The sequence below is a fragment of the Kitasatospora sp. NPDC048407 genome (assembly GCF_043200475.1).
In the GTDB taxonomy this organism is placed as follows: domain Bacteria; phylum Actinomycetota; class Actinomycetes; order Streptomycetales; family Streptomycetaceae; genus Kitasatospora.
The window spans coordinates 9,041-102,724 of the sequence record NZ_JBICXW010000023.1 but is presented as its reverse complement, the minus strand read 5'-3'; the positions used below and the strand labels follow the sequence as shown (position 1 = coordinate 102,724).

At 71.5% G+C, this 93,684-nt stretch carries 85 protein-coding genes and 2 pseudogenes; 21 read left to right on the top strand and 66 right to left on the bottom strand.

Annotated elements, in window-relative coordinates; translation table 11 throughout:
* Positions 1 to 343 precede the first annotated feature (343 nt).
* From ACGFWJ_RS30940 to ACGFWJ_RS30930, 3 genes are read left to right on the top strand one after another with little or no spacing between them, the layout of a single operon-like run.
* Positions 344 to 1,342, top strand: a complete 999-nt coding sequence (locus ACGFWJ_RS30940; protein WP_392955374.1) for a hypothetical protein — start codon at positions 344 to 346, stop codon at positions 1,340 to 1,342.
* Entirely contained in the window at positions 1,339 to 2,076 is a 738-nt protein-coding gene (locus ACGFWJ_RS30935) for a DUF4166 domain-containing protein (protein ID WP_392955372.1), read from the top strand. The genes ACGFWJ_RS30940 and ACGFWJ_RS30935 overlap by 4 nt, the downstream gene beginning before the upstream one ends.
* Before the next feature lie 32 nt (positions 2,077 to 2,108).
* Entirely contained in the window at positions 2,109 to 2,750 is a 642-nt protein-coding gene (locus ACGFWJ_RS30930) for a TetR/AcrR family transcriptional regulator (protein WP_392955370.1), read from the top strand.
* A gap of 59 nt (positions 2,751 to 2,809) precedes the next feature.
* Here the strand turns inward: ACGFWJ_RS30930 and ACGFWJ_RS30925 are convergent, their stop codons facing one another.
* From ACGFWJ_RS30925 to ACGFWJ_RS30915, 3 genes are all read right to left on the bottom strand, one after another.
* Positions 2,810 to 4,333, bottom strand: a complete 1,524-nt coding sequence (locus ACGFWJ_RS30925) for a CoA-acylating methylmalonate-semialdehyde dehydrogenase (RefSeq protein WP_392955368.1) — start codon at positions 4,331 to 4,333, stop codon at positions 2,810 to 2,812.
* Positions 4,334 to 4,439: 106 nt separating this feature from the next.
* Positions 4,440 to 5,204, bottom strand: coding sequence for a hypothetical protein (locus ACGFWJ_RS30920; protein WP_392955366.1), 765 nt, complete (start codon positions 5,202 to 5,204; stop codon positions 4,440 to 4,442).
* A 73-nt stretch (positions 5,205 to 5,277) separates the two neighbouring features.
* Complete coding sequence (locus ACGFWJ_RS30915) at positions 5,278 to 6,792, bottom strand: gamma-aminobutyraldehyde dehydrogenase (RefSeq protein ID WP_392955364.1); 1,515 nt, start codon at positions 6,790 to 6,792, stop codon at positions 5,278 to 5,280.
* Between the two features lie 184 nt (positions 6,793 to 6,976).
* Between ACGFWJ_RS30915 and ACGFWJ_RS30910 the strand changes: the two genes are divergently transcribed.
* Entirely contained in the window at positions 6,977 to 8,623 is a 1,647-nt protein-coding gene (locus ACGFWJ_RS30910; RefSeq protein ID WP_392955362.1) for a PucR family transcriptional regulator, read from the top strand.
* A 13-nt stretch (positions 8,624 to 8,636) separates the two neighbouring features.
* Here ACGFWJ_RS30910 and ACGFWJ_RS30905 read toward each other — a convergent pair whose 3' ends face one another.
* The 3 genes from ACGFWJ_RS30905 to ACGFWJ_RS30895 form a co-directional block, all read right to left on the bottom strand.
* Positions 8,637 to 9,254, bottom strand: coding sequence for a hypothetical protein (locus ACGFWJ_RS30905; protein ID WP_392955360.1), 618 nt, complete (start codon positions 9,252 to 9,254; stop codon positions 8,637 to 8,639).
* Between the two features lie 123 nt (positions 9,255 to 9,377).
* Positions 9,378 to 10,736: an aspartate aminotransferase family protein gene (locus tag ACGFWJ_RS30900; RefSeq protein WP_392955358.1), complete on the bottom strand. Its 1,359-nt coding sequence runs from the start codon at positions 10,734 to 10,736 to the stop codon at positions 9,378 to 9,380.
* A 173-nt stretch (positions 10,737 to 10,909) separates the two neighbouring features.
* Positions 10,910 to 12,355, bottom strand: coding sequence for a gamma-aminobutyraldehyde dehydrogenase (locus tag ACGFWJ_RS30895; protein WP_392955356.1), 1,446 nt, complete (start codon positions 12,353 to 12,355; stop codon positions 10,910 to 10,912).
* Between the two features lie 266 nt (positions 12,356 to 12,621).
* Between ACGFWJ_RS30895 and ACGFWJ_RS30890 the strand changes: the two genes are divergently transcribed.
* The 4 genes from ACGFWJ_RS30890 (at position 12,622) to ACGFWJ_RS30875 (ending at position 16,557) form a co-directional block, all read left to right on the top strand.
* Entirely contained in the window at positions 12,622 to 13,095 is a 474-nt protein-coding gene (locus tag ACGFWJ_RS30890; protein ID WP_014138339.1) for an Lrp/AsnC family transcriptional regulator, read from the top strand.
* Positions 13,092 to 14,486: an aspartate aminotransferase family protein gene (locus ACGFWJ_RS30885; RefSeq protein WP_387649345.1), complete on the top strand. Its 1,395-nt coding sequence runs from the start codon at positions 13,092 to 13,094 to the stop codon at positions 14,484 to 14,486. The genes ACGFWJ_RS30890 and ACGFWJ_RS30885 overlap by 4 nt, the downstream gene beginning before the upstream one ends.
* A 214-nt stretch (positions 14,487 to 14,700) precedes the next feature.
* On the top strand, positions 14,701 to 15,408 hold the full coding sequence (locus ACGFWJ_RS30880) for an ABC transporter ATP-binding protein (protein ID WP_392955353.1): 708 nt from the start codon (positions 14,701 to 14,703) through the stop codon (positions 15,406 to 15,408).
* A gap of 9 nt (positions 15,409 to 15,417) precedes the next feature.
* Positions 15,418 to 16,557 (top strand): hypothetical protein, encoded by a 1,140-nt coding sequence (locus ACGFWJ_RS30875; RefSeq protein WP_392955351.1) that lies wholly within the window; start codon positions 15,418 to 15,420, stop codon positions 16,555 to 16,557.
* A gap of 59 nt (positions 16,558 to 16,616) precedes the next feature.
* Here ACGFWJ_RS30875 and rlmN read toward each other — a convergent pair whose 3' ends face one another.
* From rlmN to rpsB, 7 genes are all read right to left on the bottom strand, one after another.
* Entirely contained in the window at positions 16,617 to 17,717 is a 1,101-nt protein-coding gene (rlmN, locus tag ACGFWJ_RS30870) for a 23S rRNA (adenine(2503)-C(2))-methyltransferase RlmN (RefSeq protein ID WP_387649339.1), read from the bottom strand.
* A gap of 40 nt (positions 17,718 to 17,757) precedes the next feature.
* A complete protein-coding gene (locus ACGFWJ_RS30865) occupies positions 17,758 to 17,946 on the bottom strand; it encodes a hypothetical protein (protein WP_392955349.1) in 189 nt (62 codons plus the stop codon).
* Between the two features lie 100 nt (positions 17,947 to 18,046).
* Entirely contained in the window at positions 18,047 to 18,913 is an 867-nt protein-coding gene (locus ACGFWJ_RS30860) for a phosphatidate cytidylyltransferase (protein WP_392955347.1), read from the bottom strand.
* A gap of 142 nt (positions 18,914 to 19,055) precedes the next feature.
* A complete protein-coding gene (gene frr, locus ACGFWJ_RS30855) occupies positions 19,056 to 19,613 on the bottom strand; it encodes a ribosome recycling factor (RefSeq protein WP_014138333.1) in 558 nt (185 codons plus the stop codon).
* An 81-nt stretch (positions 19,614 to 19,694) separates the two neighbouring features.
* The gene (pyrH, locus tag ACGFWJ_RS30850) at positions 19,695 to 20,450 is read right to left on the bottom strand and encodes a UMP kinase (protein WP_387649334.1); all 756 of its coding nucleotides are present in this window, start codon (positions 20,448 to 20,450) and stop codon (positions 19,695 to 19,697) included.
* 287 nt (positions 20,451 to 20,737) lie between these two features.
* Positions 20,738 to 21,577, bottom strand: coding sequence for a translation elongation factor Ts (tsf, locus tag ACGFWJ_RS30845; RefSeq protein WP_387649333.1), 840 nt, complete (start codon positions 21,575 to 21,577; stop codon positions 20,738 to 20,740).
* A gap of 131 nt (positions 21,578 to 21,708) precedes the next feature.
* On the bottom strand, positions 21,709 to 22,569 hold the full coding sequence (gene rpsB / locus ACGFWJ_RS30840; protein WP_387649330.1) for a 30S ribosomal protein S2: 861 nt from the start codon (positions 22,567 to 22,569) through the stop codon (positions 21,709 to 21,711).
* A gap of 592 nt (positions 22,570 to 23,161) precedes the next feature.
* On the opposite strand from rpsB, the pseudogene ACGFWJ_RS30835 reads away from it, so the two are divergent.
* Positions 23,162 to 23,599, top strand: a pseudogene (locus ACGFWJ_RS30835) (peptidoglycan DD-metalloendopeptidase family protein); the annotation flags it as partial.
* A gap of 120 nt (positions 23,600 to 23,719) precedes the next feature.
* On the opposite strand, the gene ACGFWJ_RS30830 reads toward ACGFWJ_RS30835, so the two are convergent.
* The 18 genes from ACGFWJ_RS30830 to proS form a co-directional block, all read right to left on the bottom strand.
* Positions 23,720 to 24,355, bottom strand: coding sequence for a TetR/AcrR family transcriptional regulator (locus ACGFWJ_RS30830; RefSeq protein ID WP_392955344.1), 636 nt, complete (start codon positions 24,353 to 24,355; stop codon positions 23,720 to 23,722).
* Between the two features lie 98 nt (positions 24,356 to 24,453).
* The gene (whiG, locus tag ACGFWJ_RS30825; protein ID WP_392955381.1) at positions 24,454 to 25,323 is read right to left on the bottom strand and encodes an RNA polymerase sigma factor WhiG; all 870 of its coding nucleotides are present in this window, start codon (positions 25,321 to 25,323) and stop codon (positions 24,454 to 24,456) included.
* Positions 25,324 to 26,650: 1,327 nt separating this feature from the next.
* Positions 26,651 to 27,805, bottom strand: coding sequence for a DNA-processing protein DprA (gene dprA / locus ACGFWJ_RS30820; RefSeq protein ID WP_392955342.1), 1,155 nt, complete (start codon positions 27,803 to 27,805; stop codon positions 26,651 to 26,653).
* Positions 27,806 to 28,412: 607 nt separating this feature from the next.
* On the bottom strand, positions 28,413 to 30,065 hold the full coding sequence (locus tag ACGFWJ_RS30815; protein WP_392955340.1) for a YifB family Mg chelatase-like AAA ATPase: 1,653 nt from the start codon (positions 30,063 to 30,065) through the stop codon (positions 28,413 to 28,415).
* 1 nt (position 30,066) lies between these two features.
* On the bottom strand, positions 30,067 to 30,537 hold the full coding sequence (locus ACGFWJ_RS30810) for a YraN family protein (protein ID WP_387649382.1): 471 nt from the start codon (positions 30,535 to 30,537) through the stop codon (positions 30,067 to 30,069).
* Between the two features lie 289 nt (positions 30,538 to 30,826).
* Positions 30,827 to 31,153 (bottom strand): DUF2469 domain-containing protein, encoded by a 327-nt coding sequence (locus ACGFWJ_RS30805; RefSeq protein ID WP_030458804.1) that lies wholly within the window; start codon positions 31,151 to 31,153, stop codon positions 30,827 to 30,829.
* Positions 31,154 to 31,209: 56 nt separating this feature from the next.
* Entirely contained in the window at positions 31,210 to 31,683 is a 474-nt protein-coding gene (locus ACGFWJ_RS30800; RefSeq protein ID WP_392955338.1) for an NUDIX hydrolase, read from the bottom strand.
* 70 nt (positions 31,684 to 31,753) lie between these two features.
* Entirely contained in the window at positions 31,754 to 32,503 is a 750-nt protein-coding gene (lepB, locus tag ACGFWJ_RS30795; protein ID WP_392955336.1) for a signal peptidase I, read from the bottom strand.
* Between the two features lie 167 nt (positions 32,504 to 32,670).
* Positions 32,671 to 33,585 carry a signal peptidase I gene (gene lepB / locus ACGFWJ_RS30790; RefSeq protein ID WP_392955379.1) on the bottom strand — a complete coding sequence of 305 codons (915 nt, stop codon included), beginning with the start codon at positions 33,583 to 33,585 and terminating at the stop codon, positions 32,671 to 32,673.
* A 214-nt stretch (positions 33,586 to 33,799) separates the two neighbouring features.
* On the bottom strand, positions 33,800 to 34,579 hold the full coding sequence (gene lepB, locus ACGFWJ_RS30785) for a signal peptidase I (protein WP_392955334.1): 780 nt from the start codon (positions 34,577 to 34,579) through the stop codon (positions 33,800 to 33,802).
* Between the two features lie 253 nt (positions 34,580 to 34,832).
* Positions 34,833 to 35,744, bottom strand: coding sequence for a signal peptidase I (lepB, locus tag ACGFWJ_RS30780; protein ID WP_392955332.1), 912 nt, complete (start codon positions 35,742 to 35,744; stop codon positions 34,833 to 34,835).
* A 65-nt stretch (positions 35,745 to 35,809) separates the two neighbouring features.
* Entirely contained in the window at positions 35,810 to 36,160 is a 351-nt protein-coding gene (gene rplS / locus ACGFWJ_RS30775) for a 50S ribosomal protein L19 (RefSeq protein ID WP_030458810.1), read from the bottom strand.
* A gap of 155 nt (positions 36,161 to 36,315) precedes the next feature.
* On the bottom strand, positions 36,316 to 37,134 hold the full coding sequence (trmD, locus tag ACGFWJ_RS30770) for a tRNA (guanosine(37)-N1)-methyltransferase TrmD (protein ID WP_380488282.1): 819 nt from the start codon (positions 37,132 to 37,134) through the stop codon (positions 36,316 to 36,318).
* A 5-nt stretch (positions 37,135 to 37,139) separates the two neighbouring features.
* Positions 37,140 to 37,778 carry a ribosome maturation factor RimM gene (gene rimM / locus ACGFWJ_RS30765; protein ID WP_392955330.1) on the bottom strand — a complete coding sequence of 213 codons (639 nt, stop codon included), beginning with the start codon at positions 37,776 to 37,778 and terminating at the stop codon, positions 37,140 to 37,142.
* A 238-nt stretch (positions 37,779 to 38,016) separates the two neighbouring features.
* A complete protein-coding gene (locus ACGFWJ_RS30760) occupies positions 38,017 to 38,256 on the bottom strand; it encodes an RNA-binding protein (RefSeq protein WP_043916171.1) in 240 nt (79 codons plus the stop codon).
* A 2-nt stretch (positions 38,257 to 38,258) separates the two neighbouring features.
* Positions 38,259 to 38,687 (bottom strand): 30S ribosomal protein S16, encoded by a 429-nt coding sequence (rpsP, locus tag ACGFWJ_RS30755; RefSeq protein ID WP_043916170.1) that lies wholly within the window; start codon positions 38,685 to 38,687, stop codon positions 38,259 to 38,261.
* Positions 38,688 to 39,101: 414 nt separating this feature from the next.
* Entirely contained in the window at positions 39,102 to 39,680 is a 579-nt protein-coding gene (locus ACGFWJ_RS30750; protein ID WP_043916169.1) for a hypothetical protein, read from the bottom strand.
* Between the two features lie 422 nt (positions 39,681 to 40,102).
* Positions 40,103 to 41,515 carry a proline--tRNA ligase gene (gene proS / locus ACGFWJ_RS30745; RefSeq protein WP_392955327.1) on the bottom strand — a complete coding sequence of 471 codons (1,413 nt, stop codon included), beginning with the start codon at positions 41,513 to 41,515 and terminating at the stop codon, positions 40,103 to 40,105.
* 244 nt (positions 41,516 to 41,759) lie between these two features.
* On the opposite strand from proS, the gene ACGFWJ_RS30740 reads away from it, so the two are divergent.
* Complete coding sequence (locus tag ACGFWJ_RS30740) at positions 41,760 to 42,569, top strand: class I SAM-dependent methyltransferase (protein ID WP_387649301.1); 810 nt, start codon at positions 41,760 to 41,762, stop codon at positions 42,567 to 42,569.
* Here the strand turns inward: ACGFWJ_RS30740 and ftsH are convergent.
* From ftsH to ACGFWJ_RS30705, 7 genes are all read right to left on the bottom strand, one after another.
* The gene (gene ftsH, locus ACGFWJ_RS30735; RefSeq protein ID WP_392955324.1) at positions 42,556 to 44,460 is read right to left on the bottom strand and encodes an ATP-dependent zinc metalloprotease FtsH; all 1,905 of its coding nucleotides are present in this window, start codon (positions 44,458 to 44,460) and stop codon (positions 42,556 to 42,558) included. The genes ACGFWJ_RS30740 and ftsH overlap by 14 nt on opposite strands.
* Positions 44,461 to 44,517: 57 nt before the next feature.
* Positions 44,518 to 45,054, bottom strand: coding sequence for a GNAT family N-acetyltransferase (locus tag ACGFWJ_RS30730; RefSeq protein WP_392955322.1), 537 nt, complete (start codon positions 45,052 to 45,054; stop codon positions 44,518 to 44,520).
* Between the two features lie 160 nt (positions 45,055 to 45,214).
* On the bottom strand, positions 45,215 to 46,768 hold the full coding sequence (ffh, locus tag ACGFWJ_RS30725) for a signal recognition particle protein (protein ID WP_387649293.1): 1,554 nt from the start codon (positions 46,766 to 46,768) through the stop codon (positions 45,215 to 45,217).
* 103 nt (positions 46,769 to 46,871) lie between these two features.
* On the bottom strand, positions 46,872 to 49,244 hold the full coding sequence (locus ACGFWJ_RS30720; RefSeq protein WP_392955377.1) for a [protein-PII] uridylyltransferase: 2,373 nt from the start codon (positions 49,242 to 49,244) through the stop codon (positions 46,872 to 46,874).
* The gene (locus ACGFWJ_RS30715; RefSeq protein ID WP_387649291.1) at positions 49,241 to 49,579 is read right to left on the bottom strand and encodes a P-II family nitrogen regulator; all 339 of its coding nucleotides are present in this window, start codon (positions 49,577 to 49,579) and stop codon (positions 49,241 to 49,243) included. Before ACGFWJ_RS30715 ends, ACGFWJ_RS30720 begins: the two co-directional genes overlap by 4 nt.
* Positions 49,576 to 50,892 (bottom strand): ammonium transporter, encoded by a 1,317-nt coding sequence (locus ACGFWJ_RS30710; RefSeq protein ID WP_387649288.1) that lies wholly within the window; start codon positions 50,890 to 50,892, stop codon positions 49,576 to 49,578. Before ACGFWJ_RS30710 ends, ACGFWJ_RS30715 begins: the two co-directional genes overlap by 4 nt.
* 175 nt (positions 50,893 to 51,067) lie before the next feature.
* The gene (locus ACGFWJ_RS30705) at positions 51,068 to 52,522 is read right to left on the bottom strand and encodes a hypothetical protein (RefSeq protein WP_392955319.1); all 1,455 of its coding nucleotides are present in this window, start codon (positions 52,520 to 52,522) and stop codon (positions 51,068 to 51,070) included.
* A gap of 432 nt (positions 52,523 to 52,954) precedes the next feature.
* Here ACGFWJ_RS30705 and ACGFWJ_RS30700 point away from each other — a divergent pair, with 432 nt between their 5' ends.
* Complete coding sequence (locus ACGFWJ_RS30700; protein ID WP_392955317.1) at positions 52,955 to 53,620, top strand: bifunctional DNA primase/polymerase; 666 nt, start codon at positions 52,955 to 52,957, stop codon at positions 53,618 to 53,620.
* Positions 53,621 to 53,707: 87 nt separating this feature from the next.
* Here the strand turns inward: ACGFWJ_RS30700 and ftsY are convergent, their stop codons facing one another.
* From ftsY to ACGFWJ_RS30675, 5 genes are all read right to left on the bottom strand, one after another.
* Entirely contained in the window at positions 53,708 to 55,027 is a 1,320-nt protein-coding gene (gene ftsY, locus ACGFWJ_RS30695; protein WP_392955315.1) for a signal recognition particle-docking protein FtsY, read from the bottom strand.
* A gap of 24 nt (positions 55,028 to 55,051) precedes the next feature.
* Positions 55,052 to 58,633, bottom strand: a complete 3,582-nt coding sequence (gene smc / locus ACGFWJ_RS30690) for a chromosome segregation protein SMC (RefSeq protein ID WP_392955313.1) — start codon at positions 58,631 to 58,633, stop codon at positions 55,052 to 55,054.
* Positions 58,634 to 58,909: 276 nt separating this feature from the next.
* Positions 58,910 to 59,113: a hypothetical protein gene (locus ACGFWJ_RS30685; RefSeq protein ID WP_387649274.1), complete on the bottom strand. Its 204-nt coding sequence runs from the start codon at positions 59,111 to 59,113 to the stop codon at positions 58,910 to 58,912.
* A gap of 383 nt (positions 59,114 to 59,496) precedes the next feature.
* Positions 59,497 to 59,790, bottom strand: coding sequence for an acylphosphatase (locus tag ACGFWJ_RS30680; protein ID WP_392955311.1), 294 nt, complete (start codon positions 59,788 to 59,790; stop codon positions 59,497 to 59,499).
* A gap of 147 nt (positions 59,791 to 59,937) precedes the next feature.
* The gene (locus tag ACGFWJ_RS30675) at positions 59,938 to 60,738 is read right to left on the bottom strand and encodes a hypothetical protein (protein WP_392955309.1); all 801 of its coding nucleotides are present in this window, start codon (positions 60,736 to 60,738) and stop codon (positions 59,938 to 59,940) included.
* 169 nt (positions 60,739 to 60,907) lie between these two features.
* Between ACGFWJ_RS30675 and ACGFWJ_RS30670 the strand changes: the two genes are divergently transcribed.
* Positions 60,908 to 62,170, top strand: coding sequence for an MFS transporter (locus tag ACGFWJ_RS30670; RefSeq protein ID WP_392955307.1), 1,263 nt, complete (start codon positions 60,908 to 60,910; stop codon positions 62,168 to 62,170).
* Between the two features lie 55 nt (positions 62,171 to 62,225).
* On the opposite strand, the gene ACGFWJ_RS30665 is transcribed toward ACGFWJ_RS30670, so the two are convergent.
* Positions 62,226 to 63,638, bottom strand: a complete 1,413-nt coding sequence (locus ACGFWJ_RS30665) for a hypothetical protein (RefSeq protein WP_392955305.1) — start codon at positions 63,636 to 63,638, stop codon at positions 62,226 to 62,228.
* A gap of 201 nt (positions 63,639 to 63,839) precedes the next feature.
* Here ACGFWJ_RS30665 and ACGFWJ_RS30660 point away from each other — a divergent pair, with 201 nt between their 5' ends.
* On the top strand, positions 63,840 to 64,754 hold the full coding sequence (locus tag ACGFWJ_RS30660) for a hypothetical protein (RefSeq protein ID WP_387649260.1): 915 nt from the start codon (positions 63,840 to 63,842) through the stop codon (positions 64,752 to 64,754).
* A gap of 20 nt (positions 64,755 to 64,774) precedes the next feature.
* Positions 64,775 to 65,437: a hypothetical protein gene (locus tag ACGFWJ_RS30655; RefSeq protein ID WP_392955302.1), complete on the top strand. Its 663-nt coding sequence runs from the start codon at positions 64,775 to 64,777 to the stop codon at positions 65,435 to 65,437.
* On the opposite strand, the gene mutM is transcribed toward ACGFWJ_RS30655, so the two are convergent.
* The 10 genes from mutM to ACGFWJ_RS30605 form a co-directional block, all read right to left on the bottom strand.
* Positions 65,438 to 66,292 carry a bifunctional DNA-formamidopyrimidine glycosylase/DNA-(apurinic or apyrimidinic site) lyase gene (gene mutM / locus ACGFWJ_RS30650; protein ID WP_392955300.1) on the bottom strand — a complete coding sequence of 285 codons (855 nt, stop codon included), beginning with the start codon at positions 66,290 to 66,292 and terminating at the stop codon, positions 65,438 to 65,440. It abuts the gene before it with no gap.
* A 3-nt stretch (positions 66,293 to 66,295) separates the two neighbouring features.
* A complete protein-coding gene (gene rnc, locus ACGFWJ_RS30645; RefSeq protein WP_387649252.1) occupies positions 66,296 to 67,090 on the bottom strand; it encodes a ribonuclease III in 795 nt (264 codons plus the stop codon).
* A gap of 20 nt (positions 67,091 to 67,110) precedes the next feature.
* Entirely contained in the window at positions 67,111 to 67,284 is a 174-nt protein-coding gene (gene rpmF / locus ACGFWJ_RS30640; protein WP_035866499.1) for a 50S ribosomal protein L32, read from the bottom strand.
* A 49-nt stretch (positions 67,285 to 67,333) separates the two neighbouring features.
* Entirely contained in the window at positions 67,334 to 67,960 is a 627-nt protein-coding gene (locus ACGFWJ_RS30635) for a YceD family protein (protein WP_387649250.1), read from the bottom strand.
* A 128-nt stretch (positions 67,961 to 68,088) separates the two neighbouring features.
* On the bottom strand, positions 68,089 to 69,249 hold the full coding sequence (locus ACGFWJ_RS30630; RefSeq protein ID WP_392955298.1) for an ATP synthase F0 subunit B: 1,161 nt from the start codon (positions 69,247 to 69,249) through the stop codon (positions 68,089 to 68,091).
* Between the two features lie 181 nt (positions 69,250 to 69,430).
* Entirely contained in the window at positions 69,431 to 69,916 is a 486-nt protein-coding gene (gene coaD / locus ACGFWJ_RS30625) for a pantetheine-phosphate adenylyltransferase (RefSeq protein WP_387649245.1), read from the bottom strand.
* A 32-nt stretch (positions 69,917 to 69,948) separates the two neighbouring features.
* A complete protein-coding gene (rsmD, locus tag ACGFWJ_RS30620; protein WP_387867612.1) occupies positions 69,949 to 70,533 on the bottom strand; it encodes a 16S rRNA (guanine(966)-N(2))-methyltransferase RsmD in 585 nt (194 codons plus the stop codon).
* 86 nt (positions 70,534 to 70,619) lie between these two features.
* A complete protein-coding gene (locus ACGFWJ_RS30615) occupies positions 70,620 to 71,129 on the bottom strand; it encodes a hypothetical protein (protein ID WP_380488276.1) in 510 nt (169 codons plus the stop codon).
* Positions 71,130 to 71,233: 104 nt separating this feature from the next.
* Positions 71,234 to 74,458 (bottom strand): helicase-related protein, encoded by a 3,225-nt coding sequence (locus tag ACGFWJ_RS30610; protein WP_392955295.1) that lies wholly within the window; start codon positions 74,456 to 74,458, stop codon positions 71,234 to 71,236.
* Between the two features lie 37 nt (positions 74,459 to 74,495).
* Positions 74,496 to 76,109: a DAK2 domain-containing protein gene (locus ACGFWJ_RS30605; RefSeq protein ID WP_387649236.1), complete on the bottom strand. Its 1,614-nt coding sequence runs from the start codon at positions 76,107 to 76,109 to the stop codon at positions 74,496 to 74,498.
* A gap of 241 nt (positions 76,110 to 76,350) precedes the next feature.
* On the opposite strand from ACGFWJ_RS30605, the gene rpmB reads away from it, so the two are divergent.
* Positions 76,351 to 76,536 carry a 50S ribosomal protein L28 gene (gene rpmB, locus ACGFWJ_RS30600; RefSeq protein ID WP_073813963.1) on the top strand — a complete coding sequence of 62 codons (186 nt, stop codon included), beginning with the start codon at positions 76,351 to 76,353 and terminating at the stop codon, positions 76,534 to 76,536.
* 179 nt (positions 76,537 to 76,715) lie between these two features.
* Complete coding sequence (locus ACGFWJ_RS30595; protein WP_392955293.1) at positions 76,716 to 77,828, top strand: MrcB family domain-containing protein; 1,113 nt, start codon at positions 76,716 to 76,718, stop codon at positions 77,826 to 77,828.
* Positions 77,829 to 77,985: 157 nt separating this feature from the next.
* Here the strand turns inward: ACGFWJ_RS30595 and thiD are convergent, their stop codons facing one another.
* From thiD to ACGFWJ_RS30580, 3 genes are all read right to left on the bottom strand, one after another.
* Positions 77,986 to 78,807, bottom strand: a complete 822-nt coding sequence (gene thiD / locus ACGFWJ_RS30590) for a bifunctional hydroxymethylpyrimidine kinase/phosphomethylpyrimidine kinase (protein WP_392955291.1) — start codon at positions 78,805 to 78,807, stop codon at positions 77,986 to 77,988.
* 31 nt (positions 78,808 to 78,838) lie between these two features.
* Positions 78,839 to 79,864 carry an ATP-dependent 6-phosphofructokinase gene (locus ACGFWJ_RS30585; protein WP_387649230.1) on the bottom strand — a complete coding sequence of 342 codons (1,026 nt, stop codon included), beginning with the start codon at positions 79,862 to 79,864 and terminating at the stop codon, positions 78,839 to 78,841.
* Positions 79,865 to 79,998: 134 nt separating this feature from the next.
* Positions 79,999 to 80,967, bottom strand: a complete 969-nt coding sequence (locus ACGFWJ_RS30580) for a thiamine-phosphate kinase (RefSeq protein ID WP_387649227.1) — start codon at positions 80,965 to 80,967, stop codon at positions 79,999 to 80,001.
* A gap of 170 nt (positions 80,968 to 81,137) precedes the next feature.
* Between ACGFWJ_RS30580 and ACGFWJ_RS30575 the strand changes: the two genes are divergently transcribed.
* A complete protein-coding gene (locus ACGFWJ_RS30575; RefSeq protein WP_387867605.1) occupies positions 81,138 to 81,371 on the top strand; it encodes an Lrp/AsnC family transcriptional regulator in 234 nt (77 codons plus the stop codon).
* A 19-nt stretch (positions 81,372 to 81,390) separates the two neighbouring features.
* Positions 81,391 to 81,927 (top strand): DUF3515 domain-containing protein, encoded by a 537-nt coding sequence (locus tag ACGFWJ_RS30570; RefSeq protein ID WP_392955288.1) that lies wholly within the window; start codon positions 81,391 to 81,393, stop codon positions 81,925 to 81,927.
* Between the two features lie 3 nt (positions 81,928 to 81,930).
* Here the strand turns inward: ACGFWJ_RS30570 and ACGFWJ_RS30565 are convergent, their stop codons facing one another.
* Genes ACGFWJ_RS30565 through ACGFWJ_RS30555 form a run of 3 tightly spaced genes read right to left on the bottom strand, consistent with a single transcriptional unit; the run spans position 81,931 to position 84,905 of the window.
* The gene (locus ACGFWJ_RS30565) at positions 81,931 to 83,073 is read right to left on the bottom strand and encodes a D-alanine--D-alanine ligase family protein (protein WP_392955286.1); all 1,143 of its coding nucleotides are present in this window, start codon (positions 83,071 to 83,073) and stop codon (positions 81,931 to 81,933) included.
* Positions 83,074 to 83,103: 30 nt separating this feature from the next.
* Positions 83,104 to 84,105 carry an NAD(P)H-dependent glycerol-3-phosphate dehydrogenase gene (locus ACGFWJ_RS30560; protein ID WP_387649215.1) on the bottom strand — a complete coding sequence of 334 codons (1,002 nt, stop codon included), beginning with the start codon at positions 84,103 to 84,105 and terminating at the stop codon, positions 83,104 to 83,106.
* Positions 84,102 to 84,905: a lysophospholipid acyltransferase family protein gene (locus ACGFWJ_RS30555; protein ID WP_392955284.1), complete on the bottom strand. Its 804-nt coding sequence runs from the start codon at positions 84,903 to 84,905 to the stop codon at positions 84,102 to 84,104. Before ACGFWJ_RS30555 ends, ACGFWJ_RS30560 begins: the two co-directional genes overlap by 4 nt.
* Positions 84,906 to 85,129: 224 nt before the next feature.
* Between ACGFWJ_RS30555 and cofC the strand changes: the two are divergent.
* Positions 85,130 to 85,840, top strand: a pseudogene (cofC, locus tag ACGFWJ_RS30550) (2-phospho-L-lactate guanylyltransferase); the annotation flags it as partial.
* Positions 85,841 to 86,094: 254 nt separating this feature from the next.
* Here cofC and ACGFWJ_RS30545 read toward each other — a convergent pair.
* Together ACGFWJ_RS30545 and ACGFWJ_RS30540 are read right to left on the bottom strand one after the other, a co-directional pair.
* On the bottom strand, positions 86,095 to 86,487 hold the full coding sequence (locus ACGFWJ_RS30545) for a hypothetical protein (RefSeq protein ID WP_392955282.1): 393 nt from the start codon (positions 86,485 to 86,487) through the stop codon (positions 86,095 to 86,097).
* Positions 86,484 to 86,729 carry a hypothetical protein gene (locus ACGFWJ_RS30540; protein ID WP_380488859.1) on the bottom strand — a complete coding sequence of 82 codons (246 nt, stop codon included), beginning with the start codon at positions 86,727 to 86,729 and terminating at the stop codon, positions 86,484 to 86,486. The genes ACGFWJ_RS30545 and ACGFWJ_RS30540 overlap by 4 nt, the downstream gene beginning before the upstream one ends.
* A gap of 141 nt (positions 86,730 to 86,870) precedes the next feature.
* Here ACGFWJ_RS30540 and ACGFWJ_RS30535 point away from each other — a divergent pair, with 141 nt between their 5' ends.
* Positions 86,871 to 87,611: a GntR family transcriptional regulator gene (locus ACGFWJ_RS30535; RefSeq protein WP_392955280.1), complete on the top strand. Its 741-nt coding sequence runs from the start codon at positions 86,871 to 86,873 to the stop codon at positions 87,609 to 87,611.
* 262 nt (positions 87,612 to 87,873) lie between these two features.
* On the opposite strand, the gene ACGFWJ_RS30530 is transcribed toward ACGFWJ_RS30535, so the two are convergent.
* The 4 genes from ACGFWJ_RS30530 to leuC form a co-directional block, all read right to left on the bottom strand.
* Entirely contained in the window at positions 87,874 to 88,530 is a 657-nt protein-coding gene (locus tag ACGFWJ_RS30530; RefSeq protein WP_387649204.1) for an HU family DNA-binding protein, read from the bottom strand.
* A 133-nt stretch (positions 88,531 to 88,663) separates the two neighbouring features.
* Entirely contained in the window at positions 88,664 to 88,954 is a 291-nt protein-coding gene (locus ACGFWJ_RS30525) for a hypothetical protein (protein ID WP_380488856.1), read from the bottom strand.
* Between the two features lie 134 nt (positions 88,955 to 89,088).
* Positions 89,089 to 89,685: a 3-isopropylmalate dehydratase small subunit gene (leuD, locus tag ACGFWJ_RS30520; RefSeq protein WP_392955277.1), complete on the bottom strand. Its 597-nt coding sequence runs from the start codon at positions 89,683 to 89,685 to the stop codon at positions 89,089 to 89,091.
* A 3-nt stretch (positions 89,686 to 89,688) separates the two neighbouring features.
* Complete coding sequence (gene leuC, locus ACGFWJ_RS30515; RefSeq protein ID WP_392955275.1) at positions 89,689 to 91,110, bottom strand: 3-isopropylmalate dehydratase large subunit; 1,422 nt, start codon at positions 91,108 to 91,110, stop codon at positions 89,689 to 89,691.
* Positions 91,111 to 91,343: 233 nt separating this feature from the next.
* Between leuC and ACGFWJ_RS30510 the strand changes: the two genes are divergently transcribed.
* Positions 91,344 to 92,057 carry an IclR family transcriptional regulator gene (locus tag ACGFWJ_RS30510; RefSeq protein WP_035866446.1) on the top strand — a complete coding sequence of 238 codons (714 nt, stop codon included), beginning with the start codon at positions 91,344 to 91,346 and terminating at the stop codon, positions 92,055 to 92,057.
* Positions 92,058 to 93,684 lie beyond the last annotated feature (1,627 nt).

The window sequence follows — 93,684 nt, the reverse complement described above, 5'->3', positions numbered from 1 at the left end:
CTCTAGCCGATCCCCGCTCCGAAAAGCGAATCCGCCGCAATCTCCGAAAACGCGCACAGCAAATACGAACGGAGACGCGAAAAGGACGCGACCCGCTACGGATCAACTGGGTGGTTCTCAGGGATTGGCCGCCCCGGGACCGTCCACACAGATTGCGTGTCCGGTGCTCCCTGCCGAGCGACCAGTGAACACTACGCCGGATCCGCCCCAGGCGCAAACACCTCCCGCGGGCGCCCCGCCATCACCCCCGCAGCGCCAACTCTTGAGCAGTCGCTCAAACCTCTGCCATGATGGCCGCGCCAAGCGTTGAGCGATCGCTCAAACTCGCAACAAGGGGACATTCATGCCTGGTCAGGGGCGACGCCCGACCAAACCGATCTATGTGGAGCTGTCGATCCGCACGGATCTGGACACGCTCTGGGAGCTAACCCAGCGGCCGTGGCACCACCAGCGATGGGACGCCCGATTCAGCCGCATCGACTACCTGAACTCCCCGAGCGAGCAGAGCGCGCAGAGCGAGCAGAGCACCCGGAGCGAGCACCCGCCCGAGTCCGGTGCGGAGGCGGGGACGGAGAAGGGGACGGCCGAGGGAGCGGAGCCGGTCCGGTTCCGGTACCTGCTGGGGCTGGCAAGCGGGCCGGCGCTGACGGGAAGCGGGGTCACCACGGCCGAGCGGCGGCGACCGGACGGGCAGCGGGTGAGTGCGTTGCGCTTCGCGTCCGACTCGGGCTGGTCCCCGCTGCGGGAGGGTGCGGGGTACTGGCGCTACCTGCCCAGCGGTTCCAAGGACCCGGCGGCTGATGGGACCTCGGCGGACGGAGAGCCCCACGTCGCCTTCGTCACCGGCTACGACTACCGCAGCTGGCGTTGGCCCGGCGGTGCGCAGCTGGACCGCTGGCTGGTGCGGCCGTTCGTGGGGTGGCTGACGGCCTGGTCGTTCGACCGGCTGCGGCTGTGGGCGGAGCGCGGGATCTCGCCGGAGCGGGCGTTGTGGCACGGGCTGGCCGAGGTGGCGGTCCGGGCGGGAGCTGTGGCGCTGGCGGGGGTGGTGGATGCGGCGGTCACGGGGCAGGCCGTCGCGGGCGTGCTCACGGCGGGGGTGGTGCTGGTGTTCGCGGCGCTCGTCCCGCCCTCTCCGCTCACTCCGGCTGCCCGCCGCTGCCGTCGTCGCCCGCGCCCGGGTGCTCGCGGCCGGGCCGCCGCCCGCGCGCCCCGTCTCCTGACGGCGCTCGCCCCACCGTCCGACCGATCCGCTCCTTCTACGAGTTCTACGAGCCGGAAGCACCTCTCCCCACGCCGACCCAGCAGGAACCTGGGCACGACCACCCTGGAGCAGCCATGACAGTCACCCTTGCCGTCACCGACCCGGCCGGCTCCCCCGCCGCCGCGGCTCCGACCCGTTCGATCTTCCATGCGGCGCTCGGCGCGGACTTCGAGCGTCTGCACCCGGAGTTGCAGCGCCGGTTCGGCTTCTCCAGTGCGGATGGGATCGCCTGCATCGGCACGGGACGAATGGATCGGATCGAGCGCGGGTCGCGGCTGCTGGTGCCGTTTCTCCGTGTGGGGGCGCGCCGCAACATCCTCTTTCCGGAGCAGGGGCGGGACATTCCGTTCACGATCGCCAATTACGCGTACCGGGACGGGTTCGGACGGGAGACGGTGACGTTCGTGCGGACGTTCCAGTTCACCCGGCCGCGGCGGTTCGACGCGACGATGGTCGCGGCGGCGGGCCGGCCGGGGACGGTGCTCGACTATCTGGGCACGCATCAGGAGCTGGCGGTGGATCTGCGGCTGGGGGTGACAGCGCGCGGCGGGTTGACGATCTCCTCGGCGGCGCAGCGCTTGGCGCCGCTGGTGGGGGCGCCGGTGGTGCCGGAGTTGCTGACGGGGCGGGCGGAGTTGCACGAGTGGTTCGACGACGAGGCGGGGCGGTTCCGGATCAAGGTGCGGGTGAGCAATCCTCTGGTGGGGCTGGTGCTGGGGTACCAGGGGTGGTTCACGGCGGAGTACCCGCGGGTGGGGGCGGAGGGAATTCCGCGTCATGTCCGTCCGGTGCGCGAGAGCTTCCGGATGTAGTGCGACAACGACCGGCGACTACGCTGCGGCCCATGAGCGACACACGTGAGCGGTTGATGAATGCGGCGATCAGTGCGCTCAAGCGGCAGGGGATCGCGGGGGTGTCGGCGCGGACCATCGCCGGGGAGATCGGGGCCAATCAGGCGCTGGTGTTCTACCACTTCAAGACGGTGGAGGGGCTGCTCGCTGCGGCGGCGCTGCGCGAGACGGGTCTGCGGCTGGAGCGGTACCGCGAGCGGTTCGCGGAGGTGCGGTCGCTGCGCGAGTTGCTGACGGTCGGCCGGGAGCTGCATGCGCGGGAGCAGGAGGAGGGGAACGTCGCGCTGCTGGGGCAGTTCCTGGCGGGGGCGAAGGGCTATCCGCAGCTCGCGGAGGTGACGGCCGAGGCGCTGCAACTGTGGACGGTGGAGATCGAGGCCGTCCTGGTCCGGCTGTTCGTCGGTCATCCGCTGGCGGAGTTCCTCGACCTGAAGGGGCTGGCGCAGGCGGTGACGGCCGGGTTCATCGGCCTGGAGCTGTACGACGGTGTGGACCCGGCGGGCGCGGCGGGCGCGTTCGGGGCGCTGGACCAGCTGGGGGTGCTGGTCGAGGTGGTGGACGGCCTCGGCCCGGTGGTGTCGCGTGCGGTGCGGGCGACGGTGCGCCGGCAGGTGAAGAACAACAGCACGGAATAGCGGAACGCCGAACGGCCGGCCCCGGGCAGGGGGCCGGCCGTTCGGCTCGTACGGCGTTCTCAGCTGTTGGTGGGGAAGCCGAGGTTGATGCCGCCGTGCGAGGGGTCGAGCCAGCGCTGGGTGACGGCCTTGCCACGGGTGAAGAACTGGACGCCGTCGGCGCCGTACGCGTGGCTGTCGCCGAACAGCGAGGCCTTCCAGCCGCCGAACGAGTAGTAGGCGACGGGGACGGGGATCGGCACGTTGATGCCGACCATGCCGACCTCGACCTCGTTCTGGAAGCGCCGGGCCGCGCCGCCGTCGTTGGTGAAGATGGCGGTGCCGTTGCCGTACGGGTTGTTGTTGATCAGTTCCAGGCCCTCGTCGTAGGAGGGGACCCGGACGATCGACAGGATCGGGCCGAAGATCTCGTCGTTGTAGACGGACATGCCCGGCTTGACGTGGTCGAACAGGGTGGGGCCGAGCCAGAAGCCGTCGGCGGTGGGGACGCCCGAGGCGTCCTCGCCGGTGATGGCGTGCTTGCGGCCGTCGACGGCGAGTTCGGCACCGTCGGCGACGCCGGACTCGACGTAGGAGGTGACCTTGTCGCGGTGCTGGCCGGTGACCAGCGGGCCCATCTCGGAGTCGCCGTTGCAGCCGGGGCCGACCTTGAGGGTGGCCATCCGCTCCTTGATCTTGGCGACGAGTTCGTCACCGATCGGGTCGACGGCGACGAGCACGGAGACGGCCATGCAGCGCTCGCCGGCCGCGCCGAAGCCGGCGTTGATGGCGGCGTCGGCGGCCAGGTCGAGGTCGGCGTCGGGAAGCACCAGCATGTGGTTCTTGGCGCCGCCGAGGGCCTGCACGCGCTTGCCGTAGCGGGTGCCGGTCTCGTACACGTAGCGGGCGATGGGGGTGGAGCCGACGAAGGAGACCGACTTGATGTCGGGGTGCTCCAGCAGGCGGTCGACCGCGACCTTGTCGCCGTGCACGACGTTGAAGACGCCGTCGGGCAGGCCCGCTTCCTTCCACAGTTCGGCGATGAAGTTGGCGGCGGACGGGTCCTTCTCCGAGGGCTTCAGGACGACCGTGTTGCCGGCCGCGATCGCGATCGGGAAGAACCACATCGGCACCATGGCCGGGAAGTTGAACGGCGAGATGATGGCGACCGGGCCGAGCGGCTGGCGGATCGAGTAGACGTCGACGCCGGTGGAGGCCTGCTCGGTGAAGCCGCCCTTGATCAGCTGCGGGATGCCGCAGGCGTACTCGACGACTTCCTGGCCGCGGGCGAGCTCGCCGAGGGCGTCGGAGTGCACCTTGCCGTGCTCGGCGACGATGATCGCGGCGAGTTCGTCCTTGCGGGCGTTGAACAGCTCGCGGAAGTTGAACAGCACCTGGGTGCGCCTGGCGATGGACGCCTTGCGCCAGCTGGTGAAGGCCTGGGCGGCCGCGGCGACCGCCTGGTCGACCTCGGCGATCTCGGCGAAGTCGACCTGGCCGGTGGTCTGCCCGGTGGCCGGGTCGAAGATGTCGCCCCGGCGGGGCGCGGTTCCGGCGGTGGCGACGGGCTGGCCGCCGATCCAGTGCGTGATGTGCTTGCTCAAGGTCTCTGCCTCCGACTGTCCACGGACGTCCCGCGCTCGTTGTCCAGTCTGCTCCGCGTACTTGGTCCACTCAACGAGCACCCTGACGGAGAACCGCGATTCACCCTTACAGGTCGTCGGGAGCCTCGGAATCCTCGTCGCCGGCGTCCAGGTAGGGGTCGTGCAGCCCGTCGGCGAGTTCGGTGGTCTCCAGCAGGTCGAGCCGCAGGTCCTGGGCCCAGGTCTCGGCCCACTGCCGGATGTCGGCGGCGCCGGCCGGGAGCAGCGCGGCGGCGCTCTCCAGCCGGTCGGCGAGCATCCCGGGGGTGAACTCCTCGTCGAACGCGCCTGCCAGGGCGAGGAGTTGGCCTTCGCGCAGCCGGGCGGTCAGGGCGTGCAGGGCGAACAGGTCGGTGGGCAGCGCGCGTTCGCAGAGGGTGAGGACGGCGAGCGCGGCGGTGTCCTCCAGCGCGGCGACCGGGAGCGGGGCGCCGTCGGACAGCACCGGCGGGTGGCGCAGCGGTTCGCGCCGCAGTTCGATGCCGAGCGCGGGCCGGGCCGGGTCCGGGAGCCCGAGCCCTCCGGACGCGGTGACGGCGAGTTGGTGGCGGCGGGCGGTGCCGGGGGTGTCCTCGGTGCGGTGTCCGGCGGCGCGCAGCGTTTCGGCGAGTCCGGTGGCGAGGTCGGCGAGCGGCGGGCCGCCGGCGCAGACCAGCAGCAGCAGGTCGGTGCCGTGCAGCCGGACGGGCAGGCCGTGCAGCCGGAGCGCGTCCGCTCCGGCGAGTGCGAGGGCGTGCTGCAGGCAGTACGGCTGGGCGTCGGTGAGCAGCCGGGTGCGGTCGGCGTGCGGGTCCAGGGCGGGTGGCCCGGGGTCGGCGGTGCTGGTGTCCATGGGGACAGTGTGGGCCGCCCGGGCCGCCCGGTGCGGCGGCGCAGCTGCACGACACGCTGCGCCGCCCGCGTGGTCAGCGGTCGCCGAAGATGGTGCGGTGCCAGTCCTTGCGGGCGACCGCGGTGGTGTCGAACATGACGTGCTTGACCTGGGTGTACTCGTCCAGCGAGTACTGCGACATGTCCTTGCCGTAGCCGGAGGCCTTGTATCCGCCGTGCGGCATCTCGCTGATGATCGGGATGTGGTCGTTCACCCAGACGCAGCCGGCGGCGATCTCCCGGGTGGCGCGCAGCGAGCGGTGGATGTCGCGGGTCCAGGCGGAGGCGGCCAGGCCGTAGGGGGTGTCGTTGGCGAGCCGCAGGCCCTCCTCGTCGCTGTCGAAGGGCAGCACGACGAGCACGGGGCCGAAGATCTCGCCCTGGACGACCTCGCTGTCCTGGGCGGCGCCGGCGATCAGGGTGGGACGGTAGTAGGCGCCGAGGGTGAGGTCGGTGCCGTCGTGGCCCTTGCCGTCGGCGGGGCCTCCGGTGACCACGGTGGCGTAGGAGCGGGCGCGTTCGACGAAGCCGGCGACGCGGTCGCGGTGGGCGAAGGAGACCAGCGGGCCCAGGTCGGTCTGCGGGTTCATCGGGTCGCCGAGGCGGATCGCGGCGTACAGCTCGGCGACGCCGGCCACGAAGGCGTCGTACAGCGGGCGCTGGACGTAGGCGCGGGTGGCGGCGGTGCAGTCCTGGCCGCTGTTGATCAGCGAGCCGGCGACGGCGCCGTGCACGGCGGCGTCCAGGTCGGCGTCGTCGAAGACCACGAACGGGGCCTTGCCGCCGAGTTCGAGGTGGGTGCGCTTGACGGTGGCGGTGGCGATCTCGGCGACCCGCTTGCCGACGGCGGTGGAGCCGGTGAAGGACACCATGGCGACGTCGGGGTGTCCGATCAGATGCTCGCCGGCGGTGCGTCCGGCGCCGGTGATGACGTTGACGACGCCGTCGGGGATGCCGGCGTCGGTGCAGGCCCGGGCGAACATCAGCGAGGTGAGCGGGGTGAGCTCGGCAGGCTTGAGGACGATGGTGTTGCCGGCCGCGATGGCCGGGAGGATCTTCCAGGCGGCCATCTGCAGCGGGTAGTTCCACGGCGCGATGCTGCCGATCACGCCGATCGCCTCGCGGCGCACGTACGAGGTGTGGTCGCCGCTGTACTCGCCGGCGGCCTTGCCTTCGAGGTTGCGGGCGGCGCCGGCGAAGAACGCGGTGTTGTCGATGGTGCCGGGGACGTCGAACTCCGTGGACAGCTTGATCGGCTTGCCGGTCTGCGCGGTCTCCACCCGGGCGAACTGGCCGGCCCGCTCGCCGAGGATGCCGGCCAGCCGGTTCAGCGCCTCCGAGCGGGCGCCGGGGGTGGCGCCGGACCACTCGGGCAACGCGGCGCGGGCGGCGGCAACCGCCGCGTCGACATCGGCGGTGGTGGCGAGCTCGACCTGCTGGACGGTGCTGCCGTCGGCGGGGTTGACCACGCTGAACGGCTCACCGCCGGAGGCTCGGGTCAAGCGGCCCGCGATGTACTGCGCGCCGTCGTTGAAGCTGGTCAGGTCCATGAGTTGCCTCCATTGCCTACTCGACCCGGCCGACGATGCCTCGATTCGGGTGGCCGGGGCAAGCGTCACTCAGCAACGGCCCTCCCGACCCTCCTTACACGCTGCAAGGCCCGCACCTGGGCGACAGGGCGTTGCTCACGAGCATGATTCACTTGACACCCTGAAACCCCTGGAGGTACCCGCGATGCTCCCCACCGTCGCCCGCGTGCTCGATCTCGACGTGATGCGGCGCGGCCTGCCCCAGGTGGTGGCCGGCGCCTCCGCGCTGGAGCGGCCGGTGCGCTGGGTGCACGTCAGCGAGCTGCCGGACCTGGCGGGGCTGCTGCACGGCGGTGAGCTGGTGCTGTCCACCGGCATCGCGCTCCCGGAGGACCGGGAGGGGCTGGCCCGGTACGTGCGGGAGCTGGCCGAGGTCGGGGTGGCCGGGCTGGTGATCGAGTTCGGCCGGCGCTACTTCGACTCGCTGCCACGCGCGCTGGTGGCGGCCGCCGAGCGTCACAACCTGCCGCTGGTGGTGCTGCGCCGCGAGCTGAAGTTCGTCGCGGTGACCGAGGCGGTGCACGCGCTGGTGGTGAACGCGCAGCTGGAGCAGCTGCGGGTGTCCGAGGCGGTGCACCAGGTGTTCAACGAGCTGGCCACCGAGGGCGCGGAGCCCTCCGAGGTGGTCCGGCAGGTCGGCCGGATGGCGGGCGCGCCGGTGGTGCTGGAGAACCTGGCCCACCAGGTGCTGGCGCACGACACGGCGGGCCGCGGCGAGCAGGAGCTGCTGGAGAACTGGGAGCACCGCTCGCGCGGCGTCCACCCGCCCGGCCGCACCGGCTACGACCCGCGCTCGGGCTGGCTGGTCACCACGGTCGGCGCGCGCGGCCAGGACTGGGGCCGACTGGTACTGGTCGACGAGCCCGCGCCGCTCCCCCGGGACATGCCGCACAAGCACGCGATGCTGCTGGAGCGCGGCGCGGCCACCCTCGCGCTGAACCGGCTGGTGGTCCGCGACCGCGAGTCGCTGGAGCGGCAGACCCACCGCACCCTGCTGTCGGGCATCCTCACCCACGCCCTCACCGTCTCCGAGGTGTCGCTGCGCGCACAGGCTCTCGGCGTCCCGCTGGAGGGCCGCCGCCTGGTCGGCGTGGTGCTGAGGCAGCGTCAGGGTCCGCTCCCCGCCGCCCTGGAGGCGCAGGCCCGCCTGCGCGACTTCACCGAACTGGCCGCCACCGCGATCCGCTCCGCCCGGCTCTCCGCCCTGGTCGGCGCGCTGGACGACGAGGGCGTGGGCGTCCTGATCGCGCTCGGCTCGCAGCAGGACGAACACACCTCGCTGGAGGCCTTCGCCGCGGCGCTGCGCCGGCTGTCCACCGAGGCCGGCCGGGACGGCGCGGCCGCCGAACCGGTCATAGCGGTCGGCTCCTCGGTGGGCTCGGTCCGCGACGCCCGCCGCGCCCTGCTGGAAGCCACCCAGGTCGCCGACGCCGCCCTGCACGACGCCCCCGGCAGTCGCGCCGCCTACTACCGCCTCCCCGACGTCCGCCTGCGCGGCCTCCTGCACCTGCTGCGCGACGACGAGCGCCTGCAGACCTACGTGGAACGCGAGCTCGGCCCCCTCCTCGCCCACGACGCCGAACACGGCGGCCAGTTGGTGCAGATGCTGCGCATCTACCTGGAACAGGGCCGCAACAAGTCCGCCGCCGCGGACGCCGCCCACCTGTCCCGCCCGTCCTTCTACGACCGCCTCCACAAGGTCGAGCGCATCCTCGGCGTCGACCTGGACCAGGTGGAGTCCTGCCTCTCCCTGCACGTCGCCCTGCTGGCGCTGGACGCGGTGCGCCGCTGACGCGCCCCCGGGGTCAGCGCGGGCCGAGCGCGACCAGCGGGTTGAGCTCCTTCTCGATGATCTCCAGCGCGGCCTTCGAGCCGTCCGCGAAGTGCAGGTCGGCGCGGTTGGAGAGCCAGGTGTGCCGAGGCTCGACCCGGACCAGCTGGGCGTAGGGCAGCTCGCCGAGCGCCCGCAGGGTGCGGCTGCCGCCGCGGCCGGCCAGCAGGATCCGCCGGTCGGTGAAGACCATCAGCACGTCGTCGTTCTCGTAGTTGCCGTCGGCGGAGCGCACCGCGACGACGAACTGTCCGGCCTGGCTCCGCCAGCCGCCGATCAGGCCGCGGCCGCGAAAGAGCCGGCGGAACATGCGGATCACGCCCCAAGTGCAGTCCTCCACCAGGTAGGCGAGGAACTCACCGAGGTTGACCAGCACGAACAGACAGCCGAGCCCGACCTCGGCGACACCCCCGGAGTGCGCCTTGCGGTAGCGGCGCGGCGGACGGCGGATCAGGTCGCAGAGGTCGGTGTCCACGATGCCGCGCACCTGCTCGCCAGGCGCCAGCAGGTGGGCGATCTTCGGCAGGTGCTCGCCGCCGTGCTGGACCGTGCCGGGGAACGACGGGGCGCCGTAGGGGTGGTACTGGCTCATCCGAAGGCTCCTCGATGCGGGTCCGCGGCACCCGACAGGGCTGCTTGAGCCGATCATCGTACCTACCGACCGCAGCACGAAGGCCCCGGGCAGTCGCCCGAGGCCTTCTCAGCTGCCGTTTCGTCAGATCACGTGCGCGTCGGTGAGGGTGAGCACCTCGTCGAGGACGGCCAGGCCGGTCTTGGCGTCCTCCTCGCTGATGTTGCACGGCGGGACCACGTGGAAGCGGTTCATGTTGGTGAACGGCCACAGGCCGCGCTGCTTGCAGGCCGCGGCGAGCTGCGCCATCGGCGCGTTGTCGGCGCCGGCCGCGTTGTAGGGCACCAGCGGCTCGCGGGTCTCACGGTTCTTCACCAGGTCGAGCGCCCAGAACACGCCGAGGCCGCGGACCTCGCCGATCGAGGCGTGCCGCTCCGCCAGCTCGCGCAGGCCGGGGCCGAGCACGTTCTCGCCGATGTGCTTGGCGTTCTCCACGATGCCCTCCTCGGCCATCGTGTTGATCGTGGCCACGGCGGAGGCGCAGGCCAGCGGGTGGCCGGAGTAGGTGAGGCCGCCGGGGAACGCCTTCTGCGCGAAGGTCTCGGCGATCGCCCCGGAGATCGCCACGCCGCCGAGCGGCAGGTAGCCGGAGTTGACGCCCTTGGCGAAGGTCAGCAGGTCGGGGGTGATGCCCCAGTGGTCGGCGGCGAACCACTCGCCGGTGCGGCCGAACCCGGCCATCACCTCGTCCAGGATGAACACGATCCCGTACTTGTCGCAGATCTCCCGCACGCCCGCCAGGTAGCCGGCCGGCGGCACCAGGATGCCCGCGGTGCCGACCACGGTCTCCAGGATGATCGCCGCGACGGTGCCGGGGCCCTCGAACGCGAGGGTCTGCTCCAGGTGCGCGAGCGCACGCTCGCACTCCTGCGCCTCGTTCTCGGCGTGGAAGTTCGAGCGGTAGGCGTACGGGCCCCAGAAGTGCACGATGCCGGAGACGCCGGCCTCGTTCGCCCAGCGGCGCGGGTCGCCGGTCAGGGCGATCGCGTTGGCGGTGGCGCCGTGGTACGAGCGGTAGGTGGAGAGCACCTTGTGCCGGCCGGTGTGCAGCCGGGCCATCCGGATCGCGTTCTCGTTCGCCTCGGCGCCGCCGTTGGTGAAGAAGATCTTGTCCAGGTCGCCGGGGGTGCGCTCGGCGATCAGCCGCGCGGCCTCGCTGCGCGACTCCTCGGCGAAGCCCGGGGCGATGGTGCACAGCTGGGCGGCCTTCGCCTGGATCGCGGCGACCACCTTCGGGTGCTGGTGACCGATGTTGGTGTTCACCAACTGCGAGGAGAAGTCCAGGTAGCGGTTGCCGTCGTAGTCCCAGAAGTAGGAGCCCTCGGCACCGGCCACCGCGAGGGGGTCGATCAGTGCTTGGGCGGACCACGAGTGGAAGACGTGCGCACGATCGGCGGCCTTGACGGCCTGCCCGGCGACCGAGTCAGCGGTGGGAGTGCTCATGCGCCCAGCGTAGGGAGCCGACTCCTCCCGGGGCAGCTGCATCGTGTCACGGAGCTCGTGTCGCACCCTGACAACGTGAAGGGGCGCGAGGAACTGCGCGCCCGACCATGCACTCACGTAGAGCGATGATCGGTGGCCCAGTTCCTCGCGCCCCTCTTCCGTCCGCTACCGCGTCAGATCGCGGTCATGACGTGCTTGATCCGGGTGTAGTCCTCGAAGCCGTAGGACGACAGGTCCTTGCCGTAGCCGGACTTCTTGAAGCCACCGTGCGGCATCTCGGCGACCAGCGGGATGTGGGTGTTGATCCACACCGCGCCGAAGTCCAGGCGGCGGGACATCCGCATCGCGCGGGCGTGGTCCTTGGTCCACACCGAGGAGGCGAGCGCGAACTCGACGCCGTTGGCGTAGTTGACGGCCTGCTCCTCGTCGGTGAACTTCTGCACGGTGATGACCGGGCCGAAGACCTCGTTCTGGATGATCTCGTCGTCCTGCTTCAGGCCGGAGACCACGGTCGGCGCGTAGAAGTAGCCGACCTCGCCGACCCGGTGACCGCCGGCCTCGACCTTGGCGTGCTCGGGCAGGCGCTCGATGAAGCCGGTGACCTGCTTCAGCTGGTTGGCGTTGTTGAGCGGGCCGTAGAGCACGTCCTCGTCGTCCACGCCACCGGTCTTGATGTCCTTGGCGGCCTTGGCGAGCGCCTCGACGAACGCGTCGTGGATCGACTCGTGCACCAGCACGCGGGTGGCGGCGGTGCAGTCCTGGCCGGCGTTGAAGTAGCCGGCGACCGAGATGCCCTCGACGGCCTCGGCGATGTCGGCGTCGTCGAACACCACCACGGGGGCCTTGCCGCCGAGCTCCAGGTGGACGCGCTTGACGTCCTTCGCGGCGGACTCGGCGACCTGCATGCCGGCCCGGACCGAGCCGGTGATGGAGGCCATCGCCGGGGTGTGGTGCTCGACCATCAGGCGGCCGGTCTCACGGTCGCCGCAGATCACGTTGAAGATGCCGGCCGGCAGCTCCATCTCCTTCAGCACGCCGCCGATGATCTCGGCCAGCAGCACGGTGGAGGCGGGGGTGGTGTCGGACGGCTTGAGCACCACGGCGTTGCCCGCGGCGATCGCCGGGGCGAACTTCCACACGGCCATCATCATCGGGTAGTTCCACGGCGCGACCTGCGCGCAGACGCCGACCGGCTCGCGGCGGATCATGGAGGTCATCCCGTCCATGTACTCGCCCGCGGCCTTGCCCTCCAGCAGGCGGGCGGCGCCGGCGAAGAAGCGCAGCTGGTCGACCATCGGGCCGATCTCCTCGGAGAGGGTCAGCGCGCGCGGCTTGCCGGTGTTGCGGACCTCGGCGTCGACGATCTCGTCGGCCCGGGCCTCGACCGCGTCGGCGATCTTGAGCAGCAGCTTCTGCCGGGTGGACGGGGTGGAGTCCCGCCAGATCGGGAACGCGGCGGCCGCGGCCTCCATCGCGGCGTCCACGTCGGCGGCACCGGACAGCGGGGAGGTCGCGTACACCTCACCCGTGGTCGGGTCGACGATGTCGAGGGTGCGGCCGTCCGCCGCGTCGACGAACTCACCGTTGATGTAGTTGCGCAGCGTACGAAGCTCGCTCACGGGTCTCTCCTCGGTCTGGGCCTGCCTCGTTGCATCCCCGGGCGCCAGATTACTCCGGACCGGCGCAGACACAGCATGTCAGCGACAAGCCACGATCGGCGGTGTGCACGCTCGCGCGTGTACGTCGTCAGACTACCTCCGACACTGCCGGAATCGACAGGGACCCGCCCGAAGCGCCACGCATTCCGTTCTTGATCATCGAATGGACGACGAAATCAGCAGCATCACCGCTTGCGAATCCTTGCCATGTCGGGCACAGTGTCGGCGTGGCCAACCGTGACCGGAACGCCAGCGTTCCCCTCGACGCCGCCTCCAAGGCGATCATCGAGCAACTCCAGGAGGACGGGCGCCGTCCGTACGCCGCCATCGGCAAGGCTGTAGGCCTGTCCGAGGCGGCCGTTCGACAGCGCGTCCAGAAGCTGCTCGACCAGGGCGTGATGCAGATCGTCGCCGTGACCGATCCCCTCACCGTCGGCTTCACCCGCCAGGCGATGGTGGGCATCCGGGTCGAGGGCGACATCGAGCCGGTCGCGGACGCGCTGGCCGCGTTCGACGAGGTCGACTACGTGGTCTGCACCGCGGGCTCGTTCGACCTCCTCGCAGAGCTGGTGTGCGAGGACGACGAACACCTCCTCGAACTGATCAACAAGCGCATCCGCTCGCTTCCCGGCGTGCGGAGCACCGAGAGCTTCGTTTACCTGAAGCTCCGGAAACAGACCTACACCTGGGGCACCCGATGACAGCCGAGCCGGCGCAGAAGGACCTTTCCAAGACCGCCTACGACCACCTGTGGATGCACTTCACCCGCATGTCGTCGTACGAGAACTCCCCCGTGCCGACGATTGTCCGGGGCGAGGGCACCTACGTCTGGGACGACAAGGGGCGCAAGTACCTCGACGGGCTCGCCGGCCTGTTCGTCGTCCAGGCCGGCCACGGCCGCGAGGAGCTGGCCGAGGCCGCTGCCAAGCAGGCCAAGGAGCTCGCCTTCTTCCCGGTGTGGAGCTACGCCCACCCGAAGGCCGTCGAGCTGGCCGAGCGCCTGGCCAACTACGCCCCGGGCGACCTGAACAAGGTCTTCTTCTCCACCGGTGGCGGCGAGGCCGTCGAGACCGCGTGGAAGCTCGCCAAGCAGTACTTCAAGCTGACCGGCAAGCCGACCAAGTACAAGGTCATCTCCCGCGCGGTCGCCTACCACGGCACCCCGCAGGGCGCCCTGTCGATCACCGGCCTGCCGGGCCTGAAGGCCCCGTTCGAGCCGCTGGTTCCGGGCACCCACAAGGCCCCGAACACCAACATCTACCGCGCCCCGGCCTTCCTCGAGGGCCCCGACGGCACGGTCGACCCCGAGGCCTACGGCCGCTGGTGCGCCGACGAGATCGAGGTGGCCATCCTCAACGAGGGCGCCGAGACCGTCGCCGCCGTCTTCGTCGAGCCGGTGCAGAACGCCGGTGGCTGCTTCCCGCCGCCGCCCGGGTACTTCCAGCGCCTGCGCGAGATCTGCGACCGCCACGACGTGCTGCTGGTCTCGGACGAGGTCATCTGCGCCTTCGGCCGCCTGGGCACCATGTTCGGCGCCGAGAAGTTCAACTACATGCCCGACATGATCACCTGCGCCAAGGGCATGACCTCGGGTTACTCCCCGATCGGCGCCACGATCATCTCGGACCGCCTGGCCGAGCCGTTCTACAAGGGTGACAACACCTTCCTGCACGGCTACACCTTCGGTGGTCACCCGGTGTCCTCCGCGGTGGCGCTGGCCAACCTCGACATCTTCGAGCGTGAGGGCCTGAACCAGCACGTCCTCGACAACGAGTCGAAGTTCCTCGGCACCCTGAACAAGCTGCGCGACCTGCCGATCGTCGGCGACGTTCGCGGTAACGGCTACTTCTACGGCATCGAGCTCGTCAAGGACAAGGTCACCAAGGAGTCGTTCAACGACGAAGAGGTCGAGCGCGTTCTGTACGGCTTCCTGTCGAAGGCGCTGTTCGACAACGGCCTGTACTGCCGTGCCGACGACCGTGGCGACCCGGTCATCCAGCTGGCCCCGCCGCTGATCTCCGACCAGTCGACCTTCGACGAGATCGAGCAGATCCTGCGGACCAGCCTGACCGACGCGTGGGCGAAGATCTGATCACCTGAGCTTTCTTCCCCACCCTCCACCGAAGGGCGGCCCCGACTCCTCACGTCGGGACCGCCCTTCGGCGTATCCGGAAGCAAATCTGCGGGCAACACGCCGCTTTCGCGACGATTCGCCCCCGTTCGGGCCAGTGCGGCGCACCCGCACCACCGTCCGATCGTTCTAATCTGACGACTGTCATATCCCCGTCGGCACCTGGATGGATCACATGTCAGCGGCCCCGCCCGACAACGACGTGCTCTGGGCCCGAGGGATCGTCAAGTCCCACTACGGCACCCCCGCACTGCGCGGCGTCTCCCTCCGCGTCCGCGAGGGCGAGATGCTCGCCGTCACCGGCCCGCGCGGCTCCGGCAAGTCCACCCTGCTCGGCTGCCTGTCCGCGCAACTCCCGGTCGACGAGGGCGAGGTCTGGTTCCACAGCTCCCCCGTGCACACCCTCGGCCGGGCCGGACGCGAACGGCTGCGCCGCGAACGCTTCGGCTACGTCGGCCCCGAACCGCACCTGGTACCGGAACTGACCGCCCGTGAGAACGTCGCCCTGCCCCTGCTGCTGGCCGGCGCCGGCCACCGGGCCGCCCACCGGGCCGCCACCGAATGGCTCGACCGCCTCGACGTCGCCGACTGCGCCAAGCTGCGGCCCGCCGACCTCCTGCAGGACCGCCGCCAGCGGATCGCCGTCGCCCGCGCCCTCGCCGCCGAGCCGCCCGTGGTCTTCGCCGACGACCCCACCGCGCCGCTGCACCGCGACGCCCGCGAGCAGGTCCTCCGGATACTGACCAGCGCCGCCCGCTCCCACCACCTGACGCTGGTACTCGCCACCCACGACCCGGAACTCGCCCGCTACGCCGACCGCACCGTCCACCTGATCGACGGCCGGATCGCGACCGAACCCGCCGCCGTCCCCGCCGGGCGCTGAGAGGCCGACGTGTACTATCTCGGACTCGCCCGCGGCTACCGCGCCCCCGACCTGGTCCGCTGGCTGCTCACCGCCACCGCCGCCGCCGTGGTCGCCGCCTTCCTGCTGCGCGCCCTCGGCCGGGCCCTGGCCGAACCCGCCGCCGGCGCCGACCGGCTGCTGTGGTGCCTGCCCCCGCTGGCCGCCGTCGCCTGGTTCGCCGCCGTCGCCGCCCGCGCCGTCCCCGCCCAGCACCCCGAGCGGATCACCGGCCTCACCGCCGCCGGCGCCGGCCCCCGCCGGATCCGGCTGCTGATCGCCGGCGATATCGCCCTCGCCTACGCCCTCGGCTCCGGGCTCACCCTGCTGCTCTTCCTGGTGCTGCGCAACGACATCGCCGGGCCCTCGCTCGCCGCCGACATCGGCCTGGGCATCCCGCTGCCCACCGCCGCACCCGTCACCCTGCTCGCCGTCCCCGCGCTGGTCGCCGGAGTCTCCGCGGCCTGCGCCGTGCGGTTCCCCGACACCCTGCCCGGCCGCCCCGCCGAACCCGCCCCGGCTCGCTGGAGCGCCCGGCGGCTCGCCCTGCCGGGCCCGCTGCTGCTCGCCGGCATCGGCCTCGAACTGTACGGACTGCGGCCCGGCGCCACCGACGCCGAAAAGACCCTCGACCTGCCCGGCGGCCTGCCCGCCACCAGCCCCGCCCTGCTGGCCGGCTGGACGCTCGCCGCCCTCGCGCTCGCCCTGTGGACCGGCCCGCTGCTCGCCCTCGCCGGACGGCTGATGGTGATCCGCCGGCCCGCGCCGCTGCGCCTGCTGGCCGGCCGCGCGCTCACCGCCCAGGCACCCCGCCTCGGCACACCGCTGGCCGTGCTCACCGCGATCGCGGCGCTGCTGCTGGTGGCCGGCCGCGAGTGGGCCCGCGCCGACGCCGACGTCCCCACCCTCACCCTGGTCGAGGGGCTGCTGATCCTGGCCTGCGCCGTCGCCGCGCTCGCCGCCCGGCTGCTGGAACTGCGCGCCGACCGCCGCACCACCCTCGCCACCCTGGACCGGCTCGGCACCCCGCCCGGCCTGCTCACCGGCACCCTCGCCCTGCGCGCCCTCGCCGCCGGCACCGTCCTGCTGGTGACCGGCGGACTGACGCTGGCGCTCTGCCCGCTGAGGTAGCACCCACGAACGCGGAACGCCCCGGTGGTTTCCACCGGGGCGTTCGTGCTGCTGCGGCCTCAGCCCGCCGCGGCCAGCTGACCGCAGGCGCCGTCGATCTCCTGGCCGCGGGTGTCGCGGACGGTGGTCGGCACGCCGTGCGCCTGCAGCCGGCGGACGAACTCGCGCTCGTCCTCCGGGCGGGAGGCCGTCCACTTCGAACCCGGCGTCGGGTTGAGCGGGATCAGGTTCACGTGCACCCGCTGGTTCTTGATCAGCCGGCCGAGCAGGTCCGCCCGCCACGCCTGGTCGTTGATGTCCTTGATCAGCGCGTACTCGATCGACACCCGGCGACCGGACTTCTCCGCGTAGTTCCACGCGGCGTCCAGCACCTCGGCGACCTTCCACCGGGTGTTCACCGGGACCAGCTCGTCCCGCAGCTCGTCGTCGGGGGCATGCAGCGACAGCGCGAGACGGCAGCTCAGGCCCTCGTCCGCGAACCGGTGCATGGCCGGGACCAGGCCGACCGTGGAGACCGTGATGCCGCGCTGGGAGAGCCCGAAACCGTCCGGCGCCGGGTCGGTGAGGCGACGGATCGCCGACAGCACCCGGTTGTAGTTCGCCAGCGGCTCGCCCATGCCCATGAACACCACGTTGGACAGCCGGGCCTCGCCGCCGGGAACCGTCCCGGTCTTCAGGTCGCGCATGCCGGCGGCGATCTGCTCGACGATCTCGGCCGTCGACAGGTTCCGGGTCAGCCCGGCCTGGCCGGTCGCGCAGAACGGGCAGTTCATGCCGCAGCCGGCCTGCGAGCTGATGCACATCGTCACCCGGTCCGGGTACCGCATCAGCACCGACTCGACCAGCGTGCCGTCGAACAGCTTCCACAGCGTCTTGCGGGTCGCGTCGTCATCGCACGACACGTGCCGCACCACCGACATCAGCTCGGGCAGCAGCGCTTCGGTCAGCTTGCCCCGGCTGGCCGCCGGAATGTCCGTCCAGCTCTCCGGGTCGTTCGACATCCGGCCGAAGTAGTGGTTCGACAGCTGCTTCGCGCGGAACGGCTGTTCGCCCAGCTCGGCGACGGCCTCCTTGCGCTCGGCAGGGCTGAGGTCGGCAAGGTGTCGCGGGGGCTTGGCGCCACGCGGCGCGACAAAGGTCAGTTCTCCGGGCTTAGGCATGGTTCATCCAGTGTCGCAGACCGCGGCCCCTGCCCCGTCGCTACCTCTTCGCCGCCCGGTACCGCTTGAGCAGCGCCGTCAGCGTCGGATGGTCGACTCCCGCGTTCAGGCCCGCCACCAGATCGTCCGGGCACAGCTCGTACAGGTCTCCCCACCACCGCCGCGACCGGTTGTCCCAGATCCGGTACCCGCCCGGGACGCCGCGTGCCACGTACCGCCGTCTGCTCATCGCACCCCCCTATGCCACAGCGGACGGTAGCGGGCCGACGGCCCGCGCTCAACCGAAAAACGGCCCCCGGAGACCGGAGGCCGTAGCGGTCGCGCGCGCGTCAGTTGCCGACGAAGACCGTGAGCAGCAGCCAGACCACCGGGGCGGTCGGGAGCAGCGAGTCCAGGCGGTCCATGATGCCGCCGTGGCCGGGGAGCAGGGTGCCCATGTCCTTGATGCCGAGGTCGCGCTTGATCATGGACTCGGCGAGGTCGCCGAGGGTCGCGGTGACGGCCGCGCAGCCGCCCAGGATCAGGCCCTGCCACCAGGCGCCGCCGTCGATCAGGAAGTGCATCAGCAGCGCGCCGGCGATCATCGACAGGCCGATGCCGCCCGCCAGGCCCTCGCGGGTCTTGCCGGGGCTGATGGTCGGGGCTAGCTTGGTCCGCCCGAACTTGTAGCCGACGGCGTACGCGCCGGTGTCCGAACAGATCGTGACGACCAGGAACAGCAGGATCCGCCAGGCGCCGTCGTCGGCGGACAGCATCAGCGCGACGAAGGTCGCCAGGAAGGGCACGTAGAACGCGGTGAACACGCCTGCCGTTATGTCGCGCAGGTAGTTCTCCGGCGGCGTGGACATCCGGGCGACCATCATCGCCAGGCCGGTGAGCGCCAGGATCGCGGCGGCCCACTGGCCGCCCTCGAAGTAGCCGGTCACCACCATGCCGACGCCGCCGACCAGCAGCGGGATCTGCGGGACGTGGATGTCCTTGCGTTCGGCGAGCCGGCTGGTGAGCTCCCAGATGCCGACGGCTACGGCGGCGGCCACCACCACCATGAAGACCGCCTTGACCACGAACAGCGAGGCCGCGATCACCGCCCCGAGGCCGACTCCGACACCTATCGCGGCGGGCAGGTTGCGGCCGCCGCGCGGCTTGCGGGGCTGCTGGTCGGTTTGGGCCACGGAGGTCTCCTGGGCGGGGGGCATGAACTGAGTCTGTGCCGCGCCGCCCCCTGTGCCATACCGGAGGCCGCCGCGAGTGACCCGTTTGGTGCCGGCCCGGGTCGAGCCGCGCCCCGGGCCGGGCGGACAGAGCCGCCGGACCGGGGCGTACGCGCGGGGTCTGGGGTCAGACCTCCAGCAGCTCGGCTTCCTTGTGCTTGAGCAGCTCGTCGATCTGCGCCACGAACTTGGCGGTCAGGTCGTCGAGCTCCTTCTCGCCGCGGCGGCCGTCGTCCTCGCCGATCTCCTTGTCCTTGACCAGCTTGTCGATCGCGTCCTTCGCCTTGCGGCGGATGGAACGGACCGAGACCTTGGCGTCCTCGCCCTTGCCGCGGGCCTGCTTGATGTACTCGCGGCGGCGCTCCTCGGTGAGCTGCGGGAGCACCACCCGGATGACGGAGCCGTCGTTCGACGGGTTGACGCCCAGGTCCGAGTCGCGGATCGCGGTCTCGATGGCCTTCAGCGCGGTCTTGTCGAACGGGGTGACCATGGCCATCCGCGGCTCCGGGACGGAGAACGAGGCCAGCTGGTTGATCGGCGTCAGGGCGCCGTAGTACTCCGCGACGATCTTGGCGAACATCGCCGGGTGTGCACGGCCGGTACGGATGGCGGCAAGGTCGTCCTTGGCGACCCCGACGGCCTTCTCCATCTTTTCCTCGGCCTCGAGGAGGGTCTCGTCAATCACTGTGTGCTCCCTGTCCGGTTCATCTGCTGTTGTTCCGTACCGGTGCCCCGGACGGCTGTTGCTACTCAGTGCCCCCGGCGACTAGGCCTGGGCGGAGTCCTCGCTGATGAGTGTGCCGATCTTCTCACCCTTGACCGCACGGGCGATATTGCCTTCGGCGAGCAGCTCGAAGACCAGGATCGGCAGGCGGTTGTCCTTGCACAGGGTGATCGCGGTCAGGTCGGCGACCTTGAGGTCGCGGGAGATCACCTCGGTGTAGTCCAGCGCGTCGAACCGGACCGCGGCGGGGTTGGTACGCGGGTCGGAGTCGTAGACCCCGTCGACGCCGTTCTTGCCCATCAGCAGGACGTCGGCGTGGATCTCCAGGGCGCGCTGCACGGCGGTGGTGTCGGTGGAGAAGTAGGGCATGCCCATGCCCGCGCCGAAGATCACCACGCGGCCCTTCTCCAGGTGCCGGATGGCGCGCAGCGGCAGGTACGGCTCGGCGACCTGGCCCATCGTGATGGCGGTCTGCACGCGGGTCTCCATGCCCTCCTTGATCAGGAAGTCCTGGAGCGCGAGGCAGTTCATCACGGTGCCCAGCATGCCCATGTAGTCGGAACGGGCCCGGTCCATGCCGCGCTGCTGGAGTTCGGCGCCGCGGAAGAAGTTGCCGCCGCCGATCACGATGGCGACCTCCGTTCCCGCGCGCACCACCGTGGCGATCTCACGGGCAATGGCGTGCACCACGTCCGGGTCGACGCCGAGGCCGCCTCCGCCGGCGAACGCCTCGCCGGACAGCTTGAGCAGTACCCGGCGGCGGGTGCCGTCCGGTGCGGTCTCCTGCGTCTCCTGCATGGACTTTCCCTTCTCCGCCTGCTGGTCAGCAGATCTGCAAGTGCTACTCACGACGCCGGGCGTGCGGGCCCGGTGCCGTGTATACGCGAGGAGGCCACTGCCGCGGGAACCGGTACGGTCTCCTGCACGGCAATGGCCTCCTCGTCGTTCATGGTGCCGACGCCGCCCCCACGGGGTGCTGGAGGGCGCGGTCGGCGCGTTCCTCCGTCCTTACGGACGGGCGTGTCCTCCTACCTTATGTCCGGCCCGGGGCCGGTCCTGGCGGGGAGGAACTGCGCGGAACGGTCTCAGGCGCCGACGCGGAAGCGAACGAAGCGCTTGAGGGTGACGCCGGCCTCTTCGAGGACCTTGGCGACGGACTTCTTGTTGTCCTTGGCGAACGCCTGCTCCAGGACGGCGTTCTCCTTGACGAAGCCGGTCACGCGGCCTTCGACGATCTTCGGCAGGGCAGCCTCGGGCTTACCCTCCTCGCGCGCGGTGGCCTCGGCGACGCGGCGCTCGTTCTCGAGCTCCTCGGCCGGGATCTCCTCGCGGGAGAGGTACTTCGGCGCGAACGCGGCGATGTGCTGCGCGACGTCCTTGGCGGTCTCGGCGTTCTCCTGGTCGAGCTCGACGAGGACACCGATGGTCGGCGGCAGGTCCGGGTCCGACTTGTGCATGTAGACGCCGACGAAGCCGTCGTTGTCGAACTGCGCGAAGCGACGGAAGACGATCTTCTCGCCCAGGGTCGCGTTGGCCTCGTCCACGAACTGCTGGACGGTCTGGCCCGGGTTGATCTCGGAAGCCAGCGCGGCCTCCAGGTCGGCCGGGGAGGTGGCGGCAACGTGCGCGGCGATCGCGTCGGCGACCTCGACGAACTTGCCACCCTTGGCGACGAAGTCGGTCTCGCAGTTCAGCTCGACCAGAACGCCGGACTTCTTGTCCTCGGCGATCAGCGCGGCGACGGCGCCGTTGGAGGCGTCACGGCCCTCGCGCTTCGCAACGCCCTTCTGGCCCTTGATGCGCAGGAGCTCGACGGCCTTCTGAACGTCGCCCTCGGCCTCGTCCAGAGCCTTCTTGCAGTCCATCATGCCGGCGCCGGTGAGCTCACGGAGCTTCTTGACGTCCGCGGCGGTGAAGTTCGCCATCGTGTGATCTCTTCTCACGTCTCGCGTGTCTGCGTGGGAAAGTGCCGGGGCCCGGGGTGCGGTACCCCGGCACGGGAGAGAGGGGCACCCACCGGCTCAGCCCGGCCGGTGCCCCTCACCCTGGTGGTACGTCAGGCCTGCTCGGCCTCGGCGGCCGGAGCCTCAGCCTCGGCCGGGGCCTCGGCAGCAGCCTCGGCGGCGGGGGCCTCGGCGGCCTTCTCGCCCTCGAGGATCTCCTTCTCCCAGGCGGCCAGCGGCTGGTCGGCGCCCGGCTCGGCCTTCGCGTCGCCCTTGGCGACACCGGCGCGGGACTTCAGGCCCTCGGCGACGGCGTCGGCGATCACGCGGGTCAGCAGGGTGACGGAGCGGATCGCGTCGTCGTTGCCCGGGATCTTGTAGTCGACCTCGTCCGGGTCACAGTTGGTGTCGAGGATGGCGACGACCGGGATGTTGAGCTTCCGGGCCTCGCCGACCGCGATGTGCTCCTTCTTGGTGTCCACGATCCAGACAGCGCTGGGAACGCGCTGCATGTCGCGGATACCGCCGAGGGTCTTCTCCAGCTTGTCGTACTCGCGCTGGAGGACCAGGAGCTCCTTCTTGGTGAGGCCAGAGCCGGCCACATCCGTGAAGTCGATCTCGCCGAGCTCCTTGAGGCGCTGCAGACGCTTGTAGACGGTCGAGAAGTTGGTCAGCATGCCACCCAGCCAGCGCTGGTTGACGTACGGCATGCCCACGCGGGTCGCCTGCTCGGCGATGGCCTCCTGGGCCTGCTTCTTGGTGCCGACGAAGAGGACGCTGCCGCCGTGGGCAACGGTCTCCTTGACGAACTCGAAGGCGCGGTCGATGTAGTTCAGCGACTGCAGGAGGTCGATGATGTAGATGCCGTTGCGCTCCGTGAAGATGAAGCGCTTCATCTTCGGGTTCCAACGACGGGTCTGGTGACCGAAGTGGACGCCGCTCTCCAGCAGCTCCCGCATCGTGACGACGGCCATGTGCCGTACTCCTCTGTGTTTCCCGGCGCGCCGCGAGGCAGGTGCGCTCTGCGGGGTGCCGGGGCTCTCGGTTTGTCCGTGCCGGTCGGGCGACCGTCACGCCTGACGCCCCGACGTGCCAAGCCGCTTGGCCTACTCGGGGCTTGCGGCCTCGGCAGGCTCGGCGGACCGAGCGGCACTCGCACCTTTCGACCGTTCCCCGGAGGGGCGGGCCGTCGGTGGCGGGGCGTGCGAAGTCGACCCGGCAGACCGGGTCGCGTGTGAAGTGTACGGGAAGCCCCGAGCGGCGGGCGACTCGGTGCGGTCCCGCCGCCCTGTTCAGCACCGCTACGGGCGTCCCGCCGCCCACCGTTCACCCCTGTGGGGGACGGCAGTTGTCCACAGCCCCCGGTTTGTCCACAGCCTCCGGAATCGGCGGGCGACGCCGACGCTCCGACCTCCATGGTGGGGGTCGCGCCTGCTGAGCGGGCTTGTCGTGGTTTGCGCCGGGTGCTGGCGCTGTGCCGGTTTCGTCGCGTTGAGGGAGGTTGGCGTGGGGTGCGGGCGGGGTTCGTTCAGGCGGGTGGCGGTTCGCGTCGGTGTGGTGCTGGTGATGGCGGGTCTTGCGTCCGCGATCACCGGTGGGAACGGGTCGGGGAGCCCGGTGGCGGTGGCCCCGGTGGGGTTCTCCGCGGCGGCGGGGCCGGGGGCGGTACGGCTCGGGACGGCCGGGCCGGGGCCGGGGAGGGTGTGGCCGGTGGGTGATCGGTCCGGGTTGCTGCGGCGGTTCGATCCGCCTCCGGTGCGCTGGGCGGCCGGGCATCGCGGCGTCGACCTGGCAGCCGCGGCCGGTACGGCGGTGCGGGCGGCCGCGCCCGGCGTGGTGACGTTCTCCGGGCAGGTGGCCGGCCGCCCGATCGTGGTGATCACCCACACCGGCTCGGGCGCTCCCCCGCTGCGGACCACCTACCTCCCGGTGGCCGGGTCCGTCCCGGTCGGCGCTGCGGTCGCGGCGGGCGAACCGATCGGCGAACTGACCGCCGACTCCGGGCACTGCCCCGTCGACTGCCTGCACTGGGGCCTGCTCCGCGGCACCCGCTACCTCGATCCACTCGCCCTGCTCGGCACCGGCCGGGCCCGCTTGCTGCCGCTCGACTCCCCCGAGGCCGGATCAGCCCGCGCCCGAACCGGAGTCCGCGTCGACCCCGGCGGTTCCCGCGGCACCGGACCGGAGGCCGTCCAGAGCGAACCGCACCGCGGCGTCGGCGATCTCCGGCACCTCGGCAGCCTCCCGGGCCCGCTCGATCTGGCGGACCGCCGCCTCCACCACGCCCTGCAACAGCGAAGCCGCGACGGCCGGCCCGGTATGGCCGAGTTCCTCCAAAGTGCGCACCACCAGCGCGGTCAGGCCGGTGTGCGCGGCCCTGATCCGCGCCCGCGCCGCGTCGTCGAGTTCGTACTCGGCGACAGCCACCAGGGCGCGGTGCACCGGATCGGTGGCCAGCGCGACCTGCCCCCGGACGTACGCCTCGATCCGCTCGGCCGGACCGTCGCAGGCCGCCATGCCGGCTTCGATCTCGGCGGCCCACAGCGGGAGGTCCACCGCGCACAGGGCTTCCACCAGCTCCGACTTGGACCGGAAGTACTCGTACACCGAGGACCTGGCCAGGCCGGCCCGCGCGGCAAGGGCACCGAAGCTCAGCGCCTCCCTGCCGCCCTCCGCCAACAGGACGCGCGCGGCGTCCAACAGTGCTGCCTGCTGCAACTGTCGATGCTCGGCCACCGTGGCCGCCCGGATTTTCGGCACGCACCAACTCTACGGACGCCAACGGCCGACGGGGGCGCACACCGCGTACCCGCCGATCCGCCGACCTCGCGAGCCGTCCCCGCCTTCGCATCCTCGTCTCAGCGGGCGTCGGACATCTTCGCCCGCAGTTGCAGCACCGACTTGGTGTGAATCTGGCTGACCCGGCTCTCGGTCACCCCGAGCACCTGGCCGATCTCGGCGAGCGTCAGGCCCTCGTAGTAGTAGAGCGTCACCACCGTCTTCTCCCGTTCGGGCAGGGTGTTGACCGCCGAGGCCAGTAGGCGGCGCAGCTCGCGGTCCTCGGCGATCTCGACCGGGTTGTCGGCACCGTGGTCCGGCAGCGTCTCCATCAGAGTCAGCCGGTCACCGCTCTCGCCCGCCGAGTGCAGCAGTTCGTCGAGCGCCACCACGTTGGCCAGCGACAGCTGGCTGAAGATGGTGTGCAGCTCGTCCAGCGCGATGCCCATCTCCGCCGCCACCTCGGGGTCGTGCGGCGTCCGCCGCAACCGGGCCTCCAAGGTGGCGTAGGCCCGCTCGACCGCCTTCGCCTTCTGCCGCACCGACCGCGGGATCCAGTCCAGCGCCCGCAGCTCGTCGATGATCGCGCCGCGGATCCGGCTGATCGCGTAGGTCTCGAACTTGATCGCCCGATCGATGTCGAACTTCTCGATGGCGTCGATCAGCCCGAAGACCCCCGAGGACACGAAGTCCGCCTGCTCCACATTGGCTGGCAGTCCGACCCCGACCCGGCCCGCGACGTACTTCACCAGCGGCGAGTAGTGCAGGATCAGCTGGTCGCGCAGCCCCTGGGCGCCCGTCTCCTTGTACGAACGCCACAGCATCTGGAGCGCCGACTGGTCCGCCCCGCCCTTTGTGCTGCCCCGACTCGCCGCCGCTGTCTTCCCCTCAACCTCCGCACCCTCGGGCCCGGCACCACCCACCGTGGGCGCCGCCGCCGGCGCAGGCACCACCGCGCCAACACGCGCGCCCGGCCCGGCCTCCGCATTCGCCAAGCCCTCGCCGTCCGCGGACGCGGGTGCCGCAGACGCCGGCGTCGCAGTCGCCGGCGTCGCGGACACGGGAGTCTCGGGCACGGGAGTCTCGGACACGGGAGTCTCGGACACGGGAGTCTCGGACACGGGCGCAGGCCTGGACGTCGACGCCGAGGCCGGCCCGGGCAGCGCGACCGGCCGCGGACCGACCGGCGGCGGCTCGGCCAGAAGCTGGGGCTGAGGCTGCGACTCGCCCTGCCCCGGCTCCGGCGCCGTTGCCGACGCGGCGGCTGCCGCATCCGAGGAACGTTCCGCCTCCGGCCCGCCCGTCTGTCGGCGAACCTGCGAACTCCGGGCGGGAAGCTCCCCCGGCTTCACCTTCGAACGCGCGCCGCGCCTGGACTGGCCCCGCACCGGCCTGGCGTTCGCGGGCGACGCGTCGACGAAGGAGGCACCCGCCGCCTGCGCTTCGGCCGCAGCCCGCCCGGGCGTCGGCCCATCGTCGCCCTGGCCTTCGCCGAGCTGACTGCCGCCCGGCTGGTCGGCGCCCGGCTGATCGGCACTCCCACCACCGACCGGCGCCGACCCACCCGGCGGGGTGCTGGTGGTCTCCTCCCCGCGCGGCCTCGGTTTGGCCACACTGGACGGCACTGCTTGTGGGCAGGGCAGCAACTGGCCGGGCCGTTCGATGGACGGGCGCGCTGGGGACTGCCGGTCCGACGGCCCCAGCGGGACGGGAGGACGGGGAAGGGGCGAGGGCGAAGCGGGACGGGCCTGGGACTGTGGGGTCGCGGTCGGGGGATTGCCCGGCCTCGCCATTCCCACGACTCCCGAGGGCCTGGCCCGCAGCTCCGCGGCGTTGCGGGTCTCGGCCCCGGTCCCGTCCGGGGACCGACCGTCACCGGTCACCCTGTGTCCGGGAATGTGAGTGGGCATGCGTTGGTCTGCGCCGTTCTGCCGAGTCATGTGCTGATAGGGACGCCATAAGGGAGCGTAGCGTGACCAAGTCACTGCACAGTGCTACCGCCACTCGGGCGTCGCCCGATCCGGTGGCAGCAACGGGCTCCACCGGCGCGTCGCGGGTCGGGGCCCGGCCGGCTGCCGGGCACCCCACCTCCGCCGAGCCGCCGACCAGCACAGACCTCCCTCAACACGTCGGAATCTTTGCGTCACTCCCGCTCGCCGCTGTCGCCCTCCCGGGCTCACCCGTCTCAGCGCTGCTCTCAACTCACCTGGGGTTCCTTCCTGTTGACGGGATGCTCCGTTCGGTCGACCTTCCGTGTCCGCTATTGCGCAGATCCGATCACTTGCGTCGTACCAACCTCCAGTGCGCTCCGTGCCTCTCGACGAAGCCCAGCGAGCTCAGCTCGTGCAGGTGGTGCACGGTCTCCTGCGGGGAGAGCGCGGCGTACTGGGCGAGTCGCTGCACCGGCGCGCCGTCCGCACTCGCCGGCACCGCTTCCAGAACCCTTGCCACCGAGGGCACCAAGGCGTCTCTCGGCAGGATCGGACCGACCCGCTCCGGTGCCAGATCGTTGCCGATGGAGCCGATCAGCTCGCCCACTTCGGCACCGTTGGTGACCAGAGTTGCGGCTCCGCTTCTGATCAACGCGTGGACTCCCGCCGAGAGTTCGGACGTCACCTGGCCGGGAACACCCATCGTGTGCCTGTTGAGATCCATCGCACGACGTGCGGTGCTGAGCGCGCCGCTGCGAGGTGCCGCCTCGACCACGACCGTGCCTCTGGTGAGCGCCGCTATCACCCGGTTACGCAGCACGAATCTGAACCTGGTCGGGTTCATCCCGAGCGCCAATTCACTCACCAGCAACCCGGCATCTCCGATCCGCTCGATCAGTGACTCGTTCCCGCGCGGGTAGCAGATGTCGACCCCACTGGCCAGGACCGCGATCGTCATCCCGTTGACGGCCAGCGCACCCTGATGGGCGGCCGTGTCGACGCCGTACGCGGCTCCGGAGACCACCACCCAGCCGCGCTCGGCCAGTTCCGAGCCGAGCTGGCCGGCGATGTGCCGCCCATAGGCGGTGCAGGCCCGGGATCCGACAATGGCGACCGACCTGAGCGCCAGCAGGCGCAACGAGGGGAGCCGCGTCCGCGGCCGGCCGCGGATCCACAGTCCGACTGGGCGGCTGTCGCCAAGGTCGTCCAGCTGAGAGGGCCACTCCGTGTCGCCCGGAATGATGAACTTCCCACCGAGCTTGGCGATTCGTTCAAGGTCGGTGGCCGGGTTGAACTTTCGCAGCCTCTCCTGGTAGGCGGTGATCCGGTCCGCTCCGAGCCCAAGTCGGCTCGGCGATGCTCCGTGGTAGAAGCCCTGCACCAGGCCGACCACACCGAGGCGCTGAATCGCCCGGCCGATGGCCGCATCGCCCGGTTCGATCAGCCGGGTGAGCGCCGCTCTGGCGACCCGCTCGGGCTCGGGCGGGTCCGGCGTGGTCACCGCTGCGGCCCACCCGACGGGACGGATGACCCGGTGTGTGGAGTGGCCCGCGGCGCCCGGTTCGGCCGTACAGTGCCGACTCGTCGCGGCACTTTGTGCGGCATGGCCTGTGGTCACCGCACAGTCCGGGACCGCAAGCCGGGAATCGACTGTGTCCGAGCCCGGTCGGTGGAGGGCGGGTGGGCCGGCTCCGCGGATCAGGTGGCGCAACCGGTCGTGGCCGTCACCCGCCGCACGGTCGTCGGGCGGATGGGGCGGACAGGGGCTGTCAGGTGGACCCGGCAAGGTGGGCTCGCCAACGATGTGACGTCTGCCGCGCTGGGCTCGCCCGGCGTGGGCCGGGCCGCCATGCGGGCCCACGGTCTCGCGGCCGCGGGCCGGGCTGTTGGGCACCGAGGTGAGCGTCGGTGGGGCGGCGGAGTCGGCATGCTGCTGGGGTGCGGGAAGTGCTGCGGTCACGGGAAGGTCCTCCTGCGATGGCTTGTCCGGCGGGGGAATTGGCGCACGGACCGCTTCACGGTCTGGTGCGCTGCGTGGCGCCTTGTGCTGCGGGTCTGCGGGCCTGCCGGCCTGCGGACTTGCCAGCCGCAGCACAGGTGATGCCTGGTCAGGACTCGGCGCCCAGGTCGGCATCCACGTCGTAGTACGGGTCGGATCTGCGGTCGTTCGGGCGGGTGACGCGCTGGACTCCGGTGCGGAGGGTGAGCGCGGTCTGGACGTCGGTACGGGTGGGGCGGGGACGGTGGGCGAGGTCGGCGACCGTCCAGGCGACACGGAGAATTCGGTCGAGGCCTCGTGCGGTGAGCAACCCCCGGTCGAGGTCACGCTCGGCGTCGATGAGCGAGCCGGGCGCGAGTTGCCAGCGCGTGCGCAGTTCGTGCCCAGGCACTTCGGCGTTCGTCCGCCACGGGGTGTCGGCGAGGCGAGTGGCGGCCCGCTCGCGGGCCTCCCTTACGCGTTCGGCGACCGTAGCTGTGCTCTCGACTTTTCCGCCCTGCTGCAGCAACTCGGCTCTGCTGACCCCGGCCACCTGTACTTGGAGGTCTACTCGATCGAGCAGCGGCCCGGACAGTCTGGCCTGATAGCGGTTGACCATGACGGGTGTGCATTCGCAGCCTTCTCCTCTCAACGAATAGCGGCCGCAGGGACAGGGGTTGGCGGCCAGACAGAGCAGGAATCGGGCGGGTAGCCGCATCGAACCCGCGGCTCTGGCGATCATCACCTCCCCCGATTCCAGGGGTTGTCGAAGGGCGTCGAGGACCCGGACCGGGAATTCGGGTGCCTCGTCGAGGAAGAGCACGCCGCGGTGGGCCAGGGAGACGGCACCGGGTCTAGGCAGTCCCGTTCCGCCGCCCACGATGGCGGGCATGGTGGTCGAGTGGTGCGGTGCGCAGTACGGCGGGGTGTTGATAAGCGGACGGTCGGGTGGGAGCAGGCCGGCCACGGAATGGATCGCGGTCACTTCGAGGGCTTCGGCCTGGGTGAGTGGTGGGAGCAGGGCGGGGAGCCGTTCCGCCAGCATGGTTTTGCCGGCTCCGGGCGGCCCTTTGAGGTACAGGTGGTGGCCGCCCGCTGCGGCGATCTCCAGGGCCTGCCTGGCTTCGGACTGCCCGGCCACGTCGGCGAGGTCGGGTCGGCAGGCCTGGTCCGAGCTGAAATCGCGGACGCCGAGCCCGGGGAGCATCAGTCCGGCGAACGAGGAGTCGGGACGGCCGATGGACGGATCGGGTGGTTCGTCGGGGATGGGGGCGTTGGTGAGGATGGCGATGAGTTGACGCAGGCTTCGCACGCCGAGGACGGAGACACCTGGAACCAACTCGGCTTCGGCGGCGGTCTGTTCGGCGACCACGATCTGGCGGTAGCCGGCGTCCGCCGCAGCGAGTACTGCAGGCAGGACGCCGCGCACCGGGCGCACCCGGCCGTCCAGTCCGAGTTCGCCGATGATCAGCAGGCCGTCGATCGACGCGGGGTCGAGCCGTTCGGCGGCCGCCAGTACGGCACAGGCCACTGCCAGGTCGTACCCGCTGCCGCTCTTGGGTACGGAGGCCGGGGTGAGGCCCACGGTGAGTTTTCGCAGCGGCCATTTCTCGCCGCTGTTGGAGACGGCTGCGCGGACCCGGTCGCGGGCTTCGAGGAGGGCCTTGTCGGCGAGGCCCACCAGGCTGAAGGCTGCGAGTCCGGGTTCAAGGTCGGCCTGGACCTCGACCACGACGCCGTCCACCCCGACCAGGGCGACCGAGCAGGTGCGGGCGAAGGCCATCTCACACCGCCCCCCGCAGGTGCTCGACCGCGGCGGCGCCCTTGCGGGGGTTGACCACGGCGACCAGGTCGATGCGGACGCCGCCCGGCGGTGGGGGCGCCGGTCCGCCGACCGAGGCTTCGTCCGTCGGTTCGCCGCCGTCGACCCGCTCGGCAGCCAGCACCAGTCGGGAGAAGTGCACGGGCCAGCGTTCGACGAGCCACCGTTCGGCAAGGTGGCGCAACCGATCGGCCTTGCTCTGGTCGATCGCTTCGGACGGCTGTTGGAAGCCCCGCTCGGACCTGGTCTTCACCTCGCACACCGCGAGGGTGTCCCCGTCCAGCGCGACGATGTCGAGCTCGCCCTCGGCGCAGCGCCAGTTGCGCTCCAGGATGCACAGCCCGCCCTCCGTGAGCCGGCGGGCGGCGACCTCCTCGCCGTAGCGTCCGAGGCCGTTGGTGGAAATCTTGTTGGGATTCTGCACGGCAATCACCTCCGGCCGGAAGGTTGCCGTCACAGCCGGTAGATGGGCCAGCGAAATCGTCGAGCCTGTGGATAACTCGGACCTGTGGATAACTTAGCTCACTCGTTCGAGTGGCGAATCCAAAATGCGCTGGACATCCGACGATTTCAACGACCAGTCTCGGTGGCCCGGGCGTCGCCGCAGGCCATCGTGGTGCGGCCGCTCCGGTGGAAGGGCGCGGTCGGCCGCGCCGTTCCCCGCCCACCCTGGGCTGTCGGGCCCGGGGCACTCCCGGGCCGGCCGTTCAGCCGCAGAGCGGTCAGTTCCCGAACGCGGAGTCGTCCGAGGGCAGCTCGAGATCGCTCTTGGCCAGCTCCTCGATATTCACGTCCTTGAAAGTCAGCACGCGGACCTTCCGAACGAACCGGGCCGGTCGGTACATGTCCCAGACCCACGCATCCGCCATCGACACCTCGAAGAACACCTCGCCCTGCACCGAATGCACCTGGAGGTCGTAGTCGTTCGTCAGATAGAAACGCCGCTCGGTCTCGATCACGTACTTGAACAGGCCGACGACATCCCGGTACTCCCGGTAGAGCTTGAGCTCCATCTCGGTCTCGTACTTCTCGAGGTCTTCGGCACTCATTCCAAGCGTCCCCTCACTCGTCACGTCCACCCCATTGTGGACCACCGGGCCCGTGCTCAGAGCCGTACTGGTGGTTCTGGCGGCCCTTCAGTCAGAACCTGCTCCATCAGCGCGGCCAGTCCGCGCGGGTAGACGGTCTCCTCGGTGGTCCTCAACTCCCCCACCGTCCACCAGCGGACGGAGAGCAGCAGCGCGTGCTCCTCCGCCCCGCTCTGCCGCAGTACCACCTCGCTCCGACCGATGCGGGCCAGGTGGAACCACTGCTCCTGTTCGTAGTCCCTGCCCTGGAAGGAGAACTCCACCGTGCCGTACGCGACCAGCGGTCCCCACTCCACCTCGGTCAGCCCGATCTCCTCGGCCAGTTCACGCCGGGCCGCTTCGGCCGGGCTCTCGCCCGGCTCGATGCCGCCACCGGGGGTGATCCACCAGTCGATGCCCGGCGCGGCCGGATCGGTCCCTTGCAGCAGCAGGACGCGCCCGTCCGGGTCCAGCAGCAGCACGCGGACGGCTCTGCGACGTTCGACCGCCACCTGGTTCAGCTCCGTCCTGAGGTTCTGCGCCCGTTTCCGGGCCGGCCCCGAGATGCCGTCGGCCCCCGATTCAGGCCTTCCGCCGCCCCTGCAGCTTGCGGCTCAGAGAGACCGCCCAGCCCGCCGCGGAGGCGAGCACGATCAGGACCGCCCCGCCGACCGCCGTCCAACTGGCCGGCACCAGCACGCCCGCCTGGTGAGCACGCGGCGCACCCAGTTCGTCGAAGGCTGCGGTGCGCCCCTCCAACCCTGCCCGGGACAGCGGCAGGATCACCGCCTCGACCCTCGCCTTCACTCCGGAGGCAGGAACGGAGCCGAAGGCCACATCCAGGTGGCTGCGCGAGTCCATCGAGTTCCCCCGGAAGTCACCGAGCAGGAACAGCCGCCCCTCGGGCACCGTCACCGAGAACGCGATGGCGGGCGCTGTGGCCTTCGCCAAGTAGGGCTCGTCCACCTGGTGGCCGTTGACGGTGATCCGCCCCTCGCGATCGCCGGAGACGGTGTCGCCACCGACGGCGGCCACCCGCTTGACCAGGGTGGCGTTGCCCCAATCCGCGTCCTGGAAGACCACGATGTCGCCGCGTCCGATCGACTTCCCGTCAGCGGTGTGTGCGAGGACGGTGTCGCCGACCTCCAGAGTGGGGCTCATCGATCCGGTGGGGATCTTGAAGGGCCGGTACTGGATGGCGAGCATCGCGAAGCCTCCAACCAGCATCACGAATCCGATCGCGATCACCACGCCCTGCGCGATCGACGCCGGGTTCCGGCGGCGGGCCGGTTGGGCCTCGGTGGGCGGTGTCTGCTCCACGACGCTGCTCATCGGCTTCGCCCTCTCCTGGCGCTCACGCGCTCCGGGCGAGCGCTCGCTACCTGCCTGGGCCTCGCCGTCCTGGGCTGGACAGCACTGCGGGCCGTGGCACGTGCGAGCAGATTACTCACGAGTACCACGGCCCGCGCAAGAGTCAGTCGCGGACGGTCTGCGACCGGTCAGCGACGGCGCTTGCGCACCCACCACACGGCGGGGGCAACCAGGGCCGCGCCGGCCAGCGGCGGCGCGAGCGGCCCGCCGGCGGCCAGACCCTTCTGGTCGAAGGTGTCGGGGACGGGCAGCGTCGCCCAGTCACCGATCGGCCAGGCCACCACGAACGCGCGGCCGACGACGTTCCCGACCGGCACGGTGCCGCCGCCCGGCTGGTCCATGTGGAACCGGGAGTCCAGGGAGTTGGCGCGGTGGTCGCCCATCACCCAGATCCGGCCGTCCGGCACCTTCACCGGACCGAACGGCTTCTCCCCGCACGGGGTGTTGCCGGGGAAGATGTACGGCTCGTCGAGTGCGATGCCGTTCACCTTGACCGGGCCGGTGCCCTGGCACTCGACGGTGTCGCCGCCGACCGCGATGACACGCTTGATCAGGTCCTTCTCGTCGCTGGACGGCATCAGCCCGATGAAGCTGAAGACGTCCTGGACGCCACGCACGAAGGAGTTGCTGCTGCGTTGGGCGGGCTCGTCGTTCAGCCAGCCACCCGGGTCCTTGAAGACCACCACCTCGCCGCGCTCCGGCTCCGAACCGAACCACGGGGTGAGCTTGTCGACCAGCACGCGGTCACCGACCTGGAGCGTGTTCTCCATCGAACCCGACGGAATCGAGAACGCCTGGACGAAGAAGGTCTTGATCACCAGGGCCAGGATCAGGGCGATGCCGACCAGGATCGGCAGTTCCTTCCAGAAGGAACGCTGCTTGGGAGCCTTCTTGGCCCCCGGCGGCGCCGCCGAATCGCTCTCCTCGGCCGCATCGGACTCGGCCGCCCGCAGGGCATCACCGCCCTCCGCGTGTCGCCCATCGGAGTTGCCCGAAGGCTCCCCGTCGGGCTCCGGAGCACCTGAGCGGGCACCGATCACCAGATCCCCCACGACATCTCCTCCCTGCTGTGCGGACGCCTGCGCGTCCGCGCTCACCAGTGCCGCACAGCGGGCACCACACTCTGCGATCGACCGACAACCCGCCTCTGGCTTGCCCTACCCGGGCACGCCCGACACCAGGCCGGAACCGAGCACTTCAGCACTTCTCTATCACTCCCGGTCAGCCAGCCCGTGTTCCCACGCGCCGACCGAACCGTCAGTCGGCCGTTGGCCCGACCCGCCGGTGCACTCTCCACCGCCCGACAACGACCGGGAGGACGCCCAACACACCCATAACGAGCGGGGGTTCCGCAGGAATCGGTCCAACGGCCGATGATCCTGCCACTTGCACCGGCACAGCGGAGAGTGAATTGGGAACACCCAGTTGACCGAAGTGGGAGAGCGGCCACGCGACCACGAACGCACGACCCACCACATTCGCCACCGGGACGGTCCCGGCGCCCGGATTGCCCATGTGGTAGCGGGAGTCCGCGGACAGGTCGCGATGGTCCCCCATCACCCACAACCGCCCCTGAGGGACTGTCACTTTGAAGGTGATCCGCGAGGGCACGTTGCCGGGCGCAATGTACGGCTCGTCCAGCGGGGTGCCGTTCACGCTCAGCCGGCCCTGAGCGTCGCAGCACTCCACGGTGTCGCCCGCGACACCGATCACCCGCTTGATCAAGTCCCGCTCGTCGTCGGAAGGAAGGAGCCCCACCGCGGAGAACACCGACGTGGCCTTGTGCAGCACGGATCCGTCCGCAGCCGGCTTGTGGTCGTTCTCCAGCCAGCCGCCGGGGTCCTTGAAGACCACCACCTCGCCGCGCTCCGGCTCCGAACCGAACCACGGGGTGAGCTTGTCCACCACGACCCGATCGCCGACCTGCAGGGTCGGCTCCATGGAACCGGAGGGAATGACGAACACCTGGACCAGGAAGGTCTTGAGCACCACGGCAATGACGAGCGCCACCAGCACGATCACCGGCAGTTCACGCAAAAAGGAGCGCCGTCCACGACGCCCAGCCCGCTTTGCGGCCCGCCGCCGCTCGGCGCGGCCCCTCACGGCCCGGCTGCCCCCGGCACCGCCCCCACCGCGGTCGGCCGCCCCCTCGGCCTCCTCGGCTCCCCCAGTTCCCTCGGCTCCCCCGGCCTCCTCGGTTCCCCCAGCCCCCGCTCCCCCGGCCGTGTCAGCAGCCTCGGCGCCATCGGCCTGGTCAGCACCGTCCGCTCCGTCGATGGCGGCCCTGGGTCTACCTCTGCTCCCCATGGCCACCGGTCCCCCCTATCGCGGCGAATGCCGCCGGCCGGTCGAGCGAGGTCGTCCGGCCGAGGGGGAACAGCAGCCAGTCGGCGCGTCCGATCACCCGGTCCACGGGAACGGTGCCGCCGCCGGGCTCGCCGAGGTGGTCCCGGGAGTCGCGGGACGCACTGCGGTGGTCGCCCATCACCCACAACTTGCCGGAAGGAACCACGATGTCGAACGGCACTGCCGACGGTGCGTCGCCGGGGAGCAGATAGCCGCTCTCGTCCAGCGGCACCCCGTTGACCCGGAGACGGCCGTCGGAGCCGCAGCAGGTGATCCGGTCGCCGCCGACACCGATCACTCGCTTCACGTAGACCGTGTTGCCGGCCGGGGCCAGCCCGGCTCTGGTCAGCAGTCGCTTCACCCCGGACGGTTCGTCCTGGTACGGCAGAAAGGAGCCGATGCCGTCGAAGACCACTACATCGCCCCGCTGCGGGTGCCCACCGAAGGCGTAGGCGAGTTGGTTGACCAGCACCCGGTCCCCCGGTTGCAAGGTCCCCTCCATGGAGCCGGACGGCACCGCGAAGGGCCGGGCCACGAAGGCGTTCACCAGCAGCAGCGCGGCCACGCACACCGCACCGATCCACAGCAGGTCCCGCGACCACCGCCGCCCGGCACCGTCCTCAGCGTCGTCTCCGGCACCGTCCTCGGCATCGTGTCCGGCGTCGTCCTCGGCATCGTGTCCGGCGTCCGGTTCACTGGCCCGGCGCCCACTCGCAGCGTCGCCCTCGGTTCCACCGTCGATCACGGCCCCGCTGCCGATCACGGGCTCGGAAACGGCAACGGACCGCGTCGGCGTGTCCGCACCCGTGGGTACGGGACTGCCGTCGCGGTCCGTCGGTGGCTCGTGCGTGCTCATCGGGGGTGAGCTTATCCTCCCGGTCTAAACCGGTTGGAGGGCCTTCCCCCGTCGAGCCTGCGCGATCACGCGTCGCGCTTCTCCTTGATCTTCGCGGCCTTGCCGCGGAGGTCACGCAGGTAGTACAGCTTGGCGCGGCGAACCGCACCGCGGGTCACGACCTCGATCTTCTCGACGACCGGGGTGTGCACCGGGAAGGTGCGCTCGACACCGACGTTGAAGCTGACCTTGCGAACGGTGAAGGTCTCACCGATGCCGGCGCCGTGACGACGGATGACAACGCCCTGGAAGACCTGGACGCGCGAGCGGTTGCCTTCGATGACTCGGACGTGCACCTTCAGGGTGTCGCCGGGGCGGAAGGCGGGGATGTCGGTGCGCAGCGAGGCCGCGTCGACAGCAGCGAGCTTGTTGCTCATCGTTGCTCTCCATCGCAGGCGCCACGGGCCGCCCACGGAAAATCGTCTCAACTGGGTGGTGCTGCGGGCCGCTTCGGTTGGCGATGAACCCCCCGTGGCGGGGGCACCGGTCCACTGACCCCCACGAGGGGAGCCCGGCGACAGACAGCAGTCGCCTATTCTTCCACAGGCTCTACCGCAGACCGAAATCGGCCTGCGGCGTCGTCCCAGGCCAGGCCGAGGACGCTGAGTGCTTCGCGTTCCTTCTTGGTGAACGCGTCGCGCTGCCAACGGGCGACCAGGTCGGGCCGGTTGGCGAGGGTGCGGGCGAACGCCTGCTCGCGCCGCCACTGGGCGATCTTCCCGTGGTGGCCGCTGAGCAGGATCTCCGGCACCTCGCGGCCGCGCCACTCGGCGGGCTTGGTGTACACCGGGCCCTCCAGCAGGTCGGCCATGGCGCCGGGGGCGAAGGAGTCGTCCCGGTGCGACTCGGCGTTGCCGAGCACGCCGGGCAGCAGCCGGGCGATCGCCTCGACCATCACCAGGACGGCGACCTCGCCGCCGGCCAGCACGTAGTCGCCGATGGAGGCTTCGACCACGGGCATCCGGGTCGCGGCTTCCTCGATGACCCGGCGGTCGATGCCCTCGTAGCGGGCGGGCGCGAAGGCCAGCCAGTTGCGGGCAGCCAGGTCCTGCGCGAGTTCCTGGGTGAACGGCCGGCCGCTGGGGGTGGGCACCACCAGGGTCGGCACCTCGCCCTCGGGCCCGGCCGCGAGGACGGCGTCCAGCGCCGCGCCCCAGGGCTCGGGCTTCATCACCATGCCGGGGCCACCGCCGTAGGGGGTGTCGTCCACGGTGCGGTGGATGTCGGTGGTCCACTGCCGCAGGTCGTGCAGGTGCACGTCGAGCTGACCGCGGGCCCGGGCCTTGCCGACCAGCGAGACGTTCAGCGGCTCCAGGTACTCGGGGAAGATCGTGACGACGTCGATCCGCATGTCGGTCACGCCGCACCCCCGGTCGAGTCGTCGGAGCTCTCGGAGCCCCCGGAGTCGACAGAGTCGGCCGACTCTTCAGCGCCGGCCTCCGCGTCCGCGTCCGCGTCGTCCCGGGACGAGACAACCACCGCGTCGGCGGGGTCGATCAGGCCGGGCGGCGGGGTGATCACGGCGCGCTGCTCGTCCAGGTCGATGACGGGGACGATCTGTTCGACGAACGGGATGAGCACCTCGGTGCCGTCGGGGCGCTGGACGGTGAGCAGGTCCTGGTACGGGAGGTGGACCACCTCGGTGAGTTCGCCGATCAGGGTGCCGTCGGTGAGGACGACGTCCAGGCCGATCAGCTGGTGGTCGTAGTACTCGTCGGGGTCCTCGGGGGTCTCGTCCGGGTCGACCTCGGCGATCAGGAAGGTGCCGCGCAGCGCCTCGGCGGCGGTGCGGTCCTTGACGCCGGCGAAGCGCAGCAGCAGGCGTCCGCTGTGCACCTTGCCGGACTCGACGGTCAGCGGTCCGATGCCTGCCGGGTCGGTCATGAGGACCGCGCCGGGTCCGAGCCGCAGTTCCGGCTCGTCGGTGCGGACCTCGACGCTGACGTCCCCTCGGATGCCGTGGGCGCGGCCGATCTTGCCGACGACGAGCTGCACGGTGATCGTTCTCCTGAGATGAGCCTGGGTGAGGCGAGCGAGGTGGTGCGGTACATGAAGCGAACGGCCCCGAGAGGAACGGGCCACCCGAACGGAGTTGTCCGACCGGGGTTACCCGAACGGAGCCGCCCGGAAGGGGCCGGAAAACGGGAAGGACCGGCCGGGACGGATGCGTCCCGGCCGGTCCGGAAACCCGGTGGTCGACCTGTCGGTTGACGTTGCCGGTCGATCGAGGAGGTCAGCGAATGCTGTCCACATCGACCAGGTCGACCCGGACGTTGCGACCGCCGAGGGCGCCGACCACGGTGCGCAGTGCGCGTGCCGTGCGGCCGCCCCGGCCGATCACCTTGCCAAGGTCGTCAGGGTGCACCCGCACCTCGATGGTGTGGCCGCGGCGCAGGTTCCGCGAGCGGACCTGCACCTCGTCCGGGTGCTCGACGATGCCCTTCACCAGGTGGTCGAGGGCTTCCTCGATCATGCTCAGGCCTCGGTGGAAGCGGCCTCGGCCTCGTCAGCCTTGTCCGACTTCTTGGCCTTCGGGGTGATGGCGACACCGGTGGTGGCGTCCTCGAAGCCGGCGACGGCCTTGGCGAACAGGTGCGAGAAGTCCTCGACCTTGGGCTCGGCAACCTTCAGCGGCTCCGGAGCCGGCAGGCCCTTGAACTTCTGCCAGTCGCCGGTCAGCTTGAGGATGGCGAGAACCGGCTCGGTCGGCTGGGCGCCGACGGACAGCCAGTACTGGGCGCGGTCGCCGTCGACCTCGATCTTCGAGGGGTTGTAGGTCGGCTGGTAGATGCCGATCTCCTCGATGGCGCGGCCGTCACGCTTGGTGCGCGAGTCGGCGACGACGATGCGGTAGTGCGGGGAGCGGATCTTGCCCAGACGCTTCAGCTTGATCTTGACAGCCACGGGTGGATTCTCCTGGTCTTGACGTGGGTGAGCAGCGCTCCGCCGCGTGGGGCTGCGGCGCGAGATGCCGTTCAAGGGACACGCCAGCCGTTAGGAGAGAGGGTCCTGCCTGGCTGCCGAGTACTCAGCTGTCCATTCTGCCACATTGCCGAGACCCCCCGGACCGCGCCCCCGCACGGCCCGGCAGGCCCTCCAGGCACCACCGGCCCGACCGACCCCGGCACGCGGCACGCGGCGAGCGACAAGCGGCGACCGGCGACCGGCGAGGCAGGCGGCACCACGACAGCGCCACAAGCGCCACAACGAACAGGGCCGGAAAAAGTTGCGTCGACCGCCCCCGGAGGGGTCGGCCGACTCATGGCCGGTCCGCGGACACCCCGCCCGCGGCCCGGATCAAGCGTTCTTCAACAGCTGTCAAGCGATCTTGAACGGCTGCTGGCAGGCGCCGCAGACGATCGAGGCCTGCGCCAGCACGGACGGGACGACGCGGACGTTGCGACCGCAGCCGCACACCGCCTTGACCCGCACGCCGCCGCCCGAGGAACCGTGCCGGGCGGCCGGTCCGCGGAAGGCGCGGTGGTTGCCCTCGCCGGCGACGGCGAGCTGGTGCGCCCCGAGCGCGCGGTCGAGACGCTCGATGGTCTCGGCGTAGCGTTCGCGGGTCTCGTGGCCCATCGTGACCTGGGAGAAGCCGCTGCTGGCGTGCGGCTCGACCGGGTGGGCCAGGCCCAGCTCGGAGGCGAGCAGCAGGAAGCGGCGGTTGTGGTAGCGCCCGGCCCGCGAGGTGTCGCGGATCTCCCGCGCGGCGGCCAGGCCGTGCGCGGCCTCGTGCAGCAGCCGCTCGAAGTTGAGGCGGGTGCCGCAGGCCGACGAGGACTCGCCGATCAGCGCCTCGGGAGACGCCAGGTCGGGCAGGTCCCGGTGGTGGGCCTGGATGTCGCTCCAGGCGGCGGCCAGTTCGGCCGCAAGGACGAGGGGCTGTGTCGTGCTCACGCTGTACCAACGATGGGGAGAGAGCCGATGTTCCGCTGGACCCCGTGGTTCGGGAATTCCCAGCGAACTCTCAGGAATGCACTTCCGCACGCGAATTGCGCGGTTCCGAACTGACGCAAGACCAACCCCCTGCACGTTTGGACCCGGCGCCTTCGCCGGGCTCTCGGCACCCGTCGCGGAGCCCAACATCCCCACGACGGACGGCCCGCGACCTGTCCGAAAATTGACAGGGCCACGGGCCGTATACCGTACCGCTTGTCAGGTACTCCCGGGAGTTGACTGGTGAGTAGTCTCAACTACCAACACACGAACCGGGGTTCGGGTTTGGCGACGGCCGGCCCGGACAGCCGCAGCTCATCCCGGTGATCACGCTCCGCACAGGGCCCCCGGGCCGGAGCCCGGGGACGCCGTCGGCGGTCGGATCAGTACGCGCGGGCCACCAGGGCGAGGTTGCCCTCCTGGTCGTCGGTGGCCGGCACGGTGCCGTCCGCAGCGACGATGCAGCGCACCGACACACCCTGCTCGGCCAACTTGGCCTCGCCCTCGGGGCCAAGGTCGGCCCAGGAGATCCGGCCCCAGCCGGTGGCGGCGGCCTCGACGGCCTCGTCGATGGTCTTGACGTCCACGGTGCGGGCCTCACGGCGCTCCCGGGACTCGCGCAGCAGCTGCGCCTGGTCCTCCTCCAGGATGCCGGGGACGATCGCGGCCAGGGAGTCGACCTGGACCGGGGCCTTGCCGCCGGCGATCCGGCGGGCCAGCATCGCGGTGCCGGCCTCCAGGTCGCGCGGGCCGACCTCGATGCGCAGCGGCACGCCCTTGAGCTCCCAGTCGACGGCGCGGCGGCCGAACGGGGTGTCGGTGCGGTCGTCGACGACCACCCGGACGCCGGCGGCCTCCAGCTGGGCGCCGATCTCGCGGACCTTGGCCAGCACCGCGTCCTCGCCCTTGATGGCGAGCACCACGACCTGGACGGCGGCCAGCCGCGGCGGAACCCGCAGACCGTTGTCGTCGCCGTGGGACATGATCAGGCCACCGACCATGCGGGTCGAGACGCCCCAGGAGGTCTGCCAGACGAACTCGCGCTCGGCGCCCTGGAGCTGGTAGGTGGTGTTGAAGGCCTTGGCGAAGTTCTGGCCCAGCTCGTGGCTGGTGCCCATCTGCAGGGCCTTGCCGTCACGCATCATGCCTTCGAGCGTGAGGGTGTTGATGGCGCCGGCGAAACGCTCGCGGGCGGTCTTGCGACCGAGCACCACGTCGATGCCGAGCACGTTGGTCATGAAGTCGCCGTAGACGTCCGTGTGGATCTGCGAGGCGTAGTCACGGGCGTCCTCGTAGGTGGCATGGGCGGTGTGGCCCTCCTGCCAGAGGAACTCGGTGGTGCGCAGGAAGACGCGCGGGCGCAGCTCCCAACGGACCACGTTGGCCCACTGGTTGATCAGCAGCGGCAGGTCGCGGTGGCTCTGCACCCACTTGGAGAAGTACTCGTTGATGATCGTCTCGGAGGTGGGCCGGACGACCACCGGCTCCTCGAGCTCCTTGCCGCCGCCGTGGGTGACCACCGCGAGCTCGGGGGCGAAGCCCTCCACGTGCTCGGCTTCCTTGGTCAGGTAGGACTGCGGGATGAACATCGGGAAGTACGCGTTCTGGGCGCCGGCCTTCTTGATCCGCGCGTCCATCTCCTGCTGCATCCGCTCCCACAGGCCGTAGCCGTACGGTCGGATGACCATGGTGCCCCGCACCGGACCGTTGTCGGCCAGCTCTGCCTTGTTGATGAGGTCCTGGTACCAGCGCGGGAAGTCTTCCGCCTGGGGGGTGAGAACGGGTGCCTTAGCCATGGGCCGAATGGTACGGGGAGCGGCGGCCGGACCGTGAATCCGTTTCCCCGCCCCGGCCCTCGGACGGGGCGGGGGGCGCGCCCGCGCACACCCCGGGGCGCACACCTGCGGCGCGCGGAGTCCTGCTCGCACCCCTCTGGACGACGGCGGCGACCCGCTGTTCGCTGGGAGGGGCCGGGGGGTGCCGGGCTGCGGCACACGCAGCCGATTCCGAGGACCGACGTGGACCGATTGGGAGGCCGCGATGGCTTCAGCGCGAGTGACCGGCAGCACCGTGGACCGGGTCCGGGCGGACGGTCCGGCGGAGCGGTGCGGCCGGGCGCGGGACTGGGCGGAGATCCAGGAACGCATGCTCGTCCCCCTCTACCAGGACGTTTACCGGCGGCTCGAGGTCGGCCCGGCGACCAGCCTGCTCGGGGTGGGGTGCCGGTCCGGGCTGGCGCTGCTGCTCGCCGAGGGACGCGGCGCGCAGGTCTCGGGGGTGGAGTGGGACGACGAGCTGCGCGAGCTGGCGGCGGCCCGCGGGCTGCAGGTGGCGCCCGGTGGGAGCCTCGCCCGTTCGGCGCACCCCGTCCCCCGGCCGGCGCACTCCCTGGTGACGGTTTTCGAGCAGTCGCCGACGCCCGCGCTGGTCGCCTGGTCGGCGCAGCGCACGCTCCCCGGCGGGCTGCTGGTGCTCGCGGACCGGGGCCCGGCGGCGCGCTGCGAGAGCACGGCGGTGCTGGAGGTGGCGCACCGGCACGCCCCGCCGGAGGACCGGCCGGAGCCCGCTCCGGCGGCGCTGGAGTCGCTACTGGTCTCCGCCGGTCTGCGCCCGTCCACCGCCGGCCGGGTGGTCTGCCCGTTCGCGTACGCGGACCTGGACTCGGCGGTCCGCGGGCTGCTGGCCACCGGCCTGTTCGACCGGGCGGAGCAGCAGGCCGGGGCGGCGCTGGTGGCCAAGGAGCTGGAGGAGGCGCTGCACCCGTACCGGCTCCCGGACGGCTCGGTGCGGATGGTGAACGAGTACCGCTGGGTGGCGGGCCTCCGGCCGGAGGACGCTACTCGCGGGTGATCCCGGCGGCGGCGTAGGCGGCGTCCTCGTCCAGCGTTTCGGCCTCCAGCAGGGCGGCGGCGAGGGCGTCGAGGCGGTGGCGGTGGCGGTTCAGCAGCACGATCGCCTCCTCCCAGCATTCGGCGACGATCCGGCGGGCCTCCTCGTCGACCGCGTCCAGCGTGGTGGGCGCGGCGGACAGGCCGTACGGGGACTGGCCGTCGTTGGGGATGGCGGTGACCCGGCCGACCAGGCTGCTCATGCCCCAGCGGCCGGCCATCGAGCGGGCGATGGTGGTGAGCTGTTCGAGGTCGCTCTCGGCGCCGGTGGTGACCACGCCGTACACCACCTGCTCGGCGGCCATCCCGCCGAGCGCGCCGATGATCCGGCCGCGCAGGTAGGGCTCGGTGTAGGAGTAGCGGTCGGTGTCGGGGGTGGAGAGGGTGACGCCGAGGGCGCGGCCGCGCGGCACGATGGTGACCTTGCGGACCGGGTCGGCGCCGGTCTGGAGCATGCCGAGCAGGGCGTGCCCGGACTCGTGGTAGGCGGTGCGTTCGCGTTCCTGCTGGGGCATCACCAGCGGGCGCACCGCGCCGAGTTGGACCTTCTCCAGGGCCTCTGACAGGTTCTCCTGGTTGACCGCGTCCTGCTGGTTCTTGACCGCCAGCAGCGCGGCCTCGTTGACCAGGTTGGCCAGGTCGGCGCCGGTCATGCCGGGGGTGGTGCGGGCGACGACGTCCAGGTCGGTGCCCTTGGCCAGCGGGACTTCGCGGGCGTGGATCCGCAGGATCTGTTCGCGGCCGGCCCGGTCGGGCGGGCTGACGGTGATCCGCCGGTCGAAGCGGCCGGGACGCAGCAGCGCGGGGTCGAGGATCTCGGCCCGGTTGGTCGCGGCGATCACGATGACGCCCTCGGAGCCGGAGAAGCCGTCCATCTCGGTGAGGATCTGGTTGAGCGTCTGTTCGCGTTCGTCGTGGCCGCCCATGCCGCCACCGCCGCCGCGCTGGCGGCCGATGGTGTCGATCTCGTCGATGAAGATGATCGCGGGGGCGGCCTTGCGGGCCTCGGCGAACAGGTCGCGGACCCGGCTGGCGCCGACGCCGACGATCATCTCGATGAACTCGGACGCCGAGGCGGAGAAGAACGGGACGTCCGCCTCCCCCGCGACCGCGCGGGCGAGCAGCGTCTTGCCGGTGCCGGGCGGGCCGGACAGCAGGACGCCGCGCGGCATCTTCGCGCCGAGTCGGCGGTACGCCTGCGGGTTCTTCAGGAAGTCGACGACCTCGCTGAGTTCGGCCTCCACCTCGTCGATGCCGGCCACGTCCTGGAAGGTGCTGCGCCGGCCCTGACTGGTGTCCACCGGCTTCGGCGGGGCCTTGCGACCGAGCGCGCCGCCGCCCAGGCCGCCGGCCATCCGGCGGGCCAGGAACACCCAGACCGCGATCAGCAGCAGCATCGGGGCGAGCGAGATCAGCAGGTTGGCCAGGAAACTGCGCTGCTGCACCACCGGCCGGGCAATCACCTCGACGTTCTGCGCCTGGAGGGTGCCCCACAGGTTGTCGGTGGCGAACGCCGGGCGCTGGGTGGTGAATTCGGTGTAGTCGCCCTTACCGCCGTCCGGCTTGGGCTGCTTGTTCTTCAAGGTGCCCTCGATGGAGTCGCCCTTGGAGTAGATCTTGGTGATGTTGCCGCTGTTGAGCTGCTTGCTGAACTCGGTGTACGAGATGGTGGTGGAGCCGCCACCGCCGAAGAAGCTCAGCAGCAGGTCGGACAGCAGGAACACCACCAGCGCGGTGAGGATCAGGCCCGTCCAGCCGCCCGGCATCTTCCGCTTCGGCGGCGGAGGGGGCGGCGCCCCCTCGGACCGCCAGGGCTGGTCGGGAGTCTGACGCGGCGGCACAGGGTTGCTCACCAGCCGGACGATACGGACATTCCGACCACCGGTCGGCGCGCAACGCCGCGACGCCGGTCAGCGCACGGGGGTCGGCCACTCCTCCGCCGTCAGCGCGAACCGCTCATGATCACGCCAGGCGTCCTGCAGGAACAGCATCCGCGGCGTGAACCCCTCGTGCCGGAAGCCCAATCGGCGCGCCATCGCCACCGAACGCTCGTTGTCCGGCTGCACGTTGATCTCCAGCCGGTGCAACCCCAGCCCGCCCTGCTCGGCCGGCGTGAAGCACCGCTCCACCACCAGCCGCATGCCCTCCGACATCCGTCCCGTCCCGACGAACGGCACGTACGAGTCGTAGCCCAGCACGCCGTTGCGGAACCGCGCCATCACGATGTTCGCCACGTTGCACTTGCCCACCAGGCCACCGGTCTCCTGATCGAAGATCAGGAACGTCCGGAGCCCGACACCCTGACGACTCAGCAGATCCGGCAACCCGTCGGGCTCCACCGGGTTCCACCGCCCGATGTGTTCGGCGGAACGCCGCACCGCATCGGCATAGGGAACGACGTCATCTGGGCGGGGGGCTCGGATCGTTACGCGCATGCCAGTCATCATCGCGCAGGCGGGAAGGAAAACAGGGGCGCGTGGGGGTACCTCCCGGCCCGCTGGGGCTGGGGGAGAACTGCGGGAAGCGGAAGACCCCGACCGCAGGATCGCGACGCAGCGCAATGACTTGCACGTGCTCGCGACCTTGCGGACCGGGGTCCACCCGCTTTTACAGCAGGTCCTTGAACTCCTTGGGCAGCTCGAAGTCCGACGGTCCCTTGCCCGGCGGGAGGCCGAACGCGTTGCCGTCGGCCTGGCCCGGCCCGAGGGCCTTGCGCTCGGCGGCCGCCGCCTCCTCCTGGGCCCGCTTGAGCGGGTTGCCGCTCTTGCGCTTGCCCTTGGCGACGGGGGCCTTCTTGCCGGAGCGCTTGCCGCCGCCGCCCATGCCGGGGATGCCGGGCATGCCCGGGATGCCCTTGCCGGAGGCCATCGCGGCCATCATCTTGCGGGCGTCGAAGAACCGCTCGACCAGGCTGGAGACCTCGCCGACCTGGACGCCGGCGCCCTTGGCGATGCGCAGGCGGCGCGAGCCGTTGATGAGCTTGGGGTCGGTGCGCTCGGCCGGGGTCATCGACTTGATGATCGCGCCGACGCGGTTGACGTCCTTGTCGTCGATGTTGTTGATCTGGTCCCGGATCTGGCCCATGCCGGGGAGCATGCCGAGCAGCTTGGAGATGGAGCCCATCTTCTGGACCTGCTCGAGCTGCGACAGGAAGTCGTCGAGCGTGAATTCCTTGCCGCCGCCCTGCAGCTTGGCGGCCATCTTCTCGGCCTCGGCCTGCGAGAAGGTCTGCTCGGCCTTCTCGATCAGCGAGAGGACGTCACCCATGCCGAGGATGCGCGAGGCCATCCGGTCGGGGTGGAAGGCGTCGAAGTCGTCGACCTTCTCGCCGTTGGAGGCGAACATGATCTGGCGGCCGGTGACGTGCGCGACGGAGAGCGCGGCACCGCCGCGGGCGTCGCCGTCGAGCTTGGAGAGCACGACGCCGGTGAAGTCGACACCTTCGAGGAAGGCCTGCGCGGTGGTGACCGCGTCCTGGCCGACCATGGCGTCGACCACGAACAGGACCTCGTCCGGGTTGACGGCGGCGCGGATGTCCGCGGCCTGCTGCATCAGTTCGGCGTCGATGCCGAGGCGGCCGGCGGTGTCGACGATCACGACGTCGTACTGCTTCTGCTTCGCGTACTCGATGGAGTCGCGGGCGACCTGCACCGGGTCGCCGACGCCGTTGCCGGGCTGCGGGCCGTAGAAGGCGACGCCGGCCCGCTCCGCCACGACACCGAGCTGGGTGACGGCGTTGGGGCGCTGGAGGTCGCAGGCGACCAGCAGCGGGGTGTGCTTCTGGGCCTTGAGCCAGTGGCCGAGCTTTCCGGCCAGGGTGGTCTTACCGGCACCCTGGAGACCGGCGAGCATGATCACCGTCGGGCCGGTCTTGGCGTACTTCAGGCGGCGGGTCTCGCCACCGAGGATGCCGATCAGCTCCTCGTTGACGATCTTGATGATCTGCTGGGCGGGGTTCAGCGCGCCGGAGACCTCGGAGCCGAGGGCGCGTTCCTTGACCTGCTTGATGAAGGCGCGGACCACGGGGAGCGCGACGTCCGCCTCCAGCAGGGCGATCCGGATCTCGCGCGCGGTGGCGTCGATGTCCGCCTCGCTGAGACGGCCCTTGCCCCGGAGGTTCTTGAACGTCGCTGCGAGGCGGTCGGAGAGAGTGTCGAACACGTCGGTCGCGGGTCCCTTGCGGCATCGAGTACGGGTACTGTCGTCGCCCCCAAGGGTAGCCGTACGCCCGGTGGACGGTCTGCGCCCCTGCGTGAACGGGCTCTCAGCGGGTCTTCAGGGCGTCCCGCACGGCCTGCGCCACCTGCTGTGCGCGCTCCGGTGCCAGCGGACGGCCGGCCCCGGTGGTCAGGTAGAACGCGTCCACGGCCTCCGCGCCCAGGGTGGACACGTGCGCGGTGCGGACCCGTGCGCCCGCGGTGTCCAGGGCCCGGCCGATGCGGTGCAGCAGGCCGGGCGCGTCGTGGGCGCGCACCTCCAGGACGGTCGCCGAACGGGACGCGGTGCCGGGGGCGACGGTGACCACCGGCGGCGGGGTGCGGATGCCGGGCCGGCGCGGGGCGGCGGCGTCGCGCTCGGCGAGTCTGCGGGCCACGTCCAGCGAGCCGTCCAGCGCGCGGCGCAGGTCGGCCCGCAGCCGGGCCGTCTCGGGGACGTCGCCGTACTCGGCGGCCACCGTCCAGCCGAGCAGCAGGACCGGGCCGGCGCCGGCCGGGTCGAGTTCGCGCAGGCCGGCCTTGCGGACGGTCAGGCGGTGCAGGGCGAGCAGGCCGGCCACGGTGCCGAGCAGGCCGGGGCGGTCGGGGACGGCGAGGGTGAGTTCGATGCCGACGGATTCGGTGCCGTCGGCGGCGAGTTCGGCGCGCAGGGCCAGCGCGGGGCCGCCGGTGCGGGCGGCCTCGACGGCGAGGCGCTCCTGTTCGGCGGTCGGGGCGTCGGTGGTGGGCGGACGCGTGCCGGCCAGCCGGGCGGCGGTGCGGGCGACCAGCTGGTCGACCAGCGAGGCGCGCCAGGCGGACCAGGCGGCGGGGCCGGTGGCGGTGGCGTCGGCCTCGGTGAGCGCGTGCAGCAGCTCCAGGTGGGTCCGGTCGCCGACGGCCCTGGCGATCAGGTCGGCGGTGGCGGGGTCGTCGGGGTCGCGGCGGGTGGCGGTGTCCACCAGCGTCAGGTGGTGGCGCACCAGCAACGCCAGGGTGTCGGTGTCCGGCCGGTCGAAGCCCATCCGGGCGGCCAGCCGGCGGACGATCGCCTCGCCGGCCGCGGAGTGGTCGCCGGGCAGGCCCTTGCCGAGGTCGTGCAGCAGGGCGGCGACCAGCAGCAGGTCGGGGCGGGTGGTGCGGCGGGTCAGCGCGGCGGCCCGTACCGCGGTCTCGATCAGGTGCCGGTCGACGGTCCAGCGGTGTACGGCGTTGCGCTGCGGGCGGCAGCGGACGCGTTCCCAGTCGGGCAGCAGCCGGACGATCAGCCCTTCGGCGTCCAGCGCCTCCCACACCGGCAGGCAGGCCTCGCCGGCGCCGAGCAGGCCGACCAGGCGGTCGCGGGCCTCGGCGGGCCAGGGCACCGGCAGCGGTCCGGTCTCGGCGGCCAGCCGGCGCACCGTGGCGTGGGCGAGAGGCAGTCCGGCCTGGGCGGCCGCGGCGGCGGCGCGCAGCGGCAGCACCGGGTCGGTGGCGGGCCGGGCGGTCTGCGCGAGCACCGCTTCGCCGTCCTGCTCGACCACGCCTTCGGCCAGCGGGCGGCGTTCGGCGGGCGCGGCCCGGCGGGCCGCTCGGAAGGGCCGACCCCGGCGGGCGAGCACCCGGTCGACGGCCCGCCAGGTGACGTCGGATGCGTACGCGACGGTGCGGGCGGCCGCGTAGACCTGCCGCAGCAGGGTGTCGGCGTCGGGCACGCCGAGCTGTTCGGCGACCTGGTCGTGGTCCTGCAGGGCGAGCCGGTCGGTGGCGCGGCCGGTGCTCAGGTGCAGGGCGTCGCGGACGTCGGCGAGGGTGCGGGCGGCGGCGTCCAGGCCGTCGCGGGGGGCGTCGGCGAGCCAGCTGGCGGCGATCGCGTCGAGTGCGGCGAGGTCGCGCAGGCCGCCGCGGGCCTCCTTGAGGTCGGGTTCCAGCAGGAAGGACAGTTCGCCGTGGCGTTCGGCCCGGGCCCGGCCGAGGGCGCGCAGTTCGGGCAGCCGGGCGGGGGCGGTGGCGCGCCAGTCGGCAAGCACCCGGGCGCGCAGTTCGGCGGTCAGCCGCGCGTCACCGGCCAGGTGGCGGGCGTCCAGCAGGCCGAGGGCTGCCTTGAGGTCCTCGGCGGCGACCTTGCGGGCCTCGGCGGGGGTGCGGACGGCGTGGTCGAGGGCGATGCCGCTGTCCCAGACGGGGTACCAGATCCGTTCGGCGACCCCCGGGTCGAGCGGGCCGTCGTGCAGCAGCAGCACGTCCAGGTCGCTGCGCGGGGAGAGTTCGCCGCGGCCGTAGCCGCCGACCGCGACCAGGGCGGTGCCGGCGGGTGCGCCGGCCGTCCGGTGGAGGCCGGTCAGCCAGTCGTCGGCGAGCCGGGCCAGCGCGGTGCGCCGGCTGCGGGCGGGGAGCGCGGGATCCGCCAGCAGCCGGGCGCGTTCGGCGAGGTGGTCGCCGGGGTCGGTCGTCACGGTCAGAGCGCGTCGGGGCCGCGTTCGCCGGTCCGGACCCGCACCACGGTCTCCACCGGGACCGACCAGACCTTGCCGTCGCCGATCTTCCCGGTGCGGGCGGCCCGGACCACCACGTCGATCAACTGCTCGGCGTCCTCGTCCTCGACGAGTATTTCGACCCGGAGCTTGGGCACCAGGTCGACGGTGTACTCGGCTCCCCGGTAGACCTCGGTGTGGCCGCGCTGCCGGCCGTACCCGCTGGCCTCGGTGACGGTCAGCCCGTGCACCCCGAACGCCTGCAGGGCCTCCTTGACCTCGTCCAGGCGGTGCGGCTTGATGACGGCGGTGATGAGCTTCATCGGGCGTCGACCTCGGTCTTTCCGGCGGTGGTGAAGGTGGTGGCGGTGCGGGCCGAGCCGGCCCCGAGGGTGGTGAAGTCGTAGGCGGACTCGGCGTGTTCGGCCTGGTCGATGCCGGAGACCTCGACGTCCGCGGCGACCCGGAAGCCGATCGTCCGCTGGATCGCCGTGCCCAGCAGCCAGGAGAGCACGAACGAGTACGCCAGCACGGCGGCCACGCCGAGTGCCTGCTTGCCGAGTTGGCCGAACCCGCCGCCGTAGAACAGGCCGGCCGCGGACTGTCCGACGTGGCCGGTGGCGAACAGGCCGACCAGCAGCGAGCCGATCACCCCGCCGACCAGGTGGACGCCGACCACGTCGAGCGAATCGTCCAGCCCGAAGCGGTACTTGAGGCCGATCGCGGCGGCGCACACCGCACCCGCGACCAAACCGACGGCGATCGCGCCGAGCGGCGACACCGAACCGCAGGCCGGGGTGATGGCGACCAGTCCGGCCACCGCGCCGGACGCCGCGCCGAGGGTGGTGAACGCGCCGTGCCGCAGCCGCTCGTACGCCAGCCAGCCGAGCATCGCGGCGGCGGTGGCGACCTGGGTGTTCACGAACGCCATTCCGGCGACGCCGTTGGCGGCCAGCGCCGAGCCCGCGTTGAAGCCGAACCAGCCGAACCACAGCAGGCCGGAGCCGAGCATCACCAGTGGCAGGCTGTGCGGGCGCATCGGGTCCTTCCGGAAGCCGATCCGCGGGCCCAGCACCAGCACCAGGGCCAGGCCCGCCGCACCGGCGTTGATGTGCACGGCGGTGCCGCCGGCGAAGTCGATCACGCCGGCCCGGTCGCCGAGCCAGCCGCCGTGGCCGCCGTCGAAGAAGAACACCCAGTGCGCGACCGGGAAGTAGACGATCGTCACCCAGAGCGCCACGAACAGGCTCCAGGACGCGAACCTGGCCCGGTCCGCGATCGCGCCGCTGATCAGCGCCGGCGTGATGACCGCGAACATCAGCTGGAACGCGGCGAACGCGGTGACCGGGATGCTGCCGGTGAGCGCGTTCAGGTCGATGCCGCGCAGCCCGACGAAGTCGAGGTTGCCGATCAGCCCGGCGCCGGCGTCCGGCCCGAAGGCCAGCGAGTACCCGTAGAGCACCCAGAGCACGCTGACGATCGAGAGCGAGATGAAGCTCATGGCGAGCATGTTGAGGGTGCTCCGGACCCTGACCATGCCCCCGTAGAAGAAGGCCAGACCCGGGGTCATCACCATGACCAGGGCCGCACTGATGAACACGAAGGCGGTGTCGCCCGCGCTGAAGCCCTCCGGCATCGGCGTCTCCTCCCAGCTGGAAGCCGCTCCGTGCCGGGACGTGTGCCTGTCCCGGAACGGCGGCGATGGGAGGAGCGTGCCGAAGGCGGGTTTCCGCCGATGCGGCCCGGTGTTTCACCGCGGTGACGTGGTCGACGCGCCCGTTACGGGCGCGTGAACCGGGCGCGGCGGCAGGTCAGACGACCGAGACGAACTCCGGGATGTCCTGGACCACCCGCTCGGCGAGCCGGTCCACGCCGGCCACGCCGCGGAAGTCCCGGGTGGCGGCCTCGGAGGTCTTCCGGACCCGGGTGTTCAGCCGCTCCGAACGGACCTTGCGGGCGATGTCCACCGCCGCCTCGCAGTACTCCGCCGCCTCCTCCGGCTCGCGCTGCAGCAGCCGGACGGAGGCCATGCCGACCAGGTTGAACGCGTAGGTGCGGACGTGGTCGCCGTCCTTCCGGAACAGGTCGACCGCCTTGGTGATCATCGGCTCGGCGGCCTTGGCCATCGCGGCGCTCCGGTCCGAGGTGTACGCCAAGTCCCGGTAGGAGTGCCCGTTCTCCGCGTTGAGCTCGGCGGCCGAGAAGAAACGCAGCCAATTCGGCGTCTCGTCACCGGCGTTGATGTCGGTGAAGGTGTCCTCCGAGAGCCGGATCGCCCGGGCGCAGCGGTTGACCTCGCCGATGGTGGCGTACGCGCGGGCCTCCATCGCGTACAGCAGCGACTGCTGGCGGGTGCTCGCGGTGTCCCGACTGCCGTACTGGGCCAGGTGGATCAGCTCCAGCGCGTCCTCGCCGCGGTTCAGGTGGATCATCTGCCGGCACATGTCGGTCAGCACGTGCGCGCCGAACGGCCGGTCCCCGGCCTCCTTGGCGGCGTGCAGCGCCAGCACGTAGTACTTCTGCGCGCTCGGGTGCATGCCCACGTCGTAGGACATGAAGCCGGCCAGGTGGGCGAGTTCGGCGGTGAGTCGGAACAGCCGCTTGGTGGTGGCCTCCGGGTAGGTCTCCTGCAGCAGGTCGGTGACCTCGTGGAGTTGGCCCACCACTGCCTTGCGGCGCAGGCCGCCGCCGTTCTGGGCGTCCCACTTCCGGAACATCTCGGTGGTCTGCTCCAGCAGTTGCATCTCCGGCTCGGACAGCCGCCCGGAGAACTGCTCGCCGCCGTTGGCCGCCGCCAGGATCGGCGTGGGCTCGCCGTTCGGACCCGGCGTGAGCCAGCGCTGCATCGGTTCGATCAGCGCCGCGCCGGCCGTCAGCGCAAGCGAAGTGCCGAGAAATCCACGGCGGTTGAGCATCAGGTCGCTGCGGGAGTACTCGCTGATCGCCTGCACGGTCTGCTGCGGGCTCCACGGCAGGTCCACCCCGCCGCCGACGGTGGTCACCGGGATGGCGGCGCGCAGGCCGAGGTCCTCGATCGCCACCACCGAGCCGAAGCGCTCGGAGAACAGCTCGGACATGATCTTCGGGATCGGCTCGCGCGGCTGCTCGCCGTCCAGCCAGCGACGTACCCGGGAGGTGTCCGTGGAGACGTGGTGCGCACCGATCTGACGGGCCCGGCGGTTCACTTGGCGGGCCAGCTCGCCCTTCGACCAGCCACTGCGCGCGAACCAGGAGCCCAGCTTCTCGTTCGGCTGCTTCTCACCCATGGGAAGTCCCCATCCCGCCCCGGCCCGGGGCTCCCGCTCGCCTTGACGACTCGTCATTTCGCCGACCGCAGTGACCGGTCCGCTGCATTCCGTATCCAGAACGTAGCGTCCCTCCGCCATCCGAGGGAGCGACGCCGCTGAAACGCCACCCTTCGCCACCCCCACGAGTGAACTACCGGGCGTGGAGCCGCGCTTCACTATGTGTCAGCCCGGCATGACCCCGGCACATGCCCGGACCCGACGGAGGCACGCGTGCGGCAACGACGATCCGGCATCCGAACCACCCGTACAAGGCGCTTGCTCGCCCGAGCCGCGCGAATCGGTGTGCGCCGGTCCGCGCGCGCCTCCGGCGCACCACGCATCACACGCCCACCGGGCGACACACCGTCACAATCCCGTAACCACCGGCAACCGGAAGCTGTTGGGGGAGGTATGGACAAGCTGTTCGGCACCCTGCGACGCGCGCCCCTCGGCGCCCGCCGCCGCACCCGGCCCACCGCGCTCCAGGCCGCCACCGAGTACTCCGAGCGCTGGGGTTGGACGCTCGCCGCCGGCAGCCCGCCCGCACACACCTCGGCCCGCTGCGAATGCGCCGTCCCGCTCTGCGCCGCGCCCAACCTGCACCAGCGGGTCGGCCCGCTCATCGCCCCCGGCACCGGCGCCGCCGAACTCGCCGCGAGCTGTCCGGCGGACGCGCCGCTCCTGCTCCCCACCGGCCATCAGTTCGACGTCCTGGACGTACCGGCCCAGCCCGGCCTCCAGGCCCTGGTCCGGCTCGAACGGATGGGCACCCAGGTCGGCCCCGTCCTCGCCTCCCCCACCGGCCGGCTGCTGCTCTTCGTCACCCCGCGCACCGCCGAGCGCCTGCCCGACCTGCTCTACCGCATGGGCTGGGACGACGCCTCCCTCGACCTCGCCTGCCACGGCCTCGGCTCCTATCTGGCCGCCCCACCGGTCGCCCTCGGCCCGCTCGGCCCCATGCGATGGCTGCGCCGCCCCACCGCGGACAACCCCCCGCCGGAGGCCCGCCTGCTGCTGGGCACCCTGGCGTACGCGTGCCACCGCACCCGCGATCGCGAGACGTCGCTCGCGAGCTGAGACCGGCGGGTCGGACACACAGCAAGGTCCGTCCAAGGAGAGAACTTCCCTCCTCGAACGGACCTTGCGGATGCAGCAGCCCGGCGGCTAGCCCAGGAGCGCGTCCACGAATGCGCCGGGCTCGAACGGCGCGAGGTCGTCCGCGCCTTCGCCGAGGCCGATGAGCTTGACGGGCACGCCGAGTTCGCGCTGCACCGAGATCACGATGCCGCCCTTCGCGGTGCCGTCCAGCTTGGTGAGGACGATGCCGGTGATGTCCACGACCTCGGCGAACACCCGGGCCTGCACCAGGCCGTTCTGGCCGGTGGTGGCGTCGAGCACCAGCAGGACCTCGTCCACCGGCCCGTGCTTCTCGACGACCCGCTTGACCTTGCCGAGTTCGTCCATCAGGCCGGTCTTGGTGTGCAGGCGGCCGGCGGTGTCGACCAGGACGGTGTCGACGCCGTCGGTGATGCCCTGCTTGACCGCGTCGAACGCGACGGAGGCGGGGTCGCCGCCCTCGGGGCCGCGGACGGTGTGCGCGCCGACCCGTTCGCCCCAGGTCTGGAGCTGGTCGGCGGCGGCGGCGCGGAAGGTGTCGGCGGCGCCGAGCACGACCTTGCGGCCGTCGGCGACCAGGACGCGGGCGAGCTTGCCGGTGGTGGTGGTCTTGCCGACGCCGTTGACGCCGACCACCAGGACCACGGCGGGGCCGCCGTCGGTCTTGACGGAGTGGACGGTGCGGTCCAGCTCGGGGTTGATCAGCTTGATCAGCTCGTCGCGGAGCAGTCCGCGCAGCTCGTCGGGGGTGCGGGTGCCGAGCACCTTGACCCGGGTGCGCAGGTTGTCGACGAGTTCCTGGGTGGCGCCGACGCCGACGTCCGCGGTGAGGAGGGTCTCCTCGATCTCCTCCCAGGTGTCCTCGTCGAGGCGGTCGCGGGAGAGCAGGGTGAGCAGGCCCTTGCCGAGCGTGGACTGCGAGCGGGAGAGCCGCGAGCGCAGGCGCACCAGGCGTCCGGCGGTGGGTTCGGGGACCTCGATCGCGGGGGCGGCCTCCGCCTCCTCGATCCGCACCTCCTCGGCGGGCTTCTCGACCGCCGGTTCCTCGACCGCGGGCTTCTCCGCCGCCGGTTCCTCGACCGCCGGCTTCTCCGCCGCGGGCTTCGCTTCGGCGGGCTTCTCGACGGTCGGCGGCGCGGCGGTCTCGGCCGGCTTGGTGGGCGCGCTCTTGGTGTCCGCAGTGGGCGGCGCGGCGGTCTCGGCCGGCTTGGTGGGCGCGCTCTTGGTGTCCGCAGTGGGCGGCGCGGTGATCGTGGGGGTCTGGCTCGGCTTGTCGAGCTCTTTGCGTCGTCTGCCGGAAACGACGAGTCCGGTGATCGCGCCGATGGCGACCACCGCGATGACAACGGCAAGGATCACGTATTCCATAACCCGTCCAGTATCACTTAGCGCCTATGCCGGCCCGGGTTGTGCGGGCTCCAGCCTTTTCGTCCTGTGCTGTGGCGGTCTCTCCGGCATCCGCAGGCGCTGGCTGATCACCTGGGAGATGCCGTCCCCCTTCATGGTCACGCCGTACAGGGCGTCGGCGGATTCCATGGTGAGTTTCTGGTGGGTGATGACGATCAGTTGGGAGCTTTCCCGAAGTTCTTCCATGATCGCGATCAGTCGGCGCAGATTGGTTTCGTCGAGCGCGGCCTCGACCTCGTCCATGACGTAGAACGGGCTGGGCCGGGCCTTGAAGATCGACACCAGCAGTGCCACGGCGGTCAGCGAGCGTTCGCCGCCGGAGAGCAGGGAGAGCCGCTTGACCTTCTTGCCGGGCGGGCGGGCCTCGACCTCGACGCCGGTGGTGAGCATGTTCTCGGGGTCGGTGAGGACGAGCCGGCCCTCGCCGCCGGGGAACAGCCGGGCGAAGACGCCTTCGAACTGGGCGGCGGTGTCGTGGTAGGCGGCGGTGAACAGCTGCTCGACCCGGGCGTCGACGTCGCGGACGATGTCGAGCAGGTCACGGCGGCTCTTGCGCAGGTCGTCCAGCTGTTCGCCGAGGAACTGGTGGCGGGCCTCCAGGGCGGCGAACTCCTCCAGCGCGAGCGGGTTGACCTTGCCGAGCTGCTGGTAGGCGCGTTCGGCGGCCTTGAGCCGCTTCTCGACCTCGGCCCGGACGTACGGGCGCTCCTCGCCGGCGCTCTCGCCGTCCTCGGCGGGCGGCGCGGGGACGGGCAGGTCGGGGCCGTAGCCGGTGAGCAGTTCGGCGGCCTCGATGCCGAACTCCTCCAGCGCCTTGGCCTCCAGCTGCTCGATCCGCAGCCGCTTCTCGGCTCGCAGCACCTCGTCGCGGTGGCCGGCGTCGACCAACCGGTCGAGTTCGGCCTGGAGTTCGCGGCCGTGTTCGCGGAACTGGCGCAGTTCGCCCTCGCGGGCGGCCCGGTCGGCCTCGACGGCGGCGCGTTCGGTCTCGGCGGCGGCGAGGGTCTCCTCGATCCGGCCGAGCAGGTGGCGGGCGGCGGTGGCGACGGCTCCGGCGACGGCGGATTCCCGGCGGGCGCGGGCGCGGCGTTCGGCGGCGCGGGCCCGGGTTTCGCGTTCGGCGCGGGCGGCGCGGTCCAACTGGTCGGCGCGGCCGGCCAGTCCGCGGACCCGTTCTTCGTGGGTGCGGACGGCGAGCCGGGATTCCAGCTCCGTCTGCCGGGCGGCGGTACCGGCGGCAGCCAGCCGGTCACGTTCGGCGCTGTCGGGTTCGTCCTCGCCACTGTCGGCCAACTCTTCGGCGGTGGCGAGGCGTTCGGCGAGTTCTTCGGCGGCGGCGCGGGCTTCGGCGAGGCCGCTCCCGGCCTTGGCGGCGGCGGTGGTGGCGCGTTCGGCTTCGCCGGCGGCGGCGCGCGCGGCGCCGCCCGATCGCCCGAGTGCTCCGGCGAGTTCGGCGCGCTGCTTCTCGCCCTGCCGACGCAGTGCGGCCAACTGTTCGACTTCGGCGCCGAGTTCGCGGTGGTGTTCCTGCGTCTCGGCCAGTCGGTGGGTCAACTCTTCGCAGCGGGCGTCGAGTTCTTCGATGCCGCGGGCGGCCTCGGCGACGGCGGCCTGGGTCTCCAGCGGGCTGGGAGCGCCGGCCGAGCCGCCGTGCGCGAGGGTGGCGGAGAGCAGGTCGCCGTCCCGGGTGACGGCCGTCCAGTGCGGCTGCCGTTCGATCAACTGCTGTGCGGCGTGGAGGTCTTCGACGACGGCGGTGCGGCGCAGCAAGTGCCGGGCGGCGGCGGCCATCGGCCCGTCGACCAACTCCCCTGCCGGGCGCGCGCCTTCGGGTAGCCGGTCGTCAACGTCCGTGCCATCGGCGGCGATCAGCAGTGCGGCCCGGCCGCCGTCCTCGGCCCGGAGCCGGGTGAGTGCGGCGGCGGCGGTGGCCACGTCCTCGACGGCCACGGCGTCCGCGGCGGCGCCCAGTCCGGCGGCGACGGCGAGTTCGAACCCGGGCTCGACATGCAGCAGTTCGGCGGCGGGGCCGAGTACGCCGGGGCGGCCGAGCAGGGTGGCGCTGCCGTCCTTGCGGCGCAGGGCGAGGGCGAGTGTGTCGTGCCGGGCGGTGAGCGCGGCGCGTTCCTTCTCGGCGGCGGCGAGTGCCTCGCGGGCGGCGCCGGCGGCGCGTTCGGCGTCGGCCAGTGCGGCGCGGGCCCGGTCGTGGCGGCTGTCGGTCTCCTCGCCCCCGGCCGCGTCCTGCTCGCCGCGTTCCCGGAGTTCCTCGTACTCGGACTGGGCGACCTCGGCGCGCAGTTGGGCTTCGTCGCGGGCGACGGCAAGCCGTTCGATCTCGGCCTCGGCGGCGGTGACGCGGGAGCGGGCGGCGGCGGCCTGGCCCTGCAGCCGGGCCAGGCCCTCGCGCCGGTCGGCGATCGCCCGGGCGGCCGCCTTGAGTCGCAACTCCTCTGCGGCGAGGGCGCGTTCGAGTTCGGCGCGTTCCTCGACGGTTTCGGCGAGCGCGTACTGGGCCTGTTCCAGGGCTTCTTCGAGGGCGGCTTCCTCCTCGCGGACCCGGGCGGCCTCCCGTTCCAGGTCCTCGGGGTCGCGGCCGCGCCGCTCCTCCAACTGCCCCGCGGTGGCGGCGGACCGGACCCTGGCTTCGGCGAGTCCGATGGTGCCGCGGGTGCGTTCGGCGAGCGCGGAGAGCCGGTACCAGGTCTGCCGGGCGGCTTCCAGCGCGGGCCCGAGCTGTTCGACCTGCGCCTGCAGGACGGCTTCGCGCTGGACGGCGGCGGCGAGTTGCTGTTCGACGGTGGTGCGGCGCAGTTTCAGCGCCAACTCGTCGGCGATCTCGGCCTCGACGGCCTGCCGCAGAGTGAGTACGTCGTCGGCGAGCAGCCGCAGCCGGGCGTCGCGCAGTTCGGCCTGGATGCCGGCGGCCCGCCGGGCGATCTTCGCCTGCCGCCCCAACGGGCCGAGCTGGCGGCGCAGTTCGGCGACCAGGTCCTGAACGCGGTTCAGGTTGGCCTGCATCGAGTCGATCTTCCGCAGCGCCTTTTCCTTGCGCTTGCGGTGCTTGAGGACGCCGGCCGCCTCCTCGATGAAGGCGCGTCGCCCCATCGGGTCGGCGTGCAGCACGGAGTCGAGCTGGCCCTGGCCGACGATGACGTGCATCTCGCGGCCGATGCCGGAGTCGGAGAGCAGTTCCTGGATGTCGAGGAGCCGGCAGCCGGTGCCGTTGAGCGCGTACTCGCTGCCGCCGTTGCGGAACATCGTCCGGGTGATGGTGACTTCGGTGTAGTCGATGGGCAGCGCGCCGTCGGTGTTGTCGATGGTGAGGCTGACTTCGGCGCGGCCGAGCGGGGGGCGCCCGCTGGTACCGGCGAAGATCACGTCCTCCATCTTGCCGCCGCGCAGCGACTTGGCGCCCTGTTCGCCCATCACCCAGGACAGCGCGTCGACGACGTTGGACTTGCCGGAGCCGTTGGGGCCGACCACGCAGGTGATGCCGGGTTCGAAGCGCAGGGTGGTCGCCGACGCGAAGGACTTGAACCCACGCAGGGTCAGGCTCTTCAGGTGCACCCGCCCGTCCTCCTCGCCCTGCCGCGACCCCGCTGTCCGGCTCCGCTGGCGACTGTATCCGGCCGGGCCGCCGACCTGCCCCCAGGTGGCGGTTTGGCCACGCCGCAGGCTGGGCACGTTAGGGCACAAGAACGCCACGGACACGACGAAGGGACGTCCACCTCGGACGTCCCTTGCAGGCTGCCATCCCCTGGCGGGGAAGCTCAGTGCGTCACAGCGTCGATCGTGAGGACCACGAACGATCAGGCCGTCATGTGAATCAGGCCGTTCTGCCGATCAGGTAAGGACCGGCTCGCGCTGGTCCAGGTCGATGCTGTTGAGCAGCGAATGCTCGTCAGCGACGGCGATCAGGGCATCGTTTTCGGCCTGGAGCTTCACGAGCTCGTTCTCCAGGTCCTGGACGCGCTGCTGAAGCCGTCGCATCTCGGAGAGCATTCGCGGGTCGGGGCCGCCGACGTACCCGAGAAGCGCCTTTGCCATGATGTGTGGTCCTCCACGCTGAGTGACCGAACCGTTTACGGTGTGGGTCTTGGGGGAAGGGGTACGCACGCGCCTGCGCGCCGGACGTGCTGGCTGGGCACTACGAAACAGCCGCTGGTGAGTGGCATGCTCACACGGCGGAGCTTCGCCGGTAAACTCAGACCTGTGCGCGGGTTTCCAGCGTCTCACCAAAGACCGTACGGGTCAACACGATCACCGCACGCTACCGCGCCCCTGTCACCTGCATGGCGGGGTGGTCACGCCATCGGCCGGGGGTAGTGGATCACTTCGCTTGCGGAGTCAACCACGAGTCTGCCCGGATGGCAACCGTATGACACCGGCAGTTGCCGGCGGCTCTCCTCCGGCCGGCAACCGCGGTGCGTTCATCGGATCGCGAAGCCCTCGTATCCGTTGCCCACGGCGCTCCAGATTTCGGTGACTCCACTGACCCGACCTGGCGTTCCGGGCCCGCGCAGCGCGGCGAGCAGCCGCTCGCAGTCCGCGCGCGACCCCTCGGCGACCACCTGGACACGGCCGTCCCCGAGGTTGCTCGTATAGCCCGTCAGCCCGATCTCCAAGGCCCTGGCCCTGGTCCACCAGCGGAACCCCACTTGCTGGACGCGCCCACGCACCCAGATGGTGGCGCGGACGGAACGGTGACTGCCGTGACCTTGCATGCGTCGACCATAGTCGGGCACTTCAGGGGCGTACGGAACGGACTTCACGCCCCTTCTACCGTGCCTCCTCACCGGCCCGCGCGCATTCACAGCGTCGGCATCCGCTCTTGACCGAGCGACACCTCCCGACCGAGCCGCACCGTTCTCTCAGTGGCGCGGCTCGGCCAGCCGGTGCAGCGTCCAGCCGCGGCCGGCCGGGCCGAGCGGGGCGGTGGCGGCGGTGAACAGTTCGGCGGCCCGGCGGTAGGAGAGCCGGGCCCGGCCGGTGAACGGGCAGCGGTCGGCCACCGGGGTGCCGGCCGGGGCGCGCCGGTCGGTGAGGAACAGCGGGCCCGCGCTGCGCCCGGCGATCAGCAGTGGCAGCAGCCGGGCGGTGCCGCCGCGCCAGCGCAGCGGGCGCTCGCCGGCGGCGGCGGGGCGGGTCTGCCGGTCGGCCGGGTCGAGCTGGTCCACGTCCAGCGCGAGCAGTCGTTCGATGGGTGCGCCGGTCTCCCGCACCAGGTGCCACAGCACCTTCTCGCGCAGCGGCACCCGCAGCGCGAGCACGGCCCGCGCCTGGGCGTCGGTGAGCGCGGGTTCGGACGCGGCGGCGGGCAGCGGGCGCAGGCTCTCGGCGGGGTCGGCGGCCAGCCAGCCCTGCCCGCACCACCAGCGAACGGCGGCCCGCAGCGCGGACAGCTCGCGGTTCGCGGTGCGCGCGCCGACCGCCCCGGCCCGGGCCGCGAACGCCTCGGCCACCCGCCGGGGCGCGTCCGGCCCGTCCAGCAGGGCGAGCGGCAGCACCGGCGGCGCGGCCCGCCGCCGCTCGGCGCCGGCCGGCGGGGTGCGGCCGACCAGCAGCCAGGCCCAGGTGTGCAGGGCGATCCGGTAAACCCGCCGGGAGCCGTCCGAGAGCCGGGCCTCCGTCAGGTAGCACTCGGCCGCGACGGCGAACTCCACAGGTGTCATATCCGCAGTAAATCGCCAACCCGATGCGCCGTCAATATCGCCCCTGACTGCGGTAAACAAGCGATTTACTGCGGCAATTCCGAGGCTTCCGAAAATTGACACCACAACGCTCAAGTATTTCGCCGGAAGCCCTTGTCGGACGCCTCGGCGGCGGGGCAGTCTGCCGGTCATGGTGCTGACCTCACGGCGGCTCGCCGTCCTGCGCGGGCGGGAGTTCCGCCTCTTCTTCATCGGCTTCGCCGTCTCCCTGTTCGGATCCTCGATGGCCTCGGTGGCCGTGGCGTTCGCCGTGCTCGACAGCGGGGGCGGCGGCTCCGGGCTCGGCGTGGTGATGACCGCGCGGATCCTGCCGATCGTGCTGCTGCTGGTGCTCGGCGGCGCGGCCGCGGACCGGCTGGGGCCGCGGCCGGTGATGCTCGGCTCGGACGGGCTGCGGTTCGCGACCCAGGCGGTGATGGCGGTGCTGATGTTCACCGCGCACGACCGGGTGTGGGCGATGGCCGTGCTGATGGTGTTCTGGGGCCTGGCCGAGGCGGTGTTCATGCCGGCCCTGGACGCGCTGCTGCCCAGGCTCGTCCCGGCCGGTGAACTCTCCGACGCGAACGCCCTGTTGGGGATCGCCCGGAACGGCGTCGCGGTGGCCGGTCCGGCCCTCGCGGGCGGGCTGACCGCCGTCGCGGGTCCCGGCTGGGTGCTGCTGGTGGACGCCCTCTCGTACGCGGTCGGCGGCGTGGCACTGGCCCTGCTCCGGCTGCCCGGGGCCGCCCGGCAGCCGTCCGGCGAGGCCTCGCTGCTGTCCGAACTGCGGGCCGGCTGGAGCGAGTTCAGCTCCCGGCGGTGGCAGTGGGTGAGCACCCTGCAGGCCTGCCTGTTCAACCTGCTGGTGTGGGCGCCGTTCCTGATCCTCGGCCCGGTGGTGGCGGACGCGCGCCTCGGCGGGGCGGGCGGCTGGGGCCTGGTGATGGGCGCGTACGGGGCCGGCGCGGTGCTCGGCGGGCTGGTGCTGCTCGGACGCCGGCCCACTCGTCCGCTGCGCCTGGCGATCGCGGCGACGGCGGGCTGGGCGCTGCCCTCGGGCGCGCTGGCGCTGGGCTGGCCGCTGCCGCTGGTGGCGGTCGCGGCGGTCGGCGCGGGGGTGACCTCGATCGTCTGCATGACCTTGTTCGCCACGCTGACGCAGCGCCACGTTCCGGCGGAGGCGCTGGGCCGGGTCAGCGCGTACGGGACGCTCGGCGCGTTCGCCTTCGGGCCGGTCGGGCTGGCGCTGGCCGGGCCGATCGCGGACCGGGTCGGCACCGGCTCCGTGCTGGGCTTCGGTGCGGCCTGGCAGTTGGCGTCCTGTGCGCTGACCCTGCTCGTCCTGGGCCGCCGGGAGCCGGCCGACCCCGCCGCCGTCGAGGCCGCCGGGGCCCCCTCCCCCGCCCGGGCATGACAGCGGCCCCCGGTCCGCGAACGGGACCGGGGGCCGGGCAGTGGATGACCGGGCGTCAGTCGCCGAAGTCCCCGCCGCCGAAGTCCCCGCCGCCGAAGTCGCCGCCACCGAAGTCGCCGAAGCCACTGCCGCCGCCGAAGTCCCCGCCGCCGCCACCGAAGTCGGCACCGGAGAAGTCCGAGTTGTTGAAGGCCGCGCCCGAGTACTCACCGGCGTCCGCGCCGCCGGTGTAGTCGGCACCGCCGCCACCGCCGTGGTAGTCGTGGTGGCCGCCCGCGTAGGCGTAGCCGGGGCTGGAGATCACCGAGCCGAGCATGGTGCCGACCAGCAGGCCGGAGAGCATGCCGCCGCCGAAGTAGCCGCCCGCCCACGGGCTGTAGGCCGGGCCGGCGTTCCAGTACGGCTGGTGGCCGTGCTCGGTCTCCACGGTGCGGATGTACGGGTCCTGGCCGGTGGCCAGGCGGTGCGCGTCGTCGGCGCAGGCCGGGACGGAGCGCGGCGCGCCGCCGGCGGGCGCCCACTGGACGTCGGTGGTGGAGGGGCCGTGCCGCGGGTCGAAGAAGCACGGGACGCGGCGCTCGGGCAGCGGCCGGCCGTCGCGGCGGGCGGCGAGGGTGGCCAGCGCGAACCGGCCGTCCTCCAGCGCCTCGGTGACCGGGCGGACGTCGTCGGGCTTCTTGGCCTCGTCCATGGTCCGCTTGGCGCGGTCGTAGGAGTCCAGCGCACGGGTGTAGTCGGCGCGCTGGGTGTCGTCCGAGCCGGGGGCGCCGGGGTTGAAGTCGAGCCGGTCGAGCTCCTCGCCGAACGCGGTGATGTCCTCGTCCACCACGGTGCGCAGCTGGGCGAGTTCGGCGCGGGCCTTCTCCTCCTTGCGCTTCTTGGCGCGGCGGAACAGCAGGAACACGCCGCCGCCGGCCAGCACCACCAGCACGATCGGGACGATGATCCAGGCCGCGGAGGTGCTGTGCTGCGGGCCCTCGCCCTTGGTCTGGCCGACGGCCTGGTCGACGAAGTCGTTGACGGTGCCGTTGATGTCGCCGTTGTGCGAGCGGAAGGACGAACCGGCGATCTTGCTGGCGGAGTTCGACGACAGCGCCTTGGAGTCGGCCTTGGCGTCGAACCCGTTGCCGCGCCACACCGCGTAGACGCCGACGATGCCGACCTTGGTGCGCAGGTCGTTCATCAGGGTCTTGGGGGCGTAGGCCTGGCTGTCCGGCAGCACCGCGACGAAGATCGGCTTGTCGGCCTTCTTCAGCTTCTTCGCCAGCGCGTCGGCCTGGTCCGGGGAGAACCGGCTGGTCATCGCCGGGTCGACGTAGACCTGAGTCTTCTTCAGCGAGTCGGTCGCGTCGCTCAGTCCGGCCGCCTGGGCGGGCGCGGACAGGCCGAGGACCATCAACAGGCCGAGCAGAGCTGCCAGCACGGCGGCCGGCCCGGTGGCTCGGGAACGTCGAAGCACAGTTCTCATACCAAGACCGTACCGGTCCGAAGGAAGGATCCACGCCCTACCTCGGGACGGTCCGACCCTGACTTCTTCCCCTACCCGGGGACGAGCCCACCGGCCCCGACCCCCGCCGACCGGCCGGAGTTGGGCCCCACCCGGCCTCGGCCCGGTCGGGAGCAGGCATAGTGGTGACGATCTTCCCTCCTCCCGACAGGAGCCCCCAGCGTGATCCTCGGCCTCGTCACCGCCGTCGCCGCGTCCGTCTGTTACGGCACCGGGTCCGTGCTGCAAGCCGTCGGCGCCCGCCGGTCGGCCCGGCAGGAGGCGGCCGACGGCACCGTCACCGAGCACGGCGGGCCGAGCCTCGCCTCCACCGCGAAGGCCGCCGTGACCTGGGAGTTCATCCTCGGCACGGTGCTGGACTTCATCGGCTTCGGGCTCGGCGCGCTGGCCGCGCGGCTGCTGCCGCTGTTCCTGTCGCAGACCATCATCAGCGCCAACCTGGTGATCACCGCGCTGCTGTCGATCAAGCTGCTCGGGCTGAGGCTGCGTCAGCTGGAGTGGCTGTCCATCGGCATCCTGTGCGGCGCCCTGGTGCTGCTGGCGGTCGCCGCCGGGCCGGAGGGCGGTCACCACGCCGCGCGGGCGTTCCACTGGGGGCTGCTGATCGGCTCCGCGGTGCTGATCGCCGGCGGTTCGCTGATCGTCCGGCGGATGGGCTCCAACGGGGCGATCGTGGCCGGTCTGCTGTCCGGTCTCGGCTTCGGCGCGCTGGGCATCGGCGTGCGCATCCTGGACGGCATCGAGCCGTTCTCGATCACCGCGCTGCTCGCCGACCCGGCGCTGTACGCCATCCTGATCGGCGGCATCGGCGGCATGTACCTGCACACCGTCGCCCTCCAGGTCGGCTCCGTCAACGGCGCGACCGCCGCCCTGGTGGTCGGCGAGACCGTCGTCCCCGGCGCGGTCGGCGTGCTCTGGCTCGGCGACTCCTCCCGCCCGGGCCTCGCCTGGCTGGCCGTCCTCGGCTTCCTGCTGGCCGTGGTCAGCGCCGTCGGCGTCGCCTACTTCGGCGAGGACGGCGGGGCGATCCAGGCGGCCGCCGAGGAGGAGAAGACCTCCGCCGGGAAGTCGAGCTGATGGCCTTCCCGGTGGTTCCCATGACCGACCCGCACCAGCACCTGCTCGACGCCCTCGACCGGGTGGACGCCGTCTTCGCCCCGTACGCCGAACAGCCCGTCGACGGTTGCACGTACTGCTACCGCGAAGCCGACCTCGCGCTCCTCTCCGGCCCGGTGGCCGGGATACCCGACCGGCTGGTGGACGCCGTAGCCGCCGAAGTCCCCGACCACTGGGACGACTTCCCCGGTCTCTACCGCCGCCTGACCCCACGCATCCTGCGCTCCCTGGCACTCAACGGCGGGGGAGCCGGGCCGGCCATGGTCGCCTCCCGGCTGCTGGCGGCGGGCTGGCGCGAGTGGCCCGAGCGCGTGGCCGTCGAGCGGTTCCTGTCGGCCTGGTGGGAGGCCGTCCTGCGGCAGCCGTCCGGCGTGCGCCCGGTCGACGCGCTGGAGCTGGCCGTCCCACTGACCGGCACGCTCGTCCCATGGCTGGAGCGGTGGGCGCAGGTGGGCACCGGGTACGCCGAGGAGCAGCTCTCGGCAGCGGTCGACGGCTGGCTGGAACGCCGGTTGGAGGTGCGCTTCGGCTTCCACGAGGAGTTCGACGCACGGCCGGTGCTGCCGGAGTGGCTGCTCACCCTCGACCCGGACTTCCTCGGCGCCCACCGGCTCCAGGAGATCGAGCGGATCGCGTACAGCTGATCAGCGCGGCCGGCGCTGGCACTTCGGGCAGTAGTAGCTGGAGCGGTTCATCCAGGCGTCCCGCCGCATCGCCGTCCCGCAGCGGCGGCACGGCTCGCCCTCGCGGCCGTAGGCGTCGAGGTCGCGGGAGAAGTAGCCGCTCTCGCCGTTGACGTTGACGTACAGCGAGTCGAAGCTGGTGCCGCCGACGGCCAGTGCCGCCGTCATCACGTCCCGGGCGTGGCCGAGCAGTTCGAGCGCGGCGGGGCGGGTGAGGGTGGCGGTGGGGCGTTCGTAGTGCAGGCGGCTGCGCCACAGTGCCTCGTCGGCGTAGATGTTGCCGACGCCGCTGATCAGCGTCTGGTCGAGCAGGGCCCGCTTCACGGTGGTCCGCTTGGCCTTCAGCGCGGTGGCGAACGCCGCGTCGTCGAAGCGTGCGTCGAGCGGGTCGCGGGCGATGTGGGCGAGCGAGAGCGGGGTGGACTCGGGGTCGTCCGGCTCGGTCTCCTCGACGGCGAGGCCGCCGAAGGTGCGCTGGTCGACGAAGCGCAGTTCGGTGCCGCCGTCGGCGAACCGAAGGCGTACCCGCAGGTGCACCGAGTCGGCCATGTCGGCTTCCTGGACGAGCAGTTGGCCGCTCATGCCGAGGTGGCCGATCATCGCCAGGCCGTCGTCGAGCGGCACCCACAGGTACTTGCCTCGGCGCTGCGGTTCGCCGAAGGTGCGGCCGCGCAGCAGCGCGGTGAACTCCTCGGCGCCGCCTGCCTGTCGGCGGACGGCGCGCGGGTGGAGCACCTCGATGTCGCTGACGGTCCGGCCGGCGGCCCAGCGGGCCAGGCCGCGGCGGACGACCTCGACTTCGGGGAGTTCGGGCACCGGTCAGACGGCCGCGGTCGGCTGGTCGCCGTCGGTGCCGCCGTCCTGCTTGGCCTTGATCGCGCGCCAGGCGGATTCGGCGGCCTTCTGCTCGGCTTCCTTCTTGGAGCGTCCGCTCCCGGAGCCGTAGTCCTGGCCGGCCACCCGGGCGGCGGCGGTGAAGGTCTTCTCGTGGTCCGGTCCGGACTCGGTGACCACGTACTCGGGAACACCGATGCCGACGGCGGCGGTGAGTTCCTGGAGGCTGGTCTTCCAGTCGAGGCCGGCGCCGAGCAGCGCGGATTCCGCGATCAGCGGGTCGAACAGCCGGTGGACGAAGTCCGTGGCCGAACCCAGACCCTGGTCGAGGTAGATGGCGCCGATCACGGCCTCGACGGTGTCGGCGAGGATCGACGACTTGTCGCGGCCGCCGGTTCCTTCCTCACCCTTGCCGAGCCGGATGAAGGCTCCGAGGTCCAGGCCGCGGCCGACCTCGGCGAGCGCGCGGGAATTGACCACCGCGGCACGGAGTTTGGCGAGCGTCCCCTCGGCGACCTCCGGGTGGAGGCGGTAGAGGGTGTCGGTCACCACCAGGCCCAGCACCGAGTCGCCGAGGAATTCCAGGCGCTCGTTGGTGGGCAGCCCGCCGTTCTCGTACGCGTACGAGCGGTGGGTCAGGGCACGTACCAGAAGGGCGCGCTCAAGTGAGTACCCGAGGCGCCCTTCCAGGACGTCGTATTCGGTCGAAGCCGGCCCGCCGCCCTTGCCCCCGTTGGAATTGGGGTTCGGCTTGCGAGAAGAATTGCTGCCGTCCGACATCGATCCGTGCACCCCGCCGATCAGACCGAGAGGACCTGGCGACGGTTGTACGTGCCGCAGCTCGGGCACGCGATGTGCGCAAGCTTCGGCTCGTGGCAGCGGTCGCACGCGACGAGCGCGGGCACGACGGCCTTCCAGTTGGAACGCCGGTGACGCGTGTTGCTGCGCGACATCTTCCGCTTCGGAACAGCCACGGTAAATCTCCTGGTTCTACGGCGAGACCCTCACGGGTAGCGCTGTGTCTTATTCCTCGTCACCCTCGTCGCCGGGGGCGGCGGAGAGTCCCTGCAGAGCCGCCCACCGGGGGTCGGCGGCATCGTGGTGGTGCGACGGGTCGTCGCTCAGGCGGGCCCCGCATTCGGAGCACAGACCCAAGCAGTCTTCCTGGCACACCGGCTGCAGCGGCAGTGCGAGCACCACCGCGTCACGCAGCACCGGCTGGAGGTCGAACAGGTCGCCCTCCAGGCGGTAAGTCTCGTCCTCGGACTCCTCGTCGAAGTCGTCTCCCGCGATCGCGCGGTGACGCTCCTCGGACTCCGGGTAGTAGTACAGCTCCTGGAAGTCGACCTCCAGGTCGTCCTCCAGCGGCTCCAGGCAGCGGGAGCACTCGCCGGTCACGTGGGCCTCGGCGGTGCCGGTGACCAGCACGCCCTCGACCACGGACTCCAGGCGGAGCTCCAGCTTGATCTCGCTCTTCTCGGGGACGCCGATCACATCCGCGACACCGAGGTCCGCCGGGGCCTCCAGGGTCCGGGACACCTTGCGCAGCGAGCCGGGGCGACGGCCGAGCTCATGCGTGTCGAACACGAGCGGGTCGCGGTGGTCGAGGCGGTTCAAGGCTTCCTGACTTCCTGACGGCGGCACACGCATTCCTGCGTGGCGCGGACTTTGGTTCCTGCGGTGCGCGGCCCGGCTGCGGGCACGCGGCGAACCCGGCACGAGCAGGCCGGAGTGGTCAGACTACCCGAGAGTCCGGGCCGAACCCAACTCGTCGCCGTTCACCGGCCGCCGAGCTCCCGCAGCCGGGTCATGTCGATCATGCTGGTGTCGAAGAAGCTGGTCTCGTCCAGTCCGGCCTGCTGCTGCTGCGGCAGCCCGGCCTGCTGCGGCTGCTGCTGGTAGCCGTGCGGGTCGGCGGGCAGCGCCTGCGGCTCGGCGGGCAGCGGGTTGCCCCACTGGTCGTAGCCCGGCTGCTGGTACTGCTGCTGCTGGTAGTACGACGGGTCTACCGGTTGCTGGTAGCCGTAGGGCTGCCCGTACGGGTCGGTCTGCGGGGCCGCCGCCGGGTCGTAGCCGCCCCCGTAGACCTCGGCGTACTGCGGGGCCTGCGGCTGGCCGTACTGGTCCTCGGCGGGGTTCTGCCAGCCCGCGGCGGCCGGGGTCGACTCGGGCCAGCTCTGGTGCTGCGGGACCTCCGCGTACCAGGACTGCTCGCCGTCGGTGCTGGCGAAGCCGGCCGCCACCGCCTCGGCGCGGTTCTTGAGCTGCTGGGCCTCGTCGGCGGCGGCCAGGTAGGCGCCCAGCTCGTCGATCGGGGCCTTGCCGAGCAGCTTGTCGCGGCCCTTGCCGACCGCCTCCAGGGTCGCCGAGAGCACCGCCTCCAGGGTGGCGAGCTTCACATCGACGTACTCGTCGGCCTCCGGGCTGAGGCTGATCCGCTGCGGCTGGAACTCCTCGCCGTCCTCGGTGCCCTCGCCCTCCGGCTGGTACACCCCGGCCTCGCCGCGCAGCTTCTGCCGGCCGCGGCCGACCGCGCCGAGCGTCTTGGTGAGCACCACCTCGAAGTTGGCGAGCTTGGAGTCGACGTAGTCGTCCGCCTCGGCGCGCTTGGTGTGTTCCTCGGAGCGGGCCTCGTTGAGGATCCGGTCCGCCTCGGCCTGGGCCTTGCGCACCACCTCGGTGTCGGAGATGAGCGAGCCGCGCTCGTCGTGCGCGCCGCGGATGATCTGGTCGGCCTGCGCCTGGGCGTCGGCGACCATTTGTTGATGGTCCGCCACCACCGACTGCGCCTTGGCGAGTTCGGCGGGCATGGCGTCGCGCAGTTCGCGCAGCAGGCCGGTCAGTTCGGCGCGGTTGACCACGCAGGAGGCCGACATCGGCATCGCCTTGGCCTTCTCGACCATGGCGATGATCTGGTCGAGTTTCTGCTGCACGTCCACGGGCGTCTTCAGTCTTTCCGTGTGCCGCCGAGGTGCGGCGGAGGCAGTGCCACGAGGTCGCGGACTGCGCCCCCGGGGCCGGGAGTACAGACTGTACGGCCACCCACCCCGCCGCTCACAACGGCCAGGGTCTGTCCGGCCGGTCTCGGCGCCCGGCAAGACCGGCCGGACAGACCCCGGGTCACTTGCGGCGTTCGGCGATCCTCTCGACCAGCCGCCGGTTCACCACCTCGGGCAGCAGGTGGGAGACGTCACCACCCAGCGAGGCGACTTCCTTGACCAGGCTGGAGGACAGGAAGCTGTACGTCGGCGAGGTCGGCACGAACAGCGTCTCCACGCCGGTCAGGCCGTGGTTCATCTGCGCCATCTGCAGCTCGTAGTCGAAGTCGCTGACCGCACGCAGGCCCTTGATGATCGCCGGGATGCCGCGCTGCGTGCAGAAGTCCACCAGCAGGCCGCTGTGCGACTCCGCCTGGATGTTGCCCAGGTGCGCGGTGGTCTCCTCGATCAGGGCGAGCCGCTCCTCGATCGTGAACATCCCCTGCTTGCTGCGGTTCACCGCCACCGCCACGTGCACCACGTCGTACAGCTTCGAGGCCCGCTCGATGATGTCGAGGTGTCCGTTGGTGATGGGGTCGAAGGACCCCGGACAGACGGCGCGGCGCATGGGTGTGCTCCCTTGTGGGGCGGGATGTTCTGCTACGAGTCTTGGTCAGCCCCGGTAGCGGCGCGACCGTACCAGAGCGTGCCCTCGCCGTAACGGCGCGAGCGCAGCCCTTCGAAGCCGTCCGGCCAGCCGAACTCGCCCCCTCGGGTGCTGCGTTCCACGGTGACGAGAACATGCTCGGACAGCCAGCCCCCCGAGCGGAGTGTGACCAGCATCTCCCGCAGTACGGCGTCCTCCACCGCGTACGGCGGGTCCAGGAACACCAGGTCGTACGGCTCGGCCGGCGGGGCGCCCGCGATCACCTTCTCCGCCTTGTCCGCCCGCACCTCCGCGCCCGGCAGCCCCAGCGTCCGGACGTTCTCCCGCACCGTCTTCACCGCGCCCGCGTCGGCCTCCACCAGCAGCGCGTGCGCGGCGCCCCGGGACAGCGCCTCCAGCCCGACCGCGCCACTGCCCGCGAACAGGTCCAGCATCCGCGCCCCGGCGATCGGCCCGAACAGCGCCTCGACGGTGGAGAACATCGCCTCCCGCGCCTTGTCGGAGGTCGGACGGGTGTTCCGGCCGGGCGGCGCGGCGAGGGGGCGGCCTCCGGCAACACCGGCGATGACGCGGGGCATGACGTTCCTTAGGTGGGAGGGACTGCGCGCCCGACCATAGCTGACAAATCGTGCATGGCCGGGCGCGCAGTCGCTCACGTCAGCGCCTACTCGTTGGACGCCGCGCCCAACAGGGTCGGCGAGGCGTAGCGCGACCAGGACAGGCAGCCGTCCGGCGGGCAGTACTCCGGGCGGCGCGGGTCGTGGCCGAGTTCGCGCAGCTTGGTGCGGACGGAGTCGGGCGTGCGGCCGTAGCGGGCGGCGATCCGGGCGATGGTGTCGCCGTCGTGGAAGCGCCGGACCAGTTCTTCCTCGTGCTGCGGCACCCAGGGGGAGCCGTGGCCGGGGTAGAGCTCGCGCAGCACGTCGCGGTCGGGGATGGGCTCGGAGATGTCGGCGACGATCGCCAGCGCGCGCAGGGCGCGGTTGAGCGCGATGCGCAGTGAGGCGACGTCCTCCACCGGGAGGCGGAGCTTGCCGGAGGCGACCGGGTTGGCGGAGTTGCCCTCGCGCCAGCCGGTCAGGGTGAGGGTGACTTCGCGGTCGTCTTCGCTGGCGACCTCGATCCGGAAGACCTTGTCGCCGAGCGGGAGCTCGTTGAGGTGACGGAATGCCATGCAATGACCCCCAAATCTCGTGCCGGGAGCGCGACTTGAGGAGCGCCCCGAACAACTACATTCTCTCTCGGGGCACTGACAATCCGACCTGATCACACCGCCTGTCAGCCCTTCTCCAGGTACTCCGCGCGGTCCTCGTCGAGCAGGCTCTCCAGCGCCGTGCGCAGTTCGGGGTGGGCGGCGAGTTCGGGGTCGGCGGCGACCAGTCGGGTGGCCTCGGCGCGGGCGGTGGCGATGACGTCCTCGTCGTCGAGGACGGAGAGCACCTTGAGCGAGGACTTCACGCCGGACTGGGCCTGGCCCAGGACGTCGCCCTCGCGGCGCTGTTCGAGGTCGATCCGGGAGAGCGCGAAGCCGTCCAGGGTGCCGGCCACCGCGTCGAGCCGGGCGCGGGCGGCGCTGGCCGCGGGCATGTCGCTGACCAGCAGGCAGAGCCCTGCGGCGGATCCCCGGCCGACCCGGCCGCGGAGCTGGTGGAGCTGGGAGACGCCGAACCGGTCCGCGTCCATGATCACCATGACGGTGGAGTTGGGGACGTTGACGCCGACCTCGATGACGGTGGTGGCGACCAGCACGTCGACCTCGCCGGCGGCGAAGCGGCGCATCACGTCGTCCTTGGCGTCGGGGGCGAGCCGGCCGTGCAGGATCTCCACCCGCAGTCCGGCGAGCGGTCCCTTGGCGAGCTTCTCGGCGGTCTCGACCACGGCGAGCGGGGGCCGGCGCTCCTCGCTGTCCGCGCCGCCCGCGTCGACCTCCTCCGGGTCCTCCTTGCGCTTCTTCTTGCCCTTCGGCGCCTCGTCCTCGTCGCCGATCCGCGGGCAGACCACGTACGCCTGGTGGCCCTTGCCGACCTCCTCGCGGACGCGTTCCCAGGCGCGGGTGAGGAAGTTGGGCTTCTCCAGGGCGGGGACGACGTGGGTGGAGATCGGCGAGCGGCCGGACGGCAGCTGGTCGAGGACGGAGGTCTCCAGGTCGCCGAAGACGGTCATCGCGACGGTGCGCGGGATCGGGGTGGCGGTCATCACCAGCAGGTGCGGGGGCTGTTCGCCCTTGGCGCGCAGCGCGTCGCGCTGTTCGACGCCGAACCGGTGCTGCTCGTCGACGACCACCAGGCCGAGGTCGGCGAACTGCACCTTGTCCTCGATCAGGGCGTGCGTGCCGATGGTGATGCCGGCCTTGCCCGAGGCCATGTCGAGCATCGCGCCGCGGCGGGCGGCGGTGCCCATCGAGCCGGTGAGCAGGGCGACCCGGGTGCCGATCTCGGAGCCGCCGATCATCCCGGCCTCGGCGAGGTCGCCCATCATCTCGACGATGGAGCGGTGGTGCTGCTGGGCGAGCACCTCGGTGGGTGCGAGCAGTACGGCCTGGCCGCCGGTGTCGACCACGGCGAGCATGGCGCGCAGCGCGACCAGAGTGTTGTGGGTAACGGTGAAATTGTCCGTGACGTAGGCGGAATCCGGGTGCCCGACTCGAATGCACTGCGCCGGTTTGCGACCGACATACTCGACCTGCCGGATTCCTCGCCGGAAAGTGTTGTACTTGGGCCGATCCGCGACCCGTTCGGCCTTCCGGGACAGCCGGAACGGCGGGACCTCGCTGGGCAACCCGACCGACACCACGAATGCGGCCTTCTTCGGAAGTACCCTCGCACGGCCGCCGAGGGACCGCACCAGCCAGGCGACGTCATCCGCCAGGCGCCGCGAGACACTGCAGAACGAGACGTCGTAGCCGTCGCGTCCCACGGTGCCGTCCGTATCCATCAGCCCTTGCAGAAGCGCGAGCCGCTGCTTGATCGAGGCGTTCTTGTACACCTCGGGGACGAACTTCCCGTGGGAGGTCAGGTGCCAGAGGCCAAGCTCCCGCAGCACCTGGTTCACCGGATTGCGCCGCGTCCCTCCGCGTGGGCCGCGCAGCTGGATATGGTGATCGATGGCCTGGCCGGACCTTCGGGTGACCACGCAGTCCGGCGGAACGGCGGCCTTGACCGCATGGAGAATCTCGGGATCAGCTGTCGAGAATCCCAACTGGTGTCGGAACGTCCCGTCACCCAGGAGCACGCCCATCAGGTAGGGATCGAGCGGCTGTTCGTCCCCCTGCCCGAGATCAACAGGCGTGGCCTGCGGCAGGTACCACTTGGAGCTTCCGTTGCGCTTCCAGGTGTCGTTCCGGATTTCCCGCGTGGTGAGGATCTTGGGCTGATCACCGCGATGCCATGCGCAGCTGGTTGCGACGATCCAGAGGTGCTCGTCATCGCACTCGACGGAGCTGCCGTCCGACAGGACGAGCCGCCAGACATCACGCTCGCCCTGAGGGAAGACGCCCTCGACAGGAGCGAGCTCGCCCGAGGGCGTGACCACCAGGTCGCCGACTCGCATGTCGCCCATCGGCCTGAATCCGTCAGGCGTCAGCACCAGGGAATCCAACGGCTGGGCCTTGCCGGAGCCGACCTCGCCCTGCAGCAGGCGGTGCATGGGGTGTTCGGTGGCGAGGTCGGCGAAGATCTCGGCGCACACCTTCTGCTGGCCGTCGGTCAGCGTGAACGGCAGCCGGGCGTCGAACGCGTCCAGCACCCGGCCGGGGACGGCGCGGCGCGGGACGGCGGGCAGCGCGGAGTCGGCGGCCCGGCGCTGGGCGAGCGCGACCTGGAGGACGAACGCCTCGTCCCAGCGCAGCCGGTTCTGGGCGCGTTCCTTCTCCACCTGGTTGCGCGGGCGGTGGATCAGTTCGAGCGCCTCGGGCAGCGGGATCAGGTCGTGCTCGGCGCGCAGTTCGGCGGGCAGCGGTTCGCCGACGTCCGCCAGGTGCTTGGTGAGGGCGAGTTCGACGCAGAGCGACAGCTTCCAGCTGGGCAGTTGGGCGCTGGCCGGGTAGACCGGGATGAGCCGGCCGGCGAACTGCTTCGCCGCCGAGGCCCCTTCCTCGTCGTCGATCAACTGGTAGTCGGGCGAGGCGAGTTGGCGGGTGCGGTTGAACATGCCGACCTTGCCGGCGAACAGGCCCTGCTGGCCGGGCTTGAGTTCCTTCTGCCGCCAGCCCTGGTTGAAGAACACCAGGGAGAGCCGGGAGCGGCCGTCGGTGACCACCACCTCCAGCCGGTCGCCCTTGCGGCCGCGGAACGGGATCAGCGTGACCTTCTCGATCCGGGCCAGCACGGTGACGTGCTCGTCCACGTCCAGCTCGTCCAGGCTGGTGAGTTGGCCGCGCTCGACGTACCGGCGCGGATAGTGGTGCAGCAGGTCGCCGACCGTGCGCAGCTTGAGGGAGTCGGCCAGCACCTTCGCGGTGCGGTCGCCGACCAGGTCCTTCAGTGGTTCATCGAGAGCGCCCATCGGATCCCATTTCACACCACGGGACCGACGTCGCGGCTCACTCGACGCCGATCAGCAGCGGCGCGGCCTCCTGGCCGCCCTGGTAGGCGACGGTGTCGACCTCGGGACGGGTGCGCCTGGCGTGCGCGATCAGCCGGTCGGCGAGCTCGGCGGGGGCGTCCTCGCCGAGTACCAGGGTGACGAGTTCGCCGGACGCGGCGATCATCCGGTCCAGCACGGTGAGCGCGGTCTCGGTGAGGTCGTGGCCGATCACCGCGACGTCGCCGTCGATCAGGCCGAGCACGTCACCGGCCTGGCAGACGCCGGCCATCGTCCAGGACTCGCCCTCGGCGACGGCGAGTTCGGCGTACCGGGTGGCGCCGGCGGCGGACGTCATGGCGACCACGTCCTCGTCGAAGCGGCGGCCGGCGTCGTGCACGGCCAGCGCGGCCAGGCCCTGCACCGGCGAACGGGTGGGCAGCACGGCGATCCGCACGCCCTCCTCGCGCAACTGGTCGGCGGCGGCGCCCGCGGCGGCCCGCAGTTCGGGGTCGTTGAGCAACAGGATCACCTCGCGGGCCGCGCAGCGGTGCACGGCGGCGACCAGTTCGGCGCTGGCGGGGGCCCGGTCCGGGTCGGCGGCGAGCACCACCGAACCGGCCTGCTCGCACAGTTGGGCCAGCCCGCTGCCGGACACCACGCTCAGCACCGCCCGCCCGTGCGAGACGGTCTCCTCGCGCTCGCCCGCGCGGGCCGCCGCCTCGGCGAAGTGCGTGATCCGGATCCGGTACGGCCGGCCCGCCTCGACGCCCGCCTCCACGGCAGCGCCCGCGTCGTTCACGTGCACATGGACGTTCCACAGGCCGTCGCCGCCGCCGATCACCAGCGAGTCGCCGAGCTGCCCCAGCCGCTCGCGCAGCCTCGGCAGTTGCCCGTCCTCGGCCTCCAGCAGGTAGATCACCTCGAACGCGGGATGGCCGGGCCCCGGCGGACGCTCGTGCCCCTCGCAGCCGGCCACCACCACCGGGTCCACCTCCCGCCGCAGCGCCACCGGCCCCATCGGCTGCTGCCCGGACACCGCGTCCACCAGCGCGCCCAGCACCGCGACCAGGCCACGACCGCCGGCGTCCACCACCCCCGCCTCGGCGAGCACCGACAGCTGGTCCGGGGTGAGCAGCAGCGCCTGCCGGGCCGCCCGGTACGCCTCCTTCGCCTGACCGGTCAGGCCGTCCGCGGCCCGCGCGGCACCGGCGGCGGCCGCGGCGACGGTCAGCAGGGTCCCCTCGACCGGCTCCGCGACCGCCAGGTACGCCGAGCGCGCACCGTTGTCGAGGGCCTCCCCCAGCTCGCCGCCCTCCGCCAGCACCTCGGCGAGACCGCGCAGCCACTGCGCGAGGATCACACCCGAATTGCCGCGCGCCCCGATCAGCGCCCCCCGGGCCGCGGCGGTGGCGGCGGCCGCCAGCGCGGGCTGCTCCTCGACGGCTTCCGCGAACAGCGCGTCCAGCGCCTCGGCGGCGGACTCCACGGTCAGATACAGGTTGGTGCCGGTGTCGCCGTCCGGGACCGGGTAGACGTTCAGCGCGTCGATCTCCTCGCGGGCCTGGCCGAGGGCCGCCAGCGCGAGCCGGCACCAGGTACGGACGGCCGGGGCGTCGAGGGTGTCCAGCACCAGGTCTCCTCCGGGTGAACGCCACGAGAACGCGACGGGACGCGGTGGCGAGGGGCGATGCTGGCAGGTTATCGGCCCCCACGACGACGCCTGCGGCACCCTCCACTGCAGGTCGCGGGAACGATCACCTCCGCGATCGTGGTAGTTTCGTTGAGCGGGAGTCACCGTTGTATGCTCTCCCGGTTGCCTGGAACAACCCGGGCTTTCAAGTTCGTGAATCTGAAGTCTTGGAGTGACTCCTGTGGCAGCCAACTGCGACGTCTGCGGCAAGGGCCCGGGCTTCGGCAACAGCATCTCCCACTCGCACCGCCGCACCCCCCGTCGTTGGAACCCCAACATCCAGACGGTGCGCGCTGTGGTTGGGCGCACGCCGAAGCGGCTCAACGTCTGCACCTCGTGCATCAAGGCCGGTAAGGTCTCGCGCTGACGCGCTGACCGGTCCGCCGGTCACCTTCTTGACCCGAGAACTGGCCGCACTTCCTCAGGGGAGTGCGGCCAGTTCTCGGGCTTTTCTGCTTTGCTTCGGGGACAAGAAAAAGCTCGCCCCATCGACGCCGATCGACGGATAGGGTAAGCGAATCTTCAGGTCTCGATCAGGGGGGTCAGATGAACCTGCGCGACTACTTGCTCGAGGTAGCGCACACGTACAGCTACACAGAGGGAATGGACTCTTCTGCGCAAAAGCTCCTGCGTGGCGCCCCGGCTCATCTCACACACCTCGCGCCCGCCGGCTACAAGGTGACCGGCAGCGGCGGAAAGGGTGGGCCGACATTTACTCCATGGGTGGGGTTCTTCAATCCCGACGAAACGATAGATCCGTCAAACGGACTCTACATCGTCTATCTTTTCTCCAAAGATCTCCGCAGCACCACGCTAATGCTTCTGCAGGGGATCACCAGGCTACGCGAAGAACTCAAGGGAACTCAGAATCGGCGAGCCATATCTGAGGGACATCTCCGGACGCAGGCAAATAGAATCCGTAAACTCCTTCCGGCCGAATTGCTGTCCGAGTGGGAGTTTTCCGTCAACCTAAAGTCCAACGGATGGCGGCAGACGGGCTACGAGGCCGGAAATATCGCAGCGCGACACTACAGTATTGACACGCTCCCTTCCGAATCCGACCTTCGTAGCGATCTATGGCGCCTCGCCGGCGTGTACGACCGAGCCATCGCAGCACGCGCCGCGCTCTCCCCCTTCGAAAAGGGGGCAAGCACCCTCCTCTCTACCGTGGAGACCCGCGAGCAGGACCTACTCGCAGACTTCTACCCCAAGGACCACTCCGACTACACGGCCATAGTGGCCGGCGGAAAGCAGGTGCGGCAGCGACGTCATGAGTGGCTGATCGGCGAATACGCGCCCGCCCTTTCCCCGGCCGGATTCAGCGCATCAACGAAACACCACCCTCGAGACCTGATGCTGTCCCGAACCGGCTCGTCTTGGCTGGTCGAGGCCAAAGTTGTCCGCGACGGAAACACGACAGGTGCAGTCCGCGAGGCACTCGCGCAGCTCTTCTATTATCGGCACTTCCTGCACAAGGAAGGAGATTCACCAAGTCTCGTTGCATTGTTCACCGAAGACATCGGCCCGGCATACACCGAATTCCTTTCCACCCTCAACATCGCTTCGGTTTGGAAAACGCCCACAGGCTGGGACGGATCGGAATCCGCAGTAACTGACGGCATCGTTCCGACCCACGACGGGCCGGCCAAACCCGCCTAGCATGCAGGTTCTCGTAGGGCGGATTTCCTTGTGCGTAGCAATCTCATTCACTCCGCGATTGGGCACATACTCGCCACCTCGAACCGCTCTCCGGGGTCCGTCGCACTCTCGACATCCTCGCCGCCCTCCGAACCGTGCTGACCCACCGGCGCACCGATTAGCGAGTCTGGAATCTGCCGTTCCGCTGCTCCCAGAAGTGGTCCACCGGCCCGATGCCGGAACCCAGTGCGAAGCCGTGCTCGATGGCGCCCGTCACATACGACTTGGCGTTCGCGACAGCCGTGGGCATCGGCTCGCCCTTCGCCAGCTGCGAAGCGATCGCGCTGGCGAGGGTGCAGCCGGTGCCGTGGGTGTGGCGGTTGTCGTGGCGGGGGGCGCGGTACCAGTGGGTTTCGCCGGTGGGGCCGAGCAGGAGATCGGCAGCTTCGCCTTCGAGGTGGCCGCCCTTGATGAGGGTCCAGCGGGGGCCGAGGTCGCGGAGTGCCTTCGCGGCGTCGAGCATCCGGCTCTCGTCGGTGACCTCGAGGCCGGTGAGTTGGGTCACTTCGTGCAGGTTGGGGGTGACCAGGGTGGCGACCGGCAGAAGGCGCTCGCGGACAGTGGCGACGGCCTCCGCGGCGAGTAGCGCGTCGCCGTGCTTGGAGACTCCGACGGGGTCGACGACCACGGGGGCGGGGGCGTCGGTGAGGAGTGCGGAGACGGTTTCGACGAGTTCGATCGAGGCGAGCATGCCGGTTTTGATCGCCTGGACGCCGATGTCGTCGACGACGCTGCGGTACTGGGCGCGGACGGCTTCGGCGGGCAGTTCCCAGTAGCCCTGGACGCCGAGCGAGTTCTGCGCGGTGACGGCGGTGATGACGCTCATGCCGTGGACGCCGAGGGCGAGCATCGTCTTGAGGTCGGCCTGGATGCCGGCACCGCCGCCGCTGTCGGAGCCGGCGACGGTGAGCACCCGGGGCGGGGCGGTGTTGGTGGTCATGCGCCCCAACCTATCCACCGGGGGAAACGTGTCAGAGCACGGCCTCGGATTCGGTCCAGCGGTCCGGCGGGACGGTCTTGAGCCGGGCGACGCCGTCGGACATCGGGGTGAGCCGGATCCCGGTGTTGCGCAGGGCGGTGAAGTGGCCGAAGGCGCCCTGGTGGACGGCTTCGACGGCGTGCCAGCCGAAGCGGGTGGCGAGGACCCGGTCGAGTGCGGTGGGGGTGCCGCCGCGCTGGGTGTGGCCGAGGATGACCGGCGTGGCCTCCTTGCCGAGCAGGTTCTCCAGTTCCATGGCGAGCCGGGTGCCGATGCCGCCGAAGGTCTGGTGGCCGAACCGGTCGACCTGGCCGTGTTCGAAGCGCAGGGTGCCGGGCAGCGGCTGGGCGCCTTCGGCGACGGCGACGATGGCGAATTTCTTGCCGCGCCGGAAGCGGTCCTCGATCATCCTGGCGACGGCCTCGATGTCGAAGGGCTTCTCGGGGATGAGGATGCCGTGGGCGCCGCCGGCCATGCCCGCGGTGAGAGTGATCCAGCCGGTGTGCCGGCCCATGAGCTCGACCACCATGACGCGCTGGTGGGATTCGGCGGTGGTCTTCAGCCGGTCGATGGCCTCGGTGGCGACGTGCACGGCGGTGTCGAAGCCGAAGGTGACGTCGGTGGCGTCGATGTCGTTGTCGATGGTCTTGGGGACGCCGACCACCGGCAGTCCGGCGTCGCTGAACAGTTCGGCGGCGGTCAGGGTGCCTTCGCCGCCGATCGCGATCAGTGCGTCGATGCCGAGTTCGGCGGCGAGTTCGGCGGAGTTCTCGACCGCCCAGCGGATCCGTTCGCGCTGCACCCGGGCGGAGCCGAGGATGGTGCCGCCGAGGGTGAGCAGGCCGGTGACGTCGTCGTGCGAGATCGGGCGGGCGCGGCCCTCGATCAGGCCGAGGAAGCCGTCCTCGATGCCGAGGATCTCGTCGCCGTGGACGTCGGTGCCGCGGTGGACGACGGAGCGGATCACCGCGTTGAGTCCGGGGCAGTCGCCGCCGCTGGTGAGAACGCCGATGCGCATGGTGGCTGTGTTCTCCTGCTCCCGGGGGCGCGGGCCCCCGCGTAGGTGGAGACCGGACCGCCGCCATCGCCGGCCCGCCCAACAGCCGCCACCCTACGCGTTCACGAGCTTACCGAGGGGTAGCCACGGGCGGCCTAGCCCTCGGCGAAGTGGTCCCAGCCGGCGGTGCGGTCCCAGGGGGCGCCGTCGACGGTGACCACTCCCCCGCGGCCGGGTCGGGCGGGGCGGACCACCTCGCCGATCTGCCGCCAGCGGGCCGGGAGGCCGGCGCTCTTGGGGAAGGTCGCGACGATCGCGTGGTCCTCGCCGCCGGACAGCACCCACACCAGCGGGTCGACGCCGACGGCCTGGCCGATGTCGGCCATCTGCGCGGGGACGTCGAAGTCCGCGGCCCGCAGGTCGATGTCCACGCCGCTGGCCCGGGCGACGTGGCCGAGGTCGGCGACCAGCCCGTCGGAGACGTCGACCATGGCGGTGGCGCCGAGGTCGCTGGCGGCGGGGCCGGCGTGGTACGGCGGTTCGGGGCGGCGGTGCGCCTCGACGAAGGCGCGCGGGGAGCGGAAGCCGCGCTGGAGGACGGTGAGGCCGGCCGCGGACCAGCCGAGCCAGCCGGTGACGGCGACCACGTCGCCGACCTGGGCGCCGGAACGCACCACGGGGCGGCGGCCCTGCAGGTCGCCGAGGGCGGTGATGGCGAGGGTGATGGTGTCGCCGCGGACCACGTCGCCGCCGACCACGGTGGCGCCGGCCACCTGGCACTCGTCGCGCAGGCCGTCCATCAGTTCGGTGGCCCAGGTGGTGGGCAGGTCGGCGGGGGCGACCAGGCCGAGCAGCAGGGCGGTGGGGACGGCGCCCATCGCGGCGATGTCGGCGAGGTTCTGCGCGGCGCACTTGCGGCCCACGTCGTACGCGGTGGACCAGTCGCGGCGGAAGTGCCGGCCCTCGATGAGTACGTCGGTGGTGGCCACCACCCGTCCGTCGGGGGCCTTGACCACGGCGGCGTCGTCGCCGGGCCCGAGTTCCACCGCCGGCGTCATCGGCAGCCGTGCGGTCAGCTCCCGGATGAGCCCGAACTCGCCGAGCTCGCCCACGGTCCCCTGCATCAGCCCGTCCTCCCGCGTTCTTCACGTGATCCGTCTGGGGTGCGCCCCCCGCGCGGCAGCGTACGCCCTCAAGGGGTCCCGAGGTCTCCCCTGTGCCGCTGTCGCGCGGTAGCGTGGTGATCAGACTGCCGGTCAGCAACTCCCCCCACCCAGCCGCCTGGAGGTCCACTGTGGTGCAGGCGTACATCCTGATCCAGACCGAGGTGGGCAAGGCCACCGCGGTCGCCGAGTCCATCTCCAAGATCCCCGGCGTGATCACGGCCGAGGACGTCACCGGTCCGTACGACGTGATCGTCCGGGCCGAGGCCGAATCCATCGATGACCTGGGCCGTCTTGTGGTGGCGAAGGTGCAGCAGGTGGAGGGCATCACCCGCACCCTGACCTGTCCGGTGGTCCGCCTGTAGGGGCGCTTACCATCGACGGATGCGTTCACGTGAGCTCCTGAACAGCCTCCCCGCACCGGTCCGCTGGCTCGCACCGCCGACCGTCCTCCTGGCCTGCACGGCGTTACTGGCCTTCACCTGGAGCGGCGACCCGGACGTCAAACCGCCGACGCCGGAGGCTCAGGTCGCGCAGTACTGCGAGGCACTGGACGCCAAGCTGCCCGCGGACGTGCTCGGCCACCCGCGCAAGGACCCGTCCCCGGCCTCGCCGTACACCGCCGCCTGGGCGTCCTCGCCGCGCACCGTACTGACCTGCGGCGGGGAGCGGCCGGACTACATGAATTCGGCGCGGAAGGGCCCGTGCATCGACGAGGTCAGCTGGGGCCTGAACGAGGACGGGGACGGCGGCTACTGGTTCGCCACCGGACTGCGCAAGGCGTACGTGGAGGTGCACGTCCCGGCGGGCGCGTACACCAACTACGCGGACCCGCTGAGCTCGTACACCGAAGCCATCCGGTCGACCATCCCGATCATCGACGGGAAGGCCGACTCGGACTGCTTCGGCGACGGCGCCTAGGAACTAGCGCAGGCCGGTGGAGCGGCGCAGCGCGGCGGCCAGCAGGCGGTCGATCAGCTCGGCGTAGGGCACGCCGGTGGCCTCCCACATCTTGGGGTAGGCGGAGATCGGCGTGAAGCCGGGCATGGTGTTGATCTCGTTGACCATCCACCGGCCGTCGTTCAGCAGGAAGAAGTCGACCCGGGCGAGGCCCTCGCAGCCGAGGCCGTCGAACACCTCGACGGCCTGCCGCTGGAGTTCGGTGCGCTCGGCGTCGGTGAGCTTCGCGGGGATCTCGACCTCGGAGGAGTCGATGTACTTGGCCTCGAAGTCGTAGAACTCGAAGTCGGCGTCGACCAGCACCTCGGCGGGCACCGAGGCGCGCGGGCCGTCCTCGAACTCCAGCACGCCGCACTCGATCTCGCGGCCCTCGACGCCCTTCTCGACGATCACCTTGGGGTCGTGGCGGCGGGCCTCGTCGATCGCGGCGTCCAGGTCGGCGAGGTCCTTGACCTTGGTGATGCCGATCGAGGAGCCGGCCCGGCAGGGCTTGACGAACAGCGGCAGGCCGAGCGCGGCGATCCGCTCGCGGGCGGCGGCCCGGCCGGTCTCGGTCTGCCAGTCGCGCGGCTTGACCACCGTGTACTCGCCCGCGTACAGGCCGAGCGACTCGATGATCCGCTTGGTGAACTCCTTGTCCATGCCGACCGAGCTGGCCAGCACGCCGGAGCCGACGTACGGCACCCCGGAGAGCTCCAGCAGGCCCTGCAGGGTGCCGTCCTCGCCCCAGGGGCCGTGCAGCAGCGGCAGCACCACGTCGACCTCGCCGAGCACCTTGGGGGTGGAGCCGGGCTCGCTCCACACCACGTCGCGGTTGCCGGGGGCGAGGGGCAGCGCCACCTGGCCCTCGGTGGACTCGGCGACCTGGTCGACGTCGGGCATCCGGCCGTCAGTGATCGCCATCCGGGCGGGTTCGTCGCCGACCAGGGCCCAGCGGCCCTCGTGGGTGATGCCGATCGGCAGCACCTCGTACTTGCTGCGGTCGATCGAGCGCAGCACGCTGGCGGCGGTGACCACGGACACGCCGTGCTCGGAGCTCCGGCCGCCGAAGACGATCGCGACGCGCGGCTTGGCCGACTGGTTCGGGGAGGTCTGTTCGATGCTCATATCGGCGTTGAGACTACCGTCCGATTCCGGTCACCGGCGCTCCGGCTTGGCCGAACGGGCCATCAAGCCCTTCAGCACTTCCTGGGTCGGCCGGCCGTTGTGCACCACGTCGACCACGGCTTCGACGATCGGCATCTCCACGCCGTTGCGCCGGGCCAGGTCGAGCACCGACTCGCAGGACTTCACGCCCTCCGCGGTCTGGCTGGTCGCCGCGATGGTCTCGGCGACCGTCATGCCGCGGCCCAGGTTGGTGCCGAAGGTGTTGTTCCGGGACAGCGGCGAGGAGCAGGTCGCCACCAGGTCGCCCATGCCGGCCAGGCCCGCGAAGGTGTGCGCGTCGGCGCCCAGCCGCAGGCCCAGGCGGGTGGTCTCGGCCAGGCCGCGGGTGATCAGGGTGGCCTTGGTGTTGTCGCCCAGGCCCATGCCGTTGGCCATGCCGACCGCCAGGCCGATCACGTTCTTCACCGCGCCGCCGAGCTCGCAGCCCACCACGTCGGTGTTGGTGTACGGGCGGAAGTACGGGGTGTGGCAGGCCTTCTGGAACCGCTTGGCGACCTCCTCGTCGGTGCAGGCGACCACGGTGGCGGCGGGCTGCCGGTTGGCGATCTCGCCGGCCAGGTTGGGGCCGGACACCACCACGACGCGCTCCGGGCCGACCTGCGCGACCTCCTCGATCACCTCGCTCATCCGCTTCGCGGTGCCGAGTTCGATGCCCTTCATCAGGCTGACCAGCACGGTGTCCGGGGCCAGCATCGGTGCCCAGTGCGCGAGGTTGTCGCGCAGCGTCTGGGACGGCACCGAGAGCACCGCGAAGTCCGCGCCGGTCAGTGCGGCGGCGGCGTCGGTGGTCGCCCGGATCGTGTCCGGGAGCGTCAGGCCGGGCAGGTAGTCCCGGTTGACGTGCTCCTTGTTGATGGCGTCGGCCAGTTCCTGGCGGCGGCCCCACAGGGTCACCTCGCAGCCGGCGTCGGCCAGGATCATCGCGAAGGCGGTGCCCCAGGAGCCCGTCCCCATCACGGCGCAGCGGGTCATCGGTCACCCTCCTTGGCGGCGCGCTCGCGCTTGGCCTCGGCGGCCGTGGCGCGGTCCTTGGCGGCCTTGCGCATGTCGTAGCGCTCGGCAGGAGCCTGCTCGCCGCGGATCCCCTCCAGCACGGCGGTGATCGCCGCCATGATGTCGTCGGTGGCGTCGCGCAGCACCTGGGCGGTGATCTCCTGGCCCTGGTACTTGCTCAGGTCGACCGCCGGGCCGGCCGCGACCGTCACCTTGTGCCGCGGGAACAGGTGGTACTTGCCCTTTCCGCCCTTGCCGTACGGCGGGATGATCTCCTGCGCGCCCCAGTGCGCGACCGGGATCACCGGCGCGCCCGTCATCAGCGCGACCCGGGCGGCGCCGCTCTTGCCCGTCATCGGCCACATGTCGGGGTCGCGGGTGAGCGTGCCCTCCGGGTAGAACTGCACGCACTGGCCGTTCTTGACCGCGGCGATCGCGGCCCGGAACGCGTCGGCGGCGTCGGTGGAGTCCCGGAACACCGGGATCTGGCCGGTCTTGCGCAGCATGAATCCGATGAACGGCACCTGGAACAGTGAGGACTTGCCGAGTATCCGGGGCGGGCGGCCCGAGTTGTACTGCCAGTGCCCGTAGAACACCGGGTCGATCACCGAGTTGTGGTTCACGACGGCGATGAAGCCGCCCTTCTCGGGCAGGTGCTCCCAGCCCCGCCAGTCCGTCTTCGCCAGGGCGTTTGTCACCGGCTTCACGAGCGCCGCCGCCAGGCGGTACCAAATCCCGTAGTCGGCGTTTCCGAACCTGGCGTTAGAGCGGCGGGCCACCCCAGCTCCTCCTCATTCGCGCGGCGAGCCGCCCGAGCGGTGCCGCTGATCTCTCTCCCTCGCCGGGGGCCGGGCACGGCTCCGAGGCGCCGACCAGTCTCACCCGCGAGGGAAGTCCGTGTCGAGCAGCCACCGCCGCCACCGGCCCACAGGCGCCCCGCCGACGGCCCGGACGACCCGGAACCGCTGGCCAGGCCGCCCCGGCCGACGTCACAATGACGCCGATGACAGAGGACACCGTACGCCCAGGCACCGTCCGCCCGTCCGTCCCGGGCAGCGGATCCGGGCGGCGACCGGACGGCACCGGCTGGACGCTGATCGTCCCCGTCAAGCCGCTCGCCGAGGCGAAGAGCCGCCTCGCGGCGCTCGGGGAACTGCGGCCCCGGCTCGCCCTCGCCTTCGCCTTGGACACCGTCGCCGCGGCGCTCGCCTGCCCGGTGGTCGAACGGGTGTTGGTGGTCGGACGGGATCCGCGCGCCGCGAGTGCGCTGCGTGCGCTGGGGGCGACCGTCCTCGACGACGAACCCGGCGACGGGCTCAACCCGGCGCTCTCGCACGGCAGTAGCGCCGCACACCGGCTACACCCCGGCTCCCCCGTCGCCACGCTCTCCGCGGACCTGCCGGCGCTGCGGCCCGCCGAACTCGCCCGCGTCCTCGCCGCCGTACCCGCGCAGCGCCGGGCCTTCCTCGCGGACGCCCCCGGCACCGGGACGGTGCTGCTCGCCGGACCGCCCGGCACCCCGCTCCGCCCGGCCTTCGGGCCCGGCTCCCGGGAACGCCACGCGGCCGGCGGGGCGACCGAACTCCACCTCCCCGGCGTACCGTCCGTCCGGCGCGACGTCGACACCCCCGAGGACCTGGCCGTCGCCCACCGGCTGGGCCTCGGCCCGGCCACCGGTGCCCTGCTCCGAAGCTCTATGCTGCTTCCCATGCAGGCCACCGCGTTCACCTTCGACCCCACGACCCGCTCCGGCTCGGTCCTGCTCGACGACGGCACGCCCCTCCCCTTCGACGCGCCTGCCTTCGACGCCGGTGGCCTCCGGCTCCTCCGCCCGGGCCAGCGCCTGCGGATCCGCACCACCGGCGAGGGCGCCGACCGCCGCGTCACCTTCCTCACCCTCCCCACCTTCCCGGACCCCGAGTCGGCCTGACTCGTCGCCCAACGACCGCCCCGGCAACCGGACTTCGGTCAGGCGCTGCGCGGGAGGGGGCTCCCCGGGTCCGGGTACGCGGGCGCGTCGTGCAGGCAGAGCGCCACAACGGCCGGGGTGTTGAGCAACTCCAGCCGCTTCGGGGCGAGTTGCAGCGGGCCGGTGGTGGTGGGGAGCACCCGGATCGCCCGGTTGTGGCCGAGCAGGACGAAGCTCAGCAGCAGATGGCCGTCACGGGCCAGGAATCCCTCGGTGCGCTGCGCGGCGCCCGGGCCGAAGAAGTAGCGGTAGGCCTCGTACTGCGTCCAACCGAGCGGGAGCGTCCGCAGAGTGCCCCAGAGCGAGGCGAGCGCGTCGGCGAGCGAGGCGAACGAGGCCGATTCGGTGATGCCTTCGATACTGACGGCGTATCCGGACTGCGGGCCCTTCACGGCGGCTCCTGTGGCGGGTCGAGTTCGGCCCAGATGGTGTGGGACCGGGCGGTGTGGCGATGTCCGTAGCGGTCGGCCTCGGCGAGCACGTCGAGGAGCACCAAATGGGCCTCGGCGTCCGGGTTTCCGGGGAGGGTGGCCTCCACCCGGTAACCGCCGCCGGGGAGGCGTCGGATACGGGCTTCGGCTCCGGTGGCGGCGGTGAGCCTGGATGCAAGGTCGAACACCCTGGTGGTTCGCACGCCACGCCTCTCCCCCGCAGTCGGCCGATCACGCAAAGTGAATCTAAGCCATTAGATTCCTCCTGATGCATTAGATTGTCAAGCTGAATCACCCGTCCTGTCGCGATCCGGCAGGTCTCGCCTTCCGCCGGGAGATGCCAGATGCCGTCACAGGACCCTCCGTACCTCCGCATCGCTGACCATCTGCGCCGCCGGGTCGCGGACGGGGAGTGGGCGATCGGTGAGCGGCTGCCGTCCCGTGCGCAGCTCGCGCTCAGCTACGGCGTCGGGGCCAACGTGCTCCAGCGAGCGCAGGAAGTCCTCATCGCGGAAGGCCTGTTGGAGGGCCGGGCGGGTTCCGGGACGTATCTGCGCGAGCCGGTGGAGCGACTGCCGGTGCGACGCGCCCGCACGGTCGCCGCGTTCCCGATGTCCGCTGTGCCGGACGGGAGTTGGGAGTCCCACAGCGAGGCCCGGGTGGAGGCGCCGCCGGCGGTGGCCCGCCGACTGGGCATCGAGCCGGGCGAGTTGACCGTCCACACCCGCTACGAGTTCACGCTGGAGCACAAGCCGGTCCAACTCGCCGAATCCTGGGAGCCGATGGCGATCACCGGCGGAACTCCCGTACTGCTACCGGAGTTGGGCCCGCTGGCCGGACACGGCGTGGTGGAGCGGATGGCCTCGATCGGCGTGCGGGTGGTGCGCGCGGAGGAACGGCCGCGTCCCGGGCGGGCGACGGCGGAGCAGGCGAATCTGCTGGGGATCAGCACCGGAGATCCGGTGCTGCTGATCGAGCGCACGTATCTGGACGACTCCGACCGGCCGGTGGAGACCGCTGATCTGGTGATTCCGGATTCCCGCTGGGAGATCATCTACGACCTCGCGGTGGAACAGCCGAAGTAATTCCGCGCGGCCTGCGGTATTTCCCGGCCCGCCGCGGCCCTTTGCCCGCCCGGGCCGAAGACTTGCTCGCCCGGGCCCGAGGACGCCTGCTCGCCCGGGTGTCCCGACAGCCCGTCCCGACAGCCCGTCCGGGCGCCCCAACGGCCCGTCCGGGGGCGCGAAAAGGCCGCGACGGCCCCGGGTCCCGGGTTTCCCCTGGCGTGGGGCCGTCACGGCCTGACCGCCCCGGCGCCGGCTGTTCCGGCACCAGGCTCGGTGCGACTTACTTGGCGGTGGACTTGCGCGCCGTGGTCTTGCGCGCGGTGGTCTTCTTCGCCGGAGCGGTCTTCTTGGCGGCGGCGGCCTTCTTGGTGGCGGCCGCGGTGGTCTTCTTCGCCGCGGTGGTCTTGGCGGAGGTGGCCTTGGCGGTGGTCTTCGCCGCGGTGGTCTTCGTGGTGGTGGCCTTCTTGACCGCCGTGGCCTTCTTGGCCGCGGTGGTGGCGGTCTTCTTGGCGGCGGTCTTCTTGGTCGCCGGGGCGGCGGCAGCGGCGGCCCGCTTGGTCGCGGCGCGCTTGGCGGCCGGGGTGGCGGCCACACCGGACTTGCCCGGGGTCAGCGAGCCCTTGGGGGCCTTCTTGACGGACGGGCCCTCCTTCGGCAGCTTCTTGCTGCCGGAGACCAGGTCCTTGAAGCCCTGACCGGGGCGGAACCGCGGAACGGCGGTCTTCTTGACCTTGACCCGCTCGCCGGTCTGCGGGTTGCGGGCGAAGCGCGCCGAGCGCTCCACCTTCTCGAAGGTGCCGAAGCCGGTGACCGACACCCGGTCACCCGCCACGACGGCACGCACCATGGTGTCGAGCACTGCGTCGACGGCCTCTGCGGCAGCCTTGCGACCGCCCAGCTGCTCGGCCACCGCTTCGACAAGCTGAGCCTTGTTCACGTCTTCCCCTTCGGAAACGGGCGCCGGATGATTCCATCCGTTCTTTTCGCACGTTAGGTATGTATCTGCGGACTTTCAATTACCAAACGCGTGAATCACCCTAGTGTCGCAACATATTTGCGCATGGAGGAGCTCACCGGGGCGGCATCCGCCCCTCGTCGAGGTCCTGCACAAAGCGACTCAACCGCCGTGCCGCCTCCGGGAGATCACGCTTGGCGGTCTCCGTGACGATCAGCAGTTGTCGGGTGAGAGCGGTCTTTGCGTCCGTCGACACGTTCAGCGCGTGAACGCGGGCGTGGGCTTGCTTCAACCGCTCGGCCACCAGTGCGTGGAGCAGGGTGACTTCCGAGTCGGCATCACCGTCCCGACCCTCCGCAGACGCGGGTTCGCCACCCGGGTACGGCGGTTCGGGGTTGTGGTGCATGCAACGATTGTGCCATCTGTACGCAGTTGCGCAGAACCAGGGTCTATTCACGGGTGACGAACTCCCCTGCGAACAACGAAGACCCGCCCCGGAGGGGGGCGGGTCTTGTTGTCCGAGCGTCAGAAAGCGGTGACTCAGGCAGCCGGGAGAGTACGCGGCTTGAACGACGGCCGCTTCGCTTCGAACGCGGCCACATCTGCCTCGTTCTGCAGCGTGATGCTGATGTCGTCCAGGCCGTTCAGCAGACGCCAACGAACGTTGTCGTCGAGCTCGAACGAGGCCGTCACACCGGCCGCGCGAACCTCGCGGGCCTCCAGGTCGACGGTGATCTCCGCGGTCGGGTCGGCCTCGGTCAACTCCCAGAGCCGGTCCACGGTCTCCTGCGGCAGCACCACCGTCAGCAGGCCGTTCTTCAGCGAGTTGCCGCGGAAGATGTCGGCGAACCGGGAGGAGATGACGGCCTGGAAACCGTAGTTCTGCAGCGCCCAGACGGCGTGCTCGCGGGACGAGCCGGTGCCGAACTCGGGGCCGGCCACCAGGACCGTCGCGCCCTGCCGCTCAGGGAGGTTGAGCACGAACGCGTCGTCCTTGCGCCACGCCTCGAACAGGCCGTCCTCGAAACCGGAACGGGTGACCTTCTTCAGCCAATGGGCCGGGATGATCTGGTCGGTGTCCACGTTCGAGCGGCGCAGCGGGACGGCGCGGCCGGTGTGGGTGGTGAACTTCTCCATGGCTCAGGCCTCCACGGCGACATTGTGCGGCAGGTCGGAAGGGGCTGCCAGGCGGCCCAGCAGCGCGGTGGCGGCGGCAACCTGGGGCGACACCAGGTGGGTACGGCCGCCCTTGCCCTGCCGGCCCTCGAAGTTGCGGTTCGAGGTGGACGCGCAACGCTCGCCCGGGGCCAGCTGGTCGGGGTTCATGCCCAGGCACATCGAGCAGCCGGCGTGCCGCCACTCGGCACCCGCGGCGGTGAACACCTTGTCCAGGCCCTCCTCGACCGCCTGCAGGGCGACCCGGACCGAGCCCGGAACGACCAGCATCCTTACGCCGTCGGCGATTTGACGACCTTCCAGCACCGCGGCGGCGGCCCGCAGGTCCTCGATCCGGCCGTTGGTGCAGGAGCCGACGAACACCGCGTCGACCTTGACCTCGCGCAGCGGGGTACCGGCCTCCAGGCCCATGTACTTCAGGGCGTTCTCGGCGGCGATCCGCTCCTGCGGGTCCTCGAAGTCGGCCGGGTTCGGCACGTTGGCACCCAGCGGCGCGCCCTGGCCCGGGTTGGTGCCCCAGGTGACGAACGGGGTCAACTCGGCGGCGTCGATGAACACCTCGGCGTCGAACACCGCGTCCTCGTCGGTGGCCAGGGTCTCCCAGTAGGCGACCGCGGCATCCCAGTCCGCGCCCTGCGGGGCGTGCGGACGGTCCTGCAGATAGTCGAAGGTGGTGCGGTCCGGGGCGATCATGCCGGCCCGGGCGCCCGCCTCGATGGACATGTTGCAGACGGTCATCCGGGCCTCCATGGAGAGGCTGCGGATCGCCGAACCGCGGTACTCCAGGACGTAGCCCTGGCCGCCGCCGGTACCGATCTTGGCGATCACGGCCAGGATCAGGTCCTTCGCGGTGACGCCCTCGGGCAGTTCACCCTCGACGGTGATCGCCATCGTCCGGAACGGCGCCAGCGGCAGCGTCTGGGTGGCCAGCACGTGCTCGACCTGGCTGGTGCCGATGCCGAACGCCAGTGCGCCGAAAGCACCGTGGGTCGAGGTGTGGGAGTCGCCGCACACCACGGTCATGCCCGGCTGGGTCAGACCCAGCTGCGGGCCGACCACGTGCACCACGCCCTGCTCGACGTCGCCCAGCGAGTGGATGCGCACGCCGAACTCCTCGGCGTTCTTGCGCAGCGTCTCCAACTGCACCCGGGAGACCGGGTCGGCGATCGGCTTGTCGATGTCCAGGGTCGGGGTGTTGTGGTCCTCGGTGGCGATCGTCAGATCGGTACGGCGAACCGGGCGACCGGCCAGCCGGAGGCCGTCGAACGCCTGCGGGCTGGTCACCTCGTGCAGCAGGTGCAGATCGATGTAGAGCAGGTCGGGCTCGCCTTCGGCGCGCCGGACGACGTGGTCGTCCCAGACCTTCTCTGCGAGTGTCCGTCCCATCGGATTCCCTCCAGCCGGCCGCTCTGCCGGCCTTCTCGTGATCGTCGAGGTCTTGTCCCGTGCCGCCCTGTGAGGCTCGCTCGGCATCGTGACCTGCACGCCGGACCGTCCAGCATGCGGACACCGTGGTGCGGCTCCGCGCTGGGTGTTCTCCCTGGCTGCTGACTCCAGAGTGGCGCTTTTCTCGGAAGATTGAACTTGCGTCTCGCTGATTGAGACTGCAGTATCGAGACATGGACAACACTAGCGGCGTCGGCGTTCTCGACAAGGCCGCTCTGGTGCTGAGCGCACTGGAGTCGGGCCCCGCCACGTTGGCGGGGCTGGTCGCCGCCACCGGCCTGGCACGCCCCACGGCCCACCGACTCGCCGTCGCACTCGAACACCACCGCCTGGTCACCAGGGACATGCAGGGCCGATTCATCCTCGGCCCCCGGCTCGCCGAACTCTCCGCAGCCGCAGGCGAAGACCGGCTCCTCGCCGCGGCCGGCCCGGTGCTCACACACCTGCGCGACGTGACGGGTGAGAGCGCCCAGCTCTACCGCCGCCAGGGCGAGATGCGCATCTGCGTGGCCGCCGCCGAGCGCCTCTCCGGCCTCCGCGACACCGTGCCCGTCGGCTCCACCCTCCCGATGAAGGCCGGCTCCGCCGCCCAGGTCCTGCTCGCCTGGGAAGAGCCCGAGCGCCTCCACCGCGGCCTCCAGGGCGCCCGGTTCACCGCCACCGCACTCAGCGGCGTCCGCCGCCGCGGCTGGGCCCAGTCCATCGGCGAACGCGAGCCCGGCGTCGCCTCCGTCTCCGCCCCCGTCCGCGGCCCCTCCAACCGCGTCGTCGCCGCCGTCTCGGTCTCCGGCCCCATCGAACGACTCACCCGCCACCCCGGCCGCCTCCACGCCCAGGCCATCATCGAAGCCGCCAACCGCCTCACCGAGGCCCTCCGCCGCAGCTGACACCCCCCACCGCCCGTGCCCCCGCCCACCCGGCGGGGGCACACGCGTTTCCACGGCCCGGGAACACCGGGACACACAGAGCAACTGCCCTCAGCGGGACAGCGGGGCACCCGAGTTGGCGAACCCCCACAGGCCACGAGTGGCGGGCGGACCGCCGGTACAGCGGCGGCACAGGGCGACGCATCGGACCGGTGGGACCCCGAGCCGACGAAGCACGGCGGATGCCAGGACGTTCGAACCGCCAGAACCAGGCCGGTGAGCTGCGGCCGGGGCCTCTGCGGGGCGGTGGCGCATGCGAGTTGGCGGAGCACGGCCCGCAGGCCGGGGGCGCGCCGAGCTGGATGGTGCGCGAGCAACGGGCTGGCCGCCGGGCGCCAGGGCGCTGAAGACAGCCCGGCCGGCGAGCAGCAGCGCCTCTATGGAGCGGTGGCGCATGCGAGTTGGCGGAGCACGGCCCGCAGGCCGGACCGGGCCGACAACCTGCACAGCCGACGCAGGCCGGTGGCGCGCCCAGTTGGATGGTGCGCGAGCAACGGGCTGACCGGCGTAGCACGGTGGGCGCCAGAGTGCTGGCAACAAGAACCGAGGGCCGGATGAGCTGCGGCAGCGTCTCTGAGCGGCAGCGGTGCACGTGAGCCGGCGAAACGCCGAGGGTGGCGGGCCGGCAGCCGGTAGCCGTGGCGTCCGCTGCGGAGGCGCGGTGCGCCTGGCTGGCGGGTGCACGAGTGGGCGGCTAGACCGGGCCGGTGAGCTGCGGAAGCGCCCCTGTGGGACGGTCGTGCACGTGAGTCGGCGGAACGCCGAGGGCGCCGGGCCGGGCAACACCGGCCAGTAGCGGCAGCAGCCGCTGCGGAGCCGCGGTGCACCTGGCTGGCGGGTGCACGAGTGGGCGGCTAGACCGGGCCGGTGAGCTGCGGAAGCGCCCCTGTGGGACGGTCGTGCACGTGAGTCGGCGGAACGCCGAGGGCGCCGGGCCGGGCAACACCGGCCAGTTGTGGCAGCAGCCGCTGCGGAGCCGCGGTGCGCCTGGCTGGCGGGTGCACGAGTGGGCGGCTAGACCGGGCCGGTGAGCTGCGGAAGCGCCCCTGTGGGACGGTCGTGCACGTGAGTCGGCGGAACGCCGAGGGCGCCGGGCCGGGCAACACCGGCCAGTATCGGCAGCAGCCGCTGCGGAGCCGCGGTGCACCTGGCTGGCGGGTGCACGAGTGGGCGGCTAGATGTTCTGTCCTGTGAGGTTGGGGACGCGGCTGGCGGGTGGTTTGCCTGCGAGTGCGGCGTGTCCGCAATGGCGATCCGGGCCGGTGAGCCGCGGAAGCGCCCCTGTGGAACGGTGGTGCACGTGAGTCGGCGGAACGCCGAGGGTGCCGGGCCAGGCAACACCGGCCGGTAGCGGCAGCGTCCGCCATGGGACCGTGGGGTGCACCTGAGCTGGCGGAACGCCGAGGGCGCCGGGCCGGACGACACCGGCCAGTTGTGGCAGCAGCCCCTGCGGAGCCGTGGTGCACCTGAGCTGGCGGAACGCCGAGGGCGCCGGGCCAGGCAACACCGGCCGGTAGCGGCAGCGTCCGCCATGGGACCGTGGGGTGCACCTGAGCTGGCGGAACGCCGAGGGCGCCGGGCCGGACGT

Coding starts and splice junctions, on each gene's coding strand:
- ACGFWJ_RS30740 (WP_387649301.1), top strand. CDS start 41,760: ATGGCTTCAGCGCGAGTGACCGGCAGCACCGTGGACCGGGTCCGGGCG.
- rplS (WP_030458810.1), bottom strand. CDS start 36,160: ATGAGCAACAAGCTCGCTGCTGTCGACGCGGCCTCGCTGCGCACCGAC.
- ACGFWJ_RS30860 (WP_392955347.1), bottom strand. CDS start 18,913: ATGCCCCCCGCCCAGGAGACCTCCGTGGCCCAAACCGACCAGCAGCCC.
- ACGFWJ_RS30585 (WP_387649230.1), bottom strand. CDS start 79,864: ATGCGCATCGGCGTTCTCACCAGCGGCGGCGACTGCCCCGGACTCAAC.
- ACGFWJ_RS30700 (WP_392955317.1), top strand. CDS start 52,955: ATGGACAAGCTGTTCGGCACCCTGCGACGCGCGCCCCTCGGCGCCCGC.
- ACGFWJ_RS30920 (WP_392955366.1), bottom strand. CDS start 5,204: ATGGACACCAGCACCGCCGACCCCGGGCCACCCGCCCTGGACCCGCAC.
- ACGFWJ_RS30665 (WP_392955305.1), bottom strand. CDS start 63,638: ATGAGAACTGTGCTTCGACGTTCCCGAGCCACCGGGCCGGCCGCCGTG.
- ACGFWJ_RS30560 (WP_387649215.1), bottom strand. CDS start 84,105: ATGACCCGCTGCGCCGTGATGGGGACGGGCTCCTGGGGCACCGCCTTC.
- ACGFWJ_RS30865 (WP_392955349.1), bottom strand. CDS start 17,946: ATGAGCAGACGGCGGTACGTGGCACGCGGCGTCCCGGGCGGGTACCGG.
- ACGFWJ_RS30905 (WP_392955360.1), bottom strand. CDS start 9,254: ATGAGCCAGTACCACCCCTACGGCGCCCCGTCGTTCCCCGGCACGGTC.
- ACGFWJ_RS30705 (WP_392955319.1), bottom strand. CDS start 52,522: ATGGGTGAGAAGCAGCCGAACGAGAAGCTGGGCTCCTGGTTCGCGCGC.
- coaD (WP_387649245.1), bottom strand. CDS start 69,916: ATGCGCCGCGCCGTCTGTCCGGGGTCCTTCGACCCCATCACCAACGGA.
- rnc (WP_387649252.1), bottom strand. CDS start 67,090: ATGTCGGACGGCAGCAATTCTTCTCGCAAGCCGAACCCCAATTCCAAC.
- ACGFWJ_RS30940 (WP_392955374.1), top strand. CDS start 344: ATGCCTGGTCAGGGGCGACGCCCGACCAAACCGATCTATGTGGAGCTG.
- leuC (WP_392955275.1), bottom strand. CDS start 91,110: ATGGGACGGACACTCGCAGAGAAGGTCTGGGACGACCACGTCGTCCGG.
- lepB (WP_392955332.1), bottom strand. CDS start 35,744: ATGAGCACGCACGAGCCACCGACGGACCGCGACGGCAGTCCCGTACCC.
- ACGFWJ_RS30655 (WP_392955302.1), top strand. CDS start 64,775: ATGACCGACCCGCACCAGCACCTGCTCGACGCCCTCGACCGGGTGGAC.
- ACGFWJ_RS30880 (WP_392955353.1), top strand. CDS start 14,701: ATGTCAGCGGCCCCGCCCGACAACGACGTGCTCTGGGCCCGAGGGATC.
- ACGFWJ_RS30535 (WP_392955280.1), top strand. CDS start 86,871: ATGCCGTCACAGGACCCTCCGTACCTCCGCATCGCTGACCATCTGCGC.
- ACGFWJ_RS30730 (WP_392955322.1), bottom strand. CDS start 45,054: ATGATGACTGGCATGCGCGTAACGATCCGAGCCCCCCGCCCAGATGAC.
- ACGFWJ_RS30715 (WP_387649291.1), bottom strand. CDS start 49,579: ATGAAGCTCATCACCGCCGTCATCAAGCCGCACCGCCTGGACGAGGTC.
- ACGFWJ_RS30635 (WP_387649250.1), bottom strand. CDS start 67,960: ATGCGTGTGCCGCCGTCAGGAAGTCAGGAAGCCTTGAACCGCCTCGAC.
- rlmN (WP_387649339.1), bottom strand. CDS start 17,717: ATGCCTAAGCCCGGAGAACTGACCTTTGTCGCGCCGCGTGGCGCCAAG.
- ftsY (WP_392955315.1), bottom strand. CDS start 55,027: ATGGAATACGTGATCCTTGCCGTTGTCATCGCGGTGGTCGCCATCGGC.
- ACGFWJ_RS30675 (WP_392955309.1), bottom strand. CDS start 60,738: ATGACACCTGTGGAGTTCGCCGTCGCGGCCGAGTGCTACCTGACGGAG.
- lepB (WP_392955336.1), bottom strand. CDS start 32,503: ATGAGCAGCGTCGTGGAGCAGACACCGCCCACCGAGGCCCAACCGGCC.
- rpsB (WP_387649330.1), bottom strand. CDS start 22,569: ATGGCCGTCGTCACGATGCGGGAGCTGCTGGAGAGCGGCGTCCACTTC.
- ACGFWJ_RS30685 (WP_387649274.1), bottom strand. CDS start 59,113: ATGGCAAAGGCGCTTCTCGGGTACGTCGGCGGCCCCGACCCGCGAATG.
- thiD (WP_392955291.1), bottom strand. CDS start 78,807: ATGACCACCAACACCGCCCCGCCCCGGGTGCTCACCGTCGCCGGCTCC.
- ACGFWJ_RS30670 (WP_392955307.1), top strand. CDS start 60,908: ATGGTGCTGACCTCACGGCGGCTCGCCGTCCTGCGCGGGCGGGAGTTC.
- ACGFWJ_RS30760 (WP_043916171.1), bottom strand. CDS start 38,256: ATGATCGAGGAAGCCCTCGACCACCTGGTGAAGGGCATCGTCGAGCAC.
- ACGFWJ_RS30915 (WP_392955364.1), bottom strand. CDS start 6,792: ATGGACCTGACCAGCTTCAACGACGGCGCGCAGTACATCGCGGGCCGC.
- ACGFWJ_RS30570 (WP_392955288.1), top strand. CDS start 81,391: ATGCGTTCACGTGAGCTCCTGAACAGCCTCCCCGCACCGGTCCGCTGG.
- tsf (WP_387649333.1), bottom strand. CDS start 21,577: ATGGCGAACTTCACCGCCGCGGACGTCAAGAAGCTCCGTGAGCTCACC.
- ACGFWJ_RS30930 (WP_392955370.1), top strand. CDS start 2,109: ATGAGCGACACACGTGAGCGGTTGATGAATGCGGCGATCAGTGCGCTC.
- ACGFWJ_RS30510 (WP_035866446.1), top strand. CDS start 91,344: ATGGACAACACTAGCGGCGTCGGCGTTCTCGACAAGGCCGCTCTGGTG.
- ACGFWJ_RS30580 (WP_387649227.1), bottom strand. CDS start 80,967: ATGCAGGGGACCGTGGGCGAGCTCGGCGAGTTCGGGCTCATCCGGGAG.
- proS (WP_392955327.1), bottom strand. CDS start 41,515: ATGGCTAAGGCACCCGTTCTCACCCCCCAGGCGGAAGACTTCCCGCGC.
- ACGFWJ_RS30595 (WP_392955293.1), top strand. CDS start 76,716: ATGAACCTGCGCGACTACTTGCTCGAGGTAGCGCACACGTACAGCTAC.
- ACGFWJ_RS30885 (WP_387649345.1), top strand. CDS start 13,092: ATGACAGCCGAGCCGGCGCAGAAGGACCTTTCCAAGACCGCCTACGAC.
- ACGFWJ_RS30525 (WP_380488856.1), bottom strand. CDS start 88,954: ATGCACCACAACCCCGAACCGCCGTACCCGGGTGGCGAACCCGCGTCT.
- ACGFWJ_RS30900 (WP_392955358.1), bottom strand. CDS start 10,736: ATGAGCACTCCCACCGCTGACTCGGTCGCCGGGCAGGCCGTCAAGGCC.
- ACGFWJ_RS30710 (WP_387649288.1), bottom strand. CDS start 50,892: ATGCCGGAGGGCTTCAGCGCGGGCGACACCGCCTTCGTGTTCATCAGT.
- ACGFWJ_RS30615 (WP_380488276.1), bottom strand. CDS start 71,129: ATGGCATTCCGTCACCTCAACGAGCTCCCGCTCGGCGACAAGGTCTTC.
- ACGFWJ_RS30610 (WP_392955295.1), bottom strand. CDS start 74,458: ATGGGCGCTCTCGATGAACCACTGAAGGACCTGGTCGGCGACCGCACC.
- ACGFWJ_RS30680 (WP_392955311.1), bottom strand. CDS start 59,790: ATGCAAGGTCACGGCAGTCACCGTTCCGTCCGCGCCACCATCTGGGTG.
- trmD (WP_380488282.1), bottom strand. CDS start 37,134: ATGCGGATCGACGTCGTCACGATCTTCCCCGAGTACCTGGAGCCGCTG.
- ACGFWJ_RS30565 (WP_392955286.1), bottom strand. CDS start 83,073: ATGAGCATCGAACAGACCTCCCCGAACCAGTCGGCCAAGCCGCGCGTC.
- leuD (WP_392955277.1), bottom strand. CDS start 89,685: ATGGAGAAGTTCACCACCCACACCGGCCGCGCCGTCCCGCTGCGCCGC.
- ACGFWJ_RS30910 (WP_392955362.1), top strand. CDS start 6,977: ATGCTCCCCACCGTCGCCCGCGTGCTCGATCTCGACGTGATGCGGCGC.
- ACGFWJ_RS30935 (WP_392955372.1), top strand. CDS start 1,339: ATGACAGTCACCCTTGCCGTCACCGACCCGGCCGGCTCCCCCGCCGCC.
- ACGFWJ_RS30815 (WP_392955340.1), bottom strand. CDS start 30,065: ATGGCCTTCGCCCGCACCTGCTCGGTCGCCCTGGTCGGGGTGGACGGC.
- pyrH (WP_387649334.1), bottom strand. CDS start 20,450: ATGCAGGAGACGCAGGAGACCGCACCGGACGGCACCCGCCGCCGGGTA.
- rsmD (WP_387867612.1), bottom strand. CDS start 70,533: ATGCCCCGCGTCATCGCCGGTGTTGCCGGAGGCCGCCCCCTCGCCGCG.
- ACGFWJ_RS30805 (WP_030458804.1), bottom strand. CDS start 31,153: ATGAGTGCCGAAGACCTCGAGAAGTACGAGACCGAGATGGAGCTCAAG.